This is a genomic window from Herbaspirillum autotrophicum (assembly GCF_001189915.1).
In the GTDB taxonomy this organism is placed as follows: domain Bacteria; phylum Pseudomonadota; class Gammaproteobacteria; order Burkholderiales; family Burkholderiaceae_D; genus Herbaspirillum; species Herbaspirillum autotrophicum.
Map to the genome: position 1 here is coordinate 1 of NZ_LFLS01000029.1, position 82,150 is coordinate 82,150.

The following is an 82,150-nucleotide window of genomic DNA, read 5'->3' on the forward strand; positions in this document are numbered from 1 at the left end:
GCTGCGGGTCATGAAAACCGTCATCAGCAAGGCTGCCACGATCACCACGGCGAAGCCGATATGCAAGCGGGTGCCGGGAATCAGGGCCGGCAGCAGAAATTCCGGCGAGAACACCTGCGATTGCGGAAAGTTCATGCCGTTGGGATCTTTCAACGGGCCATTGACGGCATACATCAGCAACAGTTGGGCGACATAGGTCAGCATCAGCGACACCAGAATTTCATTGGCGTTGAAGCGATCCCGCAGCAAGGCCGTGATGGCTGCCCACAGCGCACCGCCGACGATGCCGGCCAGTATCATCAACAGCAAACCGGCACCGCCGCTGATGCCGTGCCCGGGAACATCGAGCCAGACCAGCATGGCGCCGGCACACAGCGCACCGACGGTCAGTTGTCCTTCGGCGCCGATATTCCAGATGCTGGCGCGGAAGCACACCGCCAGCCCGAGCGCGCACAAGATCAGCGGTACGCTCTTGAGCAGCAATTCGCTGATGGCGCGCTTGCTGCTGAACGGATCAATCAGAAATACCTTGAGGCCGGCCAGCGGATCTTTGCCGAGCGCGATAAACAACAGCGCGCCCAGCAACATCGTCAACACGATCGCGATGACCGGTGACAGATACGTCATGGTGCGCGACGGCGTGCCGCGCAGTTCGAGTTTGAATGGCAGATTAAACATGCGCGTGCTCCGCATCTGCCGCGCCGGTTTGCCACAGCCCGCTCATCCACAGTCCGACCTGTTCGCGGGTGGCCTGTTCGATGGCAATCGATGGCGACAAGCGGCCTTTGGCGATCACGTGCAAGCGGTCGCACAGCGCAAACAGTTCATCGAGTTCTTCGGAAATGATCAGAATTGCGCAGCCTTCCTGTTTGAGTGCCAGAATTTCGGCGTGGATCTGGGCTGCGGCGCCGACATCGACGCCCCAGGTCGGTTGCGCCACCACGAATACCGATGGCTTGCGTTCCATTTCGCGGCCGACAATGAATTTCTGCAGATTGCCGCCGGACAGGCTCTTCGCCAATGCATCGGGACCGCTGGCCTTGACCTTGAAGCGGGCAATGATGCTGGCCGCCACCTTGCGGGCATAGGCGTGATCGATCAGACCGTATTTCACGTAGGGTGCTTTTTGATGCGAGAGCAGCATGTTGGCGCTCAGACTCAGGCCGGGAACCGCACCGCGCCCGAGTCGCTCTTCCGGCACCAGTCCCAGACCCAGTGCGCGGCGTGGATTGGGTGCCAACTGGCCGGCGGCTTTACCCGCCAGCATGACCATGTTGGGCGCGGCGCGCTGATCTTCGCCTGAAAGCGCAGCCAGCAATTCCTGCTGACCATTGCCGGAGACGCCGGCAATACCGACGATTTCGCCGGCCCGCACTTCACATTCGATGTCATGCAATTCGGTCGCGAACAAATGCGCTTTGGGCAAAGACAAGCGGTTCAGGTGCAGCTTGCGTTCGTTGCGTTGCGATTCCGGATTGCGCTCCCGGTGCAGACGCACCAGTTCATCACCGATCATCATGCGCGACAGGCCGGCGCTGGTTTCGTTGCGCGGGTCGCAGTTGCCGGTAACGCGGCCGCCGCGCATGACGGTGGCGCTGTGGCACAGGGCGCGAATTTCATCAAGCTTGTGGCTGATGTACAAAATGCTGCAACCTTCGGCGGCCAGCTTGCGCAGCGTGACGAACAATTTTTCCACGGCCTGCGGGGTCAGCACGGAAGTCGGCTCGTCGAGAATCAGCAACTTCGGATTGGTCAACAGCGCGCGCACGATTTCCACGCGCTGCCGTTCGCCGACCGACAGCGTATGCACATGGCGTGTCGGTTCCAGTTCCAGACCATATTTCTCACCGGTCTGGCGAATGCGTGCGCTGAGATCGGCCAGATCGGTGTTGGCATCCAGGCCGAGGGCGATATTCTCCGCCACGGTCAAGGTATCGAACAGCGAAAAATGCTGAAACACCATGGCAATACCGAGCTTGCGCGCGACCTGCGGATTGCCGATATGCACCACCTCGCCATTCCAGCGGATGTCGCCGGCATCGGGTTTGACGGTGCCGAAAATGATTTTCATCAGTGTCGATTTGCCGGCGCCGTTCTCGCCCAGCACGGCATGAATTTCGCCCGGCGCGACGCTCAGGTTGATATCGTCGTTGGCGAGTACCCCGGGATACGATTTGCTGATATGCGCTATTTCCAGTCGCGCGGCGGCAGCGGTCACATTGAGTCCTGTTCTTATTGGCATGGTTGGTTGGAATCTACCATAGACGAATTGGCTTGAAACAGAAACTTTTTCATGGCGCGCGTCTATCGTGTCTATTTGCCACCGCCACCGCGGTGGGCCCAGCGCGTCGTCCGCTTTTCGACGATGGCGAACAGCTCATACATGAGCATCGCCATGGCGCCGATCACCACCAGACCGGCAAAGGCCAGCGGCATCTTCATTGAAGAACCGGCCGATACCAGCAGATAGCCGATGCCTTCATTGGAGGCGTTCATTTCCGAGACAGTGGAACCGACAAACGCCAGTGTGATGGCGACCTTGAGCGACGCAAAGAAATACGGCAGCGAACGCGGCAGGCCGACCTTGAGCAAAATATCCATGCGCCTGGCGCCCAGCACCCGCAACACATCTTCCAGTTCCGGTTCGAGGGTGGCGAGGCCGGTGGCGATATTGACCATGATCGGGAAAAATGAAATCAGAAACGCGGTCAGGATCGCCGGCCCGGCGCCAATCCCGAACCAGACCACCAGCACCGGCACAAAGGCCGCCTTGGGCAAGGCATTGAAGGCGGTCATCAGCGGATAGACGGCGGCGTACAGCAAGGGCGAGGAGCCGATCAGAAAGCCGAGCGTGACGCCGACTGCCACGGCGATGGCAAAGCCGGTCATGGTGACCCAAAAGGTACTCAGGGCATGATGGGCAATCGGCCCGGAAAATTCGATCATGGCCTGGATGATTGCCAGCGGACTCGGGAAAATGAATTCTGATACTTGCAATGCGCTGCAAATGCATTGCCAGATCACCAGGGTCAGCAACAGCAATAACCACGGCGCGAGGGCAGTGGTGGCTTTATTGGGTTTACGGGTTTTTTTCATGGCAGTCAGGTATTGCGAACACGGCCGATATGCTCGCGCAGTTCATGGACGAGGGCATTGAACGGGTCGGTATAAGTCAGTTCCAGTTCGCGCGGACGCGGCAACGGATTTTCCTTGCGCGCCACAATCCGGCCCGGGCGCTTGCTCATCACATAAATGGTATCGGCCAGAAATGCCGCTTCGCGCAAATCGTGGGTAACCAGAATCACGTTGAAATGGCGTTCGGTCCACAGGTCGCGCAACACGCACCACAACTCTTCGCGCGTGAAGGCATCAAGTGCGCCGAAGGGCTCATCGAGCAGCAGCATCTTGGGCTCATGGATCAGCGCGCGGCAGATCGAGGCGCGTTGTTGCATCCCGCCCGATAGTTGCCACGGAAATTTATCGGCATAGCCATCCAGTCCCACGGTCTTGAGCAAGGCCAGCGCGCGTTGCGTATATTGCGCTTTATTTTTCTTGAAGTCGTGGCGATACGGTTCCACGATCTCCAGCGGCAGCAACACATTTTCCAGCGTCGTGCGCCACGGCAGCAAGGTTGGCGCCTGAAATGCCATGCCGACGATCTTCAATGGTCCGGTGACTGCCGCGCCATCAATGGCAATGCTGCCGCGTGTAGGCCGGTTCAATCCGGTGGCCAGTTTCATGAAGGTTGACTTGCCACAGCCGGACGGACCGACGATGGCAATGAATTCACCCTGCCGGGTTTGCAGTGAAATGTCTTCCACGGCGAACGCGTCAGAGTCGTCATACGACAGGAAGACCCGCTGGAAATCGACGAAATGTCCGGAGCTGACGGCCGACACACTCATTTGGCAAACACGTTGAGTTCAGCCCTGGACGGCAGGAACGCCGGGTTCCAGATACCGTCGGCATTGACCCGGGTCTTGGTGCCATAGGCATCCGAGACTTGCGACGCCATCAAGGTCAGACGCGGCAGCAATACCTGACCATAACCCTCTGCCCTGGCATTGGGTGTGGCGATGGCGCTGCTGATGGCCAGCCTGAGACGACGCAGTTCCAGCTTTTCATCGATCAGACCATCACGTTCCTTGAGTACCTTGATGGCGGCTTCGGGATTGTTCAGAACATCTTTGGTGGCCTTGGCAAAGGCGCGCAAGAATCCTTTGATGGCTTCCGGGTTTTGCCGGATCAGATTATCCGAGGCGATGATGGTGTTGCCATACAGTTTGACGCCGTAGTCGGGATACAGCATGACGTTGATGTCCTGATCCTTGATGCCGCGTGCATTCAGATTCAACAGCGAGGTAAAGTAAAAACCGGTAATGGCATCGACATCGCCGCGCGCCAGCATGGTTTCGCGCAATGGCGGGTCCATGCTGACCCAGTTGGCTTTGCCGGCATCGAGGCCATTGGCCTTGGCGAAGATCGGATAAGCACGGCGGCCGGCATCGAATACCGGAGCGCCGATTTTTTTGCCGGTCAGATCGGCCGGCGTCTTGATGCCGGATTTTTTCAGTGAGAAGACTGCGGCCGGGGTGTCGTTATAGACCATCATGACCGCCACCGGCTTGCCCGGTGCGGTCGGATTGTTGGCGGTAAATTCCATCAGCGCCGCCATGTCGGCAAAGCCCATGTCATAGGTGCCTGATGCCACGCGGTTGACGGCGTTGCCGGAACCGTTACCGGCGTCAATCGTGACATCCAGCTTTTCCTGCGCAAAGTAGCCTTTCGATTTGGCGACCAGGAACAAGGCTGCCGGACCTTCGAAGCGCCAGTCGAGCTGGAACTTGATCCTGGTATCGGCGGCGAAGCCGGTGCTGCACACTGCGCCGAGCAGCAGTGCTGTGGTGATTTTGGAAAAGTACTGCATTCATCCCCCTGGATTTGTTGATCATGACAATGCGGTTCAGGTATCGCGCATGGCGATTGCCGACCCTGTCGAAAAGCATTTACTGTGCCAGTGACCTCGTGACCGCTGTCGACGCCGGACTGGCGCGGTTCGTCATGCTGCCGGCCTCGCCTGTTCGGGAATCGGTGTCTGATGAATTCAATTTATTTTGATGACAATCCAAAAAATTATTTGCGACAATTTGGTGCTGATCTGCACCGATATTGCTTTTGCCGCACTAATAAATTTCTGTCGGTGCGCTTGCATGCCAATACAGACAAGACTTTTAGCGGCAATAGAGGTTGTCGATCTGGTGAAATTAATTGTCGACAATCGATAAAACAATTTTCTTTTTCAAATACAAAAAAGCCCTGATGCAAGTAATGGCAATTGTTTGCGAGGCGCATCTCGCCAAACAAGGAATTATTTTTCGTCCATTTTCTGCGCCAAAAATTTGCACGCGAAACCACAATCGATTTGATTGGCACGGCGTTTGCATTAGCGAACGCGGCGGATTCGATATCGGCCTGTATCAAATGAAAAACGCCGGACACGACAACGGTCTGCATGACATGACCGGTTTGTGTGCCGGCAGGCTGTGGCAGAAAAAATCCGAATCAATTTCAATGCTGTGCAAAAGGGAGAAGTGTATGAAGCGTAATGCAATGGGGGTATGCGTATCGGGTGCCATGCTGGCCTTGTCGGCAATGGGTGCGATGCAATCGGCGCAAGCTGCCGACTGGAGCGACAATTCGATTGGCTATCGTTACGGCACCAAGTTTGCCGAGCCGTACAACAATCAGGACATCACCAAGAATATCGTGAACTTCACGCATGCCAGCGGTTACAAGTACGGCAGCAATTTTCTGAACGTCGACCTGTTGATGTCCGACAGCAAAGACAGCAGCGCGCAGGAAGCCTACATTGTGTATCGCCATACGCTGGACTTCGGCAAGATCGCCGGCAAGGATCTGAAGTGGGGACCGATTCGCGGTTTCGGCTTTACCGGCGGCTTTGACTGGAATACCAAGAATGACACCAGCTATGCCTCGAAGAAGCGCATGCTGGTCGTCGGTCCGACCCTGATGATGGATGTGCCGGGCTTCCTCAACATCAGCTTGTTCGCGCTGTTTGAAAGCAATCAGCCAAAAACCATCAGCAGCCGTTATACCTACGATACGCATCCGATGCTGAACATGGCCTGGGGTATTCCGATCGGTTCCACGCCGCTGGCCTTTGAAGGTTACCTGAACTGGATCGCCGCCAAGGGCAAGAACGAATTCGGTGGTTCGACCGGACCCGAACTCAATATCGACATGCAGGTAATGTACGATCTTGGCACGCCGCTCGGCCTTGGCAAGAACACCTTCCGCGTTGGTCTGGAGTATCAATACTGGCGCAACAAGTTCGGCAATCCTTCGAATGTTCCCGGTTCGCTGGCCAAGACACCGATGATCCGCGCTGAATACCACTTCTGAGTGTGAGCAGGCCGGCATGCATCTGATGGTGCGTGCCGGCTTGGGTTGTTGCATCATCCGCAGTTGCCGGGTCGTCCGACCCGGCAATCTTCCCGTTCCCGTTTGTGCAAATTCCTGTCCAGGTTTTTGCTGCCTGCAATGATTGGCCGGTGCTGCCACGCCTGTCAGGTGCGTCATCAATGAGCGGCCGGCCGACGACCGCAATGCAGTCGCCAGCAGCCAATCGTCACGTCAGCTACGCTGCCTGATACGGATGCCGCTGTTGCCAGTGACGGGCAATGTCAATCCGGCGGCAAATCCAAACGCGCTCATGCGATTGCACGTAATCAAGGAAACGCTGCAAGGCAATGAAACGGCCGGGGCGCCCCAGCAGGCGGCAATGCATGCCGACCGACAGCATCTTGGGCTGGTCTTCGCCCTCGGCATACAGAACGTCGAAACTGTCTTTCAGATATTGATAAAAATGCCCGGCGGTGTTGAAGCCTTGTGGCGTGGCAAAGCGCATATCGTTAGTGTCGAGCGTGTAGGGCACCACCAGGTGCGGTTTGCTGCTGCCATCGGCCAGTGCAACCTTGGTCCAGAAGGGCAGATCGTCGCCGTAATAATCCGAGTCGTAAGCCAGTCCGCCGTGTTCGACCACCAGTTGCCGGGTATTGGGTGAGTCGCGCCCGGTGTACCAGCCGAGTGGCATGTCGCCGGTAAGTTGGCGGATGATGTCCAGCGCCGCGTGCATGTGTTCGCGTTCGGTCGCGATATCGACATCCTGATAATGAATCCAGCGCAAACCGTGGCAGGCGATTTCATGGCCGAGCCGGACCATGGCTTGCGTCACTTCCGGATTGCGTTGTAGCGCCATCGCGACGCCGAATACGGTGAGCGGTAACCCGCGCTTTTCGAACTCACGCAAGATACGCCAGACGCCGGCGCGCGAACCATATTCATAAATTGATTCCATCGACATGTGGCGTGCCGGGTAGGCGGCAGCGCCGACGATTTCAGACAGGAATTGCTCCGATGCCGGGTCGCCGTGCAATACGCTGTTTTCGCTGCCTTCTTCATAGTTCAAGACAAACTGGACGGCAATCCGTGCCTGGCCGGGCCAGCCGGCGTGGGGAACCCGGGGGCCGTAGCCGATCAGGTCGCGGGGGTAGTTATCTGGCGTTGACATGTGCTGGTGGGGGAGGAGACAAGTTGAAAAAAGCCGCCCGACTGCGCGGCTGCATGGAGTAATGCATCAAATCACAAGGGGCTGAACGGCGACAACATGCCGCTATAGGTTTTCGGCAGCGGTCGCGCATAATCGCCGCGCTTGGCGGTACTCAGACCCAGCGCCACCAGCGATTCGGCCAGCTTGACGGCGGCGGTCACGCCGTCGATCACGGGGGCATTGATGGCGTCGCTGATTTGCGCGCACAGATCGGCCATGCCGGCGCAACCGAGGACGATGGCGTCAGAACCATCTTCATCGAGCGCCCGCTGGCATTCGTCGGTGATGCGGCGACGAGCGTCGGAGTGCGGGTGTTCCAGTTCCAGTACGGCGATGTCGCTGGCCCGTACATTGCGGCAAAAGCGCCGCATGCCATAGCGTTCGGCCAGATGCCAGGTCATGCCGCAGGTGCGTCGCAATGTGGTAACGACACTGAATGAAGGCGCAATCAGGCTGGCATAGTGCATCGCCGCCTCGGCAATGCCGATCACCGGACCATTGGCGATTTCGCGCGCGGCCTGCAAACCTGGATCGCCGAAGCAGGCAATCACATAGGCGCTGCATCCTTCACGTTCGCCGGCTTGAATTTCTGCCAGCAGACCGGGGACGGCCATGGCTTCATCGTAATGGCCTTCGATTGAGGCCGGGCCCATCGACGGACTGACGCCGATGATTTGCGTGTGGGCACCGACGACGCGGCGCGCACAGAAGGTCATTTTTTCAGTCATGCTGACGGTGGTGTTGGGATTGATTAATTTGATGATCATGCGGCACTCACTGCTGTTGATGGTTGATTGCAAGATACGCGCCAGCACCGAGCAGCATGCCGATGAACCAGGTGAAATCGGCCAAACTGCGCAATGCCGGCAGCAAGACGCAGGCGATACTGATGGCGGCCGCGAAAATCAGCGCCAGCACGGCACGCGGATTCACCCCGCGCCGATACCAGTAGCGGCCTTGGGGATGCATGCTGTAAAGGTCTTGCACATGAATGTGTTGTCGTTGGATGCGGTAGTAGTCGGCAATCAGGATGCCGTACAACGGCCCGATGAAAGCCCCGAGCAGATCCAGCGTGTAGTGGATCATGGCCGGGTTGTTGAACAGATTCCAGGGCGTGATGAATACCGAGGCAATCGCGGCGATCATGCCGCCGGCGCGCCAGCTGATGTGTTTCGGCGCCAGATTGGAAAAATCGAAGGCGGCCGACACGAAGTTGGCGACGATATTGATGCCGATGGTGGCGATCAAAAAGGTCAGCGCACCGAGTATCACCGCCGTCACGTTGTCGATACGGGCCACGGTTTCAATCGGATCGGTAATCAGTTGGCCGAAGACCGGCACGGTGGCCGCGGTGGTGATCACCGTTACCAGAGAAAAGGCCAGGAAATTGACGGGTAAGCCCCAGAAGTTGCCGCGCTTGACGTCGTCGAACGAACGGCAATAGCGGGAAAAATCTCCGAAGTTGAGCAGCGGCCCGGAAAAATAAGAGACCACCAGCGAAATCGCCGTCAGCATGACCGGCACCGCGCTCCAGCCGCTGTACCTGACCTGGCCCAGATTGAAATCGATATGGTGCCAGCCGGCGCGGTAGATCATGAAGGCGGCCAGCATGAACATGACGACATAGACTGCCGGCCCGGCCAGATCGATGAATCTCTTGATCGCATTCATGCCCTTCCAGAACACCAGTGCCTGCAATATCCATAGCAGCAGAAAGCCGGCCCAGCCGAGTGCCGACAACCCGAGAAATCCGTGTTGAGCGAGATCGGCATAGATCGCCAGCGCCGGGAAAAATTTCAGGATGACGATCACGAAGGCGCTCGATGCCAGATAGGTTTGTATGCCATACCAGGCGACGGCGATCAGGCCGCGAATCATGGCGGGAATATTGGCACCGAGCACGCCGAAAGATGCCCGGCAGATCACCGGATAGGGCACACCGCTGACCTGACTCGGCCGCGCCACCAGATTGCAGAAATAATTCACGATCAGGATGCCGGTCAGCAGCGACACCAGCACTTGCCAGCTCGACAGTCCGAGTGCAAACAGACTGCCGGCGAAAATGTAGCCGCCGACGCTGTGCACATCTGACATCCAGAACGCAAAGATGTTGTAGGAGCCCCAGGTTTGTTTTTGCAGTGGCGCCAGATCGGCATTGCTCAGGCGCTCGTTGGCCAGCGCGGGAAAGGTATAGATCAAGCCATTTTCAAGCGCGCGACCGGCGCTGGCACCGGTCGCAGGCGGCGGGTATTGCATTGTCATTTACAGTCTCCAGTCAAATGAGGTGGGGGCTGTCATTCAGCGCTATCGCCGAACAATTAACAATGCAACAAATTTGAAATGCAGAAGGTATTTATTCGACATGGACTGCCGCCGGCTCAGGCGCTTTTTCCCAAGGCGGCACGCAAATCAAAACTGTCGCTGTCGTTCGGCTGCACCCGGTCTTCGCACAAGTGCAAGTGATGCGCCATGTGTTCCTGCGCCGCTGCAATATCGCCGTGTTCGAGTGCCGCCAGTACCGTGTCGTGCTCATCGAACGAGCAGGCATTGTGACCGGGCGCTTCATTTTTGGCGATCATCAGGGTGGTGCGCGATACCAGCCGGCGCAGGGTTTCCACGATCAGGAGATTGCCGGTCAGCTCCGCCAGGGCCAGATGAAACTGCGCCGACAGTCTGATCCATGCCGGGCGGTCGCCATTCAGATAGGAGTGGCGTTCTTGTTCCACCATCTTGCGCAAACCGGCCAGTTGGCGGCTGCCGGCTTTTTGTCCGACCTGGTCCAATACGGCATGTTCAATGATATTGCGCAGTTCAAACATGTCCTTGATTTCGGTGGTCGAGGGACACGCAATGAACGCACCGCGATTGGCCTCCAGGTCAACCATGCCCTCGGATGACAGGCGCGCCAGCACCTTGCGCACGCTATGGCGCGCGGTGTCATAAATCTGGCACAGCACTTGTTCCGTCAGCTTGGTACGCGGCGGCAAGCGATGCTCCATGATGGCGTCGTAGATATCCTGATAAATGCGTTCTTCGACCACCGGCGAGGATTCGCGTACGGCATGACGGCTTGGGGGCGCGAGGCGTTTGGCAATTTTGTTCATGGGCGGGCATACAACATGTCGACAATCGAGGTCGTTATTCGCAACAAATTGGGGAGCGCCTGCACTGACAAAGGGCTTGAATTCTTTCTTTTTGCCTTGGTTGTGGCAACAACGCCTGAACCGGATTGTTGACGATCCTGTTCCATCGCTATTGAGCAAAAAGCGTGCTAGCCGGCTGGTTGCCAGATTCAGGCGGGATTCAGGCAACAGCGCAAGAGGCGCAGGTCATGCCATAGGGCCGACCTGCGATGTGGTACGAAGAAGGAGGGAGAAGGGTAGCCGGCGGCGGCAGGCCTTAATGCGAACTGGCGTAGTGTTCCAGCTCCGTGCTCAGGCGCTCTTTTTCGGCCGCACTGATGAAGCTGGCGGCAATGCCGTTGCGCGCCAGTTGCACCAGTTCTTCGCGGCTCAGCGTCAGCGCCGATGCCACTGCCAGATAGTTGGCGTTCATGTAGCCGCCGAAATATGCCGGATCGTCCGAGTTCACCGTCACCGCCACCTTGGCCCGCAGCAGGCGCGCCAGATTGTGTTGCGCCATATCGTCCACCACGCACAGCTTCAGATTGGACAACGGGCACACGGTCAGCGGCATTTGCGACTGGACCAGGCGCGCTATCAGGGCCGGATCTTCCTCGCTGCGCACGCCGTGGTCGATACGTTCCACCTGCAACAGATCGAGTGCATCGCTGACATAGGCCGCCGGTCCTTCTTCACCGGCATGAGCGACCAGCCGGAAGCCGAGTTCGCGGCAGCGCGCAAATACGCGCTGGAATTTTTCAGGCGGATTGCCGCGTTCTGATGAATCGAGGCCGATCCCTGTCCATAAATCGGCGTATTGCTCACGCAGCGGCAATGCCTGTTCCAGCGTGGCGAAAGCATCCGCTTCCGACAAATGACGCAGGAACGACATGATCATCACGCTGGTGAAGCCGTGTTCATCACGGGCCTGACGCAGCGCCCGGGCAATGCCTGCAAACACGGTTGCAATCGGAATGCCGCGCTCGGTATGGGTTTGCGGGTCAAAGAAAATCTCGGCATGACGCACATTGTCGGCCCGTGCCTGCGCAATATAGGCGGCGGTCATGTCGTAAAAATCCGGTTCGGTGCGCAACACATTGGCGCCGGCATAGTACAGGTCGAGGAAGGATTGCAGGTCAGTAAAGGCGTAAGCAGCGCGCAGGCTTTCGACCGAATCGTAAGGTAAATCCACTTTGTTGCGTTGCGCCAGAGCAAACAGCAATTCGGGTTCCAGCGTGCCTTCGATATGCAGATGCAGTTCGGTTTTCGGCAGACCTTCGACGAAGGAACGCATGGCGTCGGAAAGGGGGACGGTGGCTGGCGTATTCATGGCGACGTGACCTTGAGATAGAAAATTGAGGTGATGCAAGATGTTACCCGATGTTGCCGGGCAGCCCGAAAAAAATGGAAGCCCGGATGATGTTTGCGGATGCTGCTGAACTATTTTTCACCAGTGCCGCTCGAAGCAGGTGGTTTGGCGTCATGTAAAGATGAGATCAAATTCATCGTACTGTAGCTAATGCATGCTTTAATGCGATGTTATTGATGGTGAGAATTCAGCAGTACCGCCCGGGGATTAACGAGAAGAGTATGAAGAAGACGATTGCCAATACCGTGACGTGCAGCATACTGGCCAGCGCCTGTGTCGGACTTAGCGGATGTTCGATGTTTTTCTGGAAGAAAAAGGAAGATCCGACGATCGTGCCGTTTTCCACCATTCTGAGCGGTACCTATCCCGGCTTCGTCAAGAACTGGGACGAACGTACGCAACCGGTATTGTGCGCCCTGATGCGGTCCGAGCAAGACTGGAGCTACTGGTTTCAGACCATGCCGGCCAAATCCAAAAAACAGTTGAAAGCACCGCCGGCCGGATTTTTCGATACCCAGCAATTGCTGCTGGCGGCACGCGTGATGCAGGCGCCTGACAGCGCCGAGCGGGAACAGGTATTCAAGGCCGAGGGCGTCACCTATCGCAATGGCGTGCTGCGGCTGGACTATGAATACAAGCGCCCGAATTCGGGTGCGACGTATCAAATCAAGGATTATCTGCTGGTGGCGATTCCGAAGGAACGCTACACCACCGGTCCGGTCCGGTTTGTCGAAAACGGCAAGCAGGTGTGCGAACTGGCGCGTTGAGGTGGCAATCCGGCGGCCGATAACGCCGCAGCCGGATTCGGCGTATTCCCGCTTTACCCCTGCGCCATCCCCAGAAATTGCTGCAATTCCGGCGTTTGCGGACGGCTGAAAATTTCTTCCGGCGGACCGATTTCATGCACTTTGCCCTGATGCATGAACACTACCCGGTCACACACTTCGCGGGCGAACCGCATTTCATGCGTGACCATCAGCAAGGTCATGCCTTCATCGGCCAGACCGCGCACCACACTGAGCACTTCATTGACCAGTTCCGGATCCAGCGCCGAAGTAATTTCATCGCACAACAATGCCTGCGGTTGCATCGCCAGCGCCCGGGCAATCGCCACACGTTGTTGCTGACCGCCCGAAAGCTGATCCGGGTAACTGTCGAATTTCTGCGCCAGACCGACCCGTTCCAGATTCTGTTGCGCCAGCGTGCGGGCTTCTGCTTCGCTGGTGCCTTTGACGATCATCGGCGAAATCATCACATTGCGTCCCACGCTCAAATGCGGAAACAGATTGAACTGCTGGAAAATCATGCCCAGCTTCAGGCGCAGCTTGCGCAGTTCGATTTCGCTTTCGCCAAGGTAGGCGCCGGCGACGTTGATGGTGCCTTCGTTGATGGTTTCCAGGCCGTTGATACAGCGCAGTAGCGTACTTTTTCCGGAACCGCTCTTGCCGATGATGGCAATTACTTCACCGGCGTCGACGTCGAGCCGGATCCCTTTGAGCACTTCATTGTCACCGAAGCGCTTCTTGACATTGTCAATGGTGATGAGCGGCATTGAATTTCCTTTCCAAGAATTGGCTGTACTTCGACAGCGGCCAGCACAAGACAAAATAGAACAAGCCGACCGCCGCAAACACGGTGAACGGCATGAAGGTGGCGTTGGTGATCACGGTGCCGGCTTTGGATAACTCGACGAAACCGATGATTGAGGTGACCGCCGTACCCTTGATGATCTGCACGCCGAAACCGACGGTGGGCGCAATCGCGATGCGCAATGCCTGCGGCAAGATGATGTGACGCATTTGTTGCAGATTGCTCATGGCCAGCACCGACGATGCTTCCCATTGCCCGCGCGGAATCGCTTCCACGCAACCGCGCCAGATTTCCGCCAGGAATGACGCGCTCCACAGTGTCAGTGCCAGGCCGGCGGCGAGCCATGCCGGCACTTCCAGGCCGAACAATGCCAGACCGAAAAACACCAGGAACAACTGCATCAGCAAGGGCGTGCCCTGAAATACTTCAATGTAGATTTTCGCCGCCTGTTGCAGCGCCTTGTGTTTCGAGGTACGGATGAACAGGATCAATAAACCGAGCGCGCTGCCGAGCACGAATGCCGTGAGCGACAACAGAATGGTCCAGCGCACTGCCAGCAGCAGATTGCGGATGATGTCCCAGGTCGAAAAAGTAATCATGCCGGCCTCCGGGCGATGACGAAACGATTGCCGATGAGTCGCAACAGATAGCGCAATAGGATGGCCAGCGCCAGATACAGAAGAGTGGCGACGATGTAGGCCTCGAAGGCGCGGAAATTGCGGCCCTGGATGAAGTTGGCGGCATACGATAATTCTTCTACCGCAATCTGCGAACACACCGATGAGCCGAGCATGACGATCACGATCTGGCTCGACAGCGCCGGCCAGATCTTTTGCAGCGCCGGCCGCAGAATGATGAAACGGAATACCTGCATGCGCGTCATCGACAGACTGAGCGCAGCCTCGATTTGTCCGCGGTTGATGGCAGACACGCCGGCGCGAATGATTTCCGTACTGTAGGCGCCGAGATTGATCACCATGGTCAGGATCGCGGCCTGCATTTCCGAGATTTGCACGCCGATGCTGGGCAAGCCGAAGAAGATGAAAAACAGTTGAATCAGAAACGGCGTATTGCGGATCAGTTCGACATAGCCGCTGACCACCGGTCGCAACCAGCCCGGCCCCTGGGTACGGGCCCAGGCACCGAAGATGCCGACGGCGACCCCGAGTGCGGTGCCGATCACCGTCAATTCGACGGTAGTCATGACGCCTTTGAGCAAGATATCGGTGTAGTCGAACGTGGACAGGAAATCAAAGTGATAAGCCATGATCGTGAATTTTCTTTTATCGAAGGTGGCGATTCCGATCCGGCGGCTGCCGGACCAGTCATGCTGTAGCCGGCCTTACAAGGTCGCTGGCAATGGCAGGCCGAGCCATTTCACCGACAGCGCATTGAGTTCGCCGTCCTTTTTGATTTCCGCCAGGATTGCATTGACCTTGTCCTGCAATTTCTTTTCATCCTTGTTCAGGCCGATGACGCATGGCGAGTCCTTGATCAGAAATTTGGTTTCCGGTTTTTTCGGCGGATTCTTGGCGATGATGGCAGCCGCGACTACGTTGCCGGTGGCAACCAGTTGCACCTGATTCGACAGGAAGGCGCTGATGGTGCCGTTATTGTCTTCATAGCGCTTGATGGTGGCGGCTGGTGGTGCGATCTTGGTCAATTCCAGATCTTCCACCGAACCACGCGTGACGCCGATGGTTTTGCCGGCCAGATCGGCGGGACCGCTGACCTTTTGATCGCCGGCGCCGAATACGCCATTGAAGAACGGTGCATAGGCGGCCGAGAAGTCGATCACTTTTTCACGTTCGGCATTCTTGCCCATGCTGGAAATGACCAGGTCGACTTTTTTGGTTTGCAGGTAAGGTATGCGATTGGCGCTGGTGACCGGAACCAGTTCGACCTTGACGCCCATTTTCCTGGCAATCAGGGTGGCCACATCGATATCCAGTCCTTGTGGTTTGAGATCGGCCGTCACCGAACCGAATGGTGGGAAATCCTGTGGTACGGCGACGCGCAGTACACCGTGTTTTTGGATGTCATCAAGGGCGTCGGCGCGGGCCACGGTTGTGGATAACAGCATGGCGCCTGCCATCAGGCCAAGGAACAGTTGCGAGAGTTTCATGGGGATTCTCCAAAGGTGGGAGGGGTGGTTGGTGTGGCGTTGTACGCCGCTGGTTGGGTGGTGCGGATGAGTGTGGGAGCCGATGCCACCGGCGCCAGTGCGGTGCGCAGCGAATCGAGCGGATCGCTGATGGCGCTGCGCCGCAATCCGGACTCGACATGCTGCAAGTGATGCAGCATCAGCGTCTCGGCCTGGCGCAGATCACCGCTGGCCAGCGCGGCGACGATCTCGACGTGTTCGACGCAAGAGTCTTCGGCCTGTTCCGATGATTGATGCAACATCGCCGTCAAGGTGGTGCGGGCGGTCAGATCGCGCAGGGTTTCGGAGAGCAGGGTATTGCCGAGGCATTCGCACAGACAGACATGGAAGTCGCCCAGCAGGTAGCAGCGGGCGCCGGCGTCATGGCCGTCGATCGCCGCCTGTTCACGACGCAGATGTTCATGCAGGCGGGCAATTGCCGTCGGGCTGACGGTATTGGTATTGCGCAGCAGACCGAGTTCGATGATGCGTCGCGCTTCGAAAGCTTCGCGGGCGTCATTGGCCGAGGGTTCGATGACGAACCAGCCACGGCGCGCGACCACCGTGACAATGCCGCGCGTGACCAGCCGCGTCAGCGCTTCACGGATCAGGGTGCGACTGACGCCGAACAGCTCACACAGTTGTTGCTCACCGAGACGGGTGCCCGGCGCGAGTTGCCGCGCCAGAATCGCCTCGGTGATCCGGCTGGCAATGTGTATCGACGACTTGATGGAATGGTCTGCGTTCATGCAGAGCATTCAGCAATATGTATGCCAGACTTGTATACAAGCTTGAAAGACAAGCGTTTGACGAAGTTTTACGGGCGTATGGTGCGCGAACGGAAGCGCGTGGCGGTGACGCCGTCGTGATTTGAGTGCGATGGAAATGCGACTGCGATTCACCATTTTGGTGTGTGCAGGCGTCCGCTTCACAATAACGGAGCGCAGATGATTGACCGCAATGCAGCGGGCCGCGGTCGGTTGCCCGCTGTAGCGGCGTCTTATTTGATTTTGGCCGCCACCAGTTTGCCGGTCCTGGGCTTGCCGCTCAGGCTGCCGCCCTGATACGGCACCCGGCCGGAGGGCACGCGTACCGATGCCATCTGTACATGGCCTTCCTGATCATCGAAGAACATGTGCGCGCCGAACGCGTGCAAGACCTCGGCCTTGGGCAGGCCGCCGAGGAAAAACGCTTCGTCGACATTCACCTTCCAGGTACGCAAGGTGTGAATCACGCGCTTGTGTGCCGGGCTGTTGCGTGCGGTCACGATGGCGATGCGCACCGGGCAGGTTTCCGGCGTGAATTGCTTCTGGATTTCCGCGAGTGCAAATAGCAACTTGGCGAACGGGCCTTCTTTCATTGCCTTGTGACGATGGCGTTGTTCATGTTTGGTGAAGGCATCCAGCCCCTTGTCGGCAAAAATCTTTTCCGATTCCGAGGAAAACAGTACGGCATCGCCATCGAAGGCAATGCGGATCTGATCTTCCGGTGCAATGTAGTTGGAGGGAGCGGTATATAACTGAGCGGCAGCAACGCCGCCATCAATCGCGGCCTGCACATCGCTCTTGTCGCGCGACAGGAACAGGTCGATCTTGAATGCCTTCAGATAGGCATTGATGGATTCGCCGCCGGTGAATGCGGCGCGGCTGATGTCGAGCTTGTGGGTTTCGATGGCATTGAAGGCGCGCAGACCGGTATCCGGCGAATTGCGTGAAATCACCACGACCTCGACCAGCCGCCGGTCCGGGATCAGCGTGTTGAGTTTGAGCAAGGCCTTGACCAGCGGAAATGCGGTGCCCGGCAACAAGGGATCGTTTTCGTGCTGGCGCTGGTAGTCGCTGTAGGCTGCCACACCCTCGGTGTCATAGATCGTGTTTTCGTGTTCAAGGTCAAACAGGGCGCGGGACGAGATGCCGATGACCAGCATGCCGGAGAGATCGTATGCCATAAATAGGGAAGCGCAGATTGAATGCTGAAATTGCAATGGACTCAGTGTGCCACAAAACGCAGCGTTGTCGAAACGGACGCATGCCCGACTATTTTCAGGCAGCCCGTTTGGCGATATCTCTCGAAAAATCATCTTTAACTTCTGCCAAATCCTGCATAAAGTGGAGATAAAGCTTGTTTTCTCCGGCAAGAGTGGCTGTCCGGGGCAAAAAATCGGATTGCAGCACTATCGATAAATTTGTATGATGACCTGATCAATTGCGCGTAAAAACCACAAATCTCCATGTTTCAGAAAATCCCGGTACAAGCCCTCAGCGACACCGTCGCCCGGCAATTGCTCGAACAAATCGATGCCGGCGTCTTTCCGCGCGCCAGCAAATTGCCGACCGAAGCGGTATTGGCGCAGGAGTTCGGCGTCAGTCGCACGGTGGTGCGTGAAGCGATTTCGCGGCTCAAGCATGAAGGTCTGGTCGAGCCGCGTCAGGGCAGTGGCGTGTACGTTACCGAGCAAGCCGGTATCAAGCCCTTGCGCATCGATTACACCGAAATCAGTTCGCCGGACGCGGTGTTGCAGATCGTTGAATTGCGCCGCGCCATCGAAGCCGAGGTGGCGGCGCAGGCTGCCAAGCGCCGTGACGCGGCCGATATGCGCGCCATCGATGCAGCGCTGGCGCGCATCGGCACGGATGTCAGCGCCGGAGATGATGGCGTGGCAGCGGATGTCGCGTTTCATCGCACGCTGGCAGTGGCCACCCGCAATCCCTATTTCATCAAGACCCTGGAATTTCTCAGTCAGTATCTGGAAGCGGCGACAGCGGTCACGCGCAGCAACGAGGCGCGGCGCGATGACTTTTCGCGACAGGTGCGCGAAGAGCACGCGGCGATTGTCGAAGCGATCCGCGCCGGTGATGAAATGGCGGCCCGCAGCGCGGCGCAGATTCACATGTTCAACGCCGCCCGCCGTTTGAGTCAGGGCCAGAATTAAGTTGCAAATTTGATTTTATCCGGGCACCGCCGCTGCCGCGGCACATGGCGCTCTTATCCATTTTCACTCAGGAGACAACAATGTCGAAAGTCAGAAATGTAGGTGTGATCGGTTTGGGCGCCATGGGACTGGGCGTCGCCCGCTCGTTGTTGCGGGCCGGCTTCGCCGTGCATGCCTGCGATGTACGACAGGAAGTATTGGACAAGTTTGCCGCCGAAGGCGGCGTGGCCTGTGCCACGCCGGCGATCATGGCGCCATCGGTTGACGTGTTGATCACGCTGGTGGTCAATGCCGCGCAAACCGAGACCGTGTTGTTCGGTGAACATGGCGCAGCCGCAGCGCTGAAGCCGGGCAGCGTAGTGATCTCCAGTGCTACCGTGGCGCCGGACTTTGCGATTGCCTTGGGCCAGCGCCTGGCCGCAGCCGGCATCCTGATGCTGGATGCGCCGGTGTCGGGCGGTGCAGCGCGGGCGGCATCGGGCGAAATGACCATGATGACTTCCGGACCTGCTGCGGTGTACGCGAAAATCGAAGACATCCTCAGTGGCATGGCTGGCAAGGTCTACCGTCTGGGTGACGAACATGGCATCGGCGCCAAGGTCAAGATCATCAATCAGTTGCTGGCCGGCGTGCACATTGCGGCTTCGGCCGAAGCCATGGCGCTCGGTTTGCGTGAAGGTGTGAACCCGGATGCCTTGTATGAAGTCATTACCCATAGCGCCGGTAATTCCTGGATGTTTGAAAATCGCGTGCCGCATATCTTGAGCGGTGATTACACACCATTGTCAGCGGTGGATATCTTCGTCAAGGATCTCGGGCTGGTGCTGGATACCGCGCGCCGCAGCAAATTTCCATTGCCGTTGTCCGCCGCCGCGCATCAGATGTTCATGATGGCATCCACAGCAGGTCATGGCGGTGAAGACGATTCCGCCGTGATCAAGATTTTCCCCGGCATCGATTTGCCGACGCCGAAACAGGTTTAAGGAGGGTGTATGTCACAAGCTAAACCGATGCTGGGTTGCATCGCCGACGATTTCACCGGCGCCACCGATCTGGCCAATATGTTGGTGCGCGGCGGCATGCGCACGGTACAAACCATCGGCATTCCGGAAGAGATGCCGGCAGTGGCGGCCGATGCGCTGGTGATCGCACTGAAGTCACGCACCATTCCGGCCGCCGATGCCGTGGCGCAATCGCTGGCGGCCTTGCGTTGGCTGCAACAGCAAGGCTGCACGCAATTCTTTTTCAAATACTGCTCCACCTTTGACTCGACCGCTGCCGGTAATATCGGTCAGGTGACGGAGGCATTGCTGCACGAACTGGGCGCTGATTTCACGATTGCCTGCCCGGCGTTTCCGGAAAACGGCCGCACCATTTATCGCGGCTATCTGTTTGTTGCCGATGGCTTGCTCAACGAATCCGGGATGGAAAATCATCCGCTGACACCGATGACCGATGCCAATCTGGTGCGTGTATTGCAAACGCAGACCAAGGCCAAAGTCGGTTTGCTGCGTTATGACACGGTTGCGCTCGGAACGACAGCGATTACCGAACGAATCGCCGCGTTGCGTGCCGACGGCGTCAGCATGGCCATCGCCGACGCCGTATCCGACCGTGATTTGCACGTGCTCGGTGAAGCGTGCGCCGAATTGAAATTGATTACCGGCGGTTCCGGCATTGCGCTCGGTTTGCCGGAAAATTTCCGCCGCGCCGGCTTGTTGCATGCCGTGACGGAAGCTGCGCATTTGCCCAAAGTGGAAGGCTTGTCAGCCGTATTGGCTGGCAGCGCCTCGAAAGCAACCAATGCGCAAGTGGCGGCATGGAAAACCAGTCGGCCGGCATTGCGCATCGATCCGCTGGCGCTGGCCGATGGCGTTGATGTGGTGGCGCAGGCGCTGGCGTTTGCCGATCAGCATATCAACACGGCGCCGGTATTGATTTATGCCACGGCAACGCCGGACGAGGTCAAAGCGGTGCAACAGAAACTCGGCGTGGAACAGGCCGGCCATCTGGTCGAGCAAGCGCTGGCAACAATTGCGCGCGGTTTGCATGCGCGCGGTGTACGCCGCTTCGTGGTCGCCGGCGGCGAAACCTCCGGTGCGGTAGTGCAGGCATTGGAGGTGCGCGCTTTGCGCATCGGCCAGCAGATTGATCCGGGGGTGCCGGCAACTGTCACGCTGGATGCACAGCCGATTGCGCTGGCCTTGAAATCAGGCAATTTCGGCAGCGTTGATTTCTTTGAAAAAGCCCTGCGTCACCTGGAGGGCACGCAGACGGGAAGTACAGCATGAGCAAGGAAAGCGCATTGCGCGAAGAAATTTGCCGCACCGGCGCCAGCCTGTATCAGCGCGGCTATACGGTAGGTTCGGCAGGTAATATCAGTGCCCGTCTGGAGGATGCCTGGCTGATCACGCCGACCGATGCCTGCCTCGGCTTTCTCGATCCGAACGACATTGCCAAGGTCGATGCTGACGGCAACTGGATTTCCGGCGCCAAGCCATCCAAGACATTGACGCTGCATCGGGCGGTCTACGACAATAATCCGGAAGTGCAAGGGGTGGTGCACACGCACTCCACACATCTGGTCAGTCTGAGTCTGAACGGGGTCTGGAAAACCGACGATGTGCTGCCACCGATCACGCCGTATTACGTGATGAAGGTCGGCCATATTCCGCTGATTTCCTATTGCCGTCCGGGCGATCCTGCGGTGGCTGACCAGGTCAGCAAACTGGCCACCAGGGTGCGCGGCGTACTGCTGGAACGACTGGGGCCGGTGGTGTGGGAAAGCTCGGTATCGAAAGCAGCCTTTGCACTGGAAGAACTGGAAGAAACTGCCAGGCTGTGGCATTTGTCGGGGCAACGCGCCAGCGCCATGGAAGAAGCGGCACTGCAAGAATTGAAAGACATATTCGGCGCGCGCTGGTAACGCCGGATCTGTCGTCAAACCAATCACATTCAATCCGCACCGGCGGCTGACCGCACGGGGCAATTTCAAGGAGACCACAATGCTGCGTTTTGCCGCCAATCTGAGCATGATGTACAACGAACATGCCTTCCTCGACCGTTTTGCCGCTGCCGCCAAGGATGGTTTCGCCGGCGTTGAATTTCTGTTTCCCTATGATTTTCCTGCTGAGGATATCAAGGCACGGCTGGATGCCAACGGCCTGACGCAAGCGCTGTTCAATGCGCCGCCGGGCGATTGGGCCGCCGGTGAGCGCGGCATTGCTTCACTGCCGGGACGCCAGGATGAATTCAAGCGCAGCATCGACACTGCCTTGCAATACGCCGCAGTATTGGGCAACCAGACTTTGCATGTGATGGCGGGTTTGATTGCGCCCAAACAAGACCGCGCGGAACATCGCGCCGTGTATATGGACAATCTTTCCTATGCCGCGCATCAGGCAGAATCGGCCGGCATCACGGTGGTGATCGAGCCGATCAATACGCGCAATATTCCCGGCTTTTTCCTGAACCGGCAAGATGACGCGCAAGCCATTTGCGCTGAAATCGGCGCCGAAAATCTGAAGGTGCAATTCGACTGTTATCACTGCCAGATCGTGGAAGGCGATGTTGCGGTCAAGCTCAAGCGCGACATGGCAGGTATCGGCCATATCCAGATCGCCGGTGTGCCGGAACGCAATGAACCGGATATCGGCGAACTGAATTATCCGTATTTGCTGAAATTGATTGATCAGCTTGGCTATCGTGGCTGGATCGGTTGCGAATACATGCCGGCCGGTGCCACATCGGCCGGACTCGGCTGGCTCAAGGCGCTGGCAGCAGAGGGGTTGACCACGCTGAAGAATCAGTAACGGCGGCGCCGCAAATGCAAACGGGCCACGCTGACAGAGCGTGGCCCGTTTGACCGTTGACCGCGATCAGGTGATATCAGTCGTGGTCTGGCTTGGTTTGCGCAGTCACGCTACTCTTGTAGCGGCACTTGGTGCAGGTGGCAAAATGCCAGACCGGCGCCAGCGGAATGAGGTAACCGTTTTTTCTGCCACAGGAAAGGCAAACCAGATCGCTTTGTTCGGGGATGTTCATCGAGATGAGCGCAGAGGGCGTTGATCGAAGTCAGGCAGATGACGGGGCGCTCGTAAAATACCGGCATTGCTTTGCAAGACGAGTGATTCTACTCCCGAACGCCCGCACGCGCTGACTGCATTTGTAACGATGACGCCGACTCATCCAGACCGCATGCTAAGACAGCAGCATGACAAGCGCGTGACAGCAGTACTACTGCACGCTGGTCACGGCGGTGTCGGTCAGCACAATCGACAATGGCGGGTCAATGCTGGCGATGATGCCGCGCATTTTGATCTTGCTGCCCCTGGCGGCGAGGCGCACGTCGGGATTGCGCCAGACGCAGAGCGGACCGGAGCAGATGTCGGCATAGGTATCCGGGGCCGAGGCGATGACCTGAGCGGTATTGCATCCGGCTTGCACCACATCGCTGACCTCCAGCTCCCAATCTACCGCGCAGCCGACCACACGCGTGGCAACCGCGTTGTGAATGTTTTCCAATGCCGGCCGCTTGGCTTCTTCGGCCCGGAGGTAATCCAGCAACGCGCGGGGCGTCTGCAGGTGCGGTATCAGCCCCCGCGGATTGGCTGCGGCGGTGGCTGATGGTGCTGATGGTGCCGATGGTGCCGCCGTGAGCGTGGGCGCAGCAAAGAAGTCAGTACGGCTGTAAGTGCCGGTCACGGCAACCGACAGTTCCAGCAGCAACACGCCGCACAGTCGTTTCAGGTAAAAATCATCAATCCGTATCCATTTGGCGATACCGGCCAGTGTCAGCAAGGCAGTCGCTGAAAAGATAAACAGGAAGACATAAAACAGATGTTCTTTCATGGGCTCGAAGCGTGGGTTGGCAATGCGGAGCAGCGACGGTGAAGTGCCGGAAGTGGCAGGCCGGGGCCGGCATGGTATTGCAGACTGATATTGATTTTTTGCAACATTCTACCTGAGCCGGCGGGAAGGCTTGCGGAAATGCAATCATGGCACCCGGGTGGCATTCACCCTTTCTGCACGGATCAGTGCCGTGATAGAGTGAGCAGCGTGAATGCAGGCAACCCGTCCAGAGTATGCCGCCGGAATGCGCCGGCCACTGTCCGCGCCGGCATGACAGCGGGTTTTACAGAGCAGAACCGATGAGTGACATTAGCCCCAAGATGGAAACAGACAGCGCCGTATACAAAACCTTGTTGGAGTCCACCAAAGCGATTCCCTGGAAAATTGATTGGGCCAGCATGAAGTTCGCCTATATCGGCCCGCAAATCGAAGGCGTATTGGGCTGGACCCAGGCCAGTTGGGTCGGTGTGGAGGACTGGGCGGCCCGCATTCATCCTGATGAACGAGAATCCATCGTCAACTTCTGCGTGGCGCAATCGCAGGCCGGAGTCGATCACGAAGCCGACTATCGCGCGTTGACGCAAGACGGCGGTTACGTCTGGATCCGCGACGTCGTCCATGTAGTGCGCAAGCCCGACGGTTCAGTGGATGCCCTGATCGGTTTCATGTTCGATATCAGCGAACAGAAAAAGACCGAAGCCAAACTGGTCGATCTGCGCAAGGAGCTGGAAGTGATGTCGTTCAAGGACGGCCTCACCGATGTTGCCAACCGCCGCATGTTCGACTCGGTACTGGAAGTGGAATGGGACAATGCGCGTCGCAATAACCATGCGCTGTCGCTGATCATGCTCGACATCGATTACTTCAAGCAATACAACGATCATTACGGCCATGTGCAGGGCGACAACTGTCTCAAGCAGGTCGCCAAGGTACTGAGTGCCGCCGCTACCCGCTCGCGCGATTTCTTCGCCCGCTTCGGCGGTGAAGAATTCATGATCATCCTGCCGGAAGCCAGTGAAAATTCGGCCTGCATCGTCGCCGAACGCTGTCGCAACCTGATTCTCAAAGAGCGGATTGCCCATGAAAAATCCCAGATCAGCAACACGCTGACCATCAGCCTTGGTGTTGGCACCATCATCCCGTCGCAACAGGATCAATCGATTGCGTTTATCGAGCTGGTCGACAAGCGGCTTTATCAAGCCAAGCAGAATGGGCGCAATTGCATTGCAGCAGGAGCGTGAGATGAACCCGCCGGCTGACAAGCTTCCGCTCGCAAAAAAAGCACGACATGCATTCATGAGCAAGAAAATATACCTGGCCGGATTTGACGTATTCAGAGCGGATGCGGTTGCCCACGGCCTGGCACTCAAACAGGTTTGCGAGCGATTTGGTTTCGAGGGGCTTTATCCGCTGGATAATGCATGCCCCGGCCATCTTTCAGCGGAGCGCGCAGCACGTTGGATTTACGACGCCAACATCGCATTGATTCGGCAAGCCGATATGCTGGTGGCGAATCTGAACAATTTCAGAGGGTATGAACCCGATTCGGGGACCTGTTTTGAAATCGGCTTTGCGCAGGCGCTGAAGATACCGACCTGGGCATATTGTTCCCAACGCAACGCGCTGGCAGAGCAGATTCCGCACAAGAAGGCAGAAGACGGACAGTTCCTTGATGAGGACGGTTACCTCATCGAAGACTTCAATTTGCCGAGAAATCTGATGCTCAGTTGTTCCACCGAAATTGTCCATGGCGATATCGAGGACTGTCTGCGTCAGATCAGTCTTCGCACTACCTTGCCCTGCACCGGATAACAGATTGCCCACGCGCCGTCCGGCAATGGCGACACGCTGCCCTCCGGGCATGGCGTTGGCCGAGTCATCTTGGCGCAACAAACTCAGGCAGCAACGCCAGATGCAGCACGCGGGCATGGACGCTGGGGAAACGTCTTCTGTTGCGCGCGCGTCCGCTTTTTCCGACAACCAGCTTCGCCGATGCAGCAACTTGTTGCCACAAAACACTAAATGCAAGTAATCTCTGGATGTGCTGCGCTCCTTTTTCCTGCATCAAGGAAGCCTGCAAGCATCTGGGGTCAACAAAATATTATCGAAAGTACATCGCCGGAAGTGCTGGCCGGTGCACACGAATGACAAAATAATCGGTATTTTTATCCGCCGGTAGTGCCGTATTCTGCTTCACCATATAGGGAAGAGATGGCAAAAAATCAATTACTTTACAAGGAAGCCGCGCCGCAACTGCGTTGTGTGATTACACGCTGTGCGACCACGTTCAGGTTGCCTGTGCGATCTGTTAAAACGCCATAAACCATAAGGACACGGCAAGTGCGCGTGTTCTTGTCGTCATTCCAAAACACCACGCATGACTGGTGCTCACTGTGTGTGACGCGCCGGATTATCAAGGATTTGCACCGCTTTCAGACTCTGTAGTTCATTTTTTGTAAAGGACCCGCTGACAGGCCAAACCAGCGTTGTTGTGTTACTGAAGTATTCCGAGTGCATTTCATCAATAGCGGCTGGCACAAGACTATGTGGAATGCAGGCAAGGCAGTGTCGTGAGGGGCTCGGCCGTGATGCCAGCCTTCATGTCGCAGTTTTTTTGCCGGCGAATGCTTCTGCTGTTGTGCAGCCAAGGAGAGTGGGGGCTCCGGCAGCCAGTGCACAGCAGCGATACGCCGGAACAGTCGGTTACTGCGGCATCGCAGGTTGTTGATGAAATGCGTTCTGGCAATACCCCCACCATCTGGAGAACAACATGAAGAACTGGAAAATCGGCTTACGTTTGAGTCTTGGTTTCGGTGCGATTCTGGTGTTACTGGTTATCGGCGCCGGCTTTTGCCTGATTCAGGTAGCCAAGCTGAATGATCGGGTGGAGTTTTTGACTTCGGTCGATGAAGGTAAATTGCTGGCGTTGGGCCAAGTGCAATTTGCGGTTGGTTTGCGAGGCATTGCTGCACGCAATCTGGTACTGGTTTCTGATCCTGCTGCGCAAAAGGGCGACATGGAATTGGTCGCCAAGGCGCAAAAAGATATTGATCAAGGTCTGGCGGCATTGAACGCATTGATGAAGACGCCGGAAAATGCCAGCGAAGAAGAGCGCCGCATGCTGACGCAACTGAGCACACTGGAAGCCCAATATCTGCCGATTGCCACCCGGATTGTGGGGCTGGCGACAGCCCAGCAGACCGATGCTGCCAAAGCGGCGCTGATTGCAGATTGCATGCCGTTGCTCAGGCAGGTCATTGCCCATATCGATGCTTTCAACAAGCTGCTGCATACCAACAGCAAAGCGAATCTGGTTGATGTGCAAGAAGCCTATGGCGTCTCCAAGATGATCATGTTGACGATCACTGGCTTTTCATTGCTGCTCGGTTTGACGATTGCCTGGATGCTGACCCGTTCGATTTCCGGTCCGCTCAAGGAAGCCGTGGCCGTAGCGCAAAACGTCAGCGCCGGCGATCTGACCAGTGATATCAAGGTGCAAAGCAAGGATGAACTGGGTCAATTGATGCAGGCGCTGAAGACCATGAATGACAATCTGCTGCGTATCGTCGGCGATGTGCGGCGCGGCACCGACACGATTGCCGAGGCTTCGGTTGAAATCTCTTCCGGTAATCTGGACCTCTCATCGCGTACCGAACAACAAGCCGGCTCATTGGAAGAAACTGCGACAGCGATGGAAGAGCTGACTGCCACCGTCAAGCAAAACGCCGAGCACGCGCGCCAGGCCAACCATCTGGCGGAAACTGCATCAGGCATCGCGGTCAAGGGCGGGGCGGTGGTATCCCGCGTAGTTGACACCATGGCGTCGATCAATGACTCGTCGAAAAAAGTGGTCGACATCATTGGCGTGATTGACGGTATCGCATTCCAGACCAACATTCTGGCACTCAATGCGGCAGTCGAAGCCGCGCGCGCCGGCGAACAAGGTCGCGGCTTTGCCGTGGTGGCGTCGGAAGTGCGCAGCCTGGCACAACGGTCGGCTTCGGCGGCCAAAGAAATCAAGGAACTGATCGGCGACTCGGTCGAGAAGGTTGCTGCCGGTGCTGCACTGGTGGATGAAGCCGGCACCACGATGGAAGAGATTCTCAACAGCGTCCAGAGCGTCACCGGCATCATGAGTGAAATCAGCACTGCCAGTGATGAACAGACTCGTGGCATCGAGCAGATCAATCTTGCGATCACACAAATGGAGCAGGTCACGCAACAAAACGCCGCACTGGTCGAAGAGGCCGCCGCCGCCGCCGTGTCGATGCAGACACAGACCAAACATCTGGCTGATGTGGTCAGCGTGTTCAAGCTGGATGAACCACGCCAGCATGCACAGGTCGTGACCCCGCATGTCGTCAAGACAGTGACGCCGGCATTGGTCGGACTCGGCTATGCAACCTGATGCCGGCAACTGGTGACGAGGCCGGCTGACCGGATTGACTTACCTGTGCTCTGACGCAAGAGCGTGTCATGGTGGGCAGTACGATGCGTACTTTGCCGGGATGTGATGGCAAAGTACCTTGACACAGGAGATCAGGGCGCCAGCGCCACCACCAGATCCAGCTCCACGCAGGCATTGCGCGGCAACTGCGCGACGCCGACGCTGGTGCGCGCATGTTTGCCCGCTTCCGTTCCGAACAGGGCGAAGATCAGTTCGGATGCGCCATCGGCTACCGCGCTGTGTTGCGTGAAGTCATCGCTGCTGTTGACGAACACATTGAGTTTCAAAATCTGCTGCACCTTGTCGAGACTGCCGACGGTCTCGCGCAGTGCCGCCAGTGCCCGCAGCAAGGCAATGCGTGCGCCTTCCTGTGCCTGTGCGATGCTGACATCCCGGCCCGGTTTTCCGCTTACCACTACGCGCTCACCGTCGCGCGGCAGTTGACCGCTGATCCAGACCAGATTCTGAAATGCCACTGCCGGCGTATATTGCGCCCCGGCTGAAGCCGATGTCGGCAGGATGATGGCCAGCTCGGCCAGACGTTGTTCCAGATTCATGCAAATATCCTTTGTTGAAAGCAGTAGTGGCCCCGTGACCGGATGGTGATGCGATGACTTATGATAAATTTCTGTGCCGGTGTCTTGCAAAGCATCTTTCCTCAGTCCAGCCTCAATATTTTTCATGTCACGATGACCGCACGTAAATTACCTTCTCTCAATGCGCTGCGGGCTTTCGAAGCATCCGCCAGACACCGCAGCTTTACCCTGGCCGCGCAAGAAATGAGCGTGACCCAGGGCGCGGTCAGCCATCAGGTCAAAGCGCTGGAAGATGAACTCGGTTTGAAGCTGTTTGAGCGCTTGCATAATCAATTGCGGCTGAGCGATGCCGGCCAGCGTTATCTGGAAGTGATCCGCGATGCCTTTGAGCGTATCGAAAGCGGCACGCAAAGCTTGCAGCAGCGCAGCGGCAGGGAGGGATTGGTGATTTCGGCTTCGCCCAATTTCGCATCGAAATGGCTGGTGCCCAGACTCGGACGTTTCTCGGCGCAATACCCGGCACAGGATCTGCGGCTGGAGCTGGCGCAACGTCACGTCAACTTCGCCGGTGAAGAAATTACGCTGGCGATACGCTACGGCGATGGCGCGTGGCCGGGGTTGCGTTGCATCCGGCTCGGCGAGGAATTCCTGTTGCCGGTATGCGCGCCGTCGATGGCGCCGGTGACGGCCAGTGAAGTTGCGCACCATACGCTGTTGCATGTGCATGACCATCGCGACTGGATGGCATGGTTCGAGGCCAATCAGCAACCGCCGGAACTGGCGGCACGCGGTATCGTGTTCAATCAGGAAAGTCTGGCAGTCGATGCTGCGGTGGCCGGGCAAGGCATCGCGCTGGCACGCGCCACACTGGCGATACATGATTTGACGCAAAACAGACTGCATATCCCGGTTGCGCATGTGCTGCCGGTTTCCCGGTCGTACTGGCTGGTGTATCCGGAACGCAGTCACGCCGCCGCCAATGTCACTGCATTCCGTGAATGGTTGCTGCAAGCGTTTGCGGCAGACCGCGAATTCTGGCGCGATTTGCCCGGGATTCTGCCAGAGTATTCCGACCGTAAATAGCCGGCGTCAAAAACAACAATGCCCCGTTATTGATACCAATAACGGGGCATGTTGCACTGAGGTCGCCTTAATGCGGCATTGATTCCTAAACGTGTGCGATGGCGTGTGGCGGATTGATGATGCGCATCGCAGCCGGAGCGCTGTTGCGTGGTCCGGCAGCAGCGGCAGGGGGCGAATATTGCAGATCCCCTTTCAATCGGAAGGTGCTGATCGCGCCGGCCAATGCATCGGATTGTTCCTGCAGGCTTTCCGCCGCTGCGGCAGCCTGTTCCACCAGCGCCGCATTTTGTTGGGTGATGTCGTCGATCTGGCCCAGAGCGCGGTTGACGCCGGCAATGCCGGTGCTTTGTTCTTCGCTGGCTACCGTGATGCCGCCAATGATATCGGCCACGCTGCGCACCGATTCAACGATGTCGGCCATGGTCTTGCCGGCATCGTTGACCAGCACGCTGCCGGCATCCACCTTGCTGACGGAGTCGCCGATCAGTGTCTTGATTTCCTTGGCAGCGCTGGCCGAACGCTGCGCCAGACTGCGCACTTCAGTGGCAACTACCGCAAAGCCGCGTCCCAGTTCACCGGCACGGGCTGCTTCGACCGCTGCATTCAGCGCCAGAATATTGGTCTGGAAAGCGATGCCGTCGATGACCGCAATGATGTCGACCATCTTGCGCGAGCTGTTCTTGATCGAGCCCATGGTGTCGACCACATTACCGATCACGCTGCCACCCTTCACTGCATGATCTGACGTCGATACCACCAGCCGGTTGGCTTGCCGCGCGCTGTCGGCATTCTGCGATACCCGCAACGTCAACTCTTCCAGCGAACTGACGGTTTCTTCCAGGCTCGACGCCTGCGATTCGGTGCGATTGGACAGGTCGATATTGCCGGCGGCAATTTCCTGCGATGCGACGTTGATCACATTGGCGCTTTGCTTGATATCGTGAATCGTCGTGATCAGATTCTGTTGCATTTCCTTCAGTGCATTCACCAATTGACCGGCTTCATCTTCGGTGCCGTTCTTGATGTTCATGGTCAGATCGCCGGCAGCAATCGTCTTGGCGATATGCCGGGCGTTCAGCAATGGCGCGATGATCGAGCGCCGGATAAACCAGGTAAAGAAGGCGCCAAGCAACAAGGTAAATACGCCCATCGCCAGCATGCCCATGCGGGCACGCGCAAAATTCTGTCGCGCGGCCTGATCGGCGGCGATCATTTCCTGTTGCTGGAATGTCGCCAGCGCATTCAGGCTCTGCATCCATTTCTCATAGACCGGCACCATCTCGGAAGTCAGGATCTGACGCGCGTCGAAATAATTATTGGTGCCAACCTGTTCACGGATCCTGGCGATCATCAGAAAGGTCTGCTTTTTCTGTGCATCGGCAGCATTGAGCAGCGCGGAGGCTTCCGGCGTGTCGGAAAAGGAAGAGAGTTTCTGGGTATTGGCTTCATACGATTTCATCAGTTGCGCCACGCGCAGATCTTCTGCTTTGCCCTGCACCATATCGGCAGGCGCCACCACCTTTTGCAGCGCCAGCGCCAGGCCATCGGCGCTGCCGCGCATGGCAACCGCCGAGGTCAGGCCGGCCACTTTTTTGCTGATGAGGTATTCGCTGTTCGCCTGCAGCGCGCTCATTTGCCATAAGCCGGCCAACAGAATAATCAATGCACACGCCAGTACGATACAAAACCCCAACGCGATCCGCGTCCCGATTTTCATGTTCGAAATAATGGACATTCAATTCCCCTTGTTATTGATGCATGCAGGCATGGGGGCGGTGTTGTGCCGCGTCGTACAGCGTCTGCACAGTGGCACGCATTGGCGCGGCCGGTTCGCTCCCCATTTCAGTACAAAGGACCTAAAGCAAGAAACGGTCCGTCTCAACGCTGGCAGAATCTTATCGTGGTAAGGGCGGCATCATTATGTTCATTTAACATATGCGTATGCCGTTGCTGCATAGGCTGAAAAGCCTTATGTATTCTGGCTTGTGGGACGTCTGCGGGCTGGATTTTCGTCAGAAATTCCCGCCGGGTATCCGGGCCGGAATTGAGACAGGCACCGGCCCGAAACCGATGATTTTTCAGATGAAAGTCGATCCGTCGTCGCCGGCGCGCACCAGTTTGCCCTTCACCCGATCCGACGCAGGACGATGGGTCAAATGTTTTTCCTGTTTTACTCTGGTGCGGATCAGATTGATGTGCGTATGCAATCAGTCATGGCGAGGAACGCGTGAGATTGCGCCCACTTTGCCGCGAAGAAAATGCATATTGGTCAATGTTCAATGAGGGGAGGGCGGCCGCAAAGTTGCGAACCGGAGGCGCCAGAAGATTTCAAATGCCCAAAACAAAAACGCCAACCGGTGAGGGTCAGCGTTAAGTTTCAACTATTCTTGGTGGCCCGGGGCGGAATCGAACCACCGACACAAGGATTTTCAATCCTCTGCTCTACCGACTGAGCTACCAGGCCAAGGAGGCGAATTATATGCAAACCTTTTTCATTGTGCAAGGGGTTTGCGCAAAATAGTTTTTGGAAGGCGTTTATAATGCTCTCCCATGACTAGTCCTTCCTCCCCTTCTTTGTCTTCCGGCATTGCTGCGCGGACGCCGGCACACTCCAGCGATATCTGTATTGTCGGCAACGGCGCGGTGGGTAAAACCGCTGCGCTGGCACTGGCGCAGGCCGGCTTGCGCGTTTGCCTGCTGGCGCCTGCGGGTGCGCCTGGTGCACCGGGTGCGACAACGCCGGCAGTCGACTGGGATGTGCGGGTGTATGCCTTGAATCATCTGGCGCACGATCTGTTGTCATCGGTGCGCGTGTGGGATGCGCTTGATGCAGAACGTGTGGCGCCGGTGGATGGCATGGCGGTGCAGGGCGATGGCGAACATGCGCCGGGTCAACTGGCGTTCGATGCCTATTCGGCGCGCGTCAATGCATTGGCCTGGATTGTGGAAGACCGCAATTTGAATACGGCGCTCGATGCGGCGCTCAAGTTTGCTTCGAATGTACAGATCGTGCGTGGCCGCGCGACGGCGATGCAAGCCGATGACAGCGGCATCACCTTGCAACTGGAGCAGGGCGACACGGTGCGCGCCGCGTTGCTGGTCGGTGCTGACGGCGGACAATCCTGGGTGCGCGGGCAATGCGATATCGGTCTCGACTATCGCTCCTATGGTCAGCGCGCCATCGTCAGCAATTTCGCGTGCGAAAAACCGCATCACGGTGTGGCGCATCAATGGTTCACTGCGAGCGAAGGCATCATTGCCTTGTTGCCATTGCCGGGCCAGCGCGTGTCGCTGGTGTGGTCGGCGCCGGATGCGCTGGCGGCGGAGTTGTTGTCCTTGTCGGCAACGCAGTTGGCAGAGCGACTGGCGACGGTAGCGGCAGACAAGCTGGGCCAGTTGACGCCCTTGCAGCCGGAACTGGTGCGCGATTTCCCATTGGTGTTGATCAAGCCGCACGCCATGATTGCCGGGCGCGTGGCGCTCATCGGTGACGCCGCGCACGTGGTACATCCGCTGGCCGGGCATGGCATGAATCTGGGGTTTGCCGATGTACAAGGTTTGCTCAAGGCGATTACCGAACGTGAGCCGCAGCGCGATTGCGGCGACGCACGGGTATTGCGCCGCTATGCCCGTTCACGCAAGGAAGAAGTCTTGCTGATGCAACTGACTACCGACGGCCTGGCGCGGCTGTTTGGCAGCAATGTCGAGCCGTTGCGACTGGTGCGCAATCTTGGATTGAACTTGCTGAATGGCTTGCCGGTCTTAAAGCGACGTTTGATGGCGCATGCCCTGGGCCGCCACCACTGATCCTTGCATGATGGCGTTGACGCGATTGTGCATTTACCTTTTTTATCATTATCAGAATCACCGGGAGTGAACATGCAGAAAATGACAGCGATGATCGGCATCGTGTTGGCGTTCGCGGGTAGTGCCGCCTTCGCACAAACTACTGAAGCCACGATCAAGAAGCTGATCGAACCCCGTCTGGGCGAGGGTGCCAAGGTCGAATCCGTGACCAAGACGCCGTATGCCGGACTGTACGAAATTCAGGTGGATGGCGACATCATCTATACCGATGCCAAGGCACAGTATCTGTTTGTCGGCCGCGTGGTCGATACCCAGACCTATCGCGATTACACCAAGGAACGTCTGCAGGCGATCAACAAGGTCAAGTTCTCCGACCTGCCGCTGGATCTGGCGATCAAGACCGTCAAGGGCAACGGCAAGCGTGTCATCGCTGTGTTCGAAGATCCGAATTGCGGTTATTGCAAGCGCTTCCACAAGACCTTGCAGGAAGTCGACAATTTGACCATGTACACCTTCCAGTACAACATCCTGTCGCCGGACTCGATCGAGAAGTCGAAGAATATCTGGTGCTCGGCCAATCCATCCAAGGCCTGGTCGGACTGGATGCTGAATGGCAAGGCGGCACCGAATGCGCCGGCCAGCTGTAATCCGCCGCATGAGAAGGTGCTGGCGCTGGGCCAGAAGATGAAAGTCACTGGCACACCGACCATCATCTTTGCCGATGGCTCACGGATTCCGGGTGCGATTGATGCCAAGGGACTGGAAGAGAAGTTCGGTACGCTCAAGTAAGTCAATCGGACTGCGCAGCACAAGTGCGCGCCTGATGTAAAAACGCCGGCAATGTTGCATTGCCGGCGTTTTTGTTTGTGCCGCGCGAAGGCGGCATCTGCCATTTATTTGGCGCTGTGCAATTCCATCATGGCCGCTTCAAACTTGCCCTGACACAGCAATGGCATGACGTTCAGGCTGTTGGCGATGGCCTCGTCGATCAGTTTCTGTTCTTCCTTGCGCGGCCGGTGCAACACGAAATCCGCCACCGGCTGTTGCAGGTTGAGGCTGCGCGGATGGCCGATGCCGATGCGCAAGCGCCAGTAATCCTGGGTGCCGAGCGCTGCGGTGATATCTTTCAAACCATTGTGACCACCGGACGAGCCACCCTTTTTGAGTTTGGCGGCGCCGGGCGGCAAATCCAGTTCGTCATGGATCACCAGCACTTCATCTGCTTCGATCTTGTAAAAACGTGCCAGCGCACCGACCGACTGGCCGGAACGGTTCATATAGGTTTGCGGTTCCAGCAGCCAGACTTCCTGGCCGGCAACGGTGGTCTTGGTGGCCAGCGCATTGAAACGGGTTTCGCGTGCCAGGCGGGTGCTGCCGGCCAGATTGTCGACCACCCAGAAGCCCGCGTTGTGGCGGGTCTGTTCATATTCCGGGCCAGGATTGCCGAGACCGACGATTAAACGGATAGACATGAAGTTGCAAGCAAGAGCAAAGAATGGACTGGATTATCGCGGATATTGATCAGATACGTCCAATTTGACGCCGGCGACGCGGTTTTTGACTGCAATTTTCTGTCTCCATGGGGCCTCCCGGCAATTTATTTCTCGCATTTCGGGGATGTCAAGATTGGCGCATGCGGTTGAATTGCGTATCATCCATCGCTTGATTTTCAATTTCAGGTTTCACATGCTGCCTTCCATAGAACAACGCCTTGCTCTTGAACTCGTAGCCAAACCGGTCCAGGTCGCTGCTGCCATCGCCTTGCTGGACGAAGGCGCGACGGTTCCCTTTATCGCCCGTTACCGCAAGGAAGCCACCGGCGGTCTGGATGATATTCAGTTGCGCTTGCTGGAAGAGCGCCTGCGTTACCTGCGCGAACTGGAAGGGCGCCGCGCCGCCATCGTGGCGTCGATTGAAGAACAGGGCAAGATGACGCCGGAGTTGCTGGACGCCATCACGCATGCCGAAGACAAAACCCGTCTGGAAGACTTGTATCTGCCGTACAAGCCGAAACGCCGCACCAAGGCGCAGATCGCTGCTGAAGCCGGCCTGACCGAGCTGGCCGATGCCCTGATGGCGAATCCGGAGTTGTCGCCGGAAGAAGAAGCGGCCAAGTATCTGAAGCCGGCGTTCAGCACCGACAATGGTGACAATCCGGGTGTGGCTGATACCAAGGCGGCCTTGGATGGCGCGCGTCAGATTTTGATGGAGCGTTTTTCCGAAGATGCGGAATTGCTGCAAAGCCTGCGCGAATACATCACCGACCACGGCGTGGTGGAATCCAAAGTGGTGGAAGGCAAGCAAGATGCCGGCGAGAAATTTGCCGATTATTTCGATTACTCGGAAACCGTCGGCACGATTCCTTCGCATCGGGCCCTGGCCTTGTTCCGTGGTCGTCGCGAAGAAATCCTGAACGTGGTGTTGCGCCTCGACAGCGAAGAAGAAAAACCGAAGTGGGATGCGCCGCATAATCCCTGCGAAGGACGCATCGCCTTGCGTTTCGGCGTCAGCAACAAGGGCCGTGCGGCTGACAAGTGGCTCGGCGATACCGTGCGCTGGGCATGGCGCGTCAAGGTCTTCATGCATCTGGAAACGGAATTGATGACCGGCCTGCGCGAACGCGCCGAAGCGGAAGCCATCAACGTCTTTGCACTGAATCTGAAAGCGCTGCTGCTGGCGGCGCCGGCCGGTCCGCGCGCTACCATGGGTCTGGATCCGGGACTGCGTACCGGCGTCAAGGTGGCGGTGGTGGATGCGACCGGCAAGGTGGTCGATACGGTTGCCATTTATCCGCATCAGCCGCGCAATGACTGGGACGGTTCGCTGCACACGCTGGCGCAACTGGCCGAGAAGCACAAGGTCTCGCTGATCTCGATTGGCAACGGCACCGCTTCGCGCGAAACCGACAAGCTGGCGCAGGATTTGATCAAGATGCGTCCGGAACTGAAGCTGACCAAGATCGTGGTATCGGAAGCCGGGGCGTCGGTGTACTCGGCCTCTGAATTTGCGTCCAAGGAATTGCCGGATATGGATGTGTCGCTGCGCGGTGCGGTATCGATTGCCCGTCGTTTGCAAGATCCGCTGGCAGAGCTGGTCAAGATCGATCCGAAATCAATCGGTGTTGGTCAGTATCAGCACGATGTCGGTCAGTCGCAACTGGCGCGCTCGCTCGATGCAGTGGTGGAAGATTGCGTGAACGCCGTCGGTGTCGACGTCAACACCGCATCAGCACCGCTGCTGGCGCGTGTGTCCGGTCTGAATTCCAGCGTGGCGCAAAGCATTGTGTCGTATCGCGACATGAAGGGCATGTTCAACTCGCGCGCCGCGTTGCGTGAAGTGCCGCGTCTGGGCGACAAGACCTTCGAACAGGCGGCAGGATTCCTGCGCGTGATGAATGGCGCCAATCCGCTTGACGCTTCGGCAGTGCACCCGGAATCGTATCCGCTGGTGGAAAAGATTCTGGCCGATATCAAGAAAGATCTGAAGGGCGTGCTGGGCGACAGCGGCTTGCTGAAGTCGCTCAATCCATCCAAGTATGCCGATGAAAAGTTCGGGGTGCCGACCGTCACTGACATCCTCAAGGAACTGGACAAGCCGGGCCGTGATCCACGGCCGGAATTCACCACTGCGACCTTCAAGGATGGCGTGGAAGAAATCCGCGATTTGCGGCCTGACATGATTCTCGAAGGCGTGGTGACCAACGTCGCGGCATTCGGTGCGTTTGTCGATATCGGCGTGCATCAGGACGGACTGGTGCACATTTCGGCCTTGTCCAACACCTTCGTCAAAGACCCGCATTCGGTGGTCAAGGCGGGTCAGGTCGTCAAAGTCAAAGTGCTGGAAGTGGATGAGAAGCGCAAGCGGATTGCCCTCACCATGCGCTTGTCGGATGCTGCTCCGGTAGCCGGCAGCAAGCCGGAACAACGCGGCGACCGCAACGATGCGAAGCGCCTGTCGCAACATCAGGGCCAGCAGGCACGCCAGGCGGCACCGGTGAACAATGCCATGGCAGCGGCATTCGCCAAGCTCAAACGGTGATGATGCTCACCGGCCAACGCTGGTGAGGAGCAGTTGAAAAAAGACGCGGAATCAATGATTGATCCGCGTCTTTTTCATGTCCGGCCCGAATGCGGCCGAAATAAACGATACAGGCGATGTCAGCTTTTGGCGGCCGCTGGCGTATTTGTCGCCGGCTTGTCGGTTGGTGCAGTGGTGCCGCCATCGGTTGCCGGTGGCGGTGCCTTCTTGGCGGCGGCGAAATCTGCCAATCCCTTTTGCACCAGATCGTAGGTCTTGTCGATATTGCTGGCGATGTCGCCGTTGAGCACCTTGAGGCCGGACAGAATGCCGCGCGCTTCCTTGAAGCCCTGGTCGACGCCGCCCTGAATGATGGACATGAATTTGTCGACCGTGGTGGCTTCGTCCTGATCCTTGTTTTGGCCGCGATACATTTCGTATGCCTGGCTGATGAAGGAAACGATGCGACCGGCAGTCGCTTCGGGCGTATTGTCTTCCTTGGCCGAGTTCTGAATTGCGTTGTCGCCCATTTGCGACTTCAGCGCTTCATTCAGATTTTCAATGGCGCTTTTGTAGAGCAGTGACAGCGGATCGTTTTGCGACGTCAGCGAGACATCCAGTGACGCCTGCAAGATGGCGGCATTGAGCTGCTGTTTGGCGCTGGCCGGGGTCAGCTTGTCGGCTTGGCTGGCGGCATCGGTGCTGGCCGCGCTGGCGGCATTTGTTGCATTGTCGGCATTGGTGCCGCTGGCGGTGGTGGCGGCCGGCGAGGCAACGGTACCGGGATCGTTACTGGTGGCGCTGATAGACATGGCAGTCTCCTTGACTAAGGACCGCAGAAGGAAAGGGAGCAGTCCATCATTGGATTACGACAGGATTTTTAAATTCTGTAGTAAACGCTTGAAAACACAGGGAAATTTCTTTTCGACAATGCAGTTTCTGCAAGAGTGATGACAGGAAATATTATTTAACCGCCAATCCTGTTGGCAACTTGTTACAGGTTTTTTCTGCCCTGGCAACGACGGGATGCCGGAATGTGTTGCTGTCATGCAATCACGAAATGCAACGGTGGTCGCCGGACGGCAATCAAGCAGAGAATGATTGCGCGTCTCGCGCTCAGGTTGCCGGTCTCAGATTTCTTCGACCTGGAACAAGCGGCGATGCTCGCGCATGGCGTAGCGGTCGGTCATGCCGGCAATGTAGTCGGCAATCTGGCGTGCCTGACGCTGCTGATGATCGGCGGCGTTGCCGGCCGCGACCTGATAATCCGGCGGCAGCAGGGTGGGTTCCCTGGCGAACGCATTGAACAGTTCGGTGATGATGCGGCGCGCCTTGCTGGTCATGCGATTGACCTGATAGTGGCGATACAGGTTTTCGCGCAGGAAGCGCTTGAGCAAGGTCGCTTCTTCGCTCATGCGTTCGGAGAATGCAATCAGTGGCGGCGCATTGCGGATATCGTCAATCGAACGCGGATTGATTTCAGCGATGCGGGCTTGCGAGGTCGTGTTGAGATCGACGATGAGGGCATTGATCATGCGCCGCACGGTTTCGTTGATGGCACGCCGGCCGCTGATGCCGGGATAGGTTTGTTCGGCCTCGCGCTGGTGGCGCGCAAAGAAATCGACCTGGCTCAGTTGTGCAATCGTCAGCAGGCCGGAACGCAAGCCATCGTCGATGTCGTGATTGTTGTAGGCGATTTCATCGGCCAGATTGGCCAGTTGTGCTTCCAGCGACGGTTGTTTCTTGTCGATGAAGCGTTGACCGATGGCGCCGAGCTGACGGGCGTTGTGCAATGAACAGTGCTTGAGGATGCCTTCGCGCGTTTCGAACATCAGGTTGAGGCCGTCGAATGCGCCGTAGTGCTGTTCCAGATCGTCGACCACGCGCAGGCTTTGCAGATTGTGTTCGAAGCCGCCGGCGTCCTTCATGCAACTGTTGAGGGCATCCTGGCCCGCATGGCCGAACGGTGTATGGCCGAGATCGTGCGCCAGTGAAATGGCTTCTACCAGATCTTCATTGAGGCGCAGATTGCGGGCGCTGGAGCGGGCAATCTGGGCGACTTCGATGCTGTGCGTGAGACGGGTGCGGAACAGGTCGCCTTCGTGATTGACGAAGACCTGGGTTTTGTATTCGAGCCGGCGAAACGCGGTGGAGTGAATGATGCGATCGCGGTCGCGTTGAAATTCGGTGCGGGAACCGGGAGGCGGTTCCACGAAGCGCCGTCCTGGCGATGTTGCCGCATGCGCGGCGTAAGGGGCAAGACTGGATGGCGCTTCGTGTGTCATGGCTTCATCTTTCTATGCAGGCAGCAATGGTCTGGAGCAGGATTTCTTGTGGCGCGTGCGTAATCAGTGGTGTGCCCAGCGGCTTGATCAGAATGAACTTGATTTCGCCACCTTCATTTTTCTTGTCGACCTGCATCAGTTCCAGCCAGCGTTCCTGCCCCAGATCCGGCGCCATGGTCGGCAAGCCGGCAGCCTTGACCAGTGCACTCAGACGCGCTTTGGCGGCGGCATCGATGAAGCCCAGCCGGAGCGACAGATCGGCGGCCATGATCATGCCGCAGCCAACCGCTTCGCCATGCAGCCATTGACCATATCCCAAACCGTTTTCGATGGCGTGGCCAAAGGTATGGCCGAAATTGAGAATGGCGCGCAAGCCGCCTTCGCGCTCATCCTGGCGCACCACTTCGGCCTTGATTTCGCAGGAGCGTTTGATGGCATAAGCCAGCGCGGCGTTGTCGCGCGCCACCAGTTGTTCGATATTGGCTTCAATCCAGTCGAAGTACGGGGCGTCGATGATGGCGCCATGCTTGATGACTTCTGCCAGGCCGGCCGCCAGTTCGCGCGGCGGCAGCGTATGCAGCGTGGCGGTGTCGGCAAGCACGGCTTGCGGCTGGTAAAACGCGCCGATCATGTTCTTGCCGAGCGGATGGTTGATGCCGGTTTTGCCGCCAACTGAAGAATCGACCTGTGACAGCAGGGTGGTCGGCACTTGCACGAATGGCACGCCGCGCATGTAAGACGCTGCTGCGAAACCGGTCAGGTCGCCGATGACGCCACCGCCGAGAGCGACCAGGGTGGTCTTGCGGTCGCATTGTTCCGCCAGCAGGACGTCGAATATTTTCATCAGGCTGGCCCAGTTCTTTTCCCCTTCGCCGTCCGGCAGCACGATTTCGGTCACTTGTTTGCCGGCCGCGCGCAGCAAGGAGCTGACGCGTTCCAGATACAACGGACCGACGATATCGTTGGTGACGATGGCGACGCGCTTGCCGTGAATATGGCGCGTCAGCAGTTCCGGATTGTCCAGCAATTGATGACCAATGGTGATCGGATAGCTGCGCTCGCCCAGTTCGACTTGCAATGCGATGGCAGAGGATGGGGCTGCATTCATGGTGGACTCGAAAGAAAAATGCGATTGGGTCATTGCGCTGGCCGGGGCCGGCGTTGCGGTGATCGGATTGGGCGCCAGTTCCAGTTGACTGAGTATGGCTTGCACCAGAAACTGCACATTGGGGCGGCCGGTTTCAACGATGAAGTGCGCCACTTCGCGATAGTAGGGGTCGCGCTGACGCGATAATTCTTCCAGCTTTCTGCGCGGATCGGCGGTTTGCAGCAGCGGCCGGTTCTTGTCGCGCCCGGTGCGCTGCAAAATCTGATTGATGCCGGCGCGCAAATAAATGACGGTGCCGCGGTTTTTCAGACAGGTCCGGGTTTCCGGATGCAATATCGCGCCGCCGCCGGTGGCCAGTACCACGTCGGGCAACGCGCTCAATTCGCGAATGATTTCCGCTTCGCGCTTGCGAAAGCTTTCCTCGCCTTCGATCTCAAAGATGACGGGGATGGTGGTGCCGGTGCGCGCTTCGATTTCGTGGTCGGAATCGATGAAGCGCTTGTTCAGTTTTTTCGCCAGGGCACGGCCGATGGTTGTCTTGCCTGCGCCCATCAGACCGACAAGGAAAATGCTTCCGCTCATATGACAATTATTCGCTGCGAGAAATTAAATTATTTGCCGTGTCTCCGGTCGCAGGCGATTTTTTTATTTGCGATCTGGTTCCGGGACTGGGCCGTAACAGACGATTTTACCGTTTGTTGCGCTTTTCCCGGGAAAAAGATGTGAGCGGCAAAGGCGGCAGCCGGCATTGGGCGGCTGCCGGGAAGCGTGAATTCAGTGCGGCAAGTCGTATTCGCCGACGATTTTGGGGGTCAGAAAGATCAGCAGTTCGGTTTTCTTGTCGCTTCTGCTGGTATGCCGGAAGAGTGCCCCCAGTACCGGAATGTCGCCCAACAGCGGGACTTTGGAGACGCTGGTCTGATGTTCCTGGGTATAGATGCCGCCAATCACTACCGTACCGCCGTTTTCCACCTGGACCTGGGTCTTGACGTGTTTGGTGTTGATGGCAAGGCCGTTGCGGGTATCGATGCCGCGACTGTCTTTGTTGACATCGACGGCCAGAATCACTTTGCCATCCGGCGTAATCTGCGGTGTGACTTCCAGTTTCAGATTGGCTTTTCTGAATGTGGTGGCGGTGGCACCGCTGCTGGTGGCTTGCTGGTAGGGAAGTTCTTCGCCCTGTTCGATCAGCGCCGCTTGCTGATCGGCGGTGACCACCCGCGGACTGGAAATGATCTTGCCTTTGCCGTCGGCTTCCAGTGCCGACAGTTCCAGGTTGAGAAAACGGTTGGCGCCGGCATTGAACAGGCTCAGGGCAAAGCTGGCGGCATTGACGCCGGAGATGGCGGCTGCCGGCAGGTTGACTGCCTGGCTGCTGGTGTAGCTGGTGTTGCTGGCCGCGGTCTGTCCCGACGCTTCGCCGACGCTGTTGTAGGAATTGCCCACGGCAGCGCGCCCGGTCTTGCCCGAGAATCCCAGACGTACTCCCAGATTGCGGCTGAAACCATCGTCGGCTTCGACGATGCGTGCTTCGATCAATACCTGGCGTGACGGAATATCGATCTTGTCCAGCAGTTTGCGGATATTGTGCAAGACGGTCGGATTGTCCGTCACAAACAATTGGTTGGTGCGTTGATCCACCATTGCACTGCCGCGTTTGGACAGGATACCGTGCTTGCGTTCGGCGCTGACGCCGCCGTCGTCACCGATGCCGAACACTTTGCGGAAGACATCGGCTTTCTGATAGTTGAGTTGAAATACTTCCGCGCGCAGCGGTGCCAGATCGGCAATCAGTGATTTCTGCTCCAGTTCCAGCCGCTCCTTGGTAATCAATTCCTCGTGTGGTGCGATCCACATGACGTTGCCGCTTTTGCGCATGGCCAGATTCTTGGAACGCATGACCAGATCCAGCGCCTGATCCCAAGGCACGCTTTTGAGCAGCAAAGTGACGTTGCCGTTGACGCTGTCACTGGTGATGATGTTGATGCCGCTGAAATCGGCGATGACTTGCAGTACCGCTCGCACATCGATGTTCTGGAAATCCAGCGATAATTTTTCACCGCTGAATTCCTGTGGCTCGCCGTTGGCCGCAGCCGGCGTTTCCGCCAGCGTGCGGACTTCGATCAGCAGTTCCTTGTCGCGCTGATAGGCGTGATATTCCCAGCGCCCTTGGGGTTCGATCTGCATCCGGACATCGTGACCCTCGGCGGCAATATTGACTGCACGTACTGCGGTGCCGAAATCGCTGACGTCCAGTTGTCGCTGCACATGCGGTGGCAAGCCGACGTCAAACAGATCGGCAACGAGACGGTCATTCTGGCGTTTGACCGCAAGGCGGGTCGAGGAGGACGGCAATTGCACGATGATTTGTCCGGCGTTTTGTTCGCCGCGCCGAAAATCGATACTGCCGATCATTGCGCGTTCAGCGTCAGGCGTGACACCCGGCGGCAGCGCTGCCGCCGGTGAAATGCGCAGCACCAGATCGCCGCGGTCCAGCGAGGGCGCATAACTGGCCTCGCGCGCTACGTTGAGCACCATGCGTGCACGTTGTTCCGACTGTACGACGTGATAGCTTTTCAGTACCCCCAGATCGAGCTTGCGCGAGGCTTGCCCGGTGGCGGTAGCGGTATTGTTGAAATCGAGCACGATGCGTGCCGGTTCAGCAATGAAGAAATGTGGCGGCACCTCGGACAGCGGTGTCTGTGTACTGATACGCAGCAGTACATCACTGCCTTGTTGCGATGCCTTGATTGTCTCGATCATGTTTTCTTGCGCCAGACCCGGTGCGGATAGCAGGAACAGCAGCAGCGGCAGCAGATGGCGCAGGACCGGTAAGCGCCTGAAACCGGTGAGTCGGGGGCTTGACGGGAAAATAAAATGTCTCATTTTTTCTCTCTCTGCAGTGCCAGATGTACCGTGCGCTCTGTCCATTGACCATCGGTGCCGATCACGTTCTCGCGCAATTCAATGCCGGCCCCGGTGATACGCTCTATGCGTCCGAGATCGGTTCCCAGATAGTCGCCAACCCGGACCGGATAGATGCGTCGTTCGACTTGCAGCAAGGCATAACTCAGTCCGGGTTTCGAAATGACGCCAACCATGACGATGCTGTCCAGCGGAAATGCTTCCAGCGCGCTGCGTGTGCGTCTGATATCGGCGGCAATGCTGGCGGCCGGCGTGAGTGCCGGTGCCGCCCGTTGGCCGCGCTGACGGCTGAATGGATCGATATCGGCGTCAAGGGTGTAGGGGTGCGGCATGAAATGTTCCGGCTCCGGCAAATGCGTGAAGACGATCGGCGTGTTGCGGCGGGTCGTTTCCAGCCAGTCGGCGATGGCGATCTTTTCGTCTTGCTGATTGCAGCCGCTTAATGTGAGCGTGGATACCGCGCCGAAGGTGACGGCGGCACTGGCCCGCCAGGCATGGCGCAGGAAACGGACGGTATTCATGATGGCCGGCCCGGCGTGGATTTGATACTGGGCTGGGCCGCGGTTTGTTTGGCCGCGATTTCGCGCGCCGTCAGATAACGATAGGTCCGGGCGTTGGCATCCAGTGTCAGCGCGGCATTTTTGTCGTCGCCCTGCAAATGAATATCCGTCATGGTGACGATACGCGGAATGTCGGCCAGATCCGCCATGAACGTCGCCAGATTGGCGTACGTGCCGCTGATTTTGATTTCTATGGGCAGCTCTGCGTAATACTCCCTGACCGTGGCCGGTCCGGGGCGAAACAATTCGAAGCGGAGCTGACGCCGCATGCCGGCCAGATTTATTTCAGTCAGCAGCGCATCCATCTCTTCTTCGTTGGGAAGTTGTCGTTCCAGGTTGAGCACGTGGGTTTCGATCTGGTGCTTTTGTTTGGTCAGAAAATGGCTGCTGATGGCGAGCTTCATTTTTTCTGCATATTCTTTTTTGAGCGAAATCTTTTGTGCTTCGACTTCGGCCAGTCCGCGCATTTGGTCGCTCCAGTAAAAATACCAGCCGAGCAGCAGCACGATGCATAACACGATACTGCCGGCAGTTATCCGCGGGGCACGGGGCCACTGGCCGGGCGTGCGCATATCGATGTCACGAAATTGCGCAGCCAGTGAGGAGAAATCAGGAAGTGTCATGGTGATTTCTTTGTCATGGTGCGTTGGGCGGAGCGGCGCTGAACTTTCTGGCATTGACCGCGAGCGTAAAGTCATAGCCCGGTTTGCCGCCATCGGTTGTGCTGGCGCGCAGTTCGATCAATTCCGGCTGTTCCAGCCAGCGCGCCTGAGCACCCAGATTGCGCATGAATTCGGACACCCGTTCGCCGCTTGGCGCGCGCCCTCGCAACGTAACGCGTTGCTGCGTCTGTTTCAGATTGCGCAGTTGTACGTCGTCCGGTGTCAGGCGCGCCAGTTCTTCCAGCAGATAGACCGGGGCATTCTGTTCCCATTGCAGATTTTCGACGGTTTGCTGACGCGCCTGCAGCGTGGCAATCTGCACCCGGATGTCGGAAATTTGCGCGATTTCCATATTCAGTTTTTCGACTTCGGTCTGGATCATTTGATTGAGCGCGCGTTTGGCGGCGATCTGTTGCGCGATGACGGCACCGATCAGCAGAATCGTCAGGACGCCGGCCATCGCGCACAGCGTCAGCATCATGTAGAACTGTTGCTGGCGTTGCCGGCGTTTGCGTTCGCGATGCGGCAGCAGATTGATTTTGATCAATGGTCGAATCTCCTCATGGCGAGGCCGCAGGCGATCAGGTACGACGCTGCGTTGCGTTGCAGTTGCGCCGCCGGGATATGGTTGGCCAGTTGCATGTCGTGAAACGGGTTGACCAGCATGGTGGGAATCCGGGTATGCGCTTGTACTGCGGCCGCCAGTCCCGGTGTCAGTGCGCCGCCGCCGGACAGCAGCAAGCGGTCGGCCTGATTGCACTGGGCTGAGCTGTGCAGCAATTGCATGGCGCGCGCAATTTCCAGCACGGTGCTGTCGAGATAGGGTTGCAACACCCGCGCCTGATAATCTGCGGGCAGGTCGGCGGCGATCTTCCGGCTCTCCGCAATATCTTGCGGGAAATCGTAGGTGCGCATGATGGCTTGGGTCAGTTGCAGGCTGCCGAAATTATGTTCGCGCTCATACAGCACTTCGGTACCGCTCAGCAGCGACAGATGGCTGTACTGTGAGCGAATCTGCAATAACGCCGTCGTTGCCGGCGGCTGGAGAGCGTCTTGCCGGCGCATCAGCGCGGCCTGGGCGGCGAAGGTATCGATATCGGCTACACGCGGTTTGAGGCCAATGGCTTCGATAATGGCGACGCGATCATCGATTTTTTCGGCGCGGGCGACTGCCAGCAAGACATCGATTTCATCGTCGCCATGCGGGCCGATGATATCGAAGTCGAGCCGGATTTCGTTGATGGGAAATGGCAGATACTGGGCCGCCGCCGCCTCTACCTGCATCGCCAGTTGCGCCTCCGGCAAACCGGCTGGCAGTCGCAATTTTTTGGTGATGACCGATGGCGACGGAATCCCGATGGCGACATGACGTGCATGAGAGCGGCTTTTTTTCCAGAGACGCCGTACGGCGTCGGCGACCTGATCCAGGTGTTCGATATTGCCGTCGACGATGGCGCCGCGCGCCAATGGCTCGGTGGCGTAACGCTCAAGCCGGAATTGTTGCGGCGAGCGCGAGGTCAGTTCGACCAGTTTGACGGAACTGGTGCCGATATCCAGTCCGATCAGCGCCGGATGCCTGCGATTGAAGAGGGAGGTCAAATCAAGGGCCAAGACAATTTCTCCTGAATACGGTGCAAGGTAGTGCCTGACGAAATTGGATGGGTATGCTGCAGCCGGTCTTGGGAGAGAGGTATTGAAAAGTTGTTATATTTGCAATCAATCCTAGCAATGTTTGTTGCTCTGTGTAAACAGTGTGGCCCGAAAGTTATTTCTCCTATTTGCAACACATCGTTCGAAACTTATGGCCGGCAACGCTTTCTGAGCAGGCAGAGGGGGGGCTGAAATGGAGCCCGTCCCGGTGCAAGCCGCTATAATGCGGTGATTGTTATTTTGAATTCCCTCTCCCAGCGCATGTCTTCCCCCGAAACTGTCAGCAACAAATCCGAAAAACCAACACCGAAACGCCTGCATCCGGCGCTGCGTGTCTTGCTAGCCTGTATCGGGGTAGTGGTGGCGATGGTCTTGATGGGCGTGCTGGTGCTCGGCTTTGTGGTGACGCTGGCTTATCCCAAGCTGCCGGATCTCGATTCGCTGACCGATTACCGGCCCAAGATCCCGCTGCGGGTGTTTTCGGCCGATGGGGTGCTGATTGGTGAGTTCGGCGAAGAGCGCCGCAATCTGGTGCACATCAAGGATATTCCTGACTTGATGAAGAAGGCCGTGCTGGCGATTGAGGATGACCGTTTCTACGAACATGGCGGCGTCGATTATCAAGGCATCATCCGCGCCACGTTTTCCAATCTCTCTGGCGGCGGTGGCGGTGCCAGTACGATTACCCAGCAGGTCGCCCGCAATTTCTTCCTGACCAGCAATGAGCCGACCTTCCTGCAAAAAGCGTCCCGCAAATTCTTGTATGAAATTCCGCTGGCCTGGAAAATCGAAAGCAACCTGACCAAGGATCAGATTCTTGAGGTGTACATGAACCAGATTTATCTGGGACAGCGCGCCTATGGTTTCGCTTCGGCCGCCCAGATTTATTTCGGCAAGCAACTCAAGGAGCTGACGATTGCCGAAGCCGCGATGCTGGCCGGTTTGCCGAAAGCGCCGTCGGCCTACAATCCGGTGGTCAATCCGAAGCGCGCCAATGCGCGTCAGCAATACATCCTGTTGCGCATGCGTCAGCTCGGTTACATCACTGACCAGCAATATCTGCAAGCCAAGGATGAGCAGCTCAAGATCAAGACCGACAGCACCGCGTTCGGCGTGCATGCCGAGTATGTATCCGAAATGGCGCGGCAGCTGGTGTATGCGCAGTTCAAGGAAGATACCTATAACCGTGGCCTGAATGTGTTCACTACGATTACCAAGGCGGATCAGGACGCTGCTTACCTGGCTTTGCGCCGGGGCATCATTGATTACGAACGACGTCACGGTTATCGCGGTCCGGAAGGCTACATGGAAATCCCGACCACTTCCAAGGAAGAGGCCGACGATGCAATCGAAACCGAGTTGGCGGATCATCCGGACAGCGATGATCTGGTAGCCGCCGTGGTGCTGGAAGCAGCGCCGAAAGAAATCGTGGCAGTGCTGGCCACCGGTGACGAAATCCGGATTTCCGGCAGCGGCCTCGGGTTTGCCACCAATTTGCTCAGCGAAAAAGCGCCGCCGCAAAAACGCATCAAGCGCGGCGCCATCATCCGCGTTTTCCAGGATGGCAAGAACTGGATGATCACGCAAATGCCGGAAGTCGAATCGGCGTTCGTTTCGGTCAATCCTGAAGACGGTGCAATCCGGGCGCTGGTGGGCGGTTTCGATTTCAATCGCAACAAGTTCAATCACGTCACGCAAGCATGGCGTCAGCCGGGCTCATCATTCAAGCCGTTCATTTATTCGTCGTCGCTGGAAAAGGGTTTGTCGCCGGCGACCATCATCAATGATGCACCGCTGACGTTCACCCAAACCGGCGGCCAGGTCTGGCAACCGAAGAATTACGGCGGCAAGTTCGAGGGGCCGATCTCGATGCGCCGCGCCTTGCAGAAATCGATCAATCTGGTGTCGATCCGGATTCTGGAACGGGTCGGCGTCAAGTATGCGCAAGAGTACATTACGCGTTTCGGTTTCGATGCCGACAAGAATCCGCCGTACCTGACGCTGGCGCTTGGTGCCGGTGCCGTGACGCCGTTGCAGATGGTGGGAGCGTATTCGGTATTTGCCAACGGCGGCTTCAAAACCAATCCTTATCTGATCTCGAAGATCACTGACAACAACGGCAATATCTTGTCGCAGGCGCAGCCTGACAAGGCCGGTGATGAAGCCAACCGCGTCATCGATCCGCGCAACGCGTTTGTCATGGACAGCATGCTGCGTGACGTCGTCAAGCACGGTACGGCGGTCAAGGCGATGGCGCTCAAGCGGACCGATCTGGCCGGCAAGACGGGTACCACCAATGATTCTCTGGACGCCTGGTTCGCCGGTTATCAACCGAAGCTGGTGGCGATTGCCTGGATGGGCTACGACCAGCCGAAGAGTCTCGGCGATCGTGAAACCGGTGGCGGTCTGGCATTGCCGATCTGGATCAGTTACATGCAGAAAGCCTTGAAAGATGCGCCGATGGTGGACCGTACCGTGCCGGCCGGTTTGCTGGAAGTGAATGGCGAATACTACTACTCGGAATATCCGCCAAGCGCCAGCGTGCATGATCTTGGCATGGGAGATCGCGGCGGTCAGACGCCGGAAGAAGAAAAGGCCAAGAATCAGGTCAAGAACGAATTGTTCTGACCGGGTACTGATTGCTTCTCCGGCAAGGCATAAAAAAACGGCAGATCATTCTGCCGTTTTTTTTCGCCCGTCGTTTGCCGCGTTGGCGTCAGGCCCGGGCCACAAATTGCCGGTAGCCACGGGCGCGCAAATCACAGGCGGGACAGGTGCCGCAGCCATAACCCCAGTCATGCAAGGCGCCGCGTTCACCGAGATAGCAGGTGTGGGTGTCGGCGCGGATCAGGTCGACCAGCGCCTGACCGCCAATCTCCTGCGCCAGCCGCCAGGTGGCTGCCTTATCGATCCACATCAGCGGCGTTTCAACTTTCAGGCGCGTGGCCATGCCCAGATTGAGGGCGACCTGCAAGGCTTTCATCGTGTCGTCGCGGCAATCCGGATAGCCCGAAAAATCGGTTTCGCACATGCCGCCTACCAGTACGTCCAGACCACGACGATACGCCACCGTGGCAGCGACCGTCATGAACAACAGATTGCGGCCGGGCACGAAGGTATTGGGCAAGCCGTTGTCTTGCATGGTGATGGCGACGTCGCTGGTCAGCGCGGTATCCGAGATGGCGCTGATCAGCGACAGGTCGATCATGTGATCTTCGCCGAGACGGGTATCCCAGTCAGCGGAAAAGCCGCGCATTTGCTGCAGCAGGGAAGGTCGTACCTGCAATTCGATGGCATGCCGCTGACCATAGTCGAAACCGATGGTTTCCACCTTGTTGTAGTGTTGCAATGCCCAGGCCAGGCAGGTGGTGGAATCCTGGCCGCCGCTGAACAGGACCAGGGCGCCGTGCGGCAGGGTTGGCGTAGGAGAAGACATGGAAACTTTCTGCATCAGGATTTTTTCTTGGTAACGGCGTCCAGCGTTTGTTCAATGAAGTCGCCGTCGGGATCGGTAAAGCGCAGGCGGACCGGATACCAGTCTTGTCCCGGTGCCAGCCAGATATCGAGTTTTTGGCCCTGATCATCCGGCGGTGGTGCGCGGAAAATGTGCACCGTATTGAGCTCACCCAGTTTGGTTTTGATTTTTTCGCGGTTGACGACCTTGAATGTCCACTGTTCTGCATCGCGCGGACCGGCGACGAAGAACTGCCATTCGGAACCGTTCTTGAATTGCGCGGCATTGGCGCGCGCCACCGAGATCAACTGCCAGGTGATGCTGGTGCGATCCTGTTCACCGCCCAGCAAGGGATAGTTTTGCTCCGATTGCGAAAAGCCGATGGTTTTGGCATCGCGATTGAAGGTGGTGGTGCTGGCTTCACGGCGCAAACGCTTTTCCACGAAACTGTTCGGTGCCAGACCAAAACTGTCGATGCCGCCTTCGCTGCTCGAATCCAGAATTTTCCCGAGCAACATGGCGCGGGTTTCCGCGACTACGCTGTAGCTGTTGCCGTTATTGTTCCATTTGACCAGTGCTTCGCCCTTGAGCGACAGGCCGCTTTGCTTGGCTTCGATGGAATAATTCAGTTCGGCCGATGGCGGCGGACTGGTCTTGCGTTTGACGGCCGGATGTTCATCGGCGGCGAAGGCCTGGCTGCTGGCGACAACAATCATTGCGGTGCATGCCAGGCGGGCGAATACGGAGGGAAACAGGGTCATGGTGGTCCCATCAAAAACGGCGGTTCAGGGCGCCGGAAACGGCTGCCGGGAAGCTTGCATGGCACGCCGGCCAATGCAGCAAAGGTTCTAGTTTACAGGACTTACGCAAATCTGCCCGGGATGGGACGCTCAGGTGCCGGGCGGCAGGCTTTTCAACTTGCTCAGCGACATTTCCAGAAAGTCGCCGTTGGTTTCGCTGAAACGCAGGCGCAACGGATACCACTGCTGTTGCGGCGCGAACCAGATATCAAGCTGCTGTTCATACGAGCCGGGGCGCGGGACCCGCACCACATGCCAGGCGCGTGCAGGACCGGCCGGGACGCGGATATCTTCCTCGCCGATGACTTGCATGCGCCACACCTCGCCGTCGCGCGGACCGGCGACAAACAGATCGATGGTAGCCCCCGGCGCAAATTTCCCGGGATCGCCACGGCCGATGGCAACCAGTTGCCAGACGACGCTGGCGCGGTCTTGTTCGCCGCCGACACTGGGGTAGGTATTGGTGGAGGCGGAAAAGCTGATCTGTTTGCGGTCACGGTGGAAATGCGTGTTGGTGGCGGATTTGCGGATCCGCTGCTCGGTATACAACTCTGGCGCGACGCCGAATTCATTGATGTCGCCGCTGCTCGAAAAGCGCAGGAAGGTAAAAAAGAAATCTTCTGCTTTGCCCTCGATGGTGTAGCGGCTGCCATCACTTTTCCAGGTAATGGTGCCGCTGCCATGCACTGCCATATTGTTGTACGTGGCCTGGACGTCGTATTCCAGTGAGGCCGGGGGCGGCGGATCGACGGTGTAGTGCGTGCCGCCGGGTGCTTCGGGTGTGTCCGCTTTGGGCGGCGTGTCGGCGGCGCTGGTGTCGGCCTTGTCTGCCGGTGTATTTTCTGCGCTGTCGGCGCTTTCTTCGGTAGCAGCAGTTGCTTTGTCATCGGTGGTGACCGCGCTGGTGGTGGTCGCGATGGCCAGTGTGTCGCTGGCGACCGGCGCTGGCGCTGGCGGTTGTGGCTTGGGCTTGGGTTTGCGTTTGACTGCCGGCTTGGCCACCGGCAATGATACCGGTTGGGTAGGCGCCGGCGGCGTGCGCAGGCTGACGCTGATAGTGTTTTCCTGCAGCGCGGCCGGCGCCGGCACCCGGATATGGCGGCCGCCCCAGTTGATGACGAGCAGATGCAGCAGCACGGTCACTGCAATCAGTGCCGTGATGCGCCACAGTCGTGGTCGTCGGTCAGAGGGGGCTGTGGTCATGGCGTCAGTGTAAACGTATCGGCCCGCCACGGCGATTGCCAGAACACATTTCAAACATCGTACAATGCGTTTTTTTCAACGCTGGCCTCACTTTCGCCGATGACAATTTTCCCTACCCTCAAGCGGCTGCCGGCCGTTGCCTTGCTTCTGACTGCTGCCACGGCGATGGCGGCAGCACCGGCCGGTGCGCCAATCCGTATCGGCATGATCGACGGTATGTCAGGCGCATTTGCCAACGCCGGTGAGGCGGTACAACGCAATATTCAATTCTCCATCGATCTGATCAATGCCAAGGGCGGCGTCAAATTGCCGGATGGCATGCACCCGCTGCAACTGACGGTATTTGATAACAAGTTGGGCGTGGAAGACTCGCTGGTGCAGTTCCGGCAACTGACCGACCAGCGCATTCCGTTCATGATCGAAGGCAACAGCTCGGCGGTGGCAGCGGCGCTGATCGATGCCGTCAACAAGCATAATCAGCGCGAACCGCAACAACGCGTGCTGTTTCTCAACTATTCCGCCGTCGACCCGGCGCTGACCAATGAGAAATGCAGTTTCTGGCATTTCCGTTTTGATGCCAATGCCGACATGCGCATGCAGGCATTGACCGAAGTGATCAAGGGCGATACCAACGCCAAGCGGGTTTATCTGATCGGGCAGGATTACAGTTTCGGCCGTCAGGTGGCCAAGGCGGCGCGCGAGCAATTGGCGCAAAAACGTCCGGATATCGTGATTGCCGGCGAAGAGTTGCATCCGATCGGCAAGATCAAGGATTTTGCGCCTTACATTGCCAAGATCCGCAGCAGCGGTGCCGACACCGTGGTGACCGGCAACTGGGGCAACGATCTCACGTTGCTGGTGAAGGCCGCCCGTGATGCCGGTTTCAAAGCCAAGTTCTATACCTTTTATGCCAACGGCCTGGGCGCGCCGGCCGCAATTGGCGATGCCGGTGTCGGCACCGTGCGCGCGGTAGCGGAATGGCACCCGAATGCCGGTGCCGGCATGCGCGACTCCCCGAGTGATGCTTTTTATCAGGCGTTTCGCAAGCGTTATCCGCTGGCCAAGGATGATTATGTACACATGCGCATGCACGTCATGATCGATATGCTGGCCAAAGCCATCGAAACCGCCAAAAGCACTGACGCGATTGCAGTTGCACGGGCGCTGGAAGGAGCGCATTATCGGAATGCTTTCCATGAGGCCACCATGCGTGCTGCCGATCACCAGCTGATCCAGCCGTTGTATGTGTCGGTGATGCAAAAACTGGACGGCGGCGGCATACGTTTCGATAACGAAGGCAGCGGTTATGGCTTCAAGACCGAGCGTTACGTGCCGGCCGCGCAGACCGCCTTGCCGACGACCTGCAAGATGCAACGCGTGGAGCGCTGAACGAAATTTACCGTGCAAGTTGTCACGCAAATTCTTGATGCAGATTGGAGATATTCATGTTGAACCAAAACAATATGCCGGGTGCAGGTTCTGTTGCCGAGACACTGGAATTCATGAAAAAAATGTGGGGCGGCATGGGCGCGCCGGCGATGGGAATTCCCTCGTTGTCGGTCGATGAAATCAACAAGAAAATTGCGGACCTGAAAACCGTGGCTTCCTGGCTTGAGCTGAACATGAGCATGTTGCGCGCCACGATACAGACCATGGAAGTGCAGAGCGCGACGCTCTCGACCTTGCAGGCGATGGGCGCAATCCTGACGCCGCAGCCGGGCGCAGCCGAACCTGCTGCCGCACCGTCGTTCGGTTTCCCGGCCTGGCCGCCGCAAACGGCCAAGACTTCCGCAGCGCCGGCCGGCGCCGCGCAGAAAGAACCTGAACCGGAAATCGAAGAAGAGGATGAGGATTTTCCGATGCCTCCGGAAACTCCGGCGGCGCAGCCAGAGGCGGGCAATCATGCCGGCGCTGCCGAAAGTAGTGCGGCAGGGATGCCGCCGATTCCGGATTTCCAGGCGGCAATGGGCAATCCGAATGCCTGGTGGAATTTGCTGCAGGACCAGTTCAAGCAAGCGGTCGGCAATGCACTGGCCGACCATCATGCCAGCCAGCCCGAGGTCAAACCGAAAGCGCCGGCCAAGGCCAGGGCAAGCGCTGGCGCGAAGGCAAAACCGAAGGCCGCCGCCTCGCCAAAAGCACGCGCCAAATCGACTGCTGTACAATCGGGGAATCCCAAGCCAGCATCGCGCAAGCCCAGGCCCTCCTGAACGGCGTAAAACTACAACACTTCCAGGCGAATCGCGGGGAATTTGTCGTTTGTCATCATGATGAAATCTGCCCGCTTTAGTATGAGGCGGGGAAAAAACTTGGTAGAATCAACAACTTAACTCAACTAGGCAAGGTCAGAATGCTGTACCCAGAACTGTTTAAATCGCTTGAACAAGTCCGTTGGAACATGGAAAAAGATATTCCTTGGGACAAGTTCGATCCATCCATGCTCTCCGACGAGCAGGCACAAACGATTCGGATGAATGCCATTACCGAATGGTCGGCCTTGCCCGCAACCGAGATGTTCTTGCGTGATAACCGCGGCGATAGTGACTTTTCTGCATTCATGTCGGTCTGGTTCTTTGAAGAGCAAAAGCATTCGCTGGTCCTGATGGAATATCTGCGCCGCTTCAAGCCGGAGTTCGTGCCGACCGAAGCCGAGTTGCACAATGTGCGCTTCGAGTTCGACCCGGCGCCGCCGCTGGAAACGCTGATGATGCACTTCTGCGGCGAAATTCGCCTCAATCACTGGTATCGGTGTGCCTCCGACTGGCATACCGAGCCAGTCATCAAGCAGATCTACAAGATCATCAGTCAGGATGAAGCACGTCATGGCGGCGCGTATCTGCGCTACATGAAAAAGGCACTCAACGAAGTCGGCGATACTGCCCGTGCAGCATTTGCCAAGATCGGCGTGCTGATGGCGTCGGCCCGTCGTACCGAGAAGCCGCTGCATCCGACCAATCTGCACGTCAATCAGGCATTGTTCCCGAACGACACGGTGCAAAGTCGCCTGCCTGATCCGGAATGGCTGGAGCAATGGCTCGATACCCAGATCAAGTTCGACGGCGAGTGGGAAAAGAAAGTCGTTGACCGTATTCTGCACAACATGTCGCTGCTGTTCGAGCGTACCTTTGAAACGGTGCAGGAATTGAATCGTTATCGCAAGGAAGTGGTGGCGCGTATCGCGGCGACACAACCTGCAGCAGCCTGAGTCCGGCTGGTGTTCAACAAAAGCCGCATTTGCGGCTTTTTTTCATGGGTCTTGCATGATTGATTTCGAAAAGAAAATTTGTTCCCGCGCCACGTTGCAGGAACGCGTGGCGGCATTGCCGCAGCCGGTGGTGCTGACCAATGGCGTGTTCGATATTTTGCATCGCGGTCACGTGACGTATCTGGCGCAGGCGCGCGCCCAAGGCGCATCGCTGGTGGTGGCGGCCAATACCGATGCGTCCGTGCGGCGTCTGGGCAAGGGCGACGACCGGCCGATCAATACCTGTGAAGATCGCATGGCCGTGTTGGCCGCACTGGAGTCGGTATCGCTGGTGGTGCCGTTTGATGAAGACACGGCACTGGAAGTGGTGCAGGAAGCGCAACCGCAGATTTACGTCAAGGGCGGTGATTACGACATGACGGCGATTCCCGAAGGACAGGCCGTGGCGGCGTATGGCGGACAGGCGATTGCGATTGCATTCGAGCATGACCGTTCCACCACCAAGTTGCTGGCCAAGGTCAGGAAGTAATCGCGATCGGTATGCAAGGAATGCGCAGGCAATAAAAAAGCGGACACGCCGCTTTTTTATTGCCTGCGAAACTTGCGCTCAATGATGCATGTGTTCGTCGGTCTTGCCGGCGGTCTTGTCTTCCACATTGACGGTGACATCCACCTTGCCTGCCTTTTCAAAGGTCAGCGTCATTGGCACCTTGTCGCCGGCTTTCAATTGCTGGGTCAGGCCGATCATCATGATGTGATAGCCGTTGCCCGGCTGCATCGCGATTTTTTCTGCCGGCTTGATTTCAATGCTGCCGACTTCCCGCATTTTCATGACATTGCCATCCATCGACATGGTGTGGATTTCTGTCGACCTAGCGGCTGGCGAGGCGACCCCGATCAGTTTGTCGGCGCTTTTGCCCTTGTTTTCAATGCTCAGGTAAGCACCACCCGATGGCTGGCCGGGTACGGTAGCGCGTGCATAAGGGTGGCCGATCAACAGATCGCCGAGTTTGTATTCATGAGCGCTGGCGGCAGCGCTCAGCAGCAGGGCGGCGCTGAGGCCGAGAATGTGACGGAGAGACATAAGAATCCTTTGAATTGCTTTGCGTTAAACGGTATCAGGCGGTGTGACAGGCATGCAGCATCAGCGCGGGCGGTGCGCGCGCCTGAGCGTCCGCGCGTTGTACGCTTGATGCAGCATACTCCTGGTTGGCCGTCGGGCTGATCCTGACCGTCAGGTCCGGGATCAGTAATTGCTGGTGACTGGGTAGGCCCGGCAGCGGCTGGTTGCCGGCGTGGCAATACTGGCAATGACTTGCCGACAGGGAATAAGGGCCATGTCCGCCGGCCGGGGGGGGGGCACTGGTGCTGCAAATAGCCATGGCTGCCACGTCAGTACCAGCTTGCGCAGCCGGCGGCAAGACCATGTTGGCAAAAATGCCGAACAGGGCGAGGCGGGCAAAGAATAGGCGGAGTGTGAGTGACATGGCGGCTGGATTATAGCAATTGCACCCGGCGTGATGAAAAAAGCCGCGGCGGTGAAATATCTCAGTTGGCAGCGATCACGGCCCGTTAAGCGTTATTGGTCAAATAACGCTGAAGATAATGAGTTTTGAATGATATAAGCAGATAAATGACGGTTTCGGGCCGGCTGGCGGCGACCGCGGGAATATATCTATCAAATTGATTGTTGGCAGGCCGTAGGCTAGACTTGTCGTCTTTTGCTGGCATCCACAAAATTTAGAGGGAGACTTTCATGTTCGATATGAAAAAATTGTCGTTGCGGACCATGGTGAGCGTGTTGTCGCTGGCGGCTGTTTGTGCTGCGCCGGCCATGGCTGCCGACAAATCAGTTGCGGTTACCGCCATCGTCGAACATCCGGCACTGGATGCGATCCGGGACGGCGTCAAGGATGAACTCAAGGCTGAAGGTTTCGAGGCCGGCAAGAATCTCAAGTGGGAATATCAAAGCGCGCAGGGCAATACGGGCACAGCCGCGCAGATCGCCCGCAAGTTCGTTGGCGACAAGCCGGATGTGATCGTGGCCATTGCCACACCGTCGGCACAGGCACTGGTGGCATCCACCAAAACTATTCCTGTCGTGTATTCCGGCGTTACCGATCCGATCGCAGCGCAACTGGTCAAGGACTGGAAAGCATCGGGCGGCAACGTGACCGGTGTCTCCGATCTGCTGGAACTGGAAAAGCAGGTTGACCTGATTAAGCGCATCATCCCTGGCGTCAAGCGCGTCGGCATGGTGTACAACCCGGGTGAAGCCAATTCTGCCGTGGTGGTCAAGAGCCTCAAGGAATTGCTGTCGAAGTCGGGTATCTCGCTGGTGGAAGCCGCAGCACCGCGCACGGTGGACGTTGGCTCCGCAGCCAAGAGTCTGATCGGCAAGGTCGACGTGATCTATACCAATACTGATAACAATGTGGTGTCGGCTTATGAGTCGCTGGTCAAGGTCGGCAACGATGCCAAGATTCCGCTGATCGCTTCCGATACCGACAGCGTCAAGCGCGGCGCGATTGCTGCTCTGGGTGTCAATTACTACGATCTGGGTCGTCAGACCGGCAAGGTGGTGGCGCGTATCCTCAAGGGCGAAAAGCCTGGTGATATCGCTTCGGCCACCAGCAGCAAGCTGGAACTGTTCGTCAATACGACAGCCGCACAAAAGCAAGGCGTGACGTTGTCGGCTGACCTGATCAAATCGGCAAAAACAGTCATCAAATAATTTTTCATTCACATGCAGGCGCCCGCACCGAGGCGCCGATACCTTTCGGGAGAGACAATGTTTACATTAAGCAAATCCTTGCGCGCCGTTGCTGGTGCGCTGGCACTGGCAACCATCTGCGCGGCACCGGTGCTGGCCGCCGACAAGACGGTTCTGGTGACTTCGATCGTCGAACATCCGGCATTGGATGCGGTGCGTGACGGTACCAAGGATGAATTGAAGGCTGAGGGTTTCGAAGCCGGCAAGAACCTGAAATGGGAATTCCAGAGCGCGCAAGGCAATGCCGGTACGGCCGGACAAATTGCCCGCAAATTCGTGGGTGACAATCCGGACGTGATCGTGGCTATCGCCACGCCGTCGGCGCAGCCACTGGTTGCCGCGACCAAGACCATTCCTATCGTGTATTCCGCGATTGCCGATCCGATTGCCGCGCAACTGGTGAAAGACTGGGCGCCGTCAGGCACCAACGTCACCGGTCTGTCGCACATGCTGGATCCGAGCAAGCAAGTTGAAATCCTCAAGAAAGTGGTGCCGGGTGTCAAGCGCGTCGGTATCGTTTACAATCCGGGCGAAGCCAATTCCGTGTCGGCATTGAACAGCATCAAGGCCGTACTGGAAAAACAGGGCATCAAGCTGGTGGAAGCTGCGGCACCACGCTCGGTCGATGTGTCGCCTGCTGCCAAGAGTCTGATCGGCAAGGTTGATGCAATCTACAGCACCACTGATAACAACGTGGTGTCGACCTATGAAGCCTTGGTAAAGGTGTGCAATGATGCGAAAATTCCGCTGATTGCTTCCGATACCGACAGCGTCAAGCGCGGTGCGATTGCGGCGTTGGGCGTCAACTTCTATGACCTGGGACGTCAGACCGGTAAAGTCGTGGCGCGTATTCTGCGCGGTGAAAAGCCGGGCGATATCCCATCGTCGACCAGCAAGAATCTGGAATTGTTCGTCAATACTGCCGCTGCGCAAAAACAGGGTGTCACCCTGTCGCCTGAATTCGTAAAATCGGCGACCAAGGTGTTCAACTGATTTCAGTGCCGCAGTATTGAAACAGGGGCTGGCGTGTTATCAGCGCGCCAGTCCGTGATTTTCAAAAGACATTCGGCATCGGCGTATCGCGCTGATGCCGAATGTGTTTTTTAAGAAAGACCGAATATGTCGTTGTATACGCTATGGGGGGCCTTGGAAATCGGTTTGATTTTCAGCCTGGTGGCCCTCGGAGTGCTGATTTCATTCCGCATCCTTACCTTCCCCGATTTGACCGTCGATGGCAGCTTCCCGTTGGGTGGCGCAGTTGCCGCGACCATGATTGCGGCCGGCTATGATCCGTTTCTGTCTACCGGTGTGGCGATTCTGGCGGGCGCGCTGGCGGGTTTCATCACTGCATGGCTGAACGTGCGCCTGAAGATCATGGACTTGCTGTCCAGTATTCTGGTGATGATTGCGCTGTACTCGATCAATTTGCGCGTCATGGGCAAGCCCAATGTGCCGCTGATCAACGAGCCGACCATTTTCAGCATGTTGCAGCCGACCTGGATTCCTGATTACGTCGAACGGCCGCTGGTGTTGCTGGTGGTGGTGATCGCCGCCAAGCTGTTGCTGGACTGGTTCTTTTCTTCCGAAGTCGGTCTGGCCATGCGTGCGACCGGCGCCAATGCGCGTATGGCGCGGGCGCAAGGAATTGCCACCGGCACCGCGACGCTGGCCGGCATGGCGCTGGCCAATGCGCTGGTGGCTCTGGGCGGCGCCTTGTTTGCGCAGACGCAGGGCGGTGCAGATATTTCCATGGGTATCGGTACCATCGTCATCGGTCTGGCAGCGGTGATCATTGGCGAGAGCATTCTGCCGGCGCGGCGTCTGGTATGGACGACGCTGGCGGTGATTCTGGGCGCGATTTTGTATCGTTTCTTCATTGCGCTGGCACTCAACAGCGACTTCATCGGATTGCAAGCGCAGGATTTGAATCTGGTGACTGCGGTATTGGTGATGCTGGCGCTGGTGCTGCCGATGGGCAAGCGCAAGTTGCAAATGCGCAGAAACGGAGGGAATTGAGATGTTGATTGCCAAAGACTTGCACATCACGTTCAATCCCGGTACGCCCATCGAGAACCGCGCTTTGCGCGGCATGGAGCTGGAAATTCCGAACGGCCAGTTCGTGGCCGTGATCGGTTCCAACGGCGCCGGCAAATCCACTTTTCTGAATGCGATCTCCGGTGACTTGCTGGTAGATCAGGGCAAGATCGAAATCGACGGTGTCGATGTCACCCGCAAGCAAGCCTGGGATCGGGCCGGGATGGTGGCGCGGGTGTTTCAGGATCCAATGGCCGGTACCTGTGAAGCGCTGACGATTGAAGAAAACATGGCGCTGGCGATGGCGCGCGGCAAGCGCCGTGGTTTTGGTTTCGCCATCAAGCGCAATATGCGCGAGCTGTTCCGTGAAAAGCTGGCGATTCTCAATCTGGGCCTGGAAAAGCGCCTGACCGACCGCATCGGTCTGTTGTCGGGCGGCCAGCGGCAAGCGGTCAGTCTGTTGATGGCGTCGTTGCAGCCGTCACGCATTTTGCTGCTTGACGAACATACTGCTGCGCTCGATCCGAAGACGGCGGCATTCGTGCTGGAGCTGACGGCCAAGATCGTCAAGGACAGCAAGCTGACGACCATGATGGTGACGCACAGCATGCGGCAGGCGCTCGATTACGGTGACCGTACCGTGATGCTGCACCAGGGCAAGGTGGTGCTGGACGTGTCCGGCGAAGAACGTGCCGGTCTGGATGTGCCTGATCTGTTGAAGATGTTCGAACGCACGCGCGGTGAGGTATTGTCGGATGATGCGCTGCTGCTCGGATGAGGCTGGCAGTGTGTCGTAAAAAGGTCGCGTATGCGGCCTTTTTTATTATTCGCGAAAAGAGAGGGAGCCATGAAGCGTAGCCTGATGCTGGCGGCTGGTTTGTATTTTTGCGGGCTGACTGCTTGCTTTGCGCAAACCGCGTTGCCGATGTTGCTGGCGGCGTCGCGCTCGGCGATTGCGGCACAAGAGCGGGTGCAGGCTGAGGCGGTACGCATTTTCACACTGCAAAAGCAGGCTATCGGCAGCAATCTGACGCGCGCGCAGGCAGTGCAACTGAGATTGACGACGAACCAAGTGATGCCGGTCGGCCTGGCCCGGGTCCGTTATCCCAGAGGGGCGCGAGATCGCGGGGAGGAAGGGCGAGTGCTGCTCAAGATGGTCATTGATCAGCACGGGCAGGTCGCGACGGTGCGGGTAGTGGAATCATCCGGTCACGCCGAGCTGGATATCGAAGCGCAACGCGCAATCTGGAGATCGGCTTACCAACCCTATCTCGAGAACGGCAAAGCAATTTCGGTAGCGGCGCAGCAGCAAATCATCTTCAAACTCAAGCGTGATGAGCCAGACGCCCCGGCTGTTGCGCCGGAAGCGGACAAGCGGGGCGCGGGCGACTGATCAGCTGCCGCCGGCGAAGCCGTTCTGGCGCCAGGCCTCGTACACCACTACCGCCACCGTATTGGACAGATTCAGGCTGCGGTTGTCGGGGCGCATTGGCAGGCGAATACGTTGTGTAGTCGGAAAGGACTCGCGCAATTCCGGTGCCAGTCCCCGGGTTTCCGAGCCGAATACGAATACATCGCCGGGCTGAAAGCTGATACCGGCAAATGGCGTCGAGCCGTGAGTCGTGAGCGCGAACATGCGGTCAGCGCTGAATTGCGGATCAGCGCGTCGCTGGTCCATGAAGGCATTCCAGTCGGAGTGGACCTGCATGTTGGCGTAATCGTGATAATCGAGGCCGGCGCGCCGCATCTTGGCGTCGTCGAGCGGGAAGCCGAGCGGTTCGATCAAATGCAACTGGGCGCCGGTGTTGGCGCACAAGCGAATGATATTGCCGGTATTCGGCGGGATTTCCGGTTCGACCAAGACGACGTGAAACAAGTGATTCTCCTGAGCAGACTTCGATTTTCAGTGCGCAAGGGTACGCGCAAATACCAGATTCGTCACGCTGCGTGCGCCGAACCGCTTCAACGTTGCGGCCAGTTCATCCAGTGTCGCGCCGCTGGTCATGACATCGTCAACCACGCCGATATGCTGTCCGCGCACTTTCAGCAAAGCGTCGTGCGGGACCACGAAGGCCCGTCGCATGTTGTGGCGGCGTTGCGCCAGCGGCAACGTGGATTGTGCCTGGGTTTCGCTGACCCGTTCCAGCAGGCGGGGTTCGAGCCGGATTCCGAGCAGCGCCGATAGCGGCCTGGCAATTTCGAGTGCCTGATTGAAGCCGCGCGCCTGCAGTCGTTGTGGTCCCAGTGGTACGGCGGTCAGCAGCGTCGGTTGCGATCTGGCCGTGAATTTGCGCGCGCGGTCCACCCGTTCATGGAGCAGTTGCGCCAACAGCGGCGCCAGCGTCAGTGTGGCGTTGAATTTCAGCGCCATGACCAGTTGATCGGCCGGTGCCACGTAATCGGTGGCGACGATGGTGGCATCGAAGGCGGGTTTGCGTTTGATGCAGTCGCCGCAGTGTGCCGTGCTGAGTGTCGTCGGCATGGCGCATTGCAGGCAGCGGTGCGGCTGCACGTGAAAATAGCGCTGACGGCAGTCGCGGCACAATCCGTGCGGTCCGCTTTGCTGGCACAAGGCGCAGGAAGACGGCAGCAGTTGCGGCAACTGGCGCAACGAACGGCGGATCAGGTCTGACAAATATGCAGCCATCAAGGTGTCGTCTTTCGGTGAGAGGCGCGGGCAGCGGGTACTTGATCTGCCGAATTGGAATAAACTACGCGATTATCTCACCTTGCCTTCCATTCATGTCCGTAACGCCGCCTTATGCCAGCGCCAAACTGAGCGCTCCTATCGATTTGCCATTGGTGCGCCAATTGTTTGCGCAACCGCAACGGGTGGCCGAATCCGATTTCCTGCGGCGCGAAGTATCGGGTCGCATGCAGGAGCGGTTGGCACTGATCAAGCTGGCACCGGAGCGGGTGCTGGATGCCGGCTGCGGCGAGGGGGCAGATATCTCGGCGCTGCAAAAACGCTTTCCCGGTTCGCAAGTATTCGGCCTCGATGGTGCCTTTAATATGGTGGCGCTGGCGCGCGAACATCAACTGGCCGGTTTGTCATCCATGAACCGGCTCTTCAATTCACTGCAAAAATGGCTGCCGGCAGCCGGTAGCGCCGACCGTCTGGTCTGTGCCGACTTCGCGCAATTGCCGGTCGGTGCCGGCGCGCTCGACATGCTGTGGTCGAATCTGGCATTGCACTGGCATCCGCAGCCGGACCGGGTCTTCGCCGAATGGCGGCGGGTATTGCGGGTTGAGGGTTTGCTGATGTTTTCGTGCTTCGGCCCGGATACCTTCCGCGAGGTGCGGGCCGCATTTGAGGAAATTGATGCGGCGCCGCATGCATTGCCGTTTGTCGACATGCATGATTTTGGCGACATGCTGGTCAATGCCGGATTTTCCACACCTGTTATGGACATGGAAACAATTATGGTGACTTATGACACGCCGGCACGCCTGCTGGAAGATGTCGCGGCCTGGGGCGGCAATCCGCTGGAAACGCGGCGGCGCGGTTTGCTGGGACGCACGTCTTACTCCCGTCTGCTGCACGCATTGGAGCAAAAACGTGGCGCGGATGGCAAAATCCCGCTGACTTTTGAAGTCGTTTATGGACACGCATTCAAGCCGATTCCGAAAAAGACGGCGAGCGGCGAGGCCATTATCCGGCTCGACTTTCCAAAGAAATAGCGATGAATGCCGATGCAGCAAAGGAATGCGCTGTTGCAGCGGTTTTCGGGACGGGTTTTGCGCGACTGTTGCGGGCAGTATTCAGCTGTGGAAAGTCATCCTGTCAAGAGGCGCGCAGAGGCTTTATTCCGCTTGATAACTTCCGGGGTTACCCCTTATACTCCGAGGGTTTTAGCTTGCGCGGACGTGCTCGGCCTATTGGTTTTGAGGATGTATCGTGGTGAGGCGGGAGTGGATTTTGAAGCGCAACTGTTCGATTGCGCCGCGCCAGTTGGTTCAGGTTTTCGCGGGTTTGTGCGCGATATCGCTGACTGTAGCGCTGTTATTCACCTTGCGCGGCGCCTGGTTCATCCTGGTGTTTTCCGTGCTGGAGCTGACCGCAGTCGGCTGGGCCTTGCTGATCTATGCGCGACACGCGACGGACCTGGAGTATGTCGCCGTTGACGACAAATACTTGCTGGTCGAGTTGGTACATGCGGGCAAAACACAGTGTTTCAAGATGCATCTGGATCAGATGCAGGTAGATCTTCCGGGGTCGCGACGGGCCTTGATCGGATTGCGATCAGCCGGTACGCAGGTGGAAGTCGGGCGGTTTTTGACCGAATGGAGAAGGCGTGAATTTGCACAAGAGCTCAGACATGAGCTGGCGATCGCAGTTGGCGTCGGGTAGTTGACAGAATTATTATATTTTGGGCTTTTGAGGAAATCATGATACATGCGAAGCGCCTTCAATCATTGATGCTTGGTGCATCGCTCCTGACGGCAGCAATTCCGTCATGGGCAGTGGTCGATAGTCAGGGCGGACCAGCCGTGCTGCAGCTGAATTTTCAACCACCGGTGACACAGATCGCCGAGCAGATCTATGATTTGCACACCTTGATGCTGATCATCTGTCTGGTGATTTTCGTCGCTGTATTCGGTGTCATGTTCTACTCGATGCTGAAGCACCGCAAATCGCTTGGCCACAAATCGGCCAGTTTCCACGAAAGCACTGCCGTCGAAATCGCATGGACCATCGTGCCATTCGTGATCGTTATCGGTATGGCGCTGCCAGCCACGAAAACCGTGGTGGCCATGAAAGACACCTCCAATGCTGACCTGACCATCAAGGCCACGGGCATGCAATGGAAATGGGGTTACGACTACCTCAAGGGCGAAGGCGAAGGCATTGCGTTCCTGTCCAATCTGGCGACACCGCGTGAGCAGATCACTGACGCGTCGCTCAAGAAAAACGACAATTACCTGATCGAAGTCGACAACCCTGTCGTGGTTCCGGTCAACAAAAAAGTACGTATCGTCACGACTGCCAATGACGTGATCCACTCGTGGACCATCCCGGCATTCGGCGTCAAGCAAGATGCGATTCCCGGTTTTGTGCGCGACACCTGGTTCAAGGCTGAAAAAATCGGTACTTACCGCGGCCAGTGCGTTGAGTTGTGCGGCAAGGACCACGCGTTCATGCCAATCGTCGTCAATGTCGTCAGCGATGCCGATTACACCAAATGGGTCGACGAAAAGAAAAAGGAAATGGCAGCCAAGGCTGACGATCCGAACAAGACCTGGACTATCGACGAGTTGAAGCAACGCGGCGAAAAAGTCTACACGGCCAACTGCGTGGTCTGCCATCAGGCAACCGGCAAGGGCGTTCCGGGTGCATTCCCGGCGCTGGACGGTGATCCGACTGTCAACGGTCCGAAAGGCCCGCAAATCAACACTGTGCTGAACGGCAAGAACGCCATGCCAGCCTGGAAATCGGTGTTGTCCGATACGGAAATCGCTGCTGTCATCACGTACACACGTAACAGCTGGTCCAACAAGCCGCAAGAAAACATTGTTCAACCAGCAGATGTTCTGGCTGCGCGCAAGTAATAGAAGAATTGGGAGATTGAAATGAGCACAACTGCAGTCGATCACGCACACGATCACTCTCACGACCATGCGCACGGCGACGATCACGCGCATGGCGATCACCACGATCAGCCGCACGGCTGGCGTCGTTGGGTGTTTGCCACGAATCACAAGGACATTGGTTCTCTGTACCTGTGGTTCTCGTTCACGATGTTGCTGTCGGGCGGCGTTCTGGCGTTGCTGATTCGCGCCGAGCTGTTCCAGCCCGGTCTGCAATTCTTCCGTCCTGAATTCTTCAACCAGCTGACCACGATGCACGGTCTGGTGATGGTGTTCGGCGCCATCATGCCGGCCTTCGTAGGCTTCGCCAACTGGATGATCCCGCTGCAAATCGGCGCCTCCGACATGGCGTTTGCGCGGATGAACAACTTCTCGTTCTGGCTGCTGCCACCGGCAGCGATCCTGCTGGCGACATCGTTCCTGGTTCCCGGCGGTGCAACTGCTGCGGGCTGGACACTGTACGCACCGTTGTCGACCCAGATGGGCCCTGGCATGGACATGGCGATTTTCGCGATGCACATCATGGGTGCTTCGTCGATCATGGGTTCGATCAACATTATCGTCACCATCCTGAACATGCGCGCGCCGGGCATGACACTGATGAAGATGCCGATGTTCTGCTGGACCTGGCTGATCACTGCCTATCTGCTGATCGCCGTGATGCCGGTTCTGGCTGGCGCGATCACGATGACACTGACCGACCGTCATTTCGGCACCTCGTTCTTTAACGCTGCCGGCGGCGGCGATCCGGTGATGTACCAGCATATTTTCTGGTTCTTCGGTCACCCCGAGGTGTACATCATGATTTTGCCTGCGTTCGGTATCGTTTCGCAGATCATCCCTGCCTTCGCCCGCAAGCAATTGTTCGGCTATGCATCGATGGTGTACGCAACTGCATCAATCGCGATCCTGTCGTTCATCGTCTGGGCTCACCACATGTTCACCACCGGCATGCCGGTGACTGCACAGTTGTTCTTCATGTACGCAACGATGCTGATCGCGGTGCCTACCGGCGTCAAGATTTTCAACTGGATCGCTACCATGTGGCGCGGCTCGATGACATTTGAAACCCCGATGCTGTTCTCGGTCGGCTTCATCTTCGTGTTCACCATGGGCGGCTTCACCGGTCTGATTCTGGCGGTAACGCCGATCGACATCCAGATGCAAGATACTTATTACGTCGTGGCTCACTTCCACTACGTGCTGGTAGCCGGTTCCCTGTTCGCACTGTTCGCCGGTTACTACTACTGGGGTCCGAAGTGGACTGGTTTCATGTACAACGAAACCCGCGGCAAGATCCACTTCTGGGCATCGCTGATCACGTTCAACATCACGTTCTTCCCGATGCACTTCCTGGGATTGGCCGGTATGCCACGTCGTTATGCAGATTACCCGGCGCAGTTCACCGATTTCAATATGGTTGCTTCGATCGGCGCTCTGGGCTTCGGTCTGAGCCAGGTCTACTTCCTGTTCTGCGTCGTGATCCCATCGATCAAGGGCGGCGAAAAGGCTGCAGCCAAGCCATGGGAAGGCGCAGAAGGTCTGGAATGGACAGTTCCAAGCCCGGCACCTTTCCACACTTTCGAAGTACCACCAACAGTTAAGTGATAGGAGCGGCGGGCGCAAGCCTGCCAACTCTGTATGACAGATCGTAAAAAGCCGAATAATTTGCGTACCGGGCTGTTGCTGGCTGCGGTTGCCTTCATGTTCTTCGCCGGCATCTTCATCAACCGTCTCTGGCTGCACTGATGGCTGATCCGGATAACGATGGTCAGGTGACTGACCGCCGGCTGAATCGGCAAATGTTGTTCAAGCTGCTGGTGATTGCGGTACTGATGTTCGGTTTCGGTTACGGCCTGATTCCGGTGTACAAAAAGATCTGTGAAGTGACCGGCGTCAATTTTCTGACGCCGAAGGATATCACGGTCGAAGCACCCGCCAACAGTCAGATCGACAAGAGCAGGACGATCACGATTGAGTTTGACGGCAACTCGCAGGGACCATGGCGTTTCCGTCCGACGGTGTCGAGCATGCAGGTGCATCCCGGCGAAATGACGCAGGTGGTGTACGAAGTAGTGAATACGCAGGCTCATGCGGTTGATGCACAGGCTATTCCAAGCTATGCCCCGCAGCAGTCGGCAGCCTTCTTCAAGAAGGTCGAATGTTTTTGTTTTACGCAGCAAACCTTGGGACCAAACCAAGCCAAGCAAATGCCGGTGGTTTTCTACATTGATCCGGCCTTGCCCAAAGATGTGACGACGATAACCTTGTCATACACCTTCTTTGAAATTGGCGGTAAAACCAAGAATGCCAGCTGAAGATTTGTAGTCACATAATGTGTTGTCGTTAATCGGTTTGACGCTTGATGCAATCGTCCTGAGGCGGCAACCTGTATAAGTCATTTGAATTTTGCATTGGGAGATGGAAATGAGTTCTCAACAGGCTAAAGCGCCGTATTATTTCGTCCCGGGTCCATCCCGGTGGCCGGTGCTGGCAGGGGTATCGCTGCTGATCACGATGATCGGTGCTTCGGCATGGGTCAACAGCGCGGCATGGGGTCCGGAACTGACTGCCATCGGCATTCTGTCGGTGCTGGTCGTGCTGTACAAGTGGTTCGGCGAAGCCATCGGTGAATCCGAATCCGGCCTGTATGGCGAACGTATCGACCTGTCGTTCCGCTGGAGCATGGGCTGGTTCATTTTCTCCGAAGTGATGTTCTTTGCCGCCTTCTTCGGCGCCTTGTTTTATGCCCGCACCATCACCATGCCGTGGCTGGGCGATCTGGATCACAAGATTCTGTGGCCTGACTTCACCGCGCACTGGGGTAACACCGGTCCGGCCGGTACCGTGGAAAGCTTCCGCACCATGGGGCCGTTCCCGATTCCGACCATCAACACGGCATTGCTGCTGTTGTCGGGCGTGACGCTGACGATTTCTCACCATGCGCTGCGCGCCGGTCATCGCACGCAGACTGCGATCTGGTTGTTTGCTACCGTATTGCTCGGCGCCATCTTCATGGGCTTCCAGGCTTACGAGTACTACCACTCGTATCATGAACTGAATCTGAAGCTGACTTCCGGCATCTACGGTTCCACCTTCTTCCTGCTGACCGGATTCCACGGATTCCACGTCACCATCGGTGCGATCATGTTGTCGGTGGTGTTGTATCGCGTGCTCAAGGGCCACTTCACACCCGAGCATCACTTCGCCTTCGAAGGCGCCGCCTGGTACTGGCACTTTGTCGACGTGGTCTGGCTCGGTCTGTACATCGTGGTTTACTGGCTGTAAGCAGGATTCGCTTTCGGGCATGAAAAAGCCGCACCTCGGTGCGGCTTTTTTACTGTAAAAATACGATGCCGGTGTAACCTTTATCCGTCCCTGCTGTCGAATCCCGCGGTATAGTTCAGCGCCGCCGTGCGAGGCGATCAGCGAATGCCGGTAGGCTGGATCCAGCCGAACTTATACGCCAGTAACAACAGAATGAACAGCGTGACGGAAAAGCCCACGCGCAGGGTCAGAGCCTGGACGGTGCGGTTGCTTTTGCCCTTGTCGCGCATCAGGAATACCAGAGCAGACGCCAGACTGCCGATGATCAGCACAAAAGCGATGGCGACGAGAATTTTCATTATATGAGTACCACTATCTGCTGCAGGCCCGGAGTCGGGAGCAGAAACCGGTTTTGTATTTGAGTAAAGTGACATTGTAATGCCAATCAGATTTCGCGTTAGATGGATTCCGCTGATCGCTACTGTGCTGGTGGCGGCGCTGGGCATTGCATTGGGCAACTGGCAAACGCACCGGGCCGAGGAAAAACTGGCGATTCAGGCCAAGATGGCAGTGCGCGAACATGCTCAACCAATCAGTGTTGCGGATGCGCCACCGGACGTGGCAGAGGCGGAGTACCGGCACGTGACATTGCGCGGCACCTTCATTCCGGACTGGGTCAGTTACCTGGAAAACCGGCCTTACAACGGTGTCTCGGGATTCTATGTGCTGATGCCGTTCAAGCTGGCCGACGCCAATACGACCGTACTGGTCGCACGGGGCTGGGTGCCGCGCGATCCCGGCAACCGTACCAAATTGCCACCCATTGAAACCTCGCCGGAGGTGATACAGATTGAAGGCGTGATCCGGCGCGATGCCGGCCATGTGTTGCAACTCGGTCATGCCGAAGCGCCAAGACCGGGCGTGATCATGCAGAACCTGGATATTGCCGAATACGCCAAAGCCAGCCAGTTGAAGCTGGCACCATTTCTGGTTGAACAGACCGGCGGCCCGGCCGATGGTCTGGTGCGCGACTGGCCGTTGCCGTCGCTCGGTATCGACCGCCACCGGGGCTATGCCGTGCAGTGGTACGCACTGGCAGTGATGGCCATACTTTTTTTCGTTGTGACAGGATTTCGACGTGGAACAAAATAAACAACGCCGGCTCGGGCGCTGGAAACTGATGCTGGTAGTGGCCGTTTGCGCGGCACCGATGATTGCCTCGTATCTGACCTATTACGTGATCAAGCCGAGCGGCCGTACCAATTACGGCGATCTGCTCGATCCGCGCCTGTATCCGATCCCGCCGCTGGAAAGCAAGGCGCTGGATGGTGCACCGGCCAAACTCGAAGACTACAAGGGCAAGTGGGTAATGTTGCAGGTGGCCGGCGGCGATTGCCCCGAAACCTGCAAGAACAGCCTGCTGGCGCTGCGCCAGTTGCGCCTGATGCAAGGCAAGGAAATGGAACGTCTGGAACGGGTCTGGCTGGTCACTGACGACAAGCCGATCGACACCGTACTGATGCGCGAATATGACGGCACCGATATCCTGCGCGTCAACCCCAAGCTGTTGCAGGCATGGTTGCCAGCCGATCAGGGCACCACTGCGGAAAATCATATCTACATGATCGACCCGCTCGGCAATCTGATGATGCGCTTCCCCAAGGATGCCGATCCCAACAAGATGAAAAAAGATATCGGCAAGTTGTTGCGTGCCTCAAGCATAGGGTAACCGGCCATGCTGATTCAACTCGCGCTGATGGGCTTGCTGGTCGCGCTCATTCCGCTGACGCTGGTGTGGGTGTCCGGTGATGCCGACAAGTACCGCAAGCTGGTCTGGGTGACCTTGTTCCTGACCTTTGACCTGATCATGTTCGGCGCTTTCACGCGTCTGACCGACTCGGGTCTGGGGTGTCCGGACTGGCCGGGTTGCTACGGTCACTCCAATCCCTTGCTGGCGCACGAACATATCAGTGCCGCCCAGGAGGCGATGCCTACCGGCCCGGTCACCGTGGCCAAGGCCTGGATCGAAATGACCCATCGCTATCTGGCGATGGCGGTCGGCGTTCTGATCATTGCCCTGATGGTGATTGCATGGCGGCGCTGGATCAAGTCGGCCCGCAGCGATCTCCGGTTCGCGCCATGGTTTCCGACCTTGCTGTTTTTCTTTGTCTGCCTGCAAGGCGCATTCGGCGCGTGGACCGTGACCATGAAGTTGCAACCGATCATCGTCACCATTCATCTGTTGCTGGGCTTGACGCTGCTGGCGATGCTGACCTGGCTCGGCGCGCGCCAAAACGTGCATGAACAGATTGCTGCCGCGGCACGGTCGCTGGCGGTGCCGGCGACATTGGCGCTGGTATTGCTGGTGATTCAGATCGCTTTGGGCGGCTGGGTCAGCACCAACTATGCGGCGCTGGCATGCACCGACTTTCCGTTTTGTCATGGCGTACTGATACCGCAAATGGATTTTGAAAACGGTTTCCATCTGTGGCGGCATCTGGGCAAAACCGCTGACGGCGAATACTTGCCATTTCCGGCATTGACCGCGATCCACTGGGTGCACCGGACCTTTGCCTTCGTGGTGATCGCATTCATTGCCTGGCTGGCGCACAAGGCCTTGCGTATTCCTGGCTTGAGCAAGACCGGGCGCTGGTTGCTGATCGTGATTGCCTTGCAACTGACGACCGGTCTCGCCACCATTTATCTGAACTGGCCGCTGGCCATTGCCGTGTTACACAACGGCGGTGCAGCGCTGCTTGTGCTGTTGCTGGTCATGTTAAACTACAAGACCCGACGCTAATGGCGTACTCCGGTATTTGCCACCAGCCACCGCGCAGCTTCATGACATGACTACTTTGACACTACAAACGAATCGCATCGCCCAGTATTGGGCGTTGACCAAACCGCGAGTGACGCAACTCGCGGTTTTTTGTGCCGTAATCGGCATGTTCCTGTCGACTCCGGATTTGCCCGACTGGCACAAGGTGGTGTTTGCGACAGTGGGCATCTGGTTGCTGGCCGGCGCGGCCTTTGCAGTCAATTGCCTGGTCGAACGCGAAATCGATTCGCGCATGGCGCGTACCGCCCGGCGGCCAATGGCACGTGGCGAAATTACCGTAACCCAGACGCTGATGTTTTCCGGCGTGATTGGCGGCATCGGCATGTGGATCCTGCATGAACTGGTGAATCCGCTGACCATGTGGCTGACGCTGGCAACATTTGTCGGTTATGCCATCATCTACACCATCATTCTGAAACCATCGACACCACAAAACATCGTGATCGGCGGTTTGTCCGGCGCCATGCCGCCGGCACTGGGCTGGGCTGCGATTGCCAACGATGTGCCGATGCAGGCCTGGATTCTGGTACTGATCATCTTCATCTGGACCCCGCCGCATTTCTGGGCGCTGGCCATGTACCGCCGCGATGACTATGCACGTTCTGGCTTGCCGATGTTGCCGATCACCCACGGCCTCAAGTTCACCCAATTCCATATTCTGCTGTACACGATTGCCTTGCTGGCAACCACCATGTTGCCTTTTGCGGTGGGCATGAGCGGTTTGATCTATCTGGCCAGTGCAGTGGTACTGGGTCTGATTTTCTTGTGGTACGCGTGGCAGATTTATCGTCGCTATACCGACTTGCTGGCGCGCAAGACCTTCACTTTCTCGATCATTTATCTGTCGCTGTTGTTCGCGGCGCTGCTGGTTGATCATTACTTCTTGTTCAAGGTTCTGTAATGAAGCGTTTTCTGTCGTGGGCGTTGCTCACTGTTGCCGCGTTGTCACTGGTTGCCTGCAATCAGGCCGGCAGCGAGAAATTCACTAACACCGATGTTACCGGTCTGGAATACGCGAAAGACTTCGCGCTGACTGATCATAACGGCAAGCCGCGCACGCTGGCCGATTTCAAAGGCAAAGCGGTAGTGGTATTTTTCGGTTATACCCAATGCCCGGACGTATGCCCGACCACCATGGTGGAAATGGCCGATGTCATGAAGCAACTGGGGCCGCTGGCTGACAAGGTGCAGGTATTGTTTGTCACGGTTGATCCGGCGCGTGATACCCAAGCGTTGCTGGGGCAATATGTGCCGGCGTTCGATTCGCGTTTCCTCGGTTTGTATGGCGATGAAGCCGCCACCGAAAAAGTCGCCAGGGAATTCAAGGTGTTCTTCCAGAAAGTACCGGGCAAGACGCCCGGCAGCTATACCATGGATCACACTGCGGGCAGCTATGTATTCGATCCGAAAGGACACATCCGCCTGTTCGTGCGGCACGGGCAGGGCACCGAGCCGATTGTGCATGATCTGAAATTGTTGCTGTCGTGATCATTAGCTTCTGACCGGATTGCACAAAAAGAAAAAGGCGCCTTGCGGCGCCTTTTTCTTTGGCTGGTGCAGCAGCTTAAGAGTAAGCCTGCAATGCACCCTTCATTTTCTTCAGTGCAACGGCTTCGATCTGGCGGATACGCTCGGCCGACACGCCGAATTCGTCTGCCAGTTCGTGCAGTGTTGCGCCGCTGCCGTCATCGTTGGCCAGCCAGCGTGCTTCGACAATACGGCGTGAACGGTCATCCAGCTTGCTCAATGCCAGCTCCAGACCTTCCGATTGCAACCGGTCATATTGCTTGGCTTCCATGACTTTGGTCGGCTCATGGTTTTCCGAAGACAGATAAGCAATTGGCGCAAACTTGTCGTCATCATCATCCGTCGGCGCTTCCAGAGCCACATCGCGGCCCGAGAGACGGGTTTCCATTTCAATGACTTCTTCACGCTTGACATCAAGGGTCTTGGCCAATGCATCGACCTGCGCCGGTGTCATTGCGTCCAGACCTTGCTTGTGGCTGCGCAGATTGAAAAACAGTTTGCGTTGGGCCTTGGTGGTAGCCACTTTGACCAGACGCCAGTTTTTCAGAATGTATTCATGCATTTCGGCCTTGATCCAATGCATGGCATAGGACACCAGACGCACGCCCTGATCGGGATCGAAGCGTTTGACGGCTTTCATCAAACCGATATTGCCTTCCTGAATCAGGTCAGCATGCGGCAAGCCGTAACCCAGATAACCGCGGGCAATCGATACCACCAGACGCAAATGCGACAGCACCAGCTTTTGTGCGGCGCCGAGATCATTGTTGTTGCGCAGGTCGCGGGCCAGATTGACCTCTTCGTCCTGGGTCAGCATTGGCAAACGATTGACAGCAGAAATGTAAGCGTCAATATTGCCCAATGTCCCGGAGAAGCCGAGTGCCAGAGCATTGGTTTCTGTTGGGATAAGTGCAGTTGTTGCAGACGCTGATTTCATTGTTTCTCCTTGTTCCTGTAGAGGGAAGCGATGCGAAAATGTATGCCTGTAAAGCTAAAGCCGCAGTATTTCTATCGGGTATTCTAGCACTCCTTATAGGAGAGTGCTAATTGGGAATCCGGAATGCGGCCATAGCCAGCTTCTATTGCTTTTATGACAGTTATTGTTTTCATCGCTCCATTTAGAAGGCGAAGACGGCATAAAGTTGCCTCGCGCCGCACAAGAAGCTGTAACAATTTTTGGAGAGAAATCTCCGCATCCCGAAAATTTCTTTTGGGAAATTTTCGGGCGCGAAAGCAGAGACAGATCAGGTCAGGCGGGCCAGATGCCGTTTGACGGAAAGCATGGCGCCGAACAGGCCGAGCAAGGCGCTGACGGCCAGCAAGAACACGGTGGCAGGCAAGCTGGGAGCTGCCATTCGGAATTCTGAAGCATACAGGCTGGCGAAGTCGGCGATGGCCACATTGAGCGGTTGCAATGCCAGCACGACCAGTCCCAACGCCAGACCGCCGGCGCACAAGCCGAGCAGTGCGCCGGTGTAATAAAACGGCCGGTGGATGAAGGCGTTGGTGGCACCCAGCAGACGCGATACCGCGATTTCGTCATATTGCGTCATGACTTGCAGGCGGATCGTGTTGAACACCACTGCCACCACCACCGCACCCAGCGTAATGCCGAGGAACAACAGCACCAGCCGCAATATGCGCAGCAGTGCTGCCAGGCGTTTTACCCAGGCCGAATCGATTTGCACGGTGTCGACGCCGGGCAGCGCTTTGAGTTTGCTGGCGATATCGTCAACCCGACTGGCATCCATCGCATTCTGGAAACCGGACAGCTTGAGCACGTAGCTGTCGGGCAATGGATTGGCACCGAGCGTGGTGAGCACATCATTGAGGCCGGTCTTGCTCTTGAGCGAGTCAAAGGCTTTTTCACGCGGCGTGAATTCGATCTTGGCGGTGCTGTTGCTGTCTTGCAGAATGGTGCGGATGGAGGAGGCCAGTGCCACCGCCTTGTCGCGCGGCGTATCCATTTTCAGGAACAGGCTGATTTCCGGTTCGACCGCCAGTTGCTCGGATACGGGGCGGACGTTTTCGAGTATGGTCAGTCCGGTAAATGGCAATGCCAGCGCAATCGACACCACCAATACGTTGAGGATGAAGTTGCCGGGCGAGCGCAGCAGATGGGTGAAGGCATCGGCGCAGGCAAAGAAGTGTTGACGCAGCCAGTTCATGCGCTCACCTCCACCGGGTTGCTGACGCCGTTATGCCAGCCATCGACGATGCGGCCGCGGTCGAGATAAATGATGCGGTCGGCACCGGTAAGGTATTGCTCATCATGGGTCGAGATCAGGCAGGTGACGCCGACGCCGTGAAATGACTTCAGCGCGGCCAGTACCTTGTTGGCATTTTCGCGATCCAGATTGGCGGTCGGCTCATCGGCCAGAATGATTTGCGGGCGGTTGACGATGGCGCGTGCAATGGCGACCCGTTGCTGTTCGCCGCCGGACAATTCCTGCGGTTCGGCCTGCGCCTTGTCGAGCAGATCGACTTTGTCGAGGGCGGCGCGGGCGCGCTTTTCGGCATCGGCACGGGAGGCGCCGGTGACGATCAGCGGCAACATGACATTGGCCAGCAGATTGCGATCTTGTAATAAACGCTGTTGTTGAAAGATCAAGCCCAGGTTGCGGCGCAGATACGGCAAGCCGGAGGACTTGATGGTATTGATGCTCTGGCCATTGACGCTGAGCGTGCCGGCGCTGGGGCGTTCGATGGCGGCGATCATTTTCAGCAAGGTCGACTTGCCGGCCCCGGACGGACCTGCCAGAAAGAGCAGCTCGCCCTTGCCGACCGACAGCGTGATGTCGCGCAACGCAAAGACGTCGCGCGAATATTGTTTGGCAACCTTGGCAAATTCGATCATGTCAGCTTAACAGGGCATCAACAAATTCAGTGGCGTCAAAGGCTTGCAAGTCATCGATGCTTTCACCGACACCGATGAAATACAGGGGAATCGGCCGGGTTTTGGCAATCGCTGCCAAAATGCCGCCCTTGGCGGTGCCGTCCAGTTTGGTCACTACCAGCCCGGTCAGGCCCAGCGCATCGTCGAAGGCCTTGACCTGCGCCAGTGCATTTTGACCAGTATTGCCATCAATGACGAGCAAAATCTCGTGTGGCGCCGAGGCCATGCCTTTGGCGATCACGCGCTTGATCTTCTTGAGTTCATCCATCAGATGCAATTGCGTTGGCAGGCGGCCGGCGGTATCCACCATGACCACGTTGGTGCCGCGCGCTTGTGCCGAATGCACGGCATCGAACGCGACTGCGGCCGGATCGCCCGATTCCTGGGCAATCACGGTGATGTTGTTGCGTTCGCCCCAGATCGTCAGTTGCTCACGGGCGGCGGCGCGGAACGTATCGCCGGCAGCCAGCAACACCGATTGCTTGTGTGCCTGCAAATGTTTGGCCAGTTTGCCGATGGTGGTGGTCTTGCCGGCGCCGTTGACGCCGCAGATCATCGCCACCAGTGGTTGATGGCGGCCCAGTACCAGCGGTTTTTGCAGCGGTTTCAGCAGGTCGATCAGGATGGTGCGCAGGGCGGTTCTGACTTGATCGGCTTCGGTCAGCTTTTCATCCTTGACCTTCTTTTTCAGGGCATCGAGCAAGAATTGCGTGGCTTCAACGCCGGCGTCCGATACCAGCAACGCCGATTCCAGCTCTTCGTAGAGATCGTCGTCAATGCGGGCGCCGATGAACAGCGTGGTCAGGTTGCTGGAGGTTTTCGCCAGTCCGCTCTTGAGCTTGGACAGCCACGAGCGCTTGGCTTCCGGCGAGCTTGGAGCGGCTTCGACAATTCCTTCTTCCACGGCAACGCTGGCCGGCACGGGAGCCGGTTCGGCAACTTCCGCAACGGGGGCCGCGACCGGGGTCGGTACCGCTATGGGTGCCGGCGCGGGCGCTGGTGCAGGTGTTTCAGGAGCGATCGATGGCTCGTTTTTGGGTTTTTTCTTGAAGAAACTAAACATCGGATGCTGGATTGAACTCTGTTGACGTAAAAATACGGATACGCTCGTTCGGGGCCGCTTTCAGACGCGGACGCAGGCAATGAACAAGGTACAATTGGCCGGTTCCCGATCCCCGGCAACATGGTCCGGACTACGCGGGTTGGCAGCCTCCCGCATTCTATCAGAGCATAGCGAATGAAATTAAAGATCAGAGTAATCCTGTCATCCTGCCTGCTGCTGGGTTGCAGTCTTGCAGCACAGGCGCAGTCGGCGCAAGAGTTCATGCTGCGTAACGGCATGAAAGTGATAGTCAAGGAAGATCACCGCGCGCCGACTGCAGTACAGATGGTCTGGTACAAGGTCGGGTCGGTGGACGAGGTCAACGGCAGCACCGGCATTGCCCATGCGCTGGAGCACATGATGTTCAAGGGCACCAAAAAGCACAAGGTGGGTGAATTCAGCCGCCTGGTGGCAGAACTGGGTGGTCGTGAAAATGCTTTTACCAACCACGATTACACGGCTTACTTTCAGCAGATTGAAAAATCGCGGCTGGAAGCGGTGATGGCGCTGGAAGCTGATCGCATGCAGAACTTGCAGTTCAGTGCGGCTGAATTTGCCAAGGAAATCCGGGTCGTGATGGAAGAGCGCCGCTGGCGCACCGACGACCAGCCGATGGGTTTGCTCAATGAAGCGCTGCAGGCCAGCGCGTTCGTGGCGCATCCGTATCACCATCCGGTAGTGGGGTGGATGGATGATCTGCAGCACATGACAATCCAGGACATTCAAGGCTGGTATCAGCGCTGGTATGCGCCAAACAACGCGACGCTGGTCGTGGCCGGCGATGTCGATGCCAAGCGCGTGCAGGCCTTGGCCGAACGTTATTTCGGCGGCATTCCGCGTAAAACGCTGCCGGTCACCAAGCCACAGAACGAGCCGGTGCAGCAAGGCTTGCGCCGGGTCGTCGTCAAGGCGCCGGCGGAAAATCCGTATGTCGTCATGGCGTTCAAGGTTCCGACCTTGCGTGATGTGGAAAAGGATGACGACGTCTACGCGCTCGATGTGTTGTCCGCCGTTCTTGATGGTTACGATAATGCGCGCCTGACCGCCAAATTGATCCGCAGCGACAAAGTCGCCAATGAAGTCGGCGCCTCCTACGACAATATGGCGCGCGGCCCGGTCTTGTTCACCCTCGAAGGCAGTCCGGCCGCCGGTACCACCACCGAACAACTGGAAGGCTTGTTGCGTGCCGAGGTCAGTCGCATCGCACAAGAGGGCGTGGCTGAACAGGAATTGCAACGAGTCAAAACCCAGTTGATTGCTTCGCAAATCTACAAGCGCGATTCGATTTTTGGTCAGGCGATGGAAATCGGCACCATGGAAATGTCAGGCATTTCCCAGGCGCGTATCGACCGCATCATCGAGAAATTGAAGATGGTGACGTCGCAGCAGTTGCAGGCAGTCGCCCAAAAATACTTCGTTGATGACGGCCTTACCGTCGCCACGCTGATCCCGCTGCCACTGCCGGCCGAGGGCAAACGCCCCGGCCCGCCGCCCGGCTTGTTGCGCTGATCGTGCACCGGTTCATTTTGTTTTGCTCTGACGGAGGAAAAGCATGCCAGTGATCGTGATTGCCAATCCGAAAGGCGGCGTAGGAAAAAGTACACTGTCGACCAATCTGGCCGGGTACTTTGTCAATCGTGGCTATACCGCGTTGCTGGGCGATATCGATCGCCAGCAATCGTCGCGCGCGTGGCTGGGCATCCGGCCGCCGGAAGCGCGACCGATTGCCACTTGGGACATCAACGAAGACCATATCGCCAAGCCGCCCAAGGGGACCAGTCATGTGGTGCTCGACACACCGGCCGGTTTGCATGGCTGGCGACTCAATGATGTATTGAAAATGGCGGATAAAGTGTTGGTGCCGTTGCAGCCTTCGATCTTTGACATTCTCGCCACCCAGGATTTTCTGCGCCGGCTGGCCGATGAAAAGGCAGTACGCAATGGCGAGATCGATGTCGGCGTAGTGGGCATGCGGGTCGATTCCCGGACCCGTTCGGCGCAGCAATTGCATCGCTTTATCGAAGGTTTGAATTTGCCGGTGCTCAGTTATTTGCGCGATACCCAAAACTATGTGCAGTTGGCGGCGCATGGCCTGACCCTGTGGGATATTGCACCGTCGCGCGTGCAGCGCGATCTGGAACAGTGGCAACCGGTGCTCGACTGGGTTGAATCCAAGCCGCAGCATGTTCGGGTTTGACGCTGCGAACCTGCATTGCTCCCGCAGTTTCTTCCGTATTACTTCTTATGTTTCAACACGTATCAACATGAAAAAATATCTGCTGGCATTGATCGTTTTTTTGAGCGCAGGGCCGGTGCACGCCGCGCTGCAAATTCAATCGTGGACGCTGGCCAATGGCGCGCGCGTGCTGTTTGTGGAAAACCACGCGATTCCGATGCTGGATCTGAGCATCGAGTTTGATGCCGGCTCGCGTCGTGATCCGGCCGGCAAGGCTGGCATGGCGGCATTGACCAACGCCATGCTCACGCGTGGCGTGGAGGCCGGCAGCAATGCGCCGGCATTGTCGGAGGCGCAGATTCTGGACAGCTTTGCCGATATCGCGGCCCAGCGTGGCGGTGGTGCCGGGCTGGATCGCGCCGGCCTGAGTTTGCGTACCTTGTCGGCACCGGCCCAGCGTGATGCCGGTATGGCGTTGCTGGCCCATGTGCTGGCGCAGCCGAGCTTTCCGGAACAAATACTGGAGCGCGACAAGACGCGCACGATTGCCGCCATCAAGGAGGCACTGACCAAGCCCGAGACGATTGCCGACCGGGCATTCTGGACCGCGTTGTACGGTACGCATCCTTATGCGTATCAGGTCACGCCGGAATCGGTCACTGCCATCACGCGTGCGGATCTGGTCGATTTTCACCGCCGCCACTATGTTGCCAATCGCGCCGTGATCGCCTTGATCGGCGATGTCAGCCGGGCCCAGGCAGATGCCATCGCCCAACAGTTGACTCAGGGTTTGCCGCAAGGCGAAGCATTGCCGGCGTTGCCGGAAGTCATGCCGGCAACAGCCAGCGAAGTGCGGATTGCGCACCCGGCATCGCAATCGCATATTCTGATCGGCATGCCGGCGCTGGCGCGCGGTGACGACGATTTCTTTGCACTGACCGTCGGCAACTACATTCTGGGTGGCGGCGGTTTCGTTTCGCGCCTGACCAACGAGGTGCGGGAAAAGCGGGCGCTGACCTACAGCGTGTACAGCTATTTCTCGCCGCTGGCGCAAAAGGGGCCGTTCCAGATCGGTTTGCAGACGCAACAGGCACAGACCGAAGAAGCACTCAAGGTAGTGCGCAGCACGCTGGCGACATGGTTGCAGGATGGCCCGACCGCCACCGAACTGAAGGCCGCCAAAGATAATCTGATCGGCGGTTTCGCCTTGCGCATCGATAACAATCACAAGATTCTGGATAACCTCGCGGTGATCACGTATTACCGCTTGCCGGCCGATTATCTGGATACCTGGACTGACAAAGTCAGCAAAGTGACGGTGGCGCAAATCAGGGCGGCTTTCAAACGCAAACTGATTGCGGAACAACTGACAACGATCGTGGTGGGTGAGGTCAAGCAATAATGAAAAAGCAGGTCAAGAACAATGCAGTAAAAAAATCATCACCGGCACGCACCCATCAGGTCCGCATCATCGGCGGCACATGGAAGCGGACGCCGCTGGCAGTGCCGGATGCGGAAGGATTGCGGCCGACGCCTGACCGCGTACGTGAAACCGTATTCAACTGGCTGGGGCATTTGCTGGATGCCAACTGGGCACCGGTATCCTGTCTGGATTTTTTTGCCGGCTCGGGCGCGTTGGGTTTTGAAGCGGCCAGTCGCGGTGCGCGCAGCGTGACGATGATAGAAAATTTTGGTCCGGCGATACGTTTGCTGGAAGCCACCAAACAGAAATTGCAAGCCGACAGTGTCAATATCATTCGCGGCGACGCGCTCGCCATCGCGCAGGATATGGCGACGCGCAAAGCATCGATGGGCTCGATGGCCGCCGTCGACCTCATTTTTCTCGATCCGCCGTATCATCATGACTGGTTGCCAAGAATGCTCCCATTGTGTGCGCAACTGCTGGCACCGGACGGACTGGTCTATGTCGAAGCCGAGCAGTCCTTGTCCGGTGAAAATCTGCCGGACTGGATGACACCGTGGGAGGTTGTCAGAGCGGATCAGGCAGGGCTGGTGTTTTATCATTTGATGCGACGCAAAAACAGCGCCTGAATTCAGGCATAATGCGCGTTCTGATTGCTTTGCTGGTTAGGAGACCCCGATGGTTACAGCCGTTTATCCGGGAACATTCGATCCGTTGACGCGTGGACACGAAGATTTGGTTCGCCGTGCGTCTGGATTGTTCGACAAGTTGGTCGTAGGCGTAGCGGATAGCAAGAATAAAAAGCCGTTTTTCTCCCTTGAGGAGCGTCTGTCGATCGCCAATGAAGTGCTGGGACATTATCCGAATGTCCAGGTGGAAAGTTTTTCCGGCCTGCTCAAGGATTTCGTCCGGCAAAACAATGCGCGCGTGATTGTGCGCGGCCTGCGCGCGGTATCTGACTTCGAGTATGAATTCCAGATGGCCGGCATGAATCGTTATTTGCTGCCGGATGTCGAAACCCTGTTTCTGACGCCGTCGGATCAGTATCAATTCATCTCGGGCACCATCGTGCGCGAGATCGCCATTCTCGGTGGCGATGTATCGAAATTCGTGTTCCCTTCGGTGGAGAAGTGGCTCAAGGAAAA

Annotated in this window: 82 protein-coding genes and 1 tRNA gene; 41 read left to right on the plus strand and 42 right to left on the minus strand. The window is 57.5% G+C overall.

Annotation, left to right across the window (positions count from 1 at the left end; translation table 11 throughout):
- The 5 genes from AKL27_RS19720 to AKL27_RS19740 all read right to left on the minus strand — a co-directional run.
- Positions 1-678, minus strand: a 678-nt coding sequence (locus AKL27_RS19720) for an ABC transporter permease (protein ID WP_198156024.1), incomplete at its 3' end; no start/stop codon positions are given.
- Positions 671-2,242: an ABC transporter ATP-binding protein gene (locus AKL27_RS19725; RefSeq protein ID WP_232311043.1), complete on the minus strand. Its 1,572-nt coding sequence runs from the start codon at positions 2,240-2,242 to the stop codon at positions 671-673. The genes AKL27_RS19720 and AKL27_RS19725, both read right to left, overlap by 8 nt.
- Positions 2,243-2,313: 71 nt before the next feature.
- The gene (locus AKL27_RS19730; RefSeq protein WP_050464581.1) at positions 2,314-3,096 is read right to left on the minus strand and encodes an ABC transporter permease; all 783 of its coding nucleotides are present in this window, start codon (positions 3,094-3,096) and stop codon (positions 2,314-2,316) included.
- 5 nt (positions 3,097-3,101) lie between these two features.
- On the minus strand, positions 3,102-3,905 hold the full coding sequence (locus tag AKL27_RS19735; protein WP_050464582.1) for an ABC transporter ATP-binding protein: 804 nt from the start codon (positions 3,903-3,905) through the stop codon (positions 3,102-3,104).
- Positions 3,902-4,927 carry an ABC transporter substrate-binding protein gene (locus AKL27_RS19740; RefSeq protein WP_050464583.1) on the minus strand — a complete coding sequence of 342 codons (1,026 nt, stop codon included), beginning with the start codon at positions 4,925-4,927 and terminating at the stop codon, positions 3,902-3,904. The genes AKL27_RS19735 and AKL27_RS19740 overlap by 4 nt, the downstream gene beginning before the upstream one ends.
- A 668-nt stretch (positions 4,928-5,595) precedes the next feature.
- Between AKL27_RS19740 and AKL27_RS19745 the strand changes: the two genes are divergently transcribed.
- Positions 5,596-6,423 carry an outer envelope protein gene (locus tag AKL27_RS19745; protein ID WP_050464651.1) on the plus strand — a complete coding sequence of 276 codons (828 nt, stop codon included), beginning with the start codon at positions 5,596-5,598 and terminating at the stop codon, positions 6,421-6,423.
- 235 nt (positions 6,424-6,658) lie between these two features.
- On the opposite strand, the gene puuE is transcribed toward AKL27_RS19745, so the two are convergent.
- The 5 genes from puuE to AKL27_RS19770 form a co-directional block, all read right to left on the minus strand.
- Positions 6,659-7,591: an allantoinase PuuE gene (puuE, locus tag AKL27_RS19750; protein WP_050464584.1), complete on the minus strand. Its 933-nt coding sequence runs from the start codon at positions 7,589-7,591 to the stop codon at positions 6,659-6,661.
- Positions 7,592-7,662: 71 nt separating this feature from the next.
- Positions 7,663-8,397, minus strand: coding sequence for an aspartate/glutamate racemase family protein (locus tag AKL27_RS19755; RefSeq protein WP_050464585.1), 735 nt, complete (start codon positions 8,395-8,397; stop codon positions 7,663-7,665).
- A gap of 7 nt (positions 8,398-8,404) precedes the next feature.
- Entirely contained in the window at positions 8,405-9,892 is a 1,488-nt protein-coding gene (locus AKL27_RS19760) for an NCS1 family nucleobase:cation symporter-1 (RefSeq protein WP_083439171.1), read from the minus strand.
- A gap of 116 nt (positions 9,893-10,008) precedes the next feature.
- Positions 10,009-10,734, minus strand: a complete 726-nt coding sequence (locus tag AKL27_RS19765) for a GntR family transcriptional regulator (RefSeq protein ID WP_050464586.1) — start codon at positions 10,732-10,734, stop codon at positions 10,009-10,011.
- Between the two features lie 295 nt (positions 10,735-11,029).
- Positions 11,030-12,082 carry an adenosine deaminase gene (locus AKL27_RS19770; protein WP_050464587.1) on the minus strand — a complete coding sequence of 351 codons (1,053 nt, stop codon included), beginning with the start codon at positions 12,080-12,082 and terminating at the stop codon, positions 11,030-11,032.
- Positions 12,083-12,342: 260 nt separating this feature from the next.
- On the opposite strand from AKL27_RS19770, the gene AKL27_RS19775 reads away from it, so the two are divergent.
- Positions 12,343-12,888 carry a hypothetical protein gene (locus AKL27_RS19775; protein WP_050464588.1) on the plus strand — a complete coding sequence of 182 codons (546 nt, stop codon included), beginning with the start codon at positions 12,343-12,345 and terminating at the stop codon, positions 12,886-12,888.
- A 53-nt stretch (positions 12,889-12,941) separates the two neighbouring features.
- On the opposite strand, the gene AKL27_RS19780 is transcribed toward AKL27_RS19775, so the two are convergent.
- The 6 genes from AKL27_RS19780 to AKL27_RS19805 all read right to left on the minus strand — a co-directional run bounded on the left by AKL27_RS19780 (position 12,942) and on the right by AKL27_RS19805 (position 17,802).
- Complete coding sequence (locus tag AKL27_RS19780; RefSeq protein ID WP_050464589.1) at positions 12,942-13,673, minus strand: amino acid ABC transporter ATP-binding protein; 732 nt, start codon at positions 13,671-13,673, stop codon at positions 12,942-12,944.
- Entirely contained in the window at positions 13,654-14,310 is a 657-nt protein-coding gene (locus AKL27_RS19785) for an amino acid ABC transporter permease (RefSeq protein ID WP_050464590.1), read from the minus strand. The genes AKL27_RS19780 and AKL27_RS19785 overlap by 20 nt, the downstream gene beginning before the upstream one ends.
- Positions 14,307-14,978, minus strand: coding sequence for an amino acid ABC transporter permease (locus tag AKL27_RS19790; protein WP_050464591.1), 672 nt, complete (start codon positions 14,976-14,978; stop codon positions 14,307-14,309). The genes AKL27_RS19785 and AKL27_RS19790 overlap by 4 nt, the downstream gene beginning before the upstream one ends.
- Positions 14,979-15,053: 75 nt before the next feature.
- Positions 15,054-15,836 (minus strand): transporter substrate-binding domain-containing protein, encoded by a 783-nt coding sequence (locus tag AKL27_RS19795; RefSeq protein WP_050464592.1) that lies wholly within the window; start codon positions 15,834-15,836, stop codon positions 15,054-15,056.
- The gene (locus AKL27_RS19800) at positions 15,833-16,603 is read right to left on the minus strand and encodes a GntR family transcriptional regulator (protein ID WP_050464593.1); all 771 of its coding nucleotides are present in this window, start codon (positions 16,601-16,603) and stop codon (positions 15,833-15,835) included. Before AKL27_RS19800 ends, AKL27_RS19795 begins: the two co-directional genes overlap by 4 nt.
- Positions 16,604-16,854: 251 nt before the next feature.
- Positions 16,855-17,802, minus strand: coding sequence for a 5'-nucleotidase (locus AKL27_RS19805; protein WP_050464594.1), 948 nt, complete (start codon positions 17,800-17,802; stop codon positions 16,855-16,857).
- A gap of 282 nt (positions 17,803-18,084) precedes the next feature.
- Here AKL27_RS19805 and AKL27_RS19810 point away from each other — a divergent pair, with 282 nt between their 5' ends.
- From AKL27_RS19810 to otnI, 5 genes are all read left to right on the plus strand, one after another.
- Entirely contained in the window at positions 18,085-18,786 is a 702-nt protein-coding gene (locus AKL27_RS19810) for a FadR/GntR family transcriptional regulator (RefSeq protein ID WP_050464595.1), read from the plus strand.
- A gap of 80 nt (positions 18,787-18,866) precedes the next feature.
- Positions 18,867-19,769 (plus strand): L-threonate dehydrogenase, encoded by a 903-nt coding sequence (gene ltnD, locus AKL27_RS19815; protein WP_050464596.1) that lies wholly within the window; start codon positions 18,867-18,869, stop codon positions 19,767-19,769.
- Between the two features lie 9 nt (positions 19,770-19,778).
- Complete coding sequence (gene otnK, locus AKL27_RS19820) at positions 19,779-21,077, plus strand: 3-oxo-tetronate kinase (RefSeq protein WP_050464597.1); 1,299 nt, start codon at positions 19,779-19,781, stop codon at positions 21,075-21,077.
- Positions 21,074-21,712 (plus strand): 3-oxo-tetronate 4-phosphate decarboxylase, encoded by a 639-nt coding sequence (gene otnC / locus AKL27_RS19825; RefSeq protein ID WP_050464598.1) that lies wholly within the window; start codon positions 21,074-21,076, stop codon positions 21,710-21,712. Before otnK ends, otnC begins: the two co-directional genes overlap by 4 nt.
- A gap of 79 nt (positions 21,713-21,791) precedes the next feature.
- Positions 21,792-22,598, plus strand: coding sequence for a 2-oxo-tetronate isomerase (gene otnI, locus AKL27_RS19830; protein WP_050464599.1), 807 nt, complete (start codon positions 21,792-21,794; stop codon positions 22,596-22,598).
- 424 nt (positions 22,599-23,022) lie between these two features.
- Here otnI and AKL27_RS19835 read toward each other — a convergent pair whose 3' ends face one another.
- Positions 23,023-23,637, minus strand: coding sequence for a hypothetical protein (locus tag AKL27_RS19835; protein WP_050464600.1), 615 nt, complete (start codon positions 23,635-23,637; stop codon positions 23,023-23,025).
- 299 nt (positions 23,638-23,936) lie between these two features.
- Here AKL27_RS19835 and AKL27_RS19840 point away from each other — a divergent pair, with 299 nt between their 5' ends.
- Both AKL27_RS19840 and AKL27_RS19845 read left to right on the plus strand, forming a co-directional pair.
- On the plus strand, positions 23,937-24,878 hold the full coding sequence (locus AKL27_RS19840; RefSeq protein WP_083439172.1) for a GGDEF domain-containing protein: 942 nt from the start codon (positions 23,937-23,939) through the stop codon (positions 24,876-24,878).
- 1 nt (position 24,879) lies between these two features.
- Positions 24,880-25,449, plus strand: coding sequence for a nucleoside 2-deoxyribosyltransferase (locus AKL27_RS19845; RefSeq protein WP_232311044.1), 570 nt, complete (start codon positions 24,880-24,882; stop codon positions 25,447-25,449).
- Positions 25,450-25,513: 64 nt separating this feature from the next.
- Here AKL27_RS19845 and AKL27_RS27880 read toward each other — a convergent pair whose 3' ends face one another.
- Positions 25,514-25,705, minus strand: a complete 192-nt coding sequence (locus tag AKL27_RS27880; RefSeq protein WP_157057020.1) for a hypothetical protein — start codon at positions 25,703-25,705, stop codon at positions 25,514-25,516.
- A gap of 702 nt (positions 25,706-26,407) precedes the next feature.
- Here AKL27_RS27880 and AKL27_RS19850 point away from each other — a divergent pair.
- The gene (locus tag AKL27_RS19850) at positions 26,408-28,045 is read left to right on the plus strand and encodes a methyl-accepting chemotaxis protein (protein ID WP_083439173.1); all 1,638 of its coding nucleotides are present in this window, start codon (positions 26,408-26,410) and stop codon (positions 28,043-28,045) included.
- A gap of 131 nt (positions 28,046-28,176) precedes the next feature.
- On the opposite strand, the gene AKL27_RS19855 is transcribed toward AKL27_RS19850, so the two are convergent.
- The gene (locus AKL27_RS19855; protein ID WP_050464602.1) at positions 28,177-28,641 is read right to left on the minus strand and encodes a RidA family protein; all 465 of its coding nucleotides are present in this window, start codon (positions 28,639-28,641) and stop codon (positions 28,177-28,179) included.
- A gap of 132 nt (positions 28,642-28,773) precedes the next feature.
- Here AKL27_RS19855 and gcvA point away from each other — a divergent pair, with 132 nt between their 5' ends.
- The gene (gcvA, locus tag AKL27_RS19860) at positions 28,774-29,703 is read left to right on the plus strand and encodes a transcriptional regulator GcvA (RefSeq protein ID WP_050464654.1); all 930 of its coding nucleotides are present in this window, start codon (positions 28,774-28,776) and stop codon (positions 29,701-29,703) included.
- Between the two features lie 85 nt (positions 29,704-29,788).
- Here gcvA and AKL27_RS28665 read toward each other — a convergent pair whose 3' ends face one another.
- Both AKL27_RS28665 and AKL27_RS19870 read right to left on the minus strand, forming a co-directional pair.
- Positions 29,789-31,438, minus strand: a complete 1,650-nt coding sequence (locus AKL27_RS28665) for a methyl-accepting chemotaxis protein (protein ID WP_050464603.1) — start codon at positions 31,436-31,438, stop codon at positions 29,789-29,791.
- Between the two features lie 653 nt (positions 31,439-32,091).
- A tRNA-Phe gene (locus AKL27_RS19870) sits at positions 32,092-32,167 on the minus strand.
- Positions 32,168-32,253: 86 nt separating this feature from the next.
- Between AKL27_RS19870 and AKL27_RS19875 the strand changes: the two genes are divergently transcribed.
- Both AKL27_RS19875 and AKL27_RS19880 read left to right on the plus strand, forming a co-directional pair.
- Positions 32,254-33,510: an FAD-dependent monooxygenase gene (locus tag AKL27_RS19875; protein WP_050464604.1), complete on the plus strand. Its 1,257-nt coding sequence runs from the start codon at positions 32,254-32,256 to the stop codon at positions 33,508-33,510.
- A gap of 72 nt (positions 33,511-33,582) precedes the next feature.
- Positions 33,583-34,299: a DsbC family protein gene (locus AKL27_RS19880; protein WP_050464605.1), complete on the plus strand. Its 717-nt coding sequence runs from the start codon at positions 33,583-33,585 to the stop codon at positions 34,297-34,299.
- A gap of 104 nt (positions 34,300-34,403) precedes the next feature.
- Here AKL27_RS19880 and pth read toward each other — a convergent pair whose 3' ends face one another.
- Positions 34,404-34,982 (minus strand): aminoacyl-tRNA hydrolase, encoded by a 579-nt coding sequence (gene pth, locus AKL27_RS19885; protein ID WP_050464606.1) that lies wholly within the window; start codon positions 34,980-34,982, stop codon positions 34,404-34,406.
- A gap of 214 nt (positions 34,983-35,196) precedes the next feature.
- Between pth and AKL27_RS19890 the strand changes: the two genes are divergently transcribed.
- A complete protein-coding gene (locus AKL27_RS19890; RefSeq protein ID WP_050464655.1) occupies positions 35,197-37,548 on the plus strand; it encodes a Tex family protein in 2,352 nt (783 codons plus the stop codon).
- Between the two features lie 119 nt (positions 37,549-37,667).
- Here AKL27_RS19890 and AKL27_RS19895 read toward each other — a convergent pair whose 3' ends face one another.
- The 8 genes from AKL27_RS19895 to pilM form a co-directional block, all read right to left on the minus strand.
- Positions 37,668-38,339, minus strand: coding sequence for a DUF5610 domain-containing protein (locus tag AKL27_RS19895; RefSeq protein WP_050464607.1), 672 nt, complete (start codon positions 38,337-38,339; stop codon positions 37,668-37,670).
- Positions 38,340-38,657: 318 nt separating this feature from the next.
- Positions 38,658-39,812 carry a deoxyguanosinetriphosphate triphosphohydrolase gene (locus AKL27_RS19900; protein ID WP_050464608.1) on the minus strand — a complete coding sequence of 385 codons (1,155 nt, stop codon included), beginning with the start codon at positions 39,810-39,812 and terminating at the stop codon, positions 38,658-38,660.
- Between the two features lie 4 nt (positions 39,813-39,816).
- The gene (gene aroKB, locus AKL27_RS19905; RefSeq protein ID WP_050464609.1) at positions 39,817-41,502 is read right to left on the minus strand and encodes a bifunctional shikimate kinase/3-dehydroquinate synthase AroKB; all 1,686 of its coding nucleotides are present in this window, start codon (positions 41,500-41,502) and stop codon (positions 39,817-39,819) included.
- 192 nt (positions 41,503-41,694) lie between these two features.
- Positions 41,695-43,806: a type IV pilus secretin PilQ gene (gene pilQ, locus AKL27_RS19910; RefSeq protein WP_050464610.1), complete on the minus strand. Its 2,112-nt coding sequence runs from the start codon at positions 43,804-43,806 to the stop codon at positions 41,695-41,697.
- Positions 43,803-44,366, minus strand: a complete 564-nt coding sequence (locus AKL27_RS19915; protein ID WP_050464611.1) for a pilus assembly protein PilP — start codon at positions 44,364-44,366, stop codon at positions 43,803-43,805. Before AKL27_RS19915 ends, pilQ begins: the two co-directional genes overlap by 4 nt.
- Positions 44,363-45,028 (minus strand): type IV pilus inner membrane component PilO, encoded by a 666-nt coding sequence (locus tag AKL27_RS19920; protein ID WP_050464612.1) that lies wholly within the window; start codon positions 45,026-45,028, stop codon positions 44,363-44,365. The genes AKL27_RS19915 and AKL27_RS19920 overlap by 4 nt, the downstream gene beginning before the upstream one ends.
- Before the next feature lie 13 nt (positions 45,029-45,041).
- Positions 45,042-45,614: a PilN domain-containing protein gene (locus tag AKL27_RS19925; RefSeq protein ID WP_050464613.1), complete on the minus strand. Its 573-nt coding sequence runs from the start codon at positions 45,612-45,614 to the stop codon at positions 45,042-45,044.
- Positions 45,611-46,678 carry a type IV pilus assembly protein PilM gene (gene pilM / locus AKL27_RS19930; RefSeq protein WP_050464614.1) on the minus strand — a complete coding sequence of 356 codons (1,068 nt, stop codon included), beginning with the start codon at positions 46,676-46,678 and terminating at the stop codon, positions 45,611-45,613. The genes AKL27_RS19925 and pilM overlap by 4 nt, the downstream gene beginning before the upstream one ends.
- A 300-nt stretch (positions 46,679-46,978) precedes the next feature.
- On the opposite strand from pilM, the gene AKL27_RS19935 reads away from it, so the two are divergent.
- Positions 46,979-49,345 (plus strand): penicillin-binding protein 1A, encoded by a 2,367-nt coding sequence (locus AKL27_RS19935; protein ID WP_232311045.1) that lies wholly within the window; start codon positions 46,979-46,981, stop codon positions 49,343-49,345.
- Positions 49,346-49,433: 88 nt separating this feature from the next.
- On the opposite strand, the gene queC is transcribed toward AKL27_RS19935, so the two are convergent.
- The 3 genes from queC to AKL27_RS19950 all read right to left on the minus strand — a co-directional run bounded on the left by queC (position 49,434) and on the right by AKL27_RS19950 (position 52,174).
- The gene (gene queC / locus AKL27_RS19940; protein ID WP_050464657.1) at positions 49,434-50,153 is read right to left on the minus strand and encodes a 7-cyano-7-deazaguanine synthase QueC; all 720 of its coding nucleotides are present in this window, start codon (positions 50,151-50,153) and stop codon (positions 49,434-49,436) included.
- 14 nt (positions 50,154-50,167) lie between these two features.
- Positions 50,168-50,932 (minus strand): DUF3108 domain-containing protein, encoded by a 765-nt coding sequence (locus tag AKL27_RS19945; protein WP_050464615.1) that lies wholly within the window; start codon positions 50,930-50,932, stop codon positions 50,168-50,170.
- A gap of 129 nt (positions 50,933-51,061) precedes the next feature.
- Positions 51,062-52,174 (minus strand): DUF3108 domain-containing protein, encoded by a 1,113-nt coding sequence (locus tag AKL27_RS19950; RefSeq protein WP_050464616.1) that lies wholly within the window; start codon positions 52,172-52,174, stop codon positions 51,062-51,064.
- Positions 52,175-52,273: 99 nt separating this feature from the next.
- Here AKL27_RS19950 and AKL27_RS19955 point away from each other — a divergent pair, with 99 nt between their 5' ends.
- The 4 genes from AKL27_RS19955 to rfaE2 all read left to right on the plus strand — a co-directional run bounded on the left by AKL27_RS19955 (position 52,274) and on the right by rfaE2 (position 55,908).
- A complete protein-coding gene (locus AKL27_RS19955; protein WP_050464617.1) occupies positions 52,274-53,563 on the plus strand; it encodes a branched-chain amino acid ABC transporter substrate-binding protein in 1,290 nt (429 codons plus the stop codon).
- A gap of 56 nt (positions 53,564-53,619) precedes the next feature.
- On the plus strand, positions 53,620-54,384 hold the full coding sequence (locus AKL27_RS19960) for a PhaM family polyhydroxyalkanoate granule multifunctional regulatory protein (RefSeq protein ID WP_050464618.1): 765 nt from the start codon (positions 53,620-53,622) through the stop codon (positions 54,382-54,384).
- A 140-nt stretch (positions 54,385-54,524) separates the two neighbouring features.
- Positions 54,525-55,379, plus strand: a complete 855-nt coding sequence (locus AKL27_RS19965) for a diiron oxygenase (RefSeq protein ID WP_050464619.1) — start codon at positions 54,525-54,527, stop codon at positions 55,377-55,379.
- A 55-nt stretch (positions 55,380-55,434) separates the two neighbouring features.
- Positions 55,435-55,908, plus strand: a complete 474-nt coding sequence (gene rfaE2, locus AKL27_RS19970) for a D-glycero-beta-D-manno-heptose 1-phosphate adenylyltransferase (protein ID WP_050464620.1) — start codon at positions 55,435-55,437, stop codon at positions 55,906-55,908.
- 78 nt (positions 55,909-55,986) lie between these two features.
- Here rfaE2 and AKL27_RS19975 read toward each other — a convergent pair whose 3' ends face one another.
- Together AKL27_RS19975 and AKL27_RS19980 are read right to left on the minus strand one after the other, a co-directional pair.
- Complete coding sequence (locus AKL27_RS19975) at positions 55,987-56,463, minus strand: copper chaperone PCu(A)C (protein WP_050464621.1); 477 nt, start codon at positions 56,461-56,463, stop codon at positions 55,987-55,989.
- 34 nt (positions 56,464-56,497) lie between these two features.
- Entirely contained in the window at positions 56,498-56,866 is a 369-nt protein-coding gene (locus tag AKL27_RS19980) for a hypothetical protein (protein ID WP_050464622.1), read from the minus strand.
- 278 nt (positions 56,867-57,144) lie between these two features.
- Here AKL27_RS19980 and AKL27_RS19985 point away from each other — a divergent pair, with 278 nt between their 5' ends.
- The 5 genes from AKL27_RS19985 (at position 57,145) to AKL27_RS20005 (ending at position 61,579) form a co-directional block, all read left to right on the plus strand.
- The gene (locus AKL27_RS19985; protein WP_157057021.1) at positions 57,145-58,113 is read left to right on the plus strand and encodes an ABC transporter substrate-binding protein; all 969 of its coding nucleotides are present in this window, start codon (positions 57,145-57,147) and stop codon (positions 58,111-58,113) included.
- Positions 58,114-58,170: 57 nt separating this feature from the next.
- A complete protein-coding gene (locus tag AKL27_RS19990) occupies positions 58,171-59,145 on the plus strand; it encodes an ABC transporter substrate-binding protein (RefSeq protein WP_050464624.1) in 975 nt (324 codons plus the stop codon).
- A gap of 126 nt (positions 59,146-59,271) precedes the next feature.
- Positions 59,272-60,168 (plus strand): ABC transporter permease, encoded by an 897-nt coding sequence (locus tag AKL27_RS19995; RefSeq protein WP_050464625.1) that lies wholly within the window; start codon positions 59,272-59,274, stop codon positions 60,166-60,168.
- 1 nt (position 60,169) lies between these two features.
- Positions 60,170-60,964 carry an ABC transporter ATP-binding protein gene (locus tag AKL27_RS20000; protein ID WP_050464626.1) on the plus strand — a complete coding sequence of 265 codons (795 nt, stop codon included), beginning with the start codon at positions 60,170-60,172 and terminating at the stop codon, positions 60,962-60,964.
- A 69-nt stretch (positions 60,965-61,033) separates the two neighbouring features.
- Complete coding sequence (locus AKL27_RS20005; protein WP_050464627.1) at positions 61,034-61,579, plus strand: TonB family protein; 546 nt, start codon at positions 61,034-61,036, stop codon at positions 61,577-61,579.
- Here the strand turns inward: AKL27_RS20005 and trmL are convergent, their stop codons facing one another.
- The gene (trmL, locus tag AKL27_RS20010) at positions 61,580-62,062 is read right to left on the minus strand and encodes a tRNA (uridine(34)/cytosine(34)/5-carboxymethylaminomethyluridine(34)-2'-O)-methyltransferase TrmL (protein WP_050464628.1); all 483 of its coding nucleotides are present in this window, start codon (positions 62,060-62,062) and stop codon (positions 61,580-61,582) included.
- Positions 62,063-62,089: 27 nt separating this feature from the next.
- A complete protein-coding gene (locus AKL27_RS20015; protein WP_050464629.1) occupies positions 62,090-62,833 on the minus strand; it encodes a double zinc ribbon domain-containing protein in 744 nt (247 codons plus the stop codon).
- A gap of 95 nt (positions 62,834-62,928) precedes the next feature.
- Between AKL27_RS20015 and AKL27_RS20020 the strand changes: the two genes are divergently transcribed.
- From AKL27_RS20020 to AKL27_RS20045, 7 genes are all read left to right on the plus strand, one after another.
- Positions 62,929-63,867, plus strand: a complete 939-nt coding sequence (locus AKL27_RS20020) for a methyltransferase domain-containing protein (protein ID WP_050464630.1) — start codon at positions 62,929-62,931, stop codon at positions 63,865-63,867.
- Positions 63,868-64,105: 238 nt separating this feature from the next.
- Positions 64,106-64,537 carry a DUF2244 domain-containing protein gene (locus AKL27_RS20025; protein WP_332308356.1) on the plus strand — a complete coding sequence of 144 codons (432 nt, stop codon included), beginning with the start codon at positions 64,106-64,108 and terminating at the stop codon, positions 64,535-64,537.
- 38 nt (positions 64,538-64,575) lie between these two features.
- Complete coding sequence (gene coxB, locus AKL27_RS20030) at positions 64,576-65,736, plus strand: cytochrome c oxidase subunit II (RefSeq protein ID WP_050464632.1); 1,161 nt, start codon at positions 64,576-64,578, stop codon at positions 65,734-65,736.
- A gap of 21 nt (positions 65,737-65,757) precedes the next feature.
- A complete protein-coding gene (gene ctaD, locus AKL27_RS20035; protein WP_050464633.1) occupies positions 65,758-67,383 on the plus strand; it encodes a cytochrome c oxidase subunit I in 1,626 nt (541 codons plus the stop codon).
- A 33-nt stretch (positions 67,384-67,416) separates the two neighbouring features.
- Positions 67,417-67,524, plus strand: coding sequence for a cytochrome oxidase small assembly protein (locus AKL27_RS28515; protein WP_232311046.1), 108 nt, complete (start codon positions 67,417-67,419; stop codon positions 67,522-67,524).
- On the plus strand, positions 67,524-68,093 hold the full coding sequence (locus AKL27_RS20040) for a cytochrome c oxidase assembly protein (protein ID WP_050464634.1): 570 nt from the start codon (positions 67,524-67,526) through the stop codon (positions 68,091-68,093). The genes AKL27_RS28515 and AKL27_RS20040 overlap by 1 nt, the downstream gene beginning before the upstream one ends.
- A gap of 109 nt (positions 68,094-68,202) precedes the next feature.
- Positions 68,203-69,063 (plus strand): cytochrome c oxidase subunit 3, encoded by an 861-nt coding sequence (locus AKL27_RS20045; RefSeq protein WP_050464635.1) that lies wholly within the window; start codon positions 68,203-68,205, stop codon positions 69,061-69,063.
- 137 nt (positions 69,064-69,200) lie between these two features.
- Here the strand turns inward: AKL27_RS20045 and AKL27_RS20050 are convergent, their stop codons facing one another.
- Positions 69,201-69,401, minus strand: a complete 201-nt coding sequence (locus tag AKL27_RS20050) for a twin transmembrane helix small protein (protein WP_050464636.1) — start codon at positions 69,399-69,401, stop codon at positions 69,201-69,203.
- A 79-nt stretch (positions 69,402-69,480) separates the two neighbouring features.
- Between AKL27_RS20050 and AKL27_RS20055 the strand changes: the two genes are divergently transcribed.
- The 5 genes from AKL27_RS20055 to AKL27_RS20075 are packed head-to-tail and all read left to right on the plus strand — an operon-like array spanning position 69,481 to position 73,369.
- Complete coding sequence (locus tag AKL27_RS20055; protein ID WP_050464637.1) at positions 69,481-70,194, plus strand: SURF1 family protein; 714 nt, start codon at positions 69,481-69,483, stop codon at positions 70,192-70,194.
- 28 nt (positions 70,195-70,222) lie between these two features.
- Positions 70,223-70,771, plus strand: coding sequence for an SCO family protein (locus AKL27_RS20060; RefSeq protein WP_232311049.1), 549 nt, complete (start codon positions 70,223-70,225; stop codon positions 70,769-70,771).
- 6 nt (positions 70,772-70,777) lie between these two features.
- Entirely contained in the window at positions 70,778-71,842 is a 1,065-nt protein-coding gene (locus AKL27_RS20065; RefSeq protein ID WP_050464639.1) for a COX15/CtaA family protein, read from the plus strand.
- A 46-nt stretch (positions 71,843-71,888) separates the two neighbouring features.
- Positions 71,889-72,782: a heme o synthase gene (gene cyoE, locus AKL27_RS20070; RefSeq protein ID WP_050464640.1), complete on the plus strand. Its 894-nt coding sequence runs from the start codon at positions 71,889-71,891 to the stop codon at positions 72,780-72,782.
- Positions 72,782-73,369 carry an SCO family protein gene (locus AKL27_RS20075; protein WP_050464641.1) on the plus strand — a complete coding sequence of 196 codons (588 nt, stop codon included), beginning with the start codon at positions 72,782-72,784 and terminating at the stop codon, positions 73,367-73,369. The genes cyoE and AKL27_RS20075 overlap by 1 nt, the downstream gene beginning before the upstream one ends.
- Before the next feature lie 76 nt (positions 73,370-73,445).
- Here AKL27_RS20075 and rpoH read toward each other — a convergent pair whose 3' ends face one another.
- From rpoH to ftsY, 4 genes are all read right to left on the minus strand, one after another.
- Positions 73,446-74,345 (minus strand): RNA polymerase sigma factor RpoH, encoded by a 900-nt coding sequence (gene rpoH / locus AKL27_RS20080; RefSeq protein ID WP_050464642.1) that lies wholly within the window; start codon positions 74,343-74,345, stop codon positions 73,446-73,448.
- Positions 74,346-74,652: 307 nt separating this feature from the next.
- Complete coding sequence (ftsX, locus tag AKL27_RS20085) at positions 74,653-75,576, minus strand: permease-like cell division protein FtsX (RefSeq protein WP_050464643.1); 924 nt, start codon at positions 75,574-75,576, stop codon at positions 74,653-74,655.
- Positions 75,573-76,265, minus strand: a complete 693-nt coding sequence (locus AKL27_RS20090) for a cell division ATP-binding protein FtsE (RefSeq protein WP_050464644.1) — start codon at positions 76,263-76,265, stop codon at positions 75,573-75,575. The genes ftsX and AKL27_RS20090 overlap by 4 nt, the downstream gene beginning before the upstream one ends.
- Before the next feature lies 1 nt (position 76,266).
- On the minus strand, positions 76,267-77,367 hold the full coding sequence (ftsY, locus tag AKL27_RS20095; RefSeq protein WP_050464645.1) for a signal recognition particle-docking protein FtsY: 1,101 nt from the start codon (positions 77,365-77,367) through the stop codon (positions 76,267-76,269).
- Between the two features lie 174 nt (positions 77,368-77,541).
- On the opposite strand from ftsY, the gene AKL27_RS20100 reads away from it, so the two are divergent.
- From AKL27_RS20100 to coaD, 5 genes are all read left to right on the plus strand, one after another.
- The gene (locus tag AKL27_RS20100) at positions 77,542-78,915 is read left to right on the plus strand and encodes a M16 family metallopeptidase (RefSeq protein ID WP_050464646.1); all 1,374 of its coding nucleotides are present in this window, start codon (positions 77,542-77,544) and stop codon (positions 78,913-78,915) included.
- Positions 78,916-78,958: 43 nt separating this feature from the next.
- Positions 78,959-79,603, plus strand: a complete 645-nt coding sequence (locus AKL27_RS20105) for a ParA family protein (protein ID WP_050464647.1) — start codon at positions 78,959-78,961, stop codon at positions 79,601-79,603.
- Between the two features lie 67 nt (positions 79,604-79,670).
- Entirely contained in the window at positions 79,671-80,984 is a 1,314-nt protein-coding gene (locus AKL27_RS20110) for a M16 family metallopeptidase (protein ID WP_050464648.1), read from the plus strand.
- Positions 80,984-81,634, plus strand: coding sequence for a 16S rRNA (guanine(966)-N(2))-methyltransferase RsmD (gene rsmD / locus AKL27_RS20115; RefSeq protein WP_050464649.1), 651 nt, complete (start codon positions 80,984-80,986; stop codon positions 81,632-81,634). The genes AKL27_RS20110 and rsmD overlap by 1 nt, the downstream gene beginning before the upstream one ends.
- A gap of 49 nt (positions 81,635-81,683) precedes the next feature.
- Positions 81,684-82,150: pantetheine-phosphate adenylyltransferase (gene coaD / locus AKL27_RS20120; protein ID WP_050464650.1), on the plus strand; the 467-nt coding region annotated here is incomplete at its 3' end.

Coding starts and splice junctions, on each gene's coding strand:
- pth (WP_050464606.1), bottom strand. CDS start 34,982: ATGTCTATCCGTTTAATCGTCGGTCTCGGCAATCCTGGCCCGGAATAT.
- AKL27_RS19875 (WP_050464604.1), top strand. CDS start 32,254: ATGACTAGTCCTTCCTCCCCTTCTTTGTCTTCCGGCATTGCTGCGCGG.
- AKL27_RS20055 (WP_050464637.1), top strand. CDS start 69,481: ATGCCAATCAGATTTCGCGTTAGATGGATTCCGCTGATCGCTACTGTG.
- AKL27_RS20045 (WP_050464635.1), top strand. CDS start 68,203: ATGAGTTCTCAACAGGCTAAAGCGCCGTATTATTTCGTCCCGGGTCCA.
- AKL27_RS19985 (WP_157057021.1), top strand. CDS start 57,145: ATGAAAAAATTGTCGTTGCGGACCATGGTGAGCGTGTTGTCGCTGGCG.
- AKL27_RS19950 (WP_050464616.1), bottom strand. CDS start 52,174: ATGACCACAGCCCCCTCTGACCGACGACCACGACTGTGGCGCATCACG.
- AKL27_RS19725 (WP_232311043.1), bottom strand. CDS start 2,242: ATGCCAATAAGAACAGGACTCAATGTGACCGCTGCCGCCGCGCGACTG.
- puuE (WP_050464584.1), bottom strand. CDS start 7,591: ATGTCAACGCCAGATAACTACCCCCGCGACCTGATCGGCTACGGCCCC.
- ftsX (WP_050464643.1), bottom strand. CDS start 75,576: ATGAACTGGCTGCGTCAACACTTCTTTGCCTGCGCCGATGCCTTCACC.
- AKL27_RS28665 (WP_050464603.1), bottom strand. CDS start 31,438: ATGTCCATTATTTCGAACATGAAAATCGGGACGCGGATCGCGTTGGGG.
- AKL27_RS19880 (WP_050464605.1), top strand. CDS start 33,583: ATGCAGAAAATGACAGCGATGATCGGCATCGTGTTGGCGTTCGCGGGT.
- AKL27_RS19980 (WP_050464622.1), bottom strand. CDS start 56,866: ATGTCACTCACACTCCGCCTATTCTTTGCCCGCCTCGCCCTGTTCGGC.
- gcvA (WP_050464654.1), top strand. CDS start 28,774: ATGACCGCACGTAAATTACCTTCTCTCAATGCGCTGCGGGCTTTCGAA.
- AKL27_RS20060 (WP_232311049.1), top strand. CDS start 70,223: ATGCTGGTAGTGGCCGTTTGCGCGGCACCGATGATTGCCTCGTATCTG.
- otnK (WP_050464597.1), top strand. CDS start 19,779: ATGTCACAAGCTAAACCGATGCTGGGTTGCATCGCCGACGATTTCACC.
- AKL27_RS20020 (WP_050464630.1), top strand. CDS start 62,929: ATGTCCGTAACGCCGCCTTATGCCAGCGCCAAACTGAGCGCTCCTATC.
- cyoE (WP_050464640.1), top strand. CDS start 71,889: ATGACTACTTTGACACTACAAACGAATCGCATCGCCCAGTATTGGGCG.
- AKL27_RS19895 (WP_050464607.1), bottom strand. CDS start 38,339: ATGTCTATCAGCGCCACCAGTAACGATCCCGGTACCGTTGCCTCGCCG.
- AKL27_RS19855 (WP_050464602.1), bottom strand. CDS start 28,641: ATGAATCTGGAACAACGTCTGGCCGAGCTGGCCATCATCCTGCCGACA.
- AKL27_RS19900 (WP_050464608.1), bottom strand. CDS start 39,812: ATGACACACGAAGCGCCATCCAGTCTTGCCCCTTACGCCGCGCATGCG.
- AKL27_RS19915 (WP_050464611.1), bottom strand. CDS start 44,366: ATGAATACCGTCCGTTTCCTGCGCCATGCCTGGCGGGCCAGTGCCGCC.
- AKL27_RS19955 (WP_050464617.1), top strand. CDS start 52,274: ATGACAATTTTCCCTACCCTCAAGCGGCTGCCGGCCGTTGCCTTGCTT.
- AKL27_RS19975 (WP_050464621.1), bottom strand. CDS start 56,463: ATGTCTCTCCGTCACATTCTCGGCCTCAGCGCCGCCCTGCTGCTGAGC.
- AKL27_RS19760 (WP_083439171.1), bottom strand. CDS start 9,892: ATGACAATGCAATACCCGCCGCCTGCGACCGGTGCCAGCGCCGGTCGC.
- aroKB (WP_050464609.1), bottom strand. CDS start 41,502: ATGAGCGGAAGCATTTTCCTTGTCGGTCTGATGGGCGCAGGCAAGACA.
- AKL27_RS20110 (WP_050464648.1), top strand. CDS start 79,671: ATGAAAAAATATCTGCTGGCATTGATCGTTTTTTTGAGCGCAGGGCCG.
- AKL27_RS19890 (WP_050464655.1), top strand. CDS start 35,197: ATGCTGCCTTCCATAGAACAACGCCTTGCTCTTGAACTCGTAGCCAAA.
- AKL27_RS20050 (WP_050464636.1), bottom strand. CDS start 69,401: ATGAAAATTCTCGTCGCCATCGCTTTTGTGCTGATCATCGGCAGTCTG.
- AKL27_RS19800 (WP_050464593.1), bottom strand. CDS start 16,603: ATGAACGCAGACCATTCCATCAAGTCGTCGATACACATTGCCAGCCGG.
- AKL27_RS19920 (WP_050464612.1), bottom strand. CDS start 45,028: ATGACACTTCCTGATTTCTCCTCACTGGCTGCGCAATTTCGTGACATC.
- AKL27_RS28515 (WP_232311046.1), top strand. CDS start 67,417: ATGACAGATCGTAAAAAGCCGAATAATTTGCGTACCGGGCTGTTGCTG.
- AKL27_RS20075 (WP_050464641.1), top strand. CDS start 72,782: ATGAAGCGTTTTCTGTCGTGGGCGTTGCTCACTGTTGCCGCGTTGTCA.
- AKL27_RS19735 (WP_050464582.1), bottom strand. CDS start 3,905: ATGAGTGTGTCGGCCGTCAGCTCCGGACATTTCGTCGATTTCCAGCGG.
- AKL27_RS19945 (WP_050464615.1), bottom strand. CDS start 50,932: ATGACCCTGTTTCCCTCCGTATTCGCCCGCCTGGCATGCACCGCAATG.
- pilQ (WP_050464610.1), bottom strand. CDS start 43,806: ATGAGACATTTTATTTTCCCGTCAAGCCCCCGACTCACCGGTTTCAGG.
- AKL27_RS19805 (WP_050464594.1), bottom strand. CDS start 17,802: ATGGCATACGATCTCTCCGGCATGCTGGTCATCGGCATCTCGTCCCGC.
- AKL27_RS19990 (WP_050464624.1), top strand. CDS start 58,171: ATGTTTACATTAAGCAAATCCTTGCGCGCCGTTGCTGGTGCGCTGGCA.
- AKL27_RS19770 (WP_050464587.1), bottom strand. CDS start 12,082: ATGAATACGCCAGCCACCGTCCCCCTTTCCGACGCCATGCGTTCCTTC.
- AKL27_RS19785 (WP_050464590.1), bottom strand. CDS start 14,310: ATGATTACTTTTTCGACCTGGGACATCATCCGCAATCTGCTGCTGGCA.
- AKL27_RS19755 (WP_050464585.1), bottom strand. CDS start 8,397: ATGATCATCAAATTAATCAATCCCAACACCACCGTCAGCATGACTGAA.
- AKL27_RS19960 (WP_050464618.1), top strand. CDS start 53,620: ATGTTGAACCAAAACAATATGCCGGGTGCAGGTTCTGTTGCCGAGACA.
- AKL27_RS20005 (WP_050464627.1), top strand. CDS start 61,034: ATGAAGCGTAGCCTGATGCTGGCGGCTGGTTTGTATTTTTGCGGGCTG.
- AKL27_RS20100 (WP_050464646.1), top strand. CDS start 77,542: ATGAAATTAAAGATCAGAGTAATCCTGTCATCCTGCCTGCTGCTGGGT.
- rsmD (WP_050464649.1), top strand. CDS start 80,984: ATGAAAAAGCAGGTCAAGAACAATGCAGTAAAAAAATCATCACCGGCA.
- ctaD (WP_050464633.1), top strand. CDS start 65,758: ATGAGCACAACTGCAGTCGATCACGCACACGATCACTCTCACGACCAT.
- rpoH (WP_050464642.1), bottom strand. CDS start 74,345: ATGAAATCAGCGTCTGCAACAACTGCACTTATCCCAACAGAAACCAAT.
- AKL27_RS19810 (WP_050464595.1), top strand. CDS start 18,085: ATGTTTCAGAAAATCCCGGTACAAGCCCTCAGCGACACCGTCGCCCGG.
- AKL27_RS20015 (WP_050464629.1), bottom strand. CDS start 62,833: ATGGCTGCATATTTGTCAGACCTGATCCGCCGTTCGTTGCGCCAGTTG.
- AKL27_RS19795 (WP_050464592.1), bottom strand. CDS start 15,836: ATGAAACTCTCGCAACTGTTCCTTGGCCTGATGGCAGGCGCCATGCTG.
- AKL27_RS20040 (WP_050464634.1), top strand. CDS start 67,524: ATGGCTGATCCGGATAACGATGGTCAGGTGACTGACCGCCGGCTGAAT.
- AKL27_RS19850 (WP_083439173.1), top strand. CDS start 26,408: ATGAAGAACTGGAAAATCGGCTTACGTTTGAGTCTTGGTTTCGGTGCG.
- AKL27_RS20090 (WP_050464644.1), bottom strand. CDS start 76,265: ATGATCGAATTTGCCAAGGTTGCCAAACAATATTCGCGCGACGTCTTT.
- AKL27_RS19965 (WP_050464619.1), top strand. CDS start 54,525: ATGCTGTACCCAGAACTGTTTAAATCGCTTGAACAAGTCCGTTGGAAC.
- AKL27_RS19835 (WP_050464600.1), bottom strand. CDS start 23,637: ATGAAAGAACATCTGTTTTATGTCTTCCTGTTTATCTTTTCAGCGACT.
- AKL27_RS19780 (WP_050464589.1), bottom strand. CDS start 13,673: ATGCCGCTCATCACCATTGACAATGTCAAGAAGCGCTTCGGTGACAAT.
- AKL27_RS20000 (WP_050464626.1), top strand. CDS start 60,170: ATGTTGATTGCCAAAGACTTGCACATCACGTTCAATCCCGGTACGCCC.
- ftsY (WP_050464645.1), bottom strand. CDS start 77,367: ATGTTTAGTTTCTTCAAGAAAAAACCCAAAAACGAGCCATCGATCGCT.
- AKL27_RS19775 (WP_050464588.1), top strand. CDS start 12,343: ATGAAGAAGACGATTGCCAATACCGTGACGTGCAGCATACTGGCCAGC.
- AKL27_RS19845 (WP_232311044.1), top strand. CDS start 24,880: ATGAACCCGCCGGCTGACAAGCTTCCGCTCGCAAAAAAAGCACGACAT.
- otnI (WP_050464599.1), top strand. CDS start 21,792: ATGCTGCGTTTTGCCGCCAATCTGAGCATGATGTACAACGAACATGCC.
- ltnD (WP_050464596.1), top strand. CDS start 18,867: ATGTCGAAAGTCAGAAATGTAGGTGTGATCGGTTTGGGCGCCATGGGA.
- rfaE2 (WP_050464620.1), top strand. CDS start 55,435: ATGATTGATTTCGAAAAGAAAATTTGTTCCCGCGCCACGTTGCAGGAA.
- AKL27_RS19935 (WP_232311045.1), top strand. CDS start 46,979: ATGTCTTCCCCCGAAACTGTCAGCAACAAATCCGAAAAACCAACACCG.
- AKL27_RS19765 (WP_050464586.1), bottom strand. CDS start 10,734: ATGAACAAAATTGCCAAACGCCTCGCGCCCCCAAGCCGTCATGCCGTA.
- AKL27_RS19740 (WP_050464583.1), bottom strand. CDS start 4,927: ATGCAGTACTTTTCCAAAATCACCACAGCACTGCTGCTCGGCGCAGTG.
- otnC (WP_050464598.1), top strand. CDS start 21,074: ATGAGCAAGGAAAGCGCATTGCGCGAAGAAATTTGCCGCACCGGCGCC.
- coxB (WP_050464632.1), top strand. CDS start 64,576: ATGATACATGCGAAGCGCCTTCAATCATTGATGCTTGGTGCATCGCTC.
- AKL27_RS19790 (WP_050464591.1), bottom strand. CDS start 14,978: ATGGCTTATCACTTTGATTTCCTGTCCACGTTCGACTACACCGATATC.
- AKL27_RS20065 (WP_050464639.1), top strand. CDS start 70,778: ATGCTGATTCAACTCGCGCTGATGGGCTTGCTGGTCGCGCTCATTCCG.
- AKL27_RS19840 (WP_083439172.1), top strand. CDS start 23,937: ATGAGTGACATTAGCCCCAAGATGGAAACAGACAGCGCCGTATACAAA.
- AKL27_RS19730 (WP_050464581.1), bottom strand. CDS start 3,096: ATGAAAAAAACCCGTAAACCCAATAAAGCCACCACTGCCCTCGCGCCG.
- AKL27_RS19745 (WP_050464651.1), top strand. CDS start 5,596: ATGAAGCGTAATGCAATGGGGGTATGCGTATCGGGTGCCATGCTGGCC.
- AKL27_RS20105 (WP_050464647.1), top strand. CDS start 78,959: ATGCCAGTGATCGTGATTGCCAATCCGAAAGGCGGCGTAGGAAAAAGT.
- queC (WP_050464657.1), bottom strand. CDS start 50,153: ATGTCTTCTCCTACGCCAACCCTGCCGCACGGCGCCCTGGTCCTGTTC.
- AKL27_RS19995 (WP_050464625.1), top strand. CDS start 59,272: ATGTCGTTGTATACGCTATGGGGGGCCTTGGAAATCGGTTTGATTTTC.